The following is a 108,007-nucleotide window of genomic DNA, read 5'->3' as shown; positions in this document are numbered from 1 at the left end:
CGGCAAGAGCCGGCGCAGGCTGAACCGGCTCAGGAGAGGCGATTGCCGGTTCGGCAGGCTCGGCCACCGGATCCGCAACGGGTGCTGGCTCGGCAAATGCCAGAGCCGGAGCATCGGCAGGAGCAGGCGGCAGTTCTTGCGCCGTCGAAACGGGCGCCGGAGCGGCCTCTACCATGGCCAGGGCGGGCGCATTCCCGGTTCCGGCGAGCGCCAACTGCGTCGGCTGGCCGGGATCGCTGCGCACCGGCGCGCCTAATAGTGCGGCCACGCGAGACTGCGCGGAGCCGACGCTGGCCTGCAACGCCCAATCGCTGACCCGCGCTTCCAGTTGGTCCACCGGTACGTCCTGCGAGGCGACCACGCGTGCCTCGGCCAGACGACCGTCCAGCGCGAAGGCATAGGCCAGATTCTGGCGGTTCTTGGGGGTATTGTCCCCCGCTTTCACCGCTTCGGAAAGGATCGCGACAGCTTGCGCGGGCTGTCCTGCCAAAGCGAGCGCGAGACCGAAATCGCCGACAGGGATCGCATCGCGCCACTGGCCCAGCAGCGCGAGCGCTTCCTGGTTGCGGCTGGAGCCGATGTAGGAAAGCGCCATGCCCAGCGCACTGGCGGGCGTCTTGTCTCCCAGGGCGACGGCATCCTCGAACGCGCCGCTGGCGGACAGGAAACGGCCCGCTGCGAGGTACACCTGCGCCAGGCGGGAGCGCAATTCCAGATTCTGCGGCTGCTTGGCCACCGCGCGCTCGGCCGTCAGTATCTGCTTGTCGAGCTTGCGATCGGCGCGATCCGACTGGGCATTGCCCTGATCGGCAAGGTCACCTGCCAGCGCAAAGCCCGGAGCCGCGACACAGCTGACGGCGATCGCCGCTGCCATCGCCTTGCCAAGACGCGAGCGGTCGGCGGCCAACTGGTTCAGCCTGGCCATATGCCGCGCCATCATTGTCTGGGCCTGCATCGTGACGGATTCCCCTGATTGATTCCCTGACGAAACGGACGGCGAACGCGCCCTCGCTTCATCTTCCACGACACAGGAAATCGCAGATCACCCCTAATTTAAGGTTAAGTGCACCGCGCAAGGACGGGGTGATTACGGGGATACCCGCATAAAGGCTTTGCTAAGCGGTTCTTCACTATGTCACTTAACGGCGATTGGACGGTGCGGCGCGCAGTCCAGCGTCCGATAGGAGCGGCCTTTGCACGATAGGCCGCGTAGAAGGATACGGTCTGCGATGATGGCGGTTCGATGGGGCAATTCAGCCACGCTGGCGACGATGATCGTGCTGTGCGGCCTTGCCGTCCCGGCCCTGGCCGATGTTAAGGCGGGCGTGGACGCCTGGGGGAACGGTGATTTCCCGGCCGCCGTGCGTGAGTGGCAGGCGGCGGCTGACGCCGGAGATCCCGATGCGCAATTCAACCTGGCTCAGGCCTATCGCCTTGGTCGCGGCGTTCCGCGCGATCCAGCGCGCGCGGAGGCGCTCTTCGGGCAGGCAGCGGCGAAAGGGCATTTGCAGGCGGCCGATAACTACGGCCTGCTGCTGTTCCAGCGAGGCGAGCGGCAGAAGGCGATGCCCTATATCCGCAGTGCCGCCGCGCGCGGAGACGCGCGAGCACAATACATTCAGGGCCTGGCGCTGTTCAACGGAGATGGTGCGCCCAAGGACTGGGTGCGCGCTTATGCCTATCTGACGCTGGCCCAGCAGGCCGGTCTGCCTCAAGCGACCAGCGCACTGCGCCAGATGGACCAGCACGTGCCGATGGCGGATCGGCAAAAGTCGGTCTCGGTGGCGGCACAGATCGCGCAGGAGGCCGAGGCAACCCGCGCGCGGCAGTTGGCGGCGCTTGATCTGTCTGGCCCTTCCGGAAATACGATCGGCGACGATGGGACAGCCCCCGTCGGCAAGACGAGCAGAGGCCCGGCCCTCGCCACCGTCGAACGTGCCGTTAGCGACGCGGAGCGTGTCGCGGCCACCCCGTCCCGACGAAGCGCAGGGGCGGACTTTACCAATACCACCACCAGCCCAGCCAAGCCCAAGCCGGTGCAATCGGTACGCCCCGCAGTCAGCACCGTGCAGCCCCCTTCCAAACCTGCGCCTGTGCCCACCGCGTCAGGGGGCTGGCGTCTTCAGCTGGGCGCGTTCGGCGTTGCCGGCAATGCGGACGCACTGTGGAGCCGGGTCAAGGGCCGGCCCGAGCTGACGGGACATGCCAAGATCCTCGCCCCCGCAGGCAAGCTGACCAAGCTGCAGGCCGGCGGCTTTGCCAGCCAGGCCGATGCCACCGCCGCGTGCGCGCGCTTGCGGACAGCCGGGTTCACCTGCCTCGCCACGCGCGACTGAGGCGGCTAAGGCTGGGCGACCCATGCGCGTCGCCTCGCTCGACATCATCCGCGGCGTCGCGGTCCTCGGCATCCTGGCGATCAACATCGCCGGGTTCGCCGGGCCATCGATCGGCGCATTGACGCCCAACCTTCCGCATCCGGCCGGGATCTGGGGCGAAACCGCCTATGCGATCGGGTTTGTCCTGTTCGAAGGCAAGATGCGCGCGCTGTTCGCCATGCTGTTCGGAGCAAGCATGGCGCTCTTTATCGACCGGGCAGAGGCGGCCGGTCGGGATGCGGACTTGCTGCAAGCCCGTCGGCTCGCCTGGCTGCTGCTGTTCGGCGCGCTGCATTACGCCTTGCTGTGGTGGGGCGACATTCTGTTCGCCTACGCCGCTTGCGGATTTATCGTCCTGCTGCTGCATCGGCTGCCGCTCAGGCTGCTTGTCGCCGCAGCTCTCACCCTTTTCATGGCCCTGCATGTCGCCGGACTGGTCGCCAACCTGCCGATGGTGAACGCGGAAGAAGCGGAGCGGATAGGTGTGGCCGCACCCATGCAAGCCCAGGCCGTGGGCCGCTACTACACCTACGTGGACATGATGATCGGGCGGGAGCTGGGGCAATACGCCGGTGGCTTCGTGCAAATCGCGGCGACCAAACTGCATGAGCACCCGCTTTGGCTGATCCACGGCGTCCGCGATGGATTTGGCGAATACGTGCCGCTGATGGCGATCGGCATGGCCCTGCAGCGCACCGGGTTTTTTGCCGGGGCCTGGTCCCTTCGCGTGATGCTGGCGATCGCGGTGGGTGGCACACTGGCGGGGCTAGGCGCCACGCTGATGGCGCTGGACTGGCTCTGGCCGCGACACTTCCCGGTGATCGCGATGGACGCCGCCGTTCGCTACGGCCTGGCCCTGCCGCATCTGCTGACGGCGCTGGGCTATGCCGCCCTGCTGGTGCTGGCGACGCCCTGGCTCGGCACAACCGGGGCCGGCCGCAGGCTGGGCGCAGCGGGGCAGATGGCGTTCAGCAATTATCTAGGCACCAGCCTGGTCATGACCGGCGTGTTCTACGGCTGGGGGCTTGGCCTGTTCGGACGTGTAGGGCCGCTGGCGCAATGGGGTTTCGTCGCCTTGGGCTGGGCTTTGATGCTGATCCTCAGCCCTCTATGGCTGAAGCATTGGCGGCGCGGTCCGCTGGAGTGGCTGTGGCGTTCGCTGACCGAAAGGCGGTTGCAACGCAATCGCAATTAAAATGCTATTGCGATCCATTCGCATACACGTATAGTGCGATTCGAGAGGAACGCGCATGTACGTCTGCATCTGCAATGCCATCCGGGAATGTGAGCTGCGCCATCTGGCGCGCACCTGCCGTGGCGGCGCAGACGAACTTTACGCGAAGCTCGGCCGTCCGCCCCAGTGCCGCCAATGCGTGGACGAAGCGGAAGACATCATTTCAGAAGAACGATTGGGATCTACCCTGCCGCTGGTAATCCCCGCCAAGGAGAACGCGTACCAGCTAAGCGCCGCCTGACAAAAATACCCTCTGCCGGTTGTTTGATGCACTCTGCGAAGCTAAGAGCTTTGTGGAGCGATAGGAGTTTGTGCCATGAAGGGCGACCGCCAGGTCATCGATTTTCTCAACAAGGCGTTGCTGAACGAGCTGACCGCCATCAACCAGTACTGGCTGCACTATCGCATGCTGGACCACTGGGGCGTCCACAAGTTGGCCGAATACGAGCGGCACGAGTCGATCGATGAAATGAAGCACGCGGACATGCTGTCCGAGCGCATCCTGTTCCTCGATGGCCTTCCCAACTTCCAGGCGCTGGGTAAGTTGCGCGTGGGCGAAGGCGTGAAAGAAGTCCTCGAAGCCGATCTTGCGCTTGAGAACGATGCCATTCCGCTGCTCCGCGAAGCGATCGCGCATTGTGAAGCGGTGCGCGACTACATCAGCCGCGAAATCTTTGAGCGCATCCTCGAAAACGAGGAAGAGCATGTGGACTTCCTGGAGAAGCAGTTCGACCTGATCGAGCTGATGGGGATGCCCAATTACATCCAGCTCAATAGCCGCGCTGCGAATGAGAACGAGCCTTCGACCGGGGCCTGATCTTTCGGCTTCGCGAAACAGAAAAGGGCCTCGGAGTTTCGGCTCCGAGGCCGTCTTGCATTCACTTCACGCGATACTTGTCGAACCAGGCCAGGATCGCCGATGCCTTCGCCGCCGATTGCGAAGGCCGCGCGGTCAGCCCGCCGTGGCTGGCGCCCGGCACCTTGACCAGCGCGGTGGGCACACCCTGTATCTGCAGCGCGGCATAATATTGCTCCGCCTCGCTGACCGGCGTGCGATAGTCTTCCGAGCCCACGACCACCAGCGTCGGCGTCTTGACGTTGCCGACGAGGCTGAGCGGCGAACGCTTCCAGTAGCTCATCGGATCTTCCCATGGCTTCTTGTCGAACCAGTAGCGCGACGTGAACGGCGTTGCATCCATCGTCAGCGCCTCACTGATCCAGTTGATCACCGGCTTTTGCGAGGCTGCGGCCTTGAAGCGATCGGTCTTGCCGACGATCCATGCCGTCAGGACACCGCCGCCCGACCCTCCGGTGACGAACAGGTTGTTGGGATCGGCCACGCCGTCCGCGATCGCTGCATCCACTGAGGCCATCAGATCATCATAGTCGGTGCCGGGATAGGCCCGATCGATCAGGTTGGCGAAAGCTTCGCCGTACGACGTGCTGCCGCGCGGATTGGTATAAAGCACGGCATAGCCATGCGCGGCATAGAGCTGGGCGTCCGTGGAGAACGTCGGACCATAGGCGGTGTTGGGCCCGCCATGAATTTCCAGGATCAAAGGCGCGCGCTGGCCGGGCGCAAGCCCCGGCGGCGTCACCAACCAGGCATCGATCGCGCGGCCATCGGGAGCGGTGACCGCCAGCTTGCGGACCGGCGCGACCGCCTTGGCGGCCAGCCAACCGGCGTTGAGATTGGTCAGCCGCTTGCCGTCCACCCACAAGTCCGCCGGAGCGTCGGTGCCGCCCGCCGTGTAGGCCACCTTGCCGCCGCTCGAGACGCTGAAATCACCGCCGGTGTAAGGCCGGTCGTAGTGAGAGCCCGGGCTCAGCCCATCCGCCACCATCCGCACCGATCCATCCAGGCCGACGCGGGCCACGCGCTTTCGGCCATGATCGTCGTAGGATACGAACAGTTGTGAATTGCCCGCCCACTCCACGCTGTCGATCGACTGATCCAGCCCTGCCGTCAGCGAACGCGCGCCGCTGCCGTCCGCGTTCATGACGTAGAGCTCGGTATTCTCGTAACTGCGGTTGACGTCATCAAAGCCCAGATAGGCGATACGCTGGCCATCGGGCGATAGCCTCGCGCCGTTGTCAGGCCCGTTGCGCGTCGTCAGCGCGGTGTTCGCGCCGCTGCTGACGTCTGCTGCGTAGATTTCGGAGTTGTTGATGTCCTTTTGCCATTCTGGGTGCCGATTGGCGGAAAAGACGATCCTGCGCCCATCCGGACTCCAGGACAGCGGCCCGCCATCATCGAAATTGCCGAACGTAACCTGTCGCGCCGCTCCGCCTTCGGATGGCACTACGAAAATATGGGTGAAGCCCGGTTTGATGTATCCGCCGCCGTCCTCCCGATAGGAAACCCGATCGATCACCTCCAGCCCGTCGGCCCACTTCGCACCTTCCGGCTTTTCCGGTGGGGCGCCTAGCTTCATCGCCTCGCCCGGAACGCGCATGGTGTAGGCGATCGATCGGCCATCGGGGGACCAGGCGATGCTGCCGGGGCTTTCGGGCAGCCCGGTGACCTTGGCCGTGCGCTGCGTGTCGATCCACATGACGTACAATTGCGCCGGACCATCCCCGTCCGAAGAGACATAGGCCAGCCGCTTGCCATCGGGGGACCATCGCGGCTGTGTGTGTGCGCCCTTGCCGGTGACAAGCGGCGTCTGTCGGCCGCTGGCGATGTCCACCAGCCAGATCGTCGGCACTTCGGCGTCGGTCATGATATCCGCCGTCATCCGAACATAGGCCACGCGCGCGCCATCGGGGCTGATCTGCGGGTTCGTCGCGCCCGCCAGCCCGAACAGATCCTTGCCCGAGAACCGACGATCCGGCCCAGCAGCGGGCTGCGAAGCCTCGGCACCTTGCGAAGCGTCACCCTGCGCCAGGGCCGGAGTGAGCGGCAGGACCAGGCAAAGCGCGGCGCTGGCCGCCAGTAGGGAGGAGGAACGGCGCAAATCTGATCTCCGATCGCAAGGGGCGGTATGCAGCGTGCAGCGCCCCCCACACAAAATCCAGTGCCGTGATTCCGGGTCTTTCCACCGCTCGCCTACCGGAACTGAATCGATAGCGCTGGACAGGAGCCGCGGGAACCCTAACCCGGATGCTGCGCTTCCCTCCTCCCGGCACACGCCACAAGGACCATGCATGAAAGACGGCGAGACCCGCAGCTTCCGGTTTGAGGACGGCACGTTCCTCGTCGTCGTCCTCATCGTCACCCTGCTGTTCGGCTGGTTGATCTCCTCCTACTTCGGCGCGATCCTGTGGGGACTGGTGGCCGCGATCCTGTTCGAGCCCGCCACCCAGCGGCTTGCCGAGCGGATGGGCGGACGCAAAGGGCTGGCCGCGGCGCTGGTGCTGCTGATGATCCTGGCCCTGATCGTGATGCCCGCGCTCCTCCTCGGCTCCAGCCTGGTTCAGGAAGCGGCGACCCTGTACGATCGCATTCGCAGCGGCCAGATCGACATCCCCGGCATGCTCAGCCAGCTGCGCAATGCCCTGCCCTCCGGCATCCGGCGCTTCATCGATCGCCAGGGTTTGAGTGACTTCGAATCGGTACGACGCATGCTGGGCAGCGGTGTGGCCAGCGGGCTGCAGGATATCGCGTCACGCGCGTTGGTCGTGGGCCAAGGTGCGCTCAGCTTCCTCGCCGCGCTGGGCGTGATGCTGTACCTGACGTTCTTCCTGCTGAAGGATGGCCGCCGCTATGGCAACATGGTCCGCACCGCCCTGCCTTTGCGGTCCGATACGCGCGACCGGCTGATCGACCACTTTGTCGTGGTGGTGCGTGCCACGATGAAGGGCACGGTGGTGGTCGCGGTGGTGCAAGGCCTGCTGGGCGGCGTGATCTTCTGGCTGCTGGGCATCGAAGGCGCACTGCTGTGGGGCACGCTGATGGGCTTCCTGTCGCTGCTTCCTGCTGTTGGAACCGGCATCATCTGGGTGCCCGTGGCGATCTACCTTCTTGTGACCGGCGCTTACGTCAAAGGCGCGATCATGATCTTTTGCGGGGTGTTCATCATCGGGCTGGTGGACAACCTGCTGCGCCCGATCCTGGTGGGACGTGATACGCGCATGCCTGACTTCGTAGTGCTGATCGCAACGCTTTCAGGACTGGAACTATTCGGGTTGACCGGCTTCATCGTCGGCCCGGTGATCGCCGCGCTATTCATCGCGGTATGGAACATGGCGATCGAACAGCGTGCCGCCGCTACTGTCGGCGACACAGCGGAATAAGCCTAAACACCAGCGCGCGACGACATTGTCTGCTTTGTGACTGCTTGGTGACGAAGTTCTAGCCATCCTGGCATTTCATGCCTAAGGCCGCCGCCGTAATGCGGCTTCCTGAACTTCTCGCCGGCGCTGCGTCGCTTGTCGCCCTTGCCATGACGGTGCCCGCCCATGCGCAGCAAGAAGATGAGCAGCTATGGCTGCAGGCGAACGTCCATGTCCCGCTGGACGATAACACACGCGTCACGCTGGAGCAGATCACTCGTTTCAGCGATCGCATGGATGGCGTTTACACCACTGAGTATGGCGCGTTATTCGGCCAGAAGGTGACCAAGGGGCTGGAGTTCGGCTTCGGATATCGCCACGTCAGCTTCTACAACGGCAACCGCAACCGCGACGAGGATCGCTTTCGCCAGCAGCTCGTGGGCAACTATGGCCGCTTCTCGTTCCGCCTCCGCCTGGATGAGCGCTTCCATCCAGAAGGCGATGAGATCGGCTTTCGGATTCGCCCGCTGGTTCGATACAATCTGCCGGTGAACAAAAAAGGACTGGCGCTGTTCGTCAGCCATGAAAGCTTCTACCTGCCCAACGCCACGCGCTGGGGGCAGAAGCGCGGTTACGAACGGATGCGCAACCTCGTGGGTTTCGTCGTGCCGATCTCAGCCAAGACGAGTGCCGACATCGCCTATCTCAACCAGTACCGCCTAGGGCGGGACGGGGCGCGTGCGCAGATGGACCATGCCCTCAGCGTGCAGCTGACGATCAACCTGGGGGCCAAGCGCAAGCGGGATATCCACCCCGGCGACTGATCGTCACCCAGGTAGCGCTTACCACCGAGGAAGGACCGATCAGTCCTTCTTGAACGGGTTCTTCGGACTGCGCAGGTTCAGGCGGATGGGCACCGCATCGAAGCCCAACTCTCGCCGGATACCGTTGATCAGATAGCGCTTGTAGCTTTCCGGCAACGAATCGAGCCGCGTACCGAACAGCACGAAACCCGGCGGACGAGTCTTGGCCTGGGTGATGTAGCGCAGCTTGATCCGCTTGCCCCCCGGCGCGGGCGGAGGATTGGCGGTGAGCGCATCGTCGAACCAACGGTTCAACGCCGCGGTCGGCACGCGGCGGCTCCACGCCTCGCGAATTTCGAAGGCCGCTTGGATCATCTCATCCAGGCCCTTGCCCGTCCGTGCGGACACAGCGAGCAGAGGAACGCCGCGAACTTGCGCCAGCCCCTCGTCCAGTGCACCGCGAATGCCTTGGAACAAGCTGGACGCGCCTTCGGCCACGTCCCACTTGTTGATCGCGATCATCAGCGCGCGGCCTTCCTCCAGCACCATCGAGGCGATCTTGAGATCCTGGTGCTCCAGCCCGCGCGTGGCATCGAGCAGCAGCACGACCACTTCGGCAAAATCAACGGCATGGCGCGCGTCGGCGACCGAGAGCTTTTCCAGCTTCTCGACCACGTTGGCCTTCTTGCGCATTCCGGCGGTGTCGATCAGCCGCACTGGCCGCACTTCGCCGTTCTTTTGCGTCCATTCCCAATCTATCGCGATGGAATCGCGGGTGATGCCCGCTTCCGGCCCGGTGAGCAGGCGATCCTGGCCCAGCAGCTTGTTGATCAGCGTGGATTTGCCGGCATTGGGACGGCCGACGATAGCCAGCTTCAGCGGCCCGCGCAGCAGCGCTTCCTCGTCGAACTCTTCCTCTTCCTCGTCCGGCTGCAGCGGCTCCAGATGGGGCAGCAAGGCTTCGAACAAGTCTCCCATGCCCTCGCCATGTTCGGCGGAGACGGCGACGGGATCGCCCATCCCAAGCGAGTAGGCTTCCAGCACTCCACCCTCGCCCGCGCGGCCTTCCGCCTTGTTCGCCAGCAGGATAACCGGAACCTTCGTGCCACGCAGCCAGCGCGCGATCTCTTCGTCTAGCGGCGTCAGGCCGGCGCGCGCGTCCATCACGAATAGCGCGACTTCGGCGGTTTCCAGCGCTGCTTCCGTCTGCTGGCGCATCCGCCCAGGCAGGCTCTCCGCGTCCTCATCCTCCCAGCCGGCGGTGTCCACGATCTGGAATTTCAGACCCAGCAGTTCGGCATCGCCGAAACGCCGATCGCGGGTAACGCCGGGCTGGTCGTCGACCAGGGCCAGCTTCTTGCCCACCAGACGGTTGAAGAGCGTGGATTTGCCGACGTTGGGTCGGCCAATGATGATAACTTGAGGGGCGGGCATGATGCATTGCGACGTGGCCGTTTGCACGGGGCTTGGCAAGTCCCGTCCTCCCTATGCACCGCCGCTGATCCGGTCCGGATCATTCCGCGCTGGAAATGAGCGCCCGATCAGTCAGAAAAAATAACGCCGAAATGGCGGTTATCGGCCGTTGGTTAATGGGGGCACGATGGCAAAAGAAACCCTTCTGCAAGGCCGGGTTCCGCCAAATACCGGCAAATTCTTGCCGCCATGTTTACCGTGCTCGATTACCACGCGTGTCAGAGCCGTCCTAACCCTCACCTGCGATTAGAACAGCATGAGGGGCAGAAATCTCACATTCCTGGTAACCGCGCTGGTCTTCGGTACCGCGCAGGCAGAAGCCCGCTCTCCGGCATCGTTGCTGGATGCAGTGGGCGGCGGACCGATCGTGCCGATGTCAGGCGTGCTGCAATGCGTGCCTTTCGCGCGCGATACCTCGGGCATCAAGCTTTACGGCGATGCCCATACCTGGTGGAAACAGGCCGAGGGCAAGTATGCGCGCGGCATGGCGCCAAGGCCCGGCTCGGTGATGGCGATCCGCCCGCATGGCAATTCGATTTTGGGACATGTCGCCACCGTGCGGCGCGTGGTCGATGCCCGTACCATCTTGGTCGATCATGCCAACTGGTCCGCACCCGGCAAGATCGAGCGCAACGTCACGGTGGTGGATGTTTCGCCGGAGAACGATTGGAGCCAGGTACGCGTCTGGTATGCCCCGATCCAGGCCTTGGGCGGTGGCCACTGGCCGGTCGCCGGGTTCATCTACAAGGAGAAACCGGGCGACAAGCCGGCCAGGATGCTCGCCAGGCAGGCCCCGGTCATGGCGCGCGCCGCGCCTGCGAAGCCCGGCCTGACGCGCTATGTCCCAACGAAGACTGTGCAAGTGCGGTTCGGTTCGGAACCGATTTTCAGCAGTGCAGGGTTTGCGCCCTATGCTCCGTCACGCGCCGTGGCGAAGCGTGCGGCCCCGGTGCGGCTGGCAAACGCGACGGGCCGCAAGGACCCGATCGGCTTGATCATCGCCAGCGCACGCTAAACAGCTTCAGTCGTTCTTGGCGACGGGCGCGTCTTCGCCCAGATCTTCGAACCATGCTTCTACCGGTCCGCTCAGCTTGAGCGTCAGCGGCTGGCCGTGGCGATCCTTGGTCTTGCCCGCCTGCACGCGGATCCAGCCTTCCGAGATCGAATATTCTTCGACGTTGGTACGCACCGCGCCCTTGAAACGGATGCCGATGCCACGCTGCAGCTTGTCCGCATCAAAGTGCGGGCTGCGCGGATTGATCGCCAGCCGATCGGGCGGCACGTCCGGACCGGCGACCGCGGTCACGGCGGAGTCATTGGCGGCTTCGGGGGCGGGGGCGGCGTCGGAGGTGTCTTCGCTCATGGCTGCTCGTTTAGAGTCGATTGCCCGCTTGTCAACGCGCGCGACCTTGTCTAATGGCGCGCCTTCCGCAAGGTAGCGGGCGCGTAGCTCAGCGGTAGAGCACACCCTTCACACGGGTGGGGTCACAGGTTCAATCCCTGTCGCGCCCACCAGCCACAACCCGGCTGGTTCCGTCGCCTGAGGCGACCTTCCCAACCACTACATTCTGACCGCCCTGACCCACCGTGGTCAGCAAATGGTCAGCACTAAATGCCTTCGCTTTGCGGTGGACAGCTATCCACAGCTGCGTGAGCGCGCGGGTCACGTTCCGCAGGCGCGTCGGATCGTATTTCGCGTAGATGCGTGTCGTGCGCGCCAGCTTGCCATCGTGACCCAGCAGCTCGACGATCTCGCGCTCGGGCACGCTGTCGTCGGCATAGAGCATGGTCGCGATCGTGTGCCGGATCGTCTTGGGGTAGACGTCTGCCGAGAGGCCCAGCGTGCGGCGCATGATTCGCCAGGCCGTCTTGCGGCTGGCGGCGCTCGTTCCCCCTTCTTTGCGCCACTTGCAAAGAACTACTCGCAGTGGCCGGATCGCCGGCAGCACCGCGTTGCGCTTCTTCGTCTGCTTGGCCGCTCCCGGCTGCATGTCGATCAGGCCGGTGCGCGGATCGAACTGCTTGGCCGGATCGAACGCGAGCGCCGCCTGGGGGCGCACCGCCGTGGCGAACTGCAGGGCGACCCAGCGGAAGAGGTCTGCGTTGTGGCTGGCGTACCAGCCGATGCGGGCCATTTCGTCGATCGTGAGCACCCGCTCGCGCGGCAGCGACTTGTACTGCTCATCGAGGTCACCGATTCGCGGCGCGTGGGTGATGCGCATGTTGTCGGCGGCATAGTGGACGGCGGCACGGACATCGTTGATGTTGCGCTGCACGGTGGCGCCCGAGACGCCCTCCTCGCTTTCGTAGTCGAACTGCTCGCCGAACCACGCCAGCTTGAAGGCATGGGGCCCCATGCGCCACTCGCGGAAGCGCTCGAACAGGGCAGGCGTCAGATCGGTCACCACCGCGGCGTGTCCCGCCTCGTCCTGCAGCAGGAAAGCAAGGAAGGTGCGCAGCGATCGGCTGGTCTGGTCGCTGTTCACGACCTTGGCGCCCTTCTCGCGGTAGTAGGTGACCAGGATCGCAGCGACGCCCGCCTCGTCCGGCGCCTGGCGTGTCGTGCGCGCCCTCTCCTCCTCGACGTGCGCGTGCATCCGGGCCTTGGCTTCGCTCAGTTCGCGCGTGCGAGTGCTTCGATAAACGACTGTCCGTCCACGGGCGGTGGCAATTTGCCAGACACCCGGGGCTTTACCGTCCCGCCGGTAGTCGAGCCAGTAGTCTCCGACGATGTAGGGGCTGGTTTCGCGGGACATAGTTCGTTCGATTCGATCCGGGATAGGAGTTCAAGGAAGCCGTAGCCCCCGAGCTCTTGCAGCTGCTCGGGGGTGAGTTGCATGCCGGTGTTGCGCCGGACCGCGCGGCGCCACTTATTGGCGATGGTATGGGCGCTCATAGGAGCTGACCTTCCAAGAAAAGTGGCGCAGGATGTCGAGAGCTAGTGCGTCGATCTCGCGGAACTCTTCGCGATCCTCCCAATGCCCCACTCCAACGGCACGCATCAGAACCCTGAACGTATGTCGAGACACTCGGATGCGCATGTCGCCCTGCGCGGCAATGCGCCGGCCCAGTGCATTCAGCACGCGCTCTGTTCGGTCGATCATTGCCCGGCCTCCAGTTCTGGTATCTGGATTTGGCGCGCTGCAGCGGCCTTCTTTTCAAGCATGTCGATCTGGTTGCGCAGCGTGCCGATCTGACGGCCGATGTGTTCGACCTGCTCCGACACGTGGAACGCCTCGTTGTCTATGCCGTCGTGGTAGGCGGCAGCCTTCGCGCGCGGAAACAGTCCGGCGTCAGCGAGATCGCCCGTGTAGCCGCAGGCTCCACCCTCGGCGGAGCGCCGGTGCCAGCAGTTCCATTTCTTCGACCAGATCAGCCAGCAGTGCAGATCGGCTGGGGTCTGCCGCATCTTTCGGATGAACCGGCCGCGCCGGTCGCGCGCGCGCTCAGCCATAGCGCTTCCTCACCATTTCGTCGGCGGCGGCAAAAAGCTTGCTGACGGTCGACAGATCGCGGGTGATCCCGGGCACGTCGTCGATCGACGCGCACGCCTCCCAGTCAGTGAAGTGGTAGCAAACTTGCTGGCGGAGCGCGCCGAACGCTGTCTCCTCATCCCACTCAGGTTCGTAGTAGCCCGACATTCCGCCGACCATGATCGTGCCCTTGAGCGGATGCGGTGGCGGGCTGATCATGTAGCGATGACCCGCCCGCGCCTGTACGCAGATGCGGACCTCGCCGCCCCACAGGTACGCGCCCTGCGCGTAAGACGAGTGACAGGGGGAGCGCTCAAAGCAGGTCCGGTCGCGTATGATCAGACCGTGGTAATTGTCACCCCGCCCGGACCGGAACTGCTCGCGAGTGTCACCGAACAGCGGCAAATACGGGGCCGCGCGCTTCGACAGCTTCTTGAGGATGCGCAGGTTCATGCCGCCTGCTCCTGCGTCAAACCCTCGAACGTCTTTGTCATGTGTCGGAGAGACCGGAGAGCATCGCACAGCGCCCGCTCCGCCCGCGCGACCCGAGCGTCGGCATCGCAGGCCGCGCGAAGCTCGGCGATGCGCCGACGGACCCCGAACGCACTGGACGCATCCTCAATACCAAGCCACTCGATCAGCTCGCGCTTGACCGCTTCGAACTCAGCGGCATCCTTCTGCACCTGGCCCATCAAGTACTCGCGCTTCGCGGCGACCTCCCGATCCAGGCGCTTCCACGCCTCGTCACGCGAGGCACGCGCGGATGCGGCAGTTTCCTGAGCCGCCGCTATGTCTCGTGCCGCAAGCGCCACGGACTCGCCGAACTTTTTGCGCACCGCTTTGTGCTCGCTCCACAGTTCCAGGCGGCGTGGATGGGGCACATGCGGGCCCACCGTGCGGCCGACGCCATCGATCAAGAGCTTCATGCAGGCGTCCATAGGCAGTGAGACGTGGGCGCGAGTGGCCTTGCGAACATGGCGCCATGCCTGCGCCTTACGCACGATCAGGCCGCAGCCGGTCGGGATCTCGGCTGGCGTGCACAGACCTTCAGGAACAGCAAAGATCACCGCTCCGGCGTACTGGAGATACTTCTGCCACTTCCCTGATGTCGTGTCGGATCGCAGATCGGAGCGACTGATCTTGCACTCGTACGCTGTGGGCAGCGGTTTGCTGTAGCTTCGCTCCAAGGTATAGACGTCTGGCCGCGGGGAGCCGCTGGGCCCAAGTTGCATGTCGGTCCACACCAGCCGCTTATCGGAGCGCAGATGTTGCGCAAGATCGCGAGCCAGGTCGTCGTGCTTCCATCCTTGGTCGCTCATGCCGCCTGTTCCGCCGCTTGTGTTGCGCGATAGCGCACGCGGTGATCGTCAGGCAGGTACGCGCGGAACGCGGCGACCGCCTCGTCGATGTTCGGATGCCGACCGGCAAAGCCACCCTCATGTGACCGCTGGAAGAAAGACAGCAGGAAGTGCCCGTGAGCCTGGGCCCGCACCTCGACCCGGATACGCGCCTCGTGGGCGAGCAGCACGAGGTTGGTCAGCTGATAGCTGTCGAACGTGGCCATGCGCCCGTCGCGCCAAGGCACCCACATGCCTGAGTGCCAGGCGCCGGTTCCCCAGGCGACCTTGTCCCAGTTGATCGGCGCGTTGTAGATACCGCCGCCGACCATACCGCAGATGTCGATCACCTTGGCTTGGAACTCGGACAGCTTCTCGGGGCGCTGCTTGTACCCCTTGCGGCCGGCGAACGCGTCGTTGGCGCAGCGGTTGTTCTCCTCTGCCCAGCGAGCGTGATCCATGGATGCGTAGCTCATGCTGCCTCCCGCTCGCCGACCGCGCCGGCTGGTATGAATTCCTCGTTGCGCGACCAGGCGAACATGGTGGGCGCGACGAACGTGTCGGCGTGCCGCACCAGCCATGCATCCAGCATCTCCTGCAATTCCGCGTCCGCCGCTTTGCAGTTACCTCGCCGGTCGGCACCACTGGCGCCCGGGTGGAACAGCTCGTCATCCTCGAAATACTGCTGATCGATCAGGCGTGCAGCGCTGAACCGCAGCGGCGCGATGCCCGCTTCGACGATATGAAAGGCACCCCCGTCAAAGTCCTCGCGCCCAGCGAAGATCGCCTGTTCGCGTGTGTCGTGCGGGCCTGACGTATAGAAATCACCATCGCGGCTGGCCCACCAGGTGCCCTGAAGATCCTTGGTCATGCGGCTTCTCCGAAGATGGATAGCTGGGCGCTTCCGGGCATGTCGTCAGACGCCGAGCAGAGCGCTGAGAGAAAGGAAGGCATGAGCAGCCACCAGCGGGTCCACGCCATTTCCTGTCGCTCGAAGCCGCTCAACCCGGTGGGCCATCGCATCAACGCCTCGACGAAGATGGGATTGAGCTTCCTCTTCGCTGAGGGCTGGTTGGAGTTCGGGGAATTGGTCGAGGACGTCGATCCAGCGGCTATCGGATGGGCCGGGGATGACGGCGGGTGGAAGAACTGCTCGGCCTGATAGCAGAGGATATCCTCCCTTGACTTGCCGTCCGACCGCATGATGCTGCCCTCGCTGCTGCCCTCGCTGCTGCCCTTCCAGTTCTGCGCCGCTGGCGCCGCCCAACGTTTCGACGCATCCATTGCCTGGCCCGTCAAAAGTAATTCGTTCGAGCGCTTGCCGCCGCGCGCCTGACGCGATCCTTCCGTCACCGCCACCGATGGCCCTTCCCATCGCGCCGCCTGCCCCGGAAGCGGCACATCGCCCTTGCTGCCCCGCATATTCGGCCCCGCTTTCTCTGGGTCCGACGCTTTCGGGCTGGACCAGTTGGTGGTCGCTCGCGCAGCCGCTACCGCGAGAGGCTCGCCCATCCCGTTGCCATTGATCCCCTTGGCCTTGACCGTCTCCCGCCGCTTGTCGAACAACGCTAGATCGTGACCATCTCCGAAGACTCCTGCGTCCGGCCCGGGCCATGATGAACAGCCGCTCGCGCCGCATGGTGTTGCCGGTCTCGGCCGAGCTGAATATTCCTGCCGCAACGCGGTAGCCCAGCCCTTCCAGTGGCGGGACGATAGCTGCAAGCTGTCCGTCCGCGTTCCCCGGGACGTTCTCGCGGAAGATAAGATCAGGCCGGCACTCCGCGGCGATCCGGCAGACTTCTGGCGCGAGGAAGCGCTGGCCATCGGCTCCGGCGCGCTGTCCGGCGACGGAGTTGTCCTGGCAGGGGTCTCCCGAAGCGAGGATATGAACGAGGCCACGCCATGGTTCGCCGTCGAAAGTGAGCATGTCAGACCAGACAGGCGCCGGATGAAGCCACCCTGCGTCCATCGACGCGACCAGGCTCGCGGCGGCTGCGGCTTCCCTCTCCACGTAGCAGATGCCCACGCCAGTTTCTTGGCGATGGTGGAGGGCGAGCAGGATGCCGAGTTCAAGGCCTCCGACCCCTGCGCATAGGGAGAGGATGTTGCGGGTACGTAGAGCCACACGTCAGGCCCCCGCGTTCGCGTAGCTGGCGACCGGATTGCCGAAGCCGAGTTCCTCCGCGCGTTCAATGAACGCGTAGTAGGCTTCCTGCGGTGAGTAGCATGCGAGCTTGATTTCGAGCGGCGTCGTCTCGGCAGTGTACTTCCATGCATCGCGATTGCGCATCAACGCGCGCTGCTCGGTTGCGAGCATGACGCGGTCGGCCGTCTTCACGTCGCCTGGCAGCGCTACCGCCAACCCAAGGTGAGGGAATAGGGTTGCCTCAATTCTAGCCTCGAAGCTTTTGTAATCAGGTAGAAGCTCCTTGAGCGGCTTCGGCATGTCGGTGATGAAAGCCTCGGCGGCATCGTGCAACAGACCTGCAAGCGCATGCTCCGCCGGCACGAGACGAGAAACCCAGATCGAGTGCTCGGCGACGCTGTAGAAGGGCCAGCACTGACCGGCGAAACGGCAGGTGTTGGCGAGCCCTCGCGCAATTGCATTGAGCGTGAATACCGATGGATCAATCGCGAGATAATCCAGATAGTTGCCATCGGCGGTAAGGATGGTGCTGGCATAGTCGGATGAAGCAATCATGCGAAGGGACCCGTGAACGATGCGCCGAATACCTCACGGGGACTTGCCCCCGGTTGCGGCAAGGGAATTGCCGCTGCCATCGGCGTCATGGGCGGCAGCGGATGGCTGACGCGACGCGCCCGCATCAGCAGGTGTGCAGTGTTCTCGCCGCCGATGGCGCGCATAAGGTCCAGCTTGCACCGGGCAGTTTCGAGATCGCCCGCATAAACGGCGGTGGCGAGATCGGCGAACATATCGTGGTCGATGTGCATGACGGGCCTCCTCAGACGCGCATCGGCATGACGCCGCAAAGCGCGCCGTCGGAGACGCTGCGGCGGATCACAGCCAGCTCGCTTGCCGATCGTTGGTGGATTTCCACGGTGTCGCCGCCGATCGCCTCCAGGGCGCTCGCGAGATAGCCGCAGTTGAAGCCGACGCGGTGCATTGCTTCGCAGTCGGCGGGAACGTGCTCGTTTGCCTCGCCGCCCCCGCCGCCATCGGTCATCTGCAGTTCCAGCGCACCAGCCTGGATGTCCATTGCGATCGAGCGCGTCTTGTCGCTGCCGACCAGCTCCATGCGTCGCAGCGCCTTGCGAAGGCTTTCCGGATCGACAAGGACCGGCGTGTCACCAGTTTCGGGAATGACGCGCTTGTAGTCGGGGAACGTGCCGTCAACGAGCTTACCGATGATCGTGACATCACCGGCCGTCACCTGCAGGAGGCGCTCATCCCAGCTCAGGTCGATGTGTTCGACATCCGCGACCATGCGCTCGATCAGCCGCACGAATTTGGTTGGGATGATCATATCGGATGCGCCAGCTGGCCAGCTGATGGCGGTGTGCAGGCTTGCGATCGTATGGCCATCTGTCGCCACCAGGCGCATCCGACCATCCTCGCCGTGCGCAAACACGCCACAAAGGTAGTAGCGCGTGGTATTGGTTTCGGCGGACCAAGCGGTGCGGCCTATCGCGATCGCCAGCGGCCCACCGTCGGTGGAGATGGAACTCGCGGTGTCCGCAGGCGGCTTCATCGCGGGAAAGTCGTCAACCGGCAAAACCGGAAGCTGCCAGCGACTGCGAGCCGCTTTGGCAGTAAGGCGCCCAGCCGCCGCCAGTTCGAGCGTTATTTGCGCACCGGGTTCCGCCGCGCTGGCGATCGCGGCCAGCCGATTGGCGTCGCACGTCGTTGCCAGATCGCCCGCGCCGACCAGCGCCACGCGTTGGCGATACTCGATCTCCAGGTTGCTGGTGACGATCTCCAACTGATTGCCGAACACTTCAAGCCGAACGTTAGCCAGAATGGGAATGGTGTTTGTCCGCTCGACAACACTGGCGGCGGACTTCATGGCGCGGGACAGAACGCCGGCTTCGATGGTGACGGACATGCAGTGATCCTTGCGGGCGGGTTCAGGCCTCGGCGGGCCGGCTGGCGACCACCTCGAGCGCCTGGCGCGTGACGCGCTGCACGAGGTTGATGCGGTCTTCGATGGGCGGGATGCGCGGGCTGCCGGTCAGGCCGAACCAGATGCGGCCGATGTCCTCGGCGATGCTGGTGGCCTCGGCGTCGGTCAGGACGGTGACGCGGGTCATTCGCCCGGCTCCCGATCGTGGTGGGCACCGGAAAACACCAGCAGCGCAGCGGTCGCGCCGATCACCAACACGCCGGCCAGGATCAGCAGAGGCGCGACCCAGGGCAACGTGATAAAGGCGAAGACATCGGGATCGCGCTCGAACATCCGGGCGACGGCGTCATTGGCGCGCCACAGCAGGGCAAGAAACACCAGCGTGCCACCGACGATGCCGAAGAACGGCGCGGCGTTGCGCAGCGCGCTCACCGTGCGATGCCCCAGGCGACCAGCTGCTGCTCGGCGCGCTGGCGGGCGTAGTTCATGAAGGCGAGGCGCTGAGATGGCTGGTCCGCGTCAAGCGCGTCCAGGAAGTTGATCAGCAAGGCCCCGGCGGCATTGATGTCGACGAACGTGACATCTGAGCCGCGATGGTGCTGCGTAACGGTGCGAGGGTGTGATGCGGTTGGCATCGTGATCTCCACGAGGGCGGTGTGCCCTGATGGAGTCATAACACCAGAACGGTGCTAGAGTGTCAACACCATTATGGTGTTACTGAGAAAAATCATCCGGCCACGTCTCATCGGGATAGAAATCTGGTTCGGATGGCACCTGAGGCTTGGAAGGCGGCAAGATTGGCACATCGTCGTCGAACGCTACGCGAATCACGGCGCCATAGCGGGTCGCCTCCTGAAAGATCGCGGTGATAGTGTGCTGGCGCATCAGCTGGCCAATGCGGGGCGCGCGCTCTGCACTGATATATCCCATCTGCACCCCGCGTTCGGAATAAACGGCGATGGCGCGCGGATCGGCCGGGTTCTTCGGCTCCCGCCGCAACTCAACCGGATCGCCTGGCGCGCAGACGGCGATCTCGAAGCGGCGGGTCGGGCCCTTCGCCTTATTCGGGAAGTCGACGCCGACTACCGCTAAAGATAGTTGGCCAAACAACTACCCGGCATAAAACTTGATAAGTAAGCTTACGCCAGTAATCAATAGGCCTCCGATACCTATAATAAGTCCTACGCCACGCTGCGTCTTGGCCCCAGCTCGATCAAGCGCACTATCAAGCGTATTGCGAGCTTCATCCTTTGTAGGAAGATGCACTAACCGCTCTTTGATCGTTGCCACATCTACTGGCAGCACCGCTAGTTTAGCCAAGTCTTTATGGACATGTTCCATTTGGGCTTCAAGTTTTGCTAGACGCGCTTCCATTCCGTCAAATGTGCCACCACCTGTCGGAGTGTTCAAGGAGCTGACACCCTTGAAAGATGGATGGTCGCCGATGTTCGTAGCTTCAGGCATGGCCTGACCGCTCCTGCTCACCAATCAAATCAATTCCGAGCTTTTCAAGAACAAACTGCCTAACATGGCCGCAATTATCGCAAACGGTTGCAACGCACGGGACGTATCGATTTTGCGAAATATCCGAGTTGTATCCAATATTTAATGGGTTAACCGTATTTAGAAGCTCAGTGCTTGATCCACATACCAAGCAGGGGTCTCCATCAACACTAGCCATCTCGTTAATGCGCGTTGCAATAGTATTTAACTCTTCAAGAGTTAATACCCTACCAAATATTTGGGAAAAGGACATCTTATATTCTCCGCCCCAACCAAATCACCCGCCCAACGATGTGGATGTCCTCGGCGTCAACGAGGTCATCCTTTACGGCTGGATTATCGGAAATTATTTCCATTTTGCCCTTTGCCGCCGGCCGCAGGCGCTTGATCGCCCCGGCGCCGTAGATCGAGCAAGCCCAGATGCGATCCCGGAGATTTACGACGCGCTGCGTGGTGTCGATCACGACCAGGTCATCGCTGAGCAGCGTCGGGAACATGCTGTCGCCATCGGCGCGCGCGACAAAAAGACGATCGGCGGGCGCGTGCGTGAGCTTGGCCAGCATGCCCGCATCAAATTCGTAGGTACCCTCCTCAACATAGTCGTCGATGTTTGTGCCGGGGCCCATGGAATAGCTGAGATCGAACGATCGGAGCGTGACCGCGCTGTCGTCACCCGCCTCAATGACGCCGCGTGCCCCGGCCGGCTTTGCCTCTGCAGGATCGGTCCCTCCTGGGGGCGGAACCAGCTCGCCGTGGTCCGGCGTGATGATTGCGGCCGGAGACACATCAAACGCCACAGCAGCTCGGTCGATCCAATCTTGCGTCAGCCTGCGCCCGCCCTTTTCGAGGCGCTCTACTTGCTGAGGGCTAGTGTTCATCAACTTGGCGAGTTGAGGCCGCTTCCAGCCGCGGCCCTCTCTCAGGCGCTCGATGTTGTTGACGCTGCTCACACGCTCTTGTGCACCAATCTGGTGTGCATGCTCCACCATCCAAATTGGTGTTGACGTTTGACGCCTTTTAGCACCATAATGGTGTTGCAAGGAGATCATTCGATGACACTGAAGGATTGGCTGGCTGAGCAAGAGCTTACGTCAGCAGCTTTCGCAGCGCGCATTGGGAAGACCGCAGAGAGTGTGCGTCGGTACGTCAACGGGGATCGCATCCCTGACAAAGAAACGATGCCAGTCATCGCATCCGAGACCAGTGGCAAAGTCACTGCAAATGATTTCTTCGGGATATCCCCGCCCGCGCTCGAACAAGCGGAGGTTGGGAAGTCCGCCTGATGGGCCTGCACCAACTGCTGCGCCAGGACGAGATCATCCTTGCTGAGTTGACCGCGATCGCAGCGGCTGGCGGACGCTGCCCAGCGAATACCGAGCTGGCCAAGAAGATCAGCGCCCGGAGCGGCTCCACTGTCTCGCGCATCTTCGAGAAGCTGGAAAAGCGTGGCCTGATCGAGGTCGAGCGCCGCAACGCCGCGCGGCGCATCCGCATTTTGGCCACCGGTGATCAAACCGCACCGGTCACCGGTAAGCTGTACCGTGATCGCGATATGTCTCAGTTCGCCGCCAAGCAGGCGCGGGCCCGCGCCGCACTTGATCGCCCGCTGACGCCCTTGCCCGAACTCATTGAGGCCCCTGGCTCGCCGCGCGATCCCTGCTTCCGCTGCGGCGTGCGCGGGGATGTCGGCTGCAAGCACCGCAAGATCATATCCGGCCCGCACTCGGCGGCTGGATCGCTCGCCGCTGTTCCCCTCCCCGCGGCGGCGGGCGTGTCTGTTTCCCCTGTTCATGGAGACACGTATGCCCACTGACGGCAACACAGTCCTGAGCGTTCCTGCTGCACTGCATCAGACTTCTTACCGCAATGCGGTAGCCGCGATCATCAACGCCCTGAAGGCGGAGTGCGGCGAAAGCGATCAGGATATCGCCGACCGTCTCGGCACATCGGCCACGACGATCAACAACGCCAGCAACAAGCGCGGCGACCTGAACGCCGTCACCCTGCTGCGGATCGGCAAGGAATACGGCCTGCACCGGCTGGGCCCGGTGATGGGACTGATCGGAGGCAAGGCCGCGCCTATATCCGCCGTCTGCACGTCCGATGCGGACCTGCCGATCGGCGCGGCTCGCGGCCAGCTGTTCTTGGCCAAAGCCCTTGGCGACCAGCGGATCGATGACGACGAGATCCTTGCGGGCAGCGAGGATATCGAGGCCGCCTATCAGACGTTCGGCAACCTGAAATGGCGCCTCGACGGCGCTCGCGCGCGGAGGGCTTCGTAATGCCCCGCCCCAACCCACGCATGGACGAGTTCGCCGACTTGCTGGCCGAGGACCTGACCATCGCGGAGATCACTCGGCGCATGGGCATATCCCGTGATGTGGCCAATGGGATGCTCCGCTCCATCCGCACGAAGCTGGGGCCTCAAGCGGTATGAGCGTGTCATCCACCAGGCTATGCTGCTGCGGCAAGCCACTCGCCCGGCGCAACCTCTCCGGCAAATGCGGCGCGTGCTACAATGCCGCGCGGCAGCAGGCGCAGGTTTCGATGGACGACCGGCTTGCCCGGGCCATCATCGCCAAGCGTCCCTTCGCGGAGATCGCACGCGAATTCGGTTGCCCGATCTCACGGATCAGGGCGGCTTCCCACCGTCGCACGGCTCCGGAAGCCGCCCAGTTCAGCATGGCGGCCATCGTGAAGGTGTGCTCCGACATCACCCGCATTCCAGCCGCCGACATCCGGGGCAAGTCGCGTCGCCTCCCTCATATTCGCGCCCGGATGATCCTTTACGTGCTGGCCTTGGAGGCAGGGCATTCATCCGTTGCGATCGGGCGTTTTGCAGGCGGCAAGGATCATACGACGGTGCTGAGCGGCCGGGACAAGGCCAACGACCTTGTGAAGGAAGATCCTGCCCTCGCCACCCACATCGCGGCCGCGCGCAAACGACTGCTGGTGCTGGCGAAGGTCGAGAAGCGCTCCGACACACTGCGCGGTCCGGCGCGCACCCGCCTGGTCAAGCCGCGCAACAACTTCGTGGCAGTCGACCACAGTGATGAGGATGAAGGGCACCGCTTTGCAAACAGCATCGCCGCCGGTTCTCACAAGCTGCTGGTAGCGCTCCAGGCCTATCAGGCGAGTGCGGCATGACGATGCCCGGTGCCACAGAGCCCCAACGAGCATGGGCGCCGCCGGAGCCAAGCCTCGAACAGCACAACGAGATCGTGGCCTGCTGCGAGCGGCGGTTCCTGCGCGCTGACGAGAAGCTGGCTGCCGCCGCGACGGAGCACAACGAATCCCATGCAGCCTTGTGCGCCGCTCGTGCTGCCCGGAATGAGTTCGTCGCTGCCAATCCAGATCCGCAGCTGGCCATTCCGTTCTCTGGGGAGGCGGAATGAAAACGATCGTCATGCCCTTTCCGCCGTCGTCGCTCTCGGGCCATGCAAAAGGTCACTGGCGCGCAAAGGCGGCTGAAACCCGTCAGTGGCGCGATCACGCTTGGATGGCCGCCCTGGAAGCAGGTGCCCGCAAGGCGAGGCTGGGTGATGGCGACATCGTGCTGCGTGTGCGCTTCGTGCCCCCAAATCACCGCAGCGATCGCACCAACTTTCCCAACCGCATGAAGCCGATCTTCGACGGCATTGCTGACGCCCTGAAGGTGAATGATCGGCGGTTTTTGCCGAAATACGAGTTTGCCGAGTCAGAAAAGCCTGGGCGCGTCGAGATAACGATCGGAGCGCTTGCGTGAGCAACCACCTCATATCGGAGGTCTACAAGCGGCAGTGCGGCAACATGGCGCGCAAGGCTGTCATGGTGCTCATGGCCGACAAGGCCAGCGACGATGGCTCGGGTATCTGGGCATCGAAGCAGCGCATGGCAGACGAGATCGGTGCGACCAAGCAGACGGTCATCGCCACCATCAAGGCGCTGATCGCTGACGGCCTGCTCCGCGAATGCGGGCAACGCAAATGCGTGAACGGCTATACCGTCGAATACGCCATCGTCGTTCGCGTCCTGCGCGGCCTCCCGTTGGTGAAATCGCATGCCGAGGACCAGTCAGAGAATTTGACCGGTCAAGATGACGCACCGGTCAAAACAACAGACCCCACCGGTCAAATTGCTAGACCCCACCGGTCAAGGAATTTGACCCAAACCCCCCTTGAACCCTCCAATAACCTTAAAAACACACAGAGCGCGCGAGCGCACATCATGCCTGTCGACTGGAGCCCCACTGAGTTCAGCGGTGGCACCAAGTGCCGGGAGGTCATCGACGGCTGGCCTCCGGGAGAGCTTGAGACGCAGATCGAGCACTTCACATCTCACCATCGGGGCAAGGGCAACCGGTTCGTCGATTGGCAGGATGCCTGGAAGACCTGGGTACTTAACAGCAGGAAATGGAATAGCGGCAATGGAGGCAATCGGAACAGCGGTGGCGCGCGTGCTTCCCGAAGCGGGAGCCAGCCGCTCGACACCCGAGACGGGTTCGAGCGGGAGCTCGACGAGCGTATCCAGCGTCGTCGAGCGGCTGGGGGATGATCGCCTGGCAAAGGCCCAGCATGTCGCCACCCTGCCTCTTCCGCCACTTCAGCCTACAGACGAAGGGTTGCTCGACGAGTGCCTGCGGATGCTCGCCGTGCTCCCCCGGCGTCGCGACGATGACTTGACCGGAAAGCTGCGAGTTCAGGCGTACGGCATCGCAATTGGCCATTGGCCCAAGGTTGCGATCGAGCACTTGGTCACCGTGGCGCTGCGCACCTGCAAGTTCTTCCCCAGCACCTCAGAGTGCCAAGCCATTCTTTCCAGCTGGAAGCGCAACGATCGCGCGTTCCGCAATCGCGTCCTTGCGCGGCAGGCTGTGGCACGCGAGCTACAGGCGCGCTTCGACGAGACGATGGTTGCCCTTGCTGAGCGCAAGATGACGCAGGACGAGGTTGATCGCCTGCCCGAAGGTGTGAAGCGCATTGCCATGGAGCGTGGCTATCTGCGGTTGGATCAGGGCACGTTTTTGATCAGGCAGGAAGGCTGCACCGTTCAGCCGGCTGGCTTGCTGGCCGATCGACGCGCTGCACCGGCGTGCCGTCAATGCCAAGACGTTCGTCGCGTCTTGACGCTTAAAGGGCAAGAGGTCGACTGCCCTGACTGCGCCCAACACAAGGTGGCGGCATGAGCAATTGGTGCATCTTGCGCACTGCACCCAGCCGCACGGTGCCACTGGCGACGGCATTGGTCGAGGCTGGCTATCGCGCTTGGACGCCGCAGGAGACTAGGGTTGTTCGCGTCGGCCGATCGCGAGATCGCAAGGAAGTGGCGGCCCCGATGACGCCGACCATTGTGTTTGCGGAATATGATCGGGTGCCAGAGTTTGTCGCGCTATCGCGTTCGCCGCTGTGCAGGCTCCCGCCGTTCCATGTTTTCCGATACATGGATGTCTATTCCCGTGTGGCTGACCGCGCCCTGGATGCCCTGCGTCTTGCGGAACAGAGGGGCAGGCCTCGCGCCTTTGCTCGCACGTTCGCAGTCAACGATCCGGTGAAGTTCGCCGACGCCGGATTCGAAGGGCTGATCGGCAGTGTTTCGGGCACGCAGGGCCGCTATACATTGGTGATGTTCCCCGGCTTCCGGGTGCCCATCAAGATCCCAGCTCACAGCCTGATGTCCGCCGCGCACGCTGCTTGACCTGCACTCTGGCATTCACGTATTGTTCTGGCTTCCCGCTGCCAGGAGCAGCAGTCGATCGAGCCTGGCCTAGCCACCGTCGCCCCCGCCCGTGATGAAGCAGCGCTTCTCGCGGTGTGCGACGCAATATCTATTAACTGGCCAAGACATATCGGCAATGGTGGCCTGCGTAAGGCGCATCCATTTTGCGGCAAGACTAACTCCGATGCACAGTGGATCGCGCGCACAAACCTGTAGCGGCATCATGAAGCGATGGCGGGTAGGGTAGACCATTGTTCATGGCACGCCTTCGGAACCTGAACATTCAGCATTAGGCTGTCGAACCTGAACCGTTCAGACTTCACGGGTCCTTCCTGAACCATCGGGAGTACGGGCAGCAATGGCGCATTAGAAGCCCAGCTCCAAGGTGTGAAAGGTGTCCGCACCCCAAATGTCCGCACCCACTCACCTAGTCAGTGTCCGCGAGTTTGCGCGCCTGGACGGGTGCGATGACAAGCTTGTCAGAAGGGCCGTAAAGGCCGGAAAACTGCCGATTTCGGACGATGGAAAGCTTGATTCGTCGCTTGCTGGCTCAGGATGGCGCAAGACCAACCGACGCGCGCCGAAGGGTGCGGACACCGCTGCGGACAAATCGCAAAGTGTCCGCACTGTTGTCCGCACCAGCAAAATGTCCGCACCATCGGCGGACGAGACTGAGCAGGCGAGCGAGGAGCTCTTCTCCGAAGAGATCGAAGGCTTCCTTGATCAAGTCCTTGCCGGAACATACGCCGACACGGCCACAGCTGAACGAGTGAAGGAGAACGCGCTCGCCGCGAAGCACCTTCTGGCCGCCCGCCGCGATGCCGGGCACCTGGTGGAGATCGAACAGGCCGAGATGGTTTTGTTCGAAACGCAGCGGTCCCAGCGCGACGCCTGGATGAACTTCCCGACGCGGATCGGACCTTTGCTGGCAGCGGAGATCGGCGTGGACGCGGACAAGGTCGTGGAGGCCCTCACGGTCCATGTCCATCAGCAACTCGACGACCTCGGCGAGCCCGAGGCAGACTTCGCCGCCAAGCGCGAAGGTTGATCGGCTCCGAGCCGCTGCGCGCAGAGGGTGGACGCCACCACCGCGCATCAGCGTTCCGGACTGGGCAGACAGGTATAGGCGGCTAGCGAAGGAGGCTGGCAGCACCTCGGGCAAGTGGCGCACCGGCACCGTAGAGATAGCGCGTGGCGCTATGCTCGCGGTGACCGAGCCTGGCGTTCACAAGATCAGTGTCATGGTCTGCACGCAGCTCATGAAGACGGCACTACTCGAGAATACGTTTGGCTACTTCGCCCACCTCGACCCCGGCCCCATGTTGATCGTGCAGCCGAAGGAGGATGCTGCCGAGCAGTTCTCGAAGGAGCGCATCACACCGCTTATCCGCGCCACACCAGTGTTGCGCGGCATTTTCGGCGGCGGTCGGACGCGCAATGCCGACGACACGTTGCTTTACAAGGCGTTCCCTGGCGGCTTCGCAGCTCTTGCCGGCGCCGGCAGCCCTGACAACCTCGCGCGTCGTCCGATCCGTGTCGGCATGTGCGATGAGGTGGACAAGTACCCGATCACCAAGGAGGGCAACCCGCTCGACTTGGTGGACGAGCGCATGGCAACCTTCGCCAACTGGCTTTCCGTTCGCGCCTGCTCGCCGACGATCGCGGACGAGAGTCTGATTGAGGCGAGCTACAACGAAGGCGATCAGCGGCAGGCTTCGGTTGAGTGCCCTCACTGCCGTCATCGCAATTTCCTCGAGTTCTTTAAACACGTCCACTGGGAGACGGACGAAGCAACCGGCGAACATCGACCAGCAACCGCGGCGATCCACTGCGAGGCTTGCGGGTCTGCTTGGTCCGAGGGGCAGCGGCTCATGGCGCTGCGGACTGTCCGCTGGCACCAGACGCGGCCCTTCTCCTGCTGTGGCAAGCGACACGAGCCGATGCTCGAATATGAGCAGGCCTGGTCCGATCCCGACATGAGCGACCCGGTCGGCGCTGTTTGGGCATGGTGGCAGGCGGACCGGTGGGCAGTCTACCGGGCGCATTGTCCGGACTGCGGACGCTGGGCAGTGCCGAACGAACACGCGTCGTTCACGGCTTCCAAGCTGTTCAGCCCCTGGCCGAAGGATGCGCCGCCGAAGATCGCGGCGAAGTGGCTGGCGGCGAAGGAGGATCCCGACAAGCGGGTCACCTTCGACAACACGCAGCTGGGTCGACCGCATAAGCGGCAGGCCGCAAAGGACATCGCCGCCGAGGCGCTGATGCGTCGAGCCGAGAACTGGGCTGGTGACGTACCCGAGGGTGTGGCGGTCATCACGGCCGGGCTCGACACCCAGGATGATCGTGTCGAGATCGAGTTCGTAGGCTGGGGCCGCGGCGAGGAAAGCTGGTCGCTTGATCACGTCACGGTTGAGGGCGATCCTGCAACGGAAGAGCTTTGGCAGCGCGTAGATCGTGAGTTGCTGCGGCGCTTCCGGCGCGCAGATGGCCGCGAGTTTGTAGTCCAGGCTGCATGCATCGACTCAGGTGGCCACCACACGCAGGCCGTTTACAAGTTCGCGAAAGCCAGGCTCGGACGGCACGTCTGGGCGGTCAAGGGGCAGAGCAGCCGCAACGGTGAGCGAACGCCGGTGTGGCCGACGGCCCGGCCGAGCGCTGCGAACCGCTCGAAGTTCAAGCCGGTGATCATCGGCACCAACGCTGCGAAGGATTCGATCCGCTGGCGCCTCGGCCTAGAAGAGCCGGGCCCCGGTTACATGCACTTCCCCGCCTCGCGCGAACTGGGCTGGTACACACAGCTCACCGCCGAGCGTCTGATCACCAAGGTCGCGTCAGGACGGCGCTACACAGTCTGGGATCTACCAAAGGGCAAGGCGAACGAAGCGCTCGACTGTCGGGTTTACGCATTCGCGGCCCTCAATGGGCTGCTGCAGCTAGGCATGAAGTTGAACCTAGTGGCTGACGCCACTCTGCCCGCTCCGGAATTGCCAAGTCAGCAGCCGACCACCGCACCCGCGCCGCAGAAGCCGCCCACCAAGGCCAAGCCGCATAAATTCGCGCCCCGCAAGGGATCCAGCTGGATGAAAAGGAGGGGTTGATGGCATTCCAGCAGAGCGACCTCGATGGCCTTGACGCGGCGATTGCCGCGGGAGTCCGCAAGGTCACCTTCGCGGATGGTCGCTCGACCGAGTACCAGAACCTTGATCAGATGCTCGCCGCGCGGAACCTGATCGCGGGCGAAGTCGCTGGGCCGGGCAACACGGCTGCTCGCCGTCGACGCCGGGTCATCATCGGCCGGGTCGGTCGCCTGTGAACTGGATCGATCGCGCCGTTGGCTACGTGAACCCGCTCGCTGGCATGCGCCGGCAGCAGGCTCGCCGGATCCTCGACCGCTCCGAAGCGGCGCGGGCGAATGCAACCGGTCGGAGTCGGCGCTTTGCCAGCGGCAACCGCTTCGCCGACAAGAATTGGGACGTGAACACCGGCAACCCGAACGACGCGCGGCCACGCCGCTACGTCAACCGGCAGGCCGTGCTCCGGCTGGTTGCCGAAAACCCGTTCGCGCGCAAGGCGATGAACGCGCTGCTGAACAGCGTCGTCGGCTGGGGGATCAAGGGTGTCCCTGGAGGCTCGAAAGCACTCAAGTCTGCCTGGGCGGAATGGTGCCGCAGCTGCGACTTCTACGGTCGCTTGGATCTCTATGGCCTGCAGGAGATGTGGGCGCGCTGCATGTTCCGCGATGGCCGGGTGTTCGTCGTAAAGCGCTTCCTGAAGGATGGCGGCGCCACCGGCCTGCGCCTGCAGACGTTCGACCGCGGCATGCTGGCGATCAACAAGGTGGGAGACCGGATCGAGGGTGGCGTCGAGTACGATGCTGACGGTCGGCCCTCACGTTACCACTTCTATCGGTCACGCCCGGGTCAGCGCTGGTGGACTGGCGAAACGGTCGACTTCCCGGCTGCGGACGTGATCGATCTCTTTCACGCCGAATACGTCGGCCAGACCGATGGCGTGTCGATCTACGAAAGCGTGATTAAGCGCTTGGGTGATGTCGAAGAAGGCATCGAGGCTGAGGTCGTAAAGGCCAACATCTCGGCCTGCATGGTCGGCTTTCGTTATCGCCCACCACCGAAGGATGGCGACGACGATCAGACCATCGGCCTCCCAGTAGAAGGTGCCGACAGTGACCGCGCGCCGGTCGAGGAATTCGTGCCCGGCATGATCGAGCAGCTGGAGGACGGTGAGCAGATCACCTTCTCCAATCCGCCGCGCTCTGGCGGCATCGCGGACTTGGCGCATATCGCCCTGCTCGCTTCAGCTGCGGGCATCGGCATCACGTACGAGCAGATGACCGGTGACCTCTCGAACGTGAATTACTCGAGCTATCGCGCTGGACGTCTTGAGTTCAACCGCACCGTCGGCCGCATCCAGTTCCTGACGATGATCCCGGTCTGCCTCGACCGGGTATGGGGCTGGTTCCACGGCTTCGGTGTCGAAGTGGGGCGTTTTCCATCCCGTTCGGTACCGATCACTTGGACGCCGCCGCCTATCGAATCGATCGACCGGCTCGGCGATGCAGAAGCCGACGTCCTCGAAATGGAGGCTGGCCTCGAAAGCCGTCAGAACCTGCTGGCGGGCCGCGGATACGACGAGGACGAGCTGATCGCCCAGGTGAAGGCCGGGCGTGACAAGGCGGCCACCGCCGGCCTCACCTTCAAGGGCGATATCGTAGAAGGTGAGAGTACGCCCGCGACCGACGGCGACCGAAGCATGGCGGCGCTGGCGCGAATGGTCGGCCGGTACATGGAGCGGTCTCGCGCTCGCACCGCCTGACAGGAGTATCATGATGACCGAAGAACAGCCCGCTCGCGGGAACGATGGCGCGCGCTCTCGCCGCACTGAGCCCCCGATGGAGCCTGCCGCTTCGCCGGCACCGCGCACGCCTGAAACGCCGGTCCGCACTCCGGAGCGCCCCGCAGGTGGGCCTCCCGGCATCATGACGCGCGATGCGCCTCCGGGCGTCGACCTCGTCGAGCAGCGTCAGCCGCAGGTTGGCGGCCGTGGCGTGCGTTCGCTGACCGTCACGCCAGATAGCTACGACGCCACCGCGCGCACCGTCCGCGCGGTTCTGTCCGCTGGCTCGCCGGTGCGCCGCTACTACTTCACCGAGGAGCTGGAGATCAGCGCCGATGCGATCGACCTCGGGCGCGTCACTGCCGGCATCTGCCCGCTGCTTGACACCCACAACCAGTACACTGTCGATGCGCAGCTCGGCCGCATCACCGATGTCGCCATCGAAAATGGCCAGCTGATCGGGACGCTACACTTCAATGAGACCGATGCAGGCCGCGCGGTCGAAGCACGCGTCGCTGCCGGCGAACTGCGGGCGATCTCGATCGGCTACCGCGTCACCAAGTGGCAGATCACCGCCACAGACGAAAATGAACACGAGACCTGGCGCGCTGTCGCCTGGGAGTTGCTTGAAGCCAGCCTCGTACCCGTTCCCGCCGATCCGAACGCCGTGGTTCGATCCGCATCAGGGACCACCGCCCACGGAGATCAAGAGGAAGACGAGATGAACCGGAACCTGCCGGGCGGCGGTGTCGCCCACCCCAACGCCAATCGCGGGGCCGCTCCCGCCGCCTCCGATACCACTGTCGTCGTCGAGGCCGATGGCGCGACCCGCGCCGAGCCGAATAGCGCCAACGCGCCCGGGGCGCAGCGCAGCCCGACAGTGCCTGCATCGCGGATCCTGGAACTGTGCGGCCGATCTGACGATCTCGGCTCGGCATTCGCCACCGAGCTGATCCGCGACAGCGAGGCAGGCACGCTGTCGGAAGCAACGATGCAGGAGCGCATCGCCAATCGCCTCATTGATGCGCGGCAGCAGCCCAGCATCGACGCTCGCGCCGCTTCGCACGGAACTGATGAGGCGAGCTACCGCCAGGCTCTCGCAGACGCGGTGACCCTTCGCGCGCACCCTTCCGACGCGCTGGACGACGATCCAAGCCGTCCGGCAGCCCAGCGCGTCGCAGCCGCCCGTGATTTCCGCGGCATGACGCTGATGGAGTTGGCGCGCTTCCACCTCGGTCGTGCCGGCACTGACACCCGCGGCATGGGTCGGCTGGAGATCGCCGGCGCCGCCCTTGGCCTGCAGCGCTTCGGAGCGCTGACCACCAGCGACTTCGCCTACGCGCTGGCCGCAGCCACCAATCGGCGCGTTCGCCAAGCCTTTGCGGCTGCTCCGCAGACTTTCCGCGCGTGGGTCGGCACCGACACTCTGCCGGACTTCAAGCCGACCCAGATCATCGGCCTTGGTGATGCGCCGGCTCTGCTGCTCGTCCCGGAGATGGGTGAGTTCCAGCGCGGCGCCATCAGCGACACCGGGCTGAACTACCGCCTGCAGACCTATGGTCGCGTGATCCCGATCAGCCGCCAGGCGATCGTGAACGACGACAAGGGCCTCTTCGGCCGCATCCCGACGATGTTCGGGCGCAAGGCTGCGGATCTCGAGTCCGATCTGGTCTACGGCACCCTGCTCTCGAACCCGACCATGGGCGACGGAAGGGCGCTGTTCCACGCTGACCACGGCAACCTGGCGGCGTCCGGCAGCGCCATCACCGTCACTTCCGTGGCGGCCGGCGAGACTGCTATGCTTGAACAGAAGAACGACGACGGCGCTGCTCTCAGCATCCGCCCCGAGTTCCTGATCGTCGGGCCCAAGCAGAAGGTGGCTGCGCAGATCTTCCTCACGGCGGTGACTGCAGCCCAGACCTCAAACGTCAACCCGTACCCCGGCAACCTGACGCTCGTCGTCGAGCCGCGCATCACTGGTTACCAGTGGTTCCTGTCGGCATCACCCGATGCGTTCGACACCTTGGTGCTGGCGCACCTCGACGGGCAGGAGGAGCTCTTCACCGAGACGCGCGTGGGCTTCGATGTCGATGGTGTCGAGGAGAAGGCTCGCCTCGATGTCGGCGCCGCCGCTGTCGACTGGCGCGGCCTCTACCGCAATCCCGGTGCTGCCCCGGCCTGAACGATCGGCGTCGCTGCACGGCGGCGCCACTTCGCCGCATTTGCCTCGCGCTAAGCGCCGGGCAGGAGATCTGACATGAAGACCATTCTTTTGCTCGGCACGACCGTGATCGCCGGTGCCGTCCGCTACGCCACCGAAGGGCCCATCCTAGTCCGCAACGACGAAGAGGCCGACCGGCTGGTCGAATTGGGCCTGGCCGTCGAACACGATGAGGACATCGGGGCCAACGACACTGACGAGGGCCCCGACTACGAGCGCGACAACCTCGGCGAACTCGACCTCAAGAAGGCGGACAAGAACCAGCTACTGGTGATCGCCGCCTACGAGAAGGCGGATGTGCCGCAGGGTGACGCCGCCACCAAGGCCGACCTCGTCAAGGCGATTGAGGTCAAGCGCAACGCCCCGGCTTCGTAAGCCCGCGCAGCAGAGGAACCCAGACCATGAAGAACTTCAATCGACCCGCTATCAACCTGCCGGTTATCGCCCCCTACGATGTCAAGAGCGGTGACGGCATGCTCGATGGTGTCGAGTTTTCAGTCGCCGCCAACGATGCTTCTGCTGGAGCATCAGTCACCGGGGTGACCGAAGGTGCGTTCGAGCTCAAGAAGGCGGCCGTCTCGATCACCCGCAAGACCATCGCCTACTGGGACAACACGGCCAAGGTCGTGACCAACGTCTCGAGCGGCAACAGCAAGATCGGCATCTTCCAGGCCGGCGCGCTCAGTGGCGATGCCACCGTCCTTGTTAAGCTGATCGCGTCCATCTGATCGCCGGCAAGCCTCTCCTAGCCGACGTAGCCTGAGGCGGCGCGGTTCGCTGCGCCGCCGCCCTTCCGGAGGAAGCCATGAAGAAGTCGATTGTGCTCAAGGAACGCGCCGATATCGGCGGTGAGGTTCGCCGGCCAGAAGAAGGCCCAATCCTGGTGGCGAAGAAGCTCGCCGATGAGCTTGTCGAACAAGGCAAGGCCAAGTGGAGCGGCGCTGACGCTGAGGCCGACAAGGCCTGATGCCCAACCCTTTCTCGTCCGCCCTCGCTGCGCTGCATAAGTCAGAGCTCGGGGTGGACGCCATCTACACCGCTCCTGCGGGCGACCCGCAGGCTCTGCGCGTGATCCGCTCGCAGGGTAGTGACACAAGCGGCAGCATGATCCTTGATCGCGACGTCGTGTCGATCCGCGCCGCGGATGTAGTGCTGCCGGTGCGTCGTGCGCAGATCCAGCTGCTCGGCAGCATCGCAGTCGCAGACGAGATCCACGACGATCCCGTATTCCTCATCAAGCAGGACCCGATGCTCGACGAAGAGGGTTTGTCCTGGTCCTGCGCAATCGAACTCGCCTGATGCTGCGCCCCTCAGTCGCGATGCCTGACATCGACAAGGCATTCGACGCGCCTCTGGATGACGTTGCCGAGGCGCTGACCACCTCGATGCGCGAGGCGACGATCGAAACTAAGCAGGCCTGGCGCAACCAGATCACTGCGGCTGGCCTAGGTGGTCGCCTCGCCAATACGATCCGGTCCGAGGTCTACCCCAAGGGCCGCAACGCGCTGAACCCGGCCGGGTACCTCTACACCAAGGCGCCCAAGATCATCGCCGCATTCGCTACGGGCGCGACCATCCGCCCGGTGAACGGCGCCAAGTACCTCTGGATCCCGACCAAGAACGTGCCTCGCAAGCCCGGCCGAGGTCGGGGACGCATGTCGCCGGAAGAGGTGGAGCTACATTTCAACGCTGAGTTCCGCATAGTCAAAGGCGACGCGGGAGAATTGCTTGCCCTGCTTCCTGTCGTCGGCGCGCGGAGCGGAAGGGGGCATCGCCAAGCCACCAAGGGCCGTCTCGCCCAAGGCAGGAAGACCAAGGACGTGCTGATGTTCACCCTTCGACGTACGGTTCGCCTGCGCAAGCGGCTCGACCTGCAGGAACTGGCCGACCTCGGCGGCAATTCATTTGCTCTCGGCGCCGCTGCCCGACTTGGCCGCTGATGTCGCGCCGACTCGACGTGCTGAAAGCGATCAAGCAGATGATCGCGGTTGCTCTGCCAAATGCCGATGTGATCGGGCTCGACAACGACGATGCCATTCCAACCCGGCCGACCCCTGGCGGCCGCGTGATCGTCCGCTCAGGCGACCCGGGCGAGCCTGAGGTCGACCTTTGCCCTCTGACGTATAACTTCGAACACGAGATCCCGCTCGAACTGACCGGCTGGGACGCAGGCAATAAGACGAGCGAAGAAGTTCTCGATGAAATGATGGTGCCGATCGGCGACGCCATCGAACAAGACCGCACCCTTGGTGGGCTGTGTATCTGGATGGAAGCGCGCTCGCCACTCACCGACGACGTGTTCCTTGAAGGCGCAACCCCTGCCGACCGCGCCGACCTCGTGATTGTCGCGACGTACGCGACGACTAATCCACTGACCTGATCCACTGAGGAGTTGCCGTTATGGGTAGAGCGCTGGGCGCCAACGCCAAGGCCGTTGCCGTATTCGAGACCACGCCTGGCACCGTGCCCGGGAGTGGAGCTGCCTGGGGCAAGATCCCGTTTGTCAGCCACTCGCTCGGCGAGGAACGTGGCCTGCTACCGAGTGACCTGCTCGGCCAGGGTCGTGAAATGCTGGACCCGGTATCCGACGTGGCCAACAACGATGGCGATTTCGTCGTGCCAGTCGACGTGCGCAACTTCGGCAAGTGGCTGAAGCTGTTCATGGGTGCGCCGGCGACGACCGGCGCCGCCGGCGCATTCACGCATGTCTTCACGTCGGGCGGCGCTGCCCTGCCTTCGATGTCGATCGAGATCGGCGCGCCGGAAGTCCCTGCATTCAGCGTACATCGCGGCGTGCGCGGCAACCAGATGCGCATTCCGATGCAGCGATCTGGCCTGCTCAATGCCACGCTCAGCATGATCGCGATCGGCGAAACTGATCCTGTTGCCGCGACCGTAGGTGCAGCGTCGCCGACGGAGATGGCGGTGCTGCGTTTCCCCCAGGCTGTTGGCTACGTGAAGAAGGATGGTGTCGCGCTCGGCAGCGTCGTCTCTGCTGGCCTCACCTTCTCCAATGATCTCGAGAAGATCGAGACCATTCAGCCCGACGGCCGCATCGAGGACAGCGACCCCGGCCAAGCCATGATGTCGGGCGACATCGTCGTGCGGTTCAAGGACACCCTGCTGCTCGATGCCGCCTCGACCTCGCCGCCCACGCCGGTCGCGTTGGAGTTCGGGTGGGCGCTTGGCGCCTACTCACTCATCTTCAGTTTGCCACGGGTATTCCTGCCGCGCCCGAAGCGCCCGATCACCGGTCCCAAAGGCATCCAGGCCACCTTCAACTGGCAGGGCTCGGGCGCGCTGGGCCACGTGCTCACGGCGACGCTTTCGAACGACGTGACCTCGTACTGATGTTCAAGATCAGCAAGCGCGAGCCAGAGTGGCGGGAGATCCTGCCTGGCGTGAGGGTCGAGTTCGAGCCGATCACCATCAAGGCGGTGCGCGCGGCGCGCAAGGCCGCAGCCACGGCGCTCGGGGTCGATCCCGACGACATTGAGGAGGCCGGAGACCAGCTTACCCGCGAGCTCCTACGCCGCGGTATTCGCGCATGGGATGGCGTTGGCGACGAAGAGGGAGAGCAATTGCCGCTTTCCTCTGAAACTCTCGACATGGCGCTGGAAGATCCGACATTCTTCCAGGCTGCCGACCAAGCCTACGTGCATCCGTACATCATGCGGAATGCGGAAAAAAACGGCTCATCCGCCTCGCCGAATGGCACTGGAGAGGCGGGGACGCAGGCGAAAGGTACTGCCACCTCAACTGCGGCTACCCGGAAGGCGGCCGCTGCGCGCCGGACCCCGAAGCGGGGGAAGAAGGTTGCCCCTATCTCGAAAACGAGCCGTGCACCGAAGCGGGCGAAGAAGTCTGGAGTGTCCTCCAGCATTGCGGCGGACAGCTGAGGGTTGGTGGGATGGGCCAGCCCTTCGCGCTCGATTTCGGCGCGGTGATGCTGGTCGGCATGGCGGCCGATGTAGACCTGGCTCTGCTGCAGGAAGTGCTGCCGGCTGTCGAGAGCGCGATCCTTCTGGGATCTGATGATGAGGGAGGTGACGCGTAATGGCCAATGCTGTCGCCATCCGCATCGGCACAACCGGCAAGACGGAGGTCAAGAACGACTTCGGCGAGATCAAGACGGCTGGAACCGGCGCCATGCAGTCAATCGCCGAGGGCGCCAGGAAGGCCGGGGACATCGGCGAACAGCAGGCGCAGCGCCTTGCCGCCAGCTACGAGCGCGCTACCGAGGACATGCTCGCCGCCGATCGCCGCCGCGCGGCCGCGGCGCAAAAACTGGCGGCTGTCACTCCTCAGTCGAGTGTTCAGCAGGTCATCGCGGTCAACACGGGTACTGGGTTCAACGACAACACAAAGTCGGCGCGCGAATCCGCAATCATCATGGCGCAGCTCATCGACGAGCAGGAGCGCTACACTGCCCGTGTCAACCAGTTCCGCGCAGCGATCGATCCAGCGTTCGCGGCGCAGCAGCGCTTTGACAACGAAATGGCGGAGGCGCGTACGCTGATCGCCAGCGGCGGCATCTCGCTTGACCAGTACTGCCAGAAGCTCCGCTTGGAGACGGCGCTGCTCGAGGAGACCGCGACCGCGCAGAACCGCGCTGGCGCGGGTGCCGGCGCTCATCGCGCGGCCATGCAGGGCCTGTCCTATCAGGTGCAGGACACGTTCACCCAGCTGAGCATGGGCGCGAACGTGTTCCAGGTTCTCGCCATCCAGGGCGGCCAGGCTGCCGGGCAGTTCGCCAACCTGGAAGGCAAGGCGGGCCGGGTCGCAAGCTTCTTCATCGGGCCCTGGGGCCTTGCGATCACCGGCGCCTTGCTGTTGTTCGGCCCCTTCGTCACCAAGTTGCTCGAGGGCAATGATGCGCTCGACGACTCCATTCAGAAATTGAAGGAGGAGGCGGCCGCGACGGATGTGTCTACCCGCGCAAAGGCTGCCTACAACGCCACTCTCGACGGCCAGATCGCGCGCCAAAAGGAGATGACGGCGCAGCTTGACCGCCAGCTCAAGAGTCAGCGTGAGGTTAACCAGGAGGCGCTGATCAGCCGGCAGAACGATGCTGACGATGCTCGAAAGTCGGAGGCAAAAGCAAACGCAGCCGTCACTGCGGCAGAGAAGAAGCTGGCTAAGATCAGCGAAGGCATGCGCAATATGCCGCTCGGCGCTGACGACGGGTACGCCGCCAGCATCGCTGCCGCAGCGGCGAAAGCCGAGAAGGATCTCGCGAGAGCACGTACCGACCTTACGCGAGCCCAGAAGTTGGTGGCTGACACGAAGCTCGATGCCGCCAAGGCCATGATCCCGCTTGCCCGGGATGGCGCTACCGCAGCGAGCGATCCGACGGCCAGGATCAACCGAGCGGCGGAGGATGCTGCTCGTGCTGCCGAAAAACGGGCCGTCGCGGAGGGCTGGACCCAGAAGTACCTGGAAGGCCAACTAACGGCAATCGAGCGGCAGAAGCAGGTAAAACTGGCTGAAGTACAGGCATCGAGCCGGTCCGCCAGTAGCTCCGGTCAGGCGAACCTGGGCGACATGGTGGCGCTCGTGAAGCAGCTGTTCCCGGGTGCGCGCATTACCTCGACCAACGGCGGCAAGCACACCAGCGGCTCAGACCACTACGCGGATCGCGCAATCGACTTCGTTCCGGCCGGGGGCATGGGACGTTACACCACCGATGAAGTGGAAAGCATCCTGCGCGACGCGGGCGTCGACATTCGGCGGGGCCGCGGCGGTAAAGAGCAGATGTTTGGGCCTGGCCGCTCGGCCAGCAAGCCCGGCGACCATGATGACCACTTCCACTTCGCGTGGCAGGGCTCCGCCTCTCCCGAGGCTGCCGAAAGGAGGCGCGCCGCCGCCGCCGAGAAAGCCGAACGCGAACGCGACCAGGCTGCACGGCGTGTTGCGGCTCTGGCTGGCATGTCCGCCGATCTCGACGACGCCATTCTGAACGCCAAGCGGTCGGCCATCACCGATGGCGCGGCTTTAGCGCAGTTCGCCAAGGATCAGGTTAGGATCGAAGGCGACAAGTACGCCGCATCGCTCGCATCCAAGGTCGAGACCGAGGACATCACGGCCGCGCAACGTGACGAGCTGATGAAGAAGCGGGCTGTGCTCGATGGTCTCAAGGTCCAGCAGATCGATACCGACGAGGCAGCGCGCAAGGCCGTCGAGGCACTCACCCTCCAGTCCGCCGCAAACGACAATCAGCGTGATCTCCTGAACGGGCATCTCAGCCTGGCCACCACGACACGGGAGCGCCTGCCGCTCGCGATGAGCCTGCTTGGCCTCGATCAGGCTGAGGAACGCTTGCGCCTGCAGGCGATCATTGATCGAGAGAAGATCGGCAAGGCGACCGCTGCGGAGGCTGACGCCGCGCGCACCCGCCTCGGTCAGCTAGACCAAATCTATGGCGCGCGCGCGCAGGCGACTGCTCGCGAGAACGAAAGCCCGATGCAGGCGTACCTGCGCGACATCAGCACCACCGGCGCCCAGATGAACGAGCAGCTGGAGAGCGTCGGTGTGAACGGGTTGCGGTCCTTCACGGAAGAGCTGTCCGACGCGATCGTTAACTTCGAGTCGCTAGGCAATGTCGCAAAGCATGTCCTGGCGGAGATCGCGGCCGATCTGATCAAGATGCAGCTTCGCAAGGGCATCGCTGGACTAGTCACAGGGGCGCTCGGCGCGCTTGGCGGCGCCGCCAAGCTCAGCGGCGTGAACTTTGGTGCGATAGCGGATGCCGCGAACAGCGTCAGCCCTACGATCTTGGGCCATGCATCCGGGACAGAGTACTTCTCCGGCGGTACCGCGCTCGTGGGTGAGCAGGGGCGCGAACTAGTCGAGCTTCCTGCCGGCAGTAAGATACACAATGCCAGCGCGACCAGGCGGATGCTCGCGAACGATAATGGGCCGAGCTTCCATATGCCGATCACGATCGACGCTCGTGGCGCCGATGCAGCCGGTCTTGCGCGAGTGCAAGCGCAGCTTGCGCAGATGGAGCGCGAAATGCCCGAGCGCGCGATCGCGGCGGTGCAGGAATATCGCGAGCGCAACCATCTGGATCGGGGTCGTGCGGCGTGACGATCACCTTCCCGCGGCAATTGCCCGCCAGCTTCGCGTCGCAGCAGAGCTTCGACCTGATGCGCGTAGACTACGAATCTCCGGAGGCGGGCGGGCGCACCGGCGCGGTGCAGGCAGGCTTTCCCCGCTGGCTTGCCAGCTGGACCGTCGCACGAACCTCGCACGTGAAATCGGACGAGGTCGAAGCTTTCGTCACATCCATGCGTGGGAGGCAGAGGGTGCTCATGGCAGGCGATGTTCGTCGCCCCTATCCTCTCGCCCATATCCAGGGGTTTCGCCGCATGACGGTCGGCAGCGCTCCTTTCACCGGGGCATGCGGCGGCTGGTCGCAGACGATCGATGATGCGGGCAATGCGATGCTCACGCTGACGGGCGTCCCGGCCGGGCTTCGATTGTCGTGGATCGACTATGTGGGCTTCCGATGGACTGCGGCAGGGTCACCGGCCGGGGCCAACGATCGGCGCGCGCTCGTGCGCGTGGTGGAGCCAGGCAAGGCCAATCCGGCCGGTGTCATCGTCGTGGCGGTCGAGCCTGCGCTGCCGCTGTGGATACCGGCGGGCGCTGTTGCCCACCTCGATAAACCCATGTGCCTGATGCGCCTGACCCAGGAAACCAAGATTGCTCCGGTGGACCGCAAACAGCGCATCACCGGGTCGGTCATATCTGCCGGGAGCCTGCTGCTGCCATGAAGATCTATACGCCGGCAGCCCTCGCAGCCATTGAACGGGGCGAAGCCGTCACAACCTATGCTGCCGCCATCCTGTGCGATCCGCCGGTGCGGGTATGGCGGGGCTATGGGCCACAGGAAATCGCGGGCGAGCAATTCGACGGCATCGGTGATCAGGGCATCGTCGAGTCAGTCGGCGGTGCCTTGGGTGGCGGCGAGCAGAACATCACCCTAACCCTGTCGGGTGTCGAGCCAGCGGTCCTTGCCGCCTTCGATGCCGCCTCGCTGCGCCGAGCGCCGTGCATTGTCTATGAGTTGATCTTCGATGGCAGCGGTACTCTGCTGCTCGACACGCAGGTGATCCAGCGCGGATCGCTCGACCAGGTGCCGGTAGAGGACACACCTGGCGGCACTGCCACGATCAAAGCCTTGGTCGAGACCGCCGCTCGCGGCTTGGGGCGTCGAGGCGGTCGTATGCGAACTGACACCGATCAGCGACTAATCAAGGCGAGCGATGGAGGGTTCAAGGCAATTGCCTACGCCGGGCAGAAGAACCTGTACTGGGGTGGCAAGCGTCCTGCGACCGCCGGCAGTGCGCTGGGCGCGCAACGCGCTGCCGCCAACTACAGGCTGCCAAGCTTCTGACCGTCATAGGCATTGTTGAACAAGTTTAGCGGTGTGGGTGTTCTTGCCCCACATTGAATTGATCTCATGAACTGTAACTTGTCGGTCGGCACCGCGGTCGATGATATCGACAACCCAAAGAACATAGCCGCGTAGATCAAAGGTGTACGTGCCACCGTTTGCCTTCGGCAGATAAGATGGTGTTTGGCCCTTATCAGTCACCGCCGCAAAGCAAGTCTGAAATTCAGCAAGGCTTTTCGTTGTTAAGCCTGTGAAGCTTGGAGGATCGTCGCGGCGGTTAGCCACTGTTGAGCAGCTACTCAGCAGTAACGCCGCGGCCAAGCATGCAACGAGCCGCTTCACATCCATCTCCACCAAGGACATCGGCAAATGCACCGACGATCTCAAGTGTATGCGTGATTACATCGCGCTGCACGCGTTTATCTCGCAGCGCAGCGCCATGCCCTTCGCATGGGGGTACAACCGGAACGACTGTGTCAGCTTCGCCGCAGCAGCCGTGCTAGCGGCGACCGGGCGCGAAATCGGCTTTGGCGGTGCTCGCTGGCACACAGCTTCCGGTGCGGCGCGCGTGCTGAAGCGTCTCGGCGGGTTGCAGGCGGCGGTGGATCGAGAGCTCACTCGTGTAGCAGTGCCTTTCGCGCAACGCGGAGACGTGGTCGCGGTCGTAGGCGCGCGGGGACTGCTGCTCGCCGTGGTTGAGGGTGACACGGTCGCGGGGCCAGGCCCGCTCGGCATCATGCGTCTGCCGCGTACTGCGTCGCTCATCGCTTGGGGCGCCGAATGATCAGGCGCCGCCTTCTTGGCTTAGCTCTGGGCTGCACGGCCCTCTGCACAGCCACCGCTGCGAAAGCCGACCCGATCTCCGCGGCGATAGTTGCGGGCATCGGTCTTACCGGAACGGCCGCGACGATTGCGACGGCGGTGATCACCCTGGCGTTGACGACAGTGGGTTCCATGGTCGCCACCAAGTTACTCACGCCCGGGCAGAAGGCACAGGACCGTCAGGCCTCGATCACCACTATCACCATAGGCGAAGGACCGCGCGAGGCGCTGTTTGGCGAAGTCGCCACTGCGGGATCGCTGTCGGATGCGTTCAATTATGGGGGCACCGACGGTACCGATTGGGAAGTCATGATCGTCGTGATCGCGGATCATCGCTGCCACTCCCTCACTGGCTTCTATGTCGGCGATGCTTACGTATCGTTCACGGGGAGCGGTGTGGTTGCCGGCTACAACGGGCAGCTGGAGGTCTATTGGCTTGATGGCACAGCGGACCAGGTGATGCCCTCGGTAGTCACCACCCATGGCGGCTGGGACGCTGACAGTAATCTCGCCGGATGCGCCGCCGTGGTGGTCGCGTACAAGGCAGACAGCCCAAAAGCGAAGAATCCGATCTGGACGGCCGGTCGGCCGCAGTTCCTGTGGGTCGTGAAAGGGAAGTATTGTTACATCCCGCGGCTGGACAGCACCGTTCCGGGCGGCAGTGGGCCGCACCGCTGGAACGATCCCTCCACTTGGCAGTGGACCGACAACGTCATCGATTGCCGCTACAATTGGATGCGCGGGGTCTTCGCGTGCGACAGGGTCGACCAACCAGGCATGCTGCTGGTCGGGCGCGGCCTTTCCGCGATAGAAGCGCCGCCATCGCGCACGATCGCTGCAGCGAACCTCTGCGATGAAGCAGTGGCCCTCAAGGCGGGCGGGACTGAAAAGCGCTATCGGTTCAATGCGGTGGTCCGCGCCGACGAGGAGTTCATCGCGACCGAAGAGATGTTCGCGGCCGCCTGCGCTGGCGTGATCGTCCAGCGCGAGGGTGGCGTGGAAATCGAGCCTGGCGCGGCGCGCAGCGTGGTCGCCGAGTTCACCGATGATGACCTGATCATCGGCGAGAAGGTCACCGTCAACCGGTTTAAGGGTGATGCGCAGCGGGTCAACAGCGTGGTGCCTCGCTACGTCGAGCCGAGCCAGAAGTGGGCGGACCATGCAGCCCCAATCCGCCGCGTTCTGGCCGACATCGCCGAGGACGGGCGGCCGCGCGAACAGCCGCTGACCTTGTCTGGTGTGACGTCAGGGACGCAGGCGCAGCGCTGCGGTGAGATCACGCGGCGACTTGCCCGGCTGGAACGTAGCGGCGGCTTCACCGTTGGACCGCGCTGGGCAGCGATCGAGGATGGCGACTGGATCGGCTGGACGTCGGCCCGGCACTTCAAGGGTGAGCGTAAAGTCTTCCGCGTTAATCGGTGGTCGCGTCCGGCCAATTGGCGCAACACCGTCGCGTTCGACGAGATCTCGGCCGAGTGCTACGACTGGAACGCCGCGATCGACGAGCTGGTCGACACGTCGGTCGCCGAACAGCAGGCTCCGCCGCCAGCTAATGCGGATCCGGACGCCGGTGATTGGATGCTGACAGCGATCACACTCTCGGCCGATGCGCGGCCGGCATTGCACATTGAGGGCGGCACGGGCGACGCCTCGGTACTCGCCGTGTTGATCGAGTACCGGGTCGACGACGGCACAGATCCCGATCTTGCAACTAACTGGCTATCAAGCGGCGGGTCGAGCGGCGATGTCGCCGCGGTGGTGCAGGACATTCCGGGCGTATTGCTCGGCACCCCGTATCTTATCTCAGTGCGTTATATCTTCTTAGGCGGCGGCCTCTCCGACCGGCTGATCTTGGGGCCGGTCACCACTTCCAACGTTGACACTCCCGTCCCCACCGCTGTCATTTCCTCAGCAGAGGGCGGCGCAGGCGAGGCGAGCATAACCGTGCAGGCACCCCCGATCGCCGGCTGGACCGACTTAATCATCCGGCGCGGTACGAGCACGATTTACAGCGCCTCTGTCATTGTCGGCGATCCGTTCGTGCCGGGCCTCTACCAGACCGTGGTTTTTATCGATGATGGCCTCGCCGCCGGCCCATATCGGTGGTGGGTTGAGGTCCGAGATGCCGCCGGCACAGAGATCAGCCACAGCGGCCCAGTGACGGCGACGGTGACCTGATGAAGATCTTGAACGCCACAACGGCGCGGCACCTTGCCGGTAAGGTCGTCGCCGAACCTGATCTCACCCACGTGCCTGTCCCGATGGTCACTCCGAGAGCTAAAGGAGCATTGTCGCTATGCTTTTGATTATCCGCTTCTCGGCGGGGGCGTTCGCGTGACCGTATATCGCCGCTCGGCCGATTGGAGCGTTGGCTATTACTCGGCGCTGCGGATGGATACGCGAGTGCCTGACTACACTGGCTGGACCTTCGCAGCGACCCTGGCAAAGCACATTGGCGATCCTGATGGCATCGCTCTTGGCATGGCGGCAAATAGCTCCGCTCAGGGCTTTTTTGTGAAGGACGGTCCAGCGCAGCTTTTGACGCTACGCATCCTGCCGGAGACGCTGCAGGCCTATCCCGATGCCAGCGGTCAATTTGAGCTCTTCGCCAATGTGCTTGCGACACCCCCAGGCGGAGCCCGTCTCAAGGTCTTCGACCTCATCCTAACCGTTGTTCGGGGGCCGACGCCATGAGCGAGATATACAGTGACGCTGAGTTTCTGGTCGACTTTCCTGGCCCTCCCGGCGAAAGTCAGGCCGACATCCTGCGTCGCACGGGCCAATTCGGCGTGTTGCCGACTGACAGCGATGCAGATGTCATGGCTAAGCTGGCTGCGGTCCCTGCTGCCGTGTTCACTTCTGCGCATCGCTTCGGCACCCTTGCCGATCGCGAGGCGATCCCCCTCGCCGATCGCAAGCGAGGCCTGCGCGTCCTGGTCACTGTCAACGGTGATGGTAACCCGGTCTGGCGCGAGTTCGAATGGCGGTTGGCGGGCGACCCGAGCGGCCCACTTGCGACCGGCGCGCCCCGCGCGTCCGACGGATGGGAGGGGCTCTACACCGAGTCTGAGCGCAAGAACCTCGGCATCGGTTTTTTCAACCAGCTGGACCAATCGCAGATCAAGGGCGTGGCGGACTTCACGTCGCTGGCAGAGGACCTGGAAAAATTGGACGAAGCGACCCGCGTGGAGATCACCGATCTTCAGGCCCGAACCATCACGAGCGGCGCAAACCCGGTTGTTGAGGTGGACGCCAGCCTGACCGGCGTGGCTCCTGAAAGTCTTTCCGTCAGCTGGGCCGGGTTCAAGGTTGCGATCGACAAGCTGCCCTGGCGGACCAAGGACCAGGCCGCGCTGAAAGACTTCTTCGTCCCCGGCAACAGCATCGATGACGCCACCGACGGGCCGATGTGGCATACGATCCTGGCAGCGCGCAAAGGCGTAACCTCGCGCTTCACGGCGCGCTATTCCTCGGATCAGCATCAGCTCTACCGCGCGGGCCTGATGCAGCTGGTCCTGACGATCCAGGGTGGCACCCTGCCCGTTGGCGGGACTTCGGCCGAGATCACCGCGATCAACGGCAATACGCCGATCGATTTCAATGCGCCCTACGCATTCCTGAGCACCGGGGATGCGAGCCTGACCACAGGCGTTACGATGACGGGCGTCATCATCGATGGAGCGAACTCGCGGCATGGCACTGCCGCTGCACCGAACGCAGCCAGCGCGGCCTACACCTTCACGCAGGATGCGGGGCAGCCCGCCCTAACACTCACCGGTCCTGTGCTGTTCGTGCCCGATATCGCGAAATACCCAGCCATCTCCGACAACTTCTGCGGCATCGGGCAGAACATCTTCTACAGCGGTGTGCCCAACTTCTTCGGCGATCACACCAATCCCGAAGCGTACGCGATAATCGATCGCTTCGCGGCGGCGGCGGACGGCAACCGGTTCCTGATCCGCGATGTGCTTCCGGACGCCTCCTGGCCGGGAGATGGTACGCCGGCCACGCCGATCGACGGGGTGGACTACAAGAACCACCAGTTCGCAGCGATGGAAGCGTTCAACGCGCGCAACGAGCAGCGCCATCCCGGCTCGCGTGCGCGTACCCTGCCCAAGCCCGGCTATCCCAACGGCATGACGCTGCTGCAGTACCTGCAGACGCGTGGAGATGGTTCGGCCAACGACAATGCCGACATCGCAGCAGGGCTCGTCCCGCGCAGCCTGCGCAAGGACAGCCTTCACCCGAACCTTGCCGGTCAAACCGCGATGGCGGACTTCTTCGAGGAGGCGATGCAGGCCCAGGCCCTCGCGCCTGCCGTCACCGCCGACACGTTCTTCACTCTCTCGGCCGTGGGCATTCTCCCGCGCACCGGAGAGGCGACCAGCGCCAGTGATACCGTGCGGGTCCAGACCGGGGCTGAGGCCCTGCTCGACGCCCGCCTGGACGCGCTCGAATACGGTTCGGGCCTGCAGATCACGTCGTTTACCGTCACACCCTCAACCATTGAGGCAGGTGGCGGCGCCAACATCGCCATTGCCGGGGCAATCAGCGGGACGGTGACCAGTTTCTCGGTTGCGGATAGCGCGGGCGGCACGATCGCGACTAGCGGTCCGGCCAGCGGCTTCACCGGCACCAAGAACGGCGTGAACAGTGCGCGCACCCTGACGCTGACCGCGCAGAACACTGGCGCGCCTGGCGGCACCGATACCAAGACTAGGACGGCCACCGTCGCTTTTGCCAACAAGGGCCATGCCGGCACGATCAACAAGGCGAGCGGCATCACCAGCGCCGAGGTGAACGGCATGTCGCAATCGTGGTTCGCGACGGTGGTGGCGCGCACGCTGACCTTCACGACCACGGCTGATGGGCGGCTCTGGTATTCGCAGCCCGCGAGCCAGCCTGATCCCAGCGCCTTCAAGATCGGTGGCCTGACGATCTCGCCCGACAAGTTCACCCGCGATCACGTCACAGCGACGGGCCAGACCGTCTCCTATCGCGACTTCCTGCTGAGCGGCGTCGTGCCCGCCGGTACCGCCATCACGCTTGAGGTGATTGCCTGATGCCTACGACTGATATCTATGCGAAACTGCATTCGGCTACTGGCGAGAAGCTGCTTGATGCCGCACTTGTCGAGGAGTCCGAGGACAGGCGATTTACGACTGTCGATCAGCGCAAAATACTCGACCTTACCGACAATACGACGCAGCGTTTCGCTTTCGGCAAGAAGGTGGTCGCGGGCGGTCTGGATGGCACCGGTCGCGCAGCTTGGTTCACCACAGAAGATGGATACCACTATGCCAAGTTCGCAATCCGCATCGGAGCGGCTGCAAATGGGCTTACTTGGTCTCGCAGGGCGGACGGGTTCTTCGAGCTTTCACTGGGCTCGACCAATGGCGTCCTCCCCATAGGCCCTGAAGGTGACGGACTCTCTAGCGAAGTCCTACAATTCATAGGAGGCAAGCGCGTTGTCAGAGCAGTCGCCGACCAAGCCAACCGCATTTCGCACGCTGTAACCACCGACGGTTACCTGCGGGGTAAGCTTGGCGTCGTACTTAGCGTGGCGAACGGCTTGGCATGGAAGCTGCGGCCAGATGGCCTGACTACTCTGGCGCTTGGCAGTGTAGAAGGAGAATTGCCGCTCGGTGCGGCCGGAGACGTCATCGACACAAAGATGCAGCGCTACCATCGCGGCAGGGCGGTCGCTTGGGGCACGGCGGACACATCACTTCGCGGGGGCCTCATCCAGTATGTTGATGGATCCCTTTGGGCTAAGGCGTTCCGCTCGCCCTCGATCGCTCCGACTGAAGCATCGCTCGACTTTGCCGATCACATCGTCTGCACACAGGTGGTTGGCGAAGGCTCACAGCTGTTCGCTTTTGCGAAAGCTTCTGGCGCTCGCAAGCAGCTCACGTCTGTCGGAAGCAATAGTTCGATGTCGCGTAGCGTTGATGGCACGAAGGTGATCTATTCGACCGACCGGCATGGCGCGTCGATCCCTTATTACCAGTTCGTCGGCGAGTGGATCGAGCACCCGGTCATGCCTCGGCGAGCGTTCGTTGCAGCTGGCGACAGTTTGACCGCTGCCACTGGGGCAACCAACCCCGTCACGGACGCGCCGGTGGCAATCGTCGGCGCGCACTTCGGCCTGCCGTTCGTCAACCTGGGACAGCCTGGTGCGACAGCCGAGGGAGAAGCCGCCTTCATCGGTGCCGTGGACCCGCTAGTCACGTTTGCCAGCAACCAGATCGTCAGCGGGTCCAACACGATCACATCGCTGTCCATACCTTTCCTCTCGCGCAACTTCGGCACTGGCACGCTGACGCAGAAGCGGACCATCGCTGGCATCGTTGGAACGGTGACAAAGACCGGCGGCACCGCTCCTGATTGGAGGGGAAGCTATGTTTTCACACCTGACGCCGGGCAGACCTTGCCAGCAGCGTGCCCGGCCGGCTCTCCTGCCCTGCTCGCCGACAACACGAACGACGAGCTCATCGCGATCATTCGCGTAGGTCGCAATACGATCAACGGGGTAGCCTTCGATGCTCCTGGTTGGAGCGATGACGCCTTTCTGCGCACACAGCAGATCGTCGCGTGGCACAAACCGCTGGTGAAGCACTTCGTCGTCCTCCCGGTGCCGAACGGGAACTACGCATCAGAGTACCAAGGTGCATCCGGGTACAACGCGTTGATGGCGCACAACGCACGCCTCGCTGCGGCATGGCCGGACAATTACTTCGACGATCGCGCAATTCTTGTCGCCGCGTACGACCCGGGTAATGCTCAGGACGTGATCGATCACGGCCGCGACGTGCCCCCGTCTTCACTGCGCTCCGACAACATTCACTACAACACGGCCGGATATGCCGTGCTTGGTGCCGCTCACTGGGCCTTCGTTGAAGCGAAGGGCTGGCTCACCAATCCGCTACTCGCACCTTACGCCTGAAGGAGATTTTCCATGGCTGTGTCGATCATCGATCGCCTGTCTACCAACTTCACCGACGCCACCCTGCCAAAGCTTTACCGCGACATCGTGCTTAACCCAGGCTCGATGTACCTGTTCGACTTTCTAAGCAGCTATTCTAATCCGAACGCCGATGGCAACCTCGCCCCCGGCGCGACCTTCAAGAACATGGTCGACGGGGCCGCAGATGCTGTTCTCATCGGAAGTTCGGCCACAATCGTCAACTTGCCTGGCAGGGCAGGCATATCAATGCCGGGGGTCGGCGGCGGCGCGCCCACAACCTCGATCGAACTGGGTGGGGCTGGCGCATTCAGCCTTCATGCCTCCAATCATGATTTCCTTGAGTTTGCGTGGATCAAAACGCCATCGGCGGGCTTCGTCACCGGCTACCCGCAAATCTTGGTCAACGGCGTCTTTGGCAACGAGGGCAATGATCAGATATCCATCACCACGCATTCAGACGGAAAAACGCCGAGGATCTCGATTGCGAATGCTGCGGGGGTCGCCAACACTCTGAGCGGGTCAAGCGGCCAAGGTCTCGGTGCGCCGACACAAGTCGGCATGGCTCGCATTGGCAGCGCGCTGCGCTTGTACATCAATGGTGCACTGGTCAGCTCCGGATCGGGTCCGGCGACACTGTACGACACTTCCGCGCAGAAGACGAAGCTGGGCGCGGGCTACAAGGGCACTGTGTACCGTGTGGGCAAGGAAGACCTGACTGTCTCAGCTGCTGCATCCGGGCTCTCCCTTGTCGCACAGGCGGACGCAGTGATGGCGGCGGATTATGCAACCAACGCGCCCCGGTTCACCTGAATCAGCTTGCGGCTTTGATCGCCTAACACCTCTCAACCAAGGAGACTGACATGGCAAAGCCCCTGACGGGTGCCGCATGATCATCACGATCCTCGCCGACGCCGCCACAAGCCTCGCCGCCAGGTCGGTAGCATCAGGACCGCCCTCGATGTTCCCGCGCGCCTTCAACGATGATGTCTCGCTCTTCATGTTCAACCTGTTCGGTATGACGGCCATGACGTTCCTGGGCGCGATGATGGCAGGCAAGCAGGCGCGGCGGGTGTGGATCCAGCGGTTCCACGATCACCCCAAAGACCCGGTGACGATCTACCGCGCGATCCTATTCCTTGCCGCTACCGGCATTTGCCTGCGCTGCGGGGCGGAGGCGCTGAACCTGTGGGGCTGGAACCAGGACGATCCCGTGACCACGGCCCGCGTCATTATGGCAAAGCGCTGGATCGATCCGATCGCGCTGGGCTGCGGTATCGTATGGATGACGCTGGCCATCCTGGGTGAGCCTGGCCTCGAGCATCAGCTGCGCAAGGCCCCGCTACCCGTCGACATGTGGAGCCGCTGGCCTGAGCTGCTGCGCGCAATCATCGTCGTTGTTCTGAGCTTCTTCGCTGCACTGGCAGCCGTATGCCTCCGGTGAGGCCATTTGCGGTAGTGGGGGCCGCCGCTATGGGCAGTTTTGCAGCACGTGAGCCGGTCGTGTGGTGGATCGCGGGCTATCCGTTCGTCGCCGGGCCGATGGTCGTGTGCATCATGGCCGTCATCATCACACGCGTGGTGATCGGCCTGCAGGCGCATACCAAGGGCCAGTGGGCCCTGGATATAGCGATCAGCGCTCTTTGCCTGCTCGTCTCGGTTCTGTGGGTCCAGGCGCACCAGCTGGACCTGCTCAAGGCCGGCATCACCGGCATCGGCATCGGCGCGACCGGCGCGGGCATCATCGGCTTCGCCAAGTCGGCGGTGATGGGTCGGGTCAAGGCGGGGTTTGACGCCTTCATGGGCACCGGCAGCAAGCCCTGAGGGGCGCTATCTGAAAGGACTATCATGAAACCTGCCACCTTCGCGCCGTGGTATGCTGCACTGTATCCGCAGTTTGCCGAGATCGCCCGGGCCCACGGCTATGCGCTGGCGGTGCATGGCTCAATGCAGCGAGACTTTGATGTCGTAGCAATTCCTTGGGCGAAGCAAGTTTCGGAACCGCGTGCAGTAATCGATAACGTGCTTTCCGAATTTGCTGTCGAGGAAATAGGGCAGCCTGAGACAAATAATCACGGGCGGATCGCCTTCACGCTCGGCATCGGCTTCGGCGACTGCTTCGCGGACTGGTCGTTCATGCCCGCCTCGGCAATCGCTGGCCACTAATCTCCCGCGAACTGAAAGGATCAGTCATGGACATCAAGCAGCTGCAGCGCCGCATCGGCGCTGGGGACGATGGCGTATTCGGCCGGGCGAGCAAGGCCGCGCTCTTTGCCGGCTTCACCAACTTCCAGGCCAATGCCCTCACCGATCGCGATCTGATGGAGGCCGCGACCCGGCTGGGCTGCTCCCTCGCGCAGATCCGCGCGGTCCGCCAAGTCGAGGCGGCGGGCAAGGGCTACGACAAGGCGGGCATGCCAAAGATCCTCTACGAGCGGCACCTGTTTCACCGCCTTACCGGCGGCAAGTTCTCGCCCGCGCCGTTCAGCCAGAGTAAGGCGGGTGGCTACACGAACGATGCGAACGGCGACGGCATCGTCGACAGTTGGGATCGACTATGTGAGGCGATCGCCACCGGTGAGGTCGACGCAGCGTTCCAGTCCTGCTCGTGGGGCCTGTTCCAGGTGTTGGGGCAATGGTGGGATGAGCTTGGCTACCCCTCGCCCTTCGCGATGGCCTGGACCTCGGCCCAGAGCGAGGGCGATCAGCTGGAAATGTTCGTGCGCTACGTCGAGCACTTCGGCTTGGTAGACGAGTTGCGCCAGCTTTCTGCGAACCCGGTCACCTGCCGCGCCTTCGCCGCCGCGTACAACGGACCGGGGTACCGCAAGTATGCGTACGACGAGAAGCTTGCTGCCGCGATGCGGTGAGGCTCACCGGCGGGCCGCTTGCGGTTGACTTCGTGGCGGTGGGCATCATGCTGATCGCATGTGCAACCTCTATCGCATGAACAAGCCGATCGATGAGGTGGGCCGCCTGTTCAGGGCGCAGCCGCAGGTCGGCGCGAACTTCGCCGACGAGGTCTACCCCGGGTATCCCGGCCTGGTGGTCGCGAACGGACAGGTCGGCACCATGACCTGGGGCTTTCCTCTCGTGCTCAAGAGCAAGAAGACCGGCGCGCCCCTCAAGCCCAAGCCGGTCAACAACGCCCGGGAAGACAAGCTGAACACGCCGTTCTGGCGCGACAGCTTCGCCCGCAGGCGTTGCCTGATCCCCGTTACGGCGTGGGCCGAGGCGGAGGGCATCAAGGGCAGCATGACGCGCACATGGCACGCGCTTGAGGGCCACGAACTGTTCGCGGTGGCCGGCGTCTGGCGACGCACGGACGAATGGGGTGCTGCCTATTCGATGGTGATGGTCGACGGCTGCGAACAGATGGCCGATGTTCACGACCGAATGCCGACCATACTCCGGCACGAGGACTGGGCGCAGTGGACCGATGGCACGCCCGATGAGGCGATCCAGCTATGTCAGGTGTGCCCAGATCCTCTGACCATCGAACGGACGGCCGAGCCGTGGTTCAAGGCGCGGGCGCAGTAGCAATCTTGCAACGTCAGGTTACTCCGTCGCGGCGATATCCATCATGAAACGCCAGGTGTTCGCCGCATCGCTCGCGAAAGCCGCACCCGATTCCCCGGCATGAACGTTCTGGATGATCTCGACGCCCGCCTCGATCATCGCCTGTGTGGGTTCCCTCGCGGCTTCCAGCGCCACGGCGGCCTCGGCCAGCAAGGTCGTCTGTGTCTCAGCGTCCAACGCCTCAAAGTCATCCACCCCGCTTCGCAGCTTCATCAGGGCTCGGGCAATGCGGATCTTGGTGGTGTCAGTCATGGCCTATCTTTGATCGTATCCCTGGTATCCGCAAGCCAAAGCGTATCAAACCATTCTGCCATGTCACCGTGCCGCCGGCTCGATCGTCAGCCAGCCCCGCCGCTCACACCTGCTGCACACAAGCCTTTCGGTGAAGTCGCGATACGTCCGGCACCTGGGCAGCCTCTCGTAGAGCAGCGATGTCGGCCAGATCGCCTCGTGCGAGCAAGGCGGTATGCATGAGGCTGGATTGCACTTGATCCTGACGTGACTGGCATAGCCGACCGCTTCATCGAGCGGCATGTTGAAACGGTCGCGGGGCATGTCCGGAGGCGCGTCAGGCGCTCAGCCTTCCGGCTCATTGATGCGGGCGAAGTGGCTGGCGACGTTGCGATGGACCAAGCGACGCTCGATCAGCCACCCACCTGCCCCCTCTGGAAGCCATTGCGCGTCACGCGCGCCCATTCCTGTGACCCATACGAGGTAGTTGCCGTACTCCGGATGCTCCGGCAGATCGGCAATAGCCGTCCAGCGGATAGCCGGCTGGGTCGTCGAGGTCACAGCGCGCACCAATCGAGTTCAGCATCGTCGAGGGCCTCGAACATATCGCCCTCCGCCCCGCAGGCGCTCAGCCGGGCCCGCACGTCGTCGGCCGTCCCGTCCAGGGGGAACTGACGATCGGCTTTCGCCGCGGTGATCAGCGCTGCGCGTAGGCCCGTTGCCGGCTGAACCAGCAGCCAGCGACCGAACGACGGCAACTCATTACCCGTCTTGGTTCGCCCCTCGATCTTCAGGCGGGCATCCTTCGGCGCCGGGGTGAAAGCGCGGTAGTCGGTCGCCTTCGTGATATCCTGAAAAGTGCCGCCTCCCGCGGCGATGCGGCCGATCTCGCGCTGGACGTTCATAAGCGCCGCCTGCTTCTGCTCGGTGTTCATCGTGGACCTCTATGCGAATCGTCAATGCGATCAACATAACATGTTCTCTATATGTTCTCATTAGAGTAAAAGTGCTATGCGTCGCTGAGGCCTTCCCAGTCCAATCTATCTGAAAGGACGTAGTCCCTGGCCGAAATTTGGTCATAGGTCACGATCCTGACCTCAGGGTCTTTGATTCCGGTCTTCAACGTTCCCTCCAGATCGCCAGCCACTGCACGCCACTCCCGCAGTGTGGTAGCATCCGGGTGCTCTTCCAGAATGATCAGGAAGAGGACGGAGCTAGCGTCGTCCCAATCGTCGCATTGCACCCGCACCTCTCTTGTGGCGCGTATTAAATCACCTTGGTGGCTATTCTTGCGCCACTTGCGCTCTACCCACGTCCGGAATGGCTTTACCGCGGCATTGAAGTCATTGGGGAAGGCAAATCGGTGGCGATGTCGTCCGAGGGCGAGGCCGAGTTGCCTACGTTCTTCGTCGTCTTGGCAGCCATCAGCCCGCGGCCAAGTTGCTATTATATCCTTATGAACGGTGGCGGTCGCTTCTAGGTCGATCAGTAAGCCACGTTCTGCAAGAGTGTGAAGATGGATTCTGGTCGGGGTGGCGCCCCTTGCCGATCTGGCCAGTTCTTCGGGGGTGGCTGGCACTAAAGGCGCTACCTGGACGAACGGACGTAAATTCACATCGCGCACGATGTCACATGACTGAGATACCACTACAGCGCCATACCTCGCATCGATAGCCTCAATGCTGGGCTCTCCGTCCTCTAGAACGAGGATAGGCAACTCCAATGGCGCCAAGATCAAATCACCTTGGCGCCATTCGTCCAGCGGAGAGGTGCTACCATCCACGCCTATCTTCTAAGAATTTTCATCTTAGTTTTTCGAGTGCCCAGATGGTGAACGAAGGGCTGCTCATCCGATGCAAGGACGGGCGGTTGCGACGATGCCTGGATGGTCCGGGTCTCGTCTAGTCCATAGTGACGAAATAGGCGCTGGCGAATCTTAAAAGCCGGCTGCGAACGCATGCTTTGGACATGATCACAAACCTCTATCACGCGATCATAATGCTGGCGGCGCACCGGCGCGCCATTCACCCAATTCTGAACCGTTCGCCTACTAACGCCGAGTACAGCGGCAAGCTGGTCCCGGGTAAGTCCGCTTGCATTGCGGATAAACTCCAGCTCATTTGAAACGTCGAGGGCAAGATCCAATGGGGTAGATGCACAACCCACGAAGGAATACCCGGTACCGTCATCAATCCGAGACGTAGAAAAGGTCAGTCCGCCCCCTGTGCTTGAGCTACAAAGCTGAAGGGCAGCGCTAGTGACCATAGATATGACGCTCATTGTCTCGACGCCTCGAGGCATCGCAACAACCATCGGAGAGGATTTTGCGGTGTGGTAAGTCGCTTCCATGGTCATGATACTTTTGACGAACTTGGTCCGGACATTGCCCAGCAGTAGATAGCGTGTGCTCGCGCAGATTGCGATTCCACACTTTGCTTGATTTCAGATGCGTCAAAGTCCCGCATGTCGGCGTTGACGACGTCTATATCGAGGTACCAATTCCGGTCCGGCCGAGGTTCAACGACTACTGGATCGTAGGTCGTGCCAGGCGGCAGGAGCCCGCTACGAAGAATAAGAAGTCCCTCGTCTACTGCAAACCGCCATTGAAGATCAGCATGCACTAGGTCCGGGTTGCCGGTGATGCTGACCAATTCCCTTGCACAGGTCGCGCGCGGATCCTTGCCATCATCGACTGAGGCGAGGTTAGCATACCGTACTCCGCTGTGGAGCACCAGGCCGGGCGAGAAATGCTCAGCGACAGCGTCGACGATCACCGCCATTCTAGAAGAGAACTCCCCCCAGCTATCATATCCATCAGCTCCAACATCCAGATAGGCACTCGTCGGTGTCAGCGACATGCGCCATCTTTTATGCTTATCCTGAAAGCGCCATGCGGGATGACGTTCTGGAAAAGAATCAATTGACCCATCCTGCTTGACCTCGAAGCGAAGCGCCTGTTCATGTTCCAACTGGACGAATGGATAGAGCGACCTAACCACGTCTTGGAAATCAGCTATGCCTGCTCCGGTCTCATCCCCTATCTTGAGAACCGAGGAAAAACGTATGCCCGCCAGCGCTCGAAGCAAAAGAGGCGGGCTCAGAATGGGCTGGTGCGGCGGAGAGCCTCTAAGGGGGATTTGCATGGGTTCTCCCTAGGACCTACATGTGAACTTAGCGTGAAGTTTCATGGAGCGTACGAGCTACAAAGAAAAACCGCAACAGGCGAAATGTTCCGACTCTCGCTTTCTGAAGCTACTAGCCGCATGTCTAACGGCCCCAAATAACTGGACGGCTGGCTCGCCGCTGATTGACCCAGTCAAGATCAATCGCGCTTGTCTACGCCATTGCAAGCACCAGCCGGCTGGTGGTGTATTCTGCGCGCGACAAGGGTGATCGAACCCGCGCACCAGGGTGGCAGCATGCCTTCGCAAGTGCGTTGCCATACCTGAACCCTTTCTTGGAACGCCTCAGGAACAGGCGTGGTCAGCATATGGTCAGCAGATGCTGATATGTTCGCGATCTGGTCACTGGACGTTCCGCCTTGTCCTGACGAAAAACTGCCGCTAATCATCGTTTTACACCCTTCACACGGGTGGGGTCACAGGTTCAATCCCTGTCGCGCCCACCAGCCATGACCTGGCTGGCCCCTTAACATCTTGCGTTAAACCCCCTCCGACGTTGAAAACGCATCCCCGAGCGGGTAGGCGCGCGGCCATGCACGATATCCGCCTGATCCGCGACGATCCCGCCGCCTTTGACGCCGCCCTCGCCCGCCGTGGTGTAGAGGCCGCCGCTTCGCACATCCTGGCGATCGACGAACAGCGGCGCAGCGTGGCGACCCGGCTGCAGGAAATGCAGAACCGCCGAAACGAGGCATCCAAGCTGATCGGCGCAGCCATGGGCAAGGGCGACAAGGAAACGGCCGAGGCGTTGAAAGCCGAGGTCGCGCAGATCAAGGAGGCGCTGCCCACTCTGGAAGCGGAAGATCGTCAACACGACGAGGCTCTGCGCGCCGAGCTCGCTCGTCTGCCCAACCTTCCTGCAGCAGACGCCCCCGATGGCTCGGACGAAGACGAAAACGTCGAAGTGGCGCGATGGGGCACGCCTCGCACATTCGCGTTCCAGCCCAAGGAGCACGCCGATCTTGGCCCCGCGCTGGGGCTCGATTTCGAGACGGGCGCAGCCATCGCGGGCGCGCGCTTCACGTTTCTGAAGGGTGCGATGGCGCGGCTGCACCGGGCGTTGGGGCAGTTCATGCTTGATACCCAGAGCGGCGAAAACGGCTTCCTCGAATGCGCGCCGCCGCTGCTGGTGAAGGACGATGCCGTGTTCGGCACCGGCCAGTTGCCCAAGTTCGCCGACGACTTGTTTCACACCACCGATGGTCGCTGGCTGATCCCGACTGCGGAAGTCTCGCTGACCAATTCGGTGAGGGAGCAGATCCTCGATCCCGGTGCCCTGCCATTGCGGATGACGGCACTGACGCCCTGCTTCCGCTCCGAAGCAGGTGCGGCCGGGCGGGATACGCGCGGCTTCATTCGCCAGCACCAGTTCGAGAAAGTGGAACTGGTCACCGTATGCAAGCCCGAAGAGAGCGAGGCCGAGCACGAGCGGATGGTCAGCGCTGCCGAATCGATCCTGCAGGCGCTCGAGCTGCCGTACCGCAAGATGTTGCTATGCACCGGCGACATGGGGGCATCGGCACGCAAGACCTTTGATCTGGAAGTCTGGCTGCCGGGGCAGAACGCCTATCGCGAGATCAGCTCGGTCTCCAATTGCGGAGACTGGCAGGCCCGCCGCATGAATACGCGGTTCAAGCCGGAAGGCTCCAAACGCACTGAATTCGTGCACACGCTGAACGGCTCGGGCCTTGCCGTGGGCCGCACGCTGGTGGCCGTGCTGGAGAACTATCAGGATGAGGACGGTTCGGTGCGGGTGCCGGACGTGCTGAGGCCGTGGATGGGCGGTATCGAGCGATTGGAATTCGACTATGAATTGGCTCTCGGCTTTCGCCGTTGGTAGGGCTTTCTCGTTCCCTAGAACCATGAGAACGGCGAGGCTCATTTTGTAATGAGTAAATGGACGAGTATCTATGTTCCCCCCCTCTGCGGGAAATAATCATATAATTCAGGAATTATGGCTATGCGCATCCTGCTGACCAACGATGACGGCATCAACGCGCCGGGCCTTTACGTGCTGGAAAAGATCGCCGCGCAGCTTTCGGATGACATCTGGATCTGCGCCCCCTCGGAAGAGCAATCCGGCGCGGGACACTCGCTGACGCTGACCCGCCCCGTGCGGTTGCGCCAGCATGCGCCCAAGCGCTTTTCCGTCACCGGCACGCCGACCGATGCCGTCACGATGGGCCTAAGGAAGGTGCTGCCCGGCCCGCCCGACCTGATCCTGTCCGGCGTGAACCGGGGCGCCAATCTGGGAGATGACGTGACCTATTCAGGCACGGTTTCCGCCGCGTTGGAAGGGGCGCTGGCGGGCATCCGCTCGATCGCGCTAAGCCAGGTCTATTCGCGCGAGGATGCAGGCGAGGATGTGTCATTCGCCGCCGCCGAGGCCTGGGGCGCGAAAGTATTAGGACCTTTACTTAAAGCACCATTTGCCAGCCGCACCTTGGTTAATGTAAACTTCCCTCCGTTGGCGGCTGGGGACGTCAGGGGGATACGGGTGGTTCGGCAAGGATTTCATGATTACGCGCGCGGTTCGCTGGTCGAAAGTGTCGATCCGCGCGGCTTTCCGTATTTCTGGTTCGGCCTGCATGGCATCGAACACACGCCCGGGCGGAACACCGATCTTGAGGCGATCTCCGAAGGCTTCATCTCGGTAACTCCGCTGCATCTCGACCTGACGCATGAGGGATCGATGACGCAGCTGGCTTCGCAATTCGCGCAATGAGGCGCTTGGCCTTTTTGCTGGCGGCGCTGGCGCCCTTGCCCGCCCTGGCTTCTCCCGCAACGGAGAGCGAGCACGTCGTCGGTGAAGGCGAAACGCTGAACGGCATCGCCAACCGCGCGGGAGTAAAGGCAACGGCTGTGGCGCAGGCCAACGGTCTAAAAGCCCCTTATGCGCTGCGCCTGGGGCAAACGCTGAAGATCCCGCGTGATGCGTCGTCCAAAGCTGCGGTCCAGGCAAAGACAGCCGCGGCTGCTTCTTTCGCCGCTAAAGCGACTACCAAGGCTGACAGGCCATCGCCCGCCGCCACTTCGTCTGCCTTGAAGACGGCGGACAATCCCGCGCTGCTAAAGGAAAGCGTCCATATCGTGGGGCCGGGCGAAACGCTGGGCGGCATCGCCAACCGCGCTCGCGTCCCCCGTGTGCTGATCGCGGAAGCCAATGGCCTGACGCAGCCCTATTCGGTGCGTGAAGGCCAGAAGCTGCTGATCCCGCGCACGCGCCATTATGTGGTCAGGCCGGGCGATACCGGCTTTGCCATCGCTTACAAGCACGCCGTGCCGTGGAGCCAGATCGCCGTCGCCAACGGGATTTCTCCCGATGCAGCTGTCACCCCGGGGAAGGAACTGCTGATCCCCACGGTGTTCGACCCGCAGTTGCCGTCTCAGGCAGACCGCATTTCCAGTTCGACCGCTGTGAAGACGGCCGCCACCGCCAGCGCCGTGGCGGATGCCGCCGTGGCTGCGGCGCGCGCGCCTGCGGGCAATGCGGTGGGTCGCTTCGCCTGGCCCCTAGACGGCACGGTTCGACGCGGCTGGAAGTCGACGTCGAGCGCGGATCACCACGACGGGATCGATATCACCGCACCCGCCGGCGCGGCCGTTCGCGCGGCGGCGGCGGGAACCGTCATCTTTGCGGGAACCGAAGCCGAGCAGTTCGGCAATCTCGTGGTGCTCGATCACGGGGACGGCTGGAACACCGCTTACGGCTTCCTCAGCAAGATCAACGTCAAGAAAGGCGCGAAAGTAAAGTCGGGTGAGCGCGTAGGCCTCGTCGGCAACACCGGGCGCGCCAAGGGCAATGAGTTGCATTTCGAAGTGCGCCAGAACGGCTCGCCAGTGGACCCACAGCAGGAGCTGGCCAAGGCCCCCTGATCGACACTCGACAGCCGCGGTGATCTCTGCACTATGGCGGGATGAGGGCCGGCGAGATAAAGGGTGATCCACGCACCGGGGCGCGACGGCGATGACCCGACGCGTCTTTGGCAAACCCGCGCAACCGTTGCGCCGGGCGGTGGACCTGCCGGTGTGGGGCGATTTGGCCCTACGACTGGGCGCGGCGCTGACCCTGGTTTTCATCGTCGTGATCGTCCACTGGGTCGACCGGGAGGGCTTGCGCGATACGCACGACGGCGCGGTCAGCTTCCTGGACGTCGTCTATTTCACGATGATCTCCATCACCACCACCGGCTTTGGCGACATCGCCCCGGTCAGCGACAAATCACGCCTGATCGAGGCCGTACTCGTCACGCCGATCCGCTTCGCGGTGATCTTCATCTTTGTCGGCACCGCTTATCAGTTCGTCATCAGGCGCAGTTGGGAGACATGGCGCATGCGCCGCATTCAGGAGCAATTGGCCGATCACATCGTCGTGCTGGGCTACGGCGTCAGCGGGTCGGAGGCCGTGAACGAGTTGATCGCGCGGGGCACCAAGCCTGCCGAGATCGTGGTGGTGGACGGCAACGCCGCGCGGCTCGAGGCCGCCGGTGCAGTCGGTTGCAACGTGCTGGAGGGCGATGCCACCCGTGACGCGACTTTGCGGGCGGTCCGGATCGAGCGTGCCCGGGCCATTCTGGTCTCGGCCGGACGAGACGATACCTCGATCCTGATCATCCTGACCGCCCGCCACCTCGCAGCGAAGGTGCCGATCACCACGGTTGTCCGCAACGACGATAACGAGGTTCTGGCGCGGCAGGCCGGTGCGGACAACGTCATCAATCCCGTTCGCGTCACCGGGCTGCTGCTCGCCGGATCGGCTGAGGGTAAGCACGTGTCCGAATATATCTCGGACCTCGCCTCCGTGGACGGCCGTGTCCAGCTGGTGGAGCGGCCGGTCGAAGCGAATGAGATCGGTCGGCCGCTATCCGAATTGCAAAGTGGCGGCCAGGGCTTGCGAATCTATCGCCATGGCCAGGCCATAGGTTTCTGGGAAGCGGGCGCAGAGCGACTGGAGCCAGGCGACGTCGTCGTCGAGATCACGCCGACATGCGCCCACGAAGGGCGATCCGCTCATGGCTGAGGCTGGCCTCATCGGAGGTATCTGCCTGCAAACGCAGAACTGCTAGCTCAGCACCCAGAACACCAGCCCCATCGCCAAGTAGGCCGCCAGCCACCCCAGGGCGTCTGTCACGCGCTGCATAGGCTCGGTGCCCTTGGCGGTGTGCGTCAGCCACGTTGCCGGAATTACAAAGAACAGCGCGATCCCGCCGGTTTGCATGAAGTAGAGCCACGGCTTTGCCTCCAACACTGCCTCACCCAGCCGGGCGAAGTTGTGGCCCATCATGATCGACGCCAGCGCGAAGACTACGAAGATCAGCCACGCCGGACCGTCGGCCCTGCCGGGGCGGCCGAGCGATGGGCGGCTGGCGCGTCCGAACGCCCTTCCCCAGCCGATGGCGACTGCCGCCGCAACGGCCGCAGCCAGCACCACCGCCAGCCAGTTTACCGGTCCCATTTCGATCTCCCACGCGGCAGGCGCCCAAACCCGCCGTGATCCCCTGCATGGCAATGGTAGCGAGAATCGACGAATAGGTATATGGGCGCGCGTTCCATGGCATTAGAACTCCCCGTAGCCCCCAAGGTGGGCATGGTCAGCCTCGGCTGTCCCAAGGCGCTCGTCGATTCCGAGCGCATCCTCACACGCCTGCGCGCCGATGGCTACACGATGAGCCCGGACTATGAAGGCGCCGACGTCGTACTGGTCAACACTTGCGGTTTCCTGGACTCCGCCAAGGAAGAGAGCCTCGCCGCGATCGGAGAAGCGATCGCCGAGAATGGCCAAGTCATCGTCACGGGTTGCATGGGTAACGAGGCAGAGGCGATTCGGGCCCGCTTTCCCGAAGTGCTCGCAGTAACCGGCGCTCACCAGTACGAGGCCGTGGTGGAGGCGGTACACCAGGCCGCACCGCCCGAACTGGGGCCCTATCTGGACCTTATCCCGCAGGCGGCGGACGATCGCGGCGTGAAACTGACGCCGCGCCATTACAGCTACCTCAAGATTTCCGAGGGCTGCAACCATTCCTGCGCCTTCTGCATCATCCCGCAACTGCGCGGCAAGCTCGCCAGCCGGCGCATCGATGCCGTCCTGCGCGAGGCGGAGAAGCTGGTTGCATCCGGCACGCGCGAACTGCTGGTGATCAGCCAGGATACCTCCGCTTACGGTGTCGATATCGGCCACGAGCCGCGCCAGTTCCACGGCCGCGAGGTGCGCGCGCACATGACTGACCTGGCGCGCGAGCTGGGCGGGCTGCGTGCGCCGGATGGCGTACGGCCCTGGGTACGCCTGCACTACGTGTACCCCTACCCGCACGTGGATGCGGTGATCCCGTTGATGGCCGACGGGCTGCTGACGCCGTACCTCGACATCCCCTTCCAGCATGCATCACCCGGCGTGCTGCGCGCCATGAAGCGGCCCGCCAACGAGGCCAAGGTGCTGGACCGCTTGCGCAAATGGCGTGAGATTTGCCCGGATATCGCGGTGCGGTCCAGCTTCGTCGTAGGCTTTCCTGGCGAGACCGAGGCGGATTTCCAGTATCTCTTGGATTGGCTGGACGAAGCGCAGCTCGATCGCGTCGGCGCCTTCCGCTTCGAACCGGTCGAGGGTGCAACGGCTAACCATCTTCCCGGCGCAGTGCCCGAAGAGGTTAAGGAAGAGCGTTACGCCCGCATCATGGAAAAGACCGAGGCGATCAGCGCGGCCAAGCTGGCTGCGAAGGTTGGCCGTGTGCTTCCCGTCATCATCGATGACGTGGGCGAACCTGACGAAGACGGAGATATCGGCGCTACCGGAAGGTCTCAGGCCGACGCGCCTGAGATCGACGGCGCGGTCTATCTGCGGCAGGTTGATCCCGGCCTTGTTTCAGGCAGCATTGTCAACGTCCTGATCGAGGATGCCGACGCGCATGATCTCTACGGCGTGGTGACGCCTGCGAACAATGCATGATGCAAAATTTGCAATCGTGAATTGCCTTTTCGCACTTGCAGCATGATCCGATTCGCCGCATATAGAGCAGGCCTTTCAGGCATCCTCTCCTAAAACTTCATGGGGCTGGTCTTCGGACCGGCCCTTTTTTTGTGCGTTGCGGCAATGGCACTTAGGGCCTTTGCCCCTGCGTCCGTCCCGCTAGTACGCTCACCACATTTGTCCTAGGCATCGGCCATGGCTGATTCGTCTCGCATCTACACCGCCGCGCTGATCGTCATCGGTGACGAGATCCTGTCCGGCCGGACCCATGACAAGAACATCGCGCAAATCGCCAGTTGGCTGGGCGTGCAGAACATCCGCCTGGTCGAAGCGCGCGTCGTTGCCGATGTGACCGAAGCGATCGTTGAGGCGGTGACGGCCCTGCGCGCCCGCAACGACTATGTCTTCACCACCGGCGGCATCGGGCCGACGCATGATGACATCACCGTCGATGCCATTGCCGAGGCGTTGGGTGTTCCGGTCGTCGTGCATCCCGAAGCGCGGGAAATCCTGGAACGGCACTACGAAACGCGCGGCGGCGTGACTGAGGCGCGGCTGCGCATGGCCCGCGTACCGGAAGGCGCCACGCTTATTCCCAACCGCTACACCGGCGCGCCCGGCATTCGGTACGACAACCTGTTCATCATGGCGGGCGTGCCCCAGATCACCGCCGGGATGCTGGACGCCCTAAGCGGCCAGCTGGAAGGCGGCGCTGCCTTGTTGAGCGAGACGCTTGGGTGTTGGGTTGCCGAAAGCGCCGTGGCGGACTTGTTGCGTGAAACCGAAAAGGCGCACGCCAGCTGTCAGATCGGCAGCTACCCGTTCTGGCGCGATGGCAAGACAGGGGCCAATTTCGTCATTCGCTCAATCGATGCGGAAGAACTGGCCGCCTGCACGCGCGCGCTCGCTGCCGGGTTGGCCGATATGGATAAGCCGGTGACGATGGGGGGCATCTAGCCTGCTCGTCGCCCTCGCGCTGGCCTCAAGCGCACCCGCCAGCTTGTCAGCGTTCGAAGCTACCCTGGCCCGCGATGCCAGCGCCACCCGCGCGTTGGAAAATTGGTGCGATGCCCGCCATATCGCCAATCCGGCCCGAGTTACTGCCGAGCGCTTGCCGATGACAACCGGCACAACACCAAGATTTGTGCGCCGGGCTTTGGGGCTGAAGCCTCAACAGCTCATCGGCTCGCGCAAGGTGCGCCTGTCCTGCGGGGCCATTCCGCTATCGATCGCGTGGAACTGGTATGATCCTGCGCGTCTTACCCCGGCCATGCGCGCGGCTCTGCAAGATACGGACACGCCGTTCGGGAAGGTGGTCGCCCCTCTCGGCTTCCGCCGGCTCGCGCTGGCGACACAGGCGGGGCGTGTTTCGCCTTGTCCCGCTCGGACTATCTCCACGCACCGGGCGCGGCTGGACCTGCCCGGTGGCACGCCCTTAGCCTATGTGATCGAGTGCTATACCGCGGCCAACTTGAAAGCTGGTCAGACCTTGGCGGAGTAAATCATCCGGCCCGGCCCCAGCTGATCGAACAATTTCGCCAGTTCCCGCTCACCCACGGCGAAACAGCCCTGGCTTCGACCTAGCTTGCCATGCGCCGGGATCATGTCTGCGTTGGCATACCACGCCCCATGCACGACGATGGCGCGTTCCAACGCATTGCTGTTCGTCGGATCAAGGCCGAGCAGGCGCTGCGATCGGCCGTGCTTGCCGATATAATAATCCGCCGTAACGAACGCGCCTTGGCTGGAGGCATTCGAATCGGGGATGTTTGAGAAACGCTGCAAAAATCCCGTGTGGCCCGGATCAGAGCCGGACCCATGAGCCACCAGAAAATCGTGCTCCTTGCCCGATTCGATATCGAGCAGCTTCATACGCGGCACCGAGGAGGGCACGGAAAAATCAACGATCGCGATGCGATCACGGTGCGCTACCATGCGCTTGTGCCGGTCGAGTGCGGCCAAGGCTTCGCGAACGATTTCCGGTTCCGGCTTCGGGGCGGCAGGCACCGAGGCCATCGGGGCGTGGGCCACGGCTGTTTGACGGGGAGCAGGAGGAGGCGGCGCGACCGACAGCATCCGCTGCGAACACCCACCGATCGCACCCACGGCCATCGTCGCCGCAGAAACCAGGACGCCGCGCCTACCCATCTTCAAGTTTTCGAGCATAGCGTTGAACGTAATGGATTTTTCGGCTTTCGGGAGTCCCACGATCGGCATTCATCGCGCACGAAAGGCAACACGCGCCGATGCGGCGCATATGTGCGACGAACTGATTATTTTACATAGTCACCTTGGGAACGAAAAAGCCGACGAGGTTCCCCCGCCGGCTTTTCGCACTTCAAAAGACAGTGGCTTATGCGCCAACCACTTCCGAGGTATCGATCTTGAGGCCCGGACCCATCGAGGACGAGAGCGTGATCTTCTTCACGTACTTGCCCTTGGAACCCGAAGGCTTCGCCTTGACGATAGCGTCCACGAACGCATCGAAGTTGGTCTTGAGATCGGCATCCGAGAACGACATCTTGCCGATACCGGCGTGGATGATGCCCTGCTTCTCAACGCGGAACTCGATCTGGCCGCCCTTGGCGTCCGTCACCGCCTGGGTGACGTTCGGGGTAACGGTGCCCAGCTTCGGGTTCGGCATCAGGCCCTTGGGACCCAGCAGCTTACCCAGGCGACCGACGACGCCCATCATGTCCGGCGTGGCGATGACGCGATCGTAGTCGAGGTTGCCGGCCTGCATGTCTTCCATCAGGTCCTCGGCGCCAACCTTATCGGCACCTGCGGCCAGAGCTTCGGCGGCCTTGTCACCCTTGGCGAACACGGCGACGCGCACGGTCTTGCCGGTGCCCGACGGCAGCGACACCATGCCACGAACCATCTGGTCGGCGTGGCGGGGATCGACGCCCAGGTTCATCGCGACTTCGATGGTCTGGTCGAACTTCGCGGTGCCCAGATCACGCAACAGCGTGATGGCGTCGGCCACGGGGTAAAGCGCCTGGTTGTCGCCCAGCTTGGTGGCCAGAGCCTTTGCCTTCTTGGTCTGCTTAGCCATCAGATCAGCCCTCCACCACTTCAAGGCCCATCGAGCGCGCGGAGCCCTCGATGATCCTGGTCGCCTGGTCGATATCGTTTGCGTTAAGATCAGCCATCTTGGTCTGGGCGATCTCTGCCAGCTGCGAACGCTTGATCGTGCCGGCCGAAGCCTTGCCCGGGGTCTTCGAGCCGGACTTGAGGCCAGCGGCCTTCTTGATCAGGAACGAGGCCGGGGGGGTTTTCGTGACAAAGGTGAAGCTGCGGTCAGAGTAAACGGTGATGATCGTGGGGATCGGCATCCCCTTTTCGAGATCCTGCGTCGACGCGTTGAACGCCTTGCAGAATTCCATGATGTTCACGCCGCGCTGACCGAGAGCCGGACCGATTGGCGGCGAGGGGTTGGCGGCACCGGCTGCAACCTGCAGCTTAATGTAACCGTTGATTTTCTTGGCCACAAGGGGCCTCCTTTCACACTGTCGCCCAGGCTTGCGCGCAGGCTCATGTTAAGCGGTCAAACGGAAGGGCACGCCCTTCCTCCCGCACGAATCCGCAAGCGCAACGCGCCCGCGAAGTGGCGGCGCATAGCGGCAGCGCCGCAAAAGCACAAGGACGCCGTGCAGCGCTTGATCTAGCTTGCCTCCGTGGCGGATCAATCCCGCCTTGGGCAGGTGGATCGCCCGATCTACAGCCTCGATCCGGGGCCGCACGGCACATCGGGGACATCGGCTTGAGCACCGCCAATCGCATTACCTTCATCGATGGACTGCGCTTCATCGCAGCCGCCATGGTGATGCTGCAGCACTATTTCGAGCATCGCACCAGCTTCATGACACAACTGGTCCGCACGTTGCAGCCAGGCGTCGCGGGCGTGGCGCTGTTCTTTTTCGTCAGCGGCTTCATAATCCCGTTTTCGGTCTCTCGCGGCTTCAATCCGATCGATTTCGCGGTGCGGCGCATCAGCCGAATTTATCCGCTTTACCTGGTGTGCCTGGTGCCTTTCGCCTTTTACCAGATCACCGGCGTGGGCTTTGCCACCCGTCCGGAGTTCGACGGGGAGAAGTGGCTGGCTGCTGTGCTGCTGCTGTCCGAATATGTCGGTGAGCGACCGATCATCGGTGCCGCGTGGACCTTGCCGCTGGAATTCATGTGGTACGGCCTGTTCGCGCTGTTCGTCACCACCTGTCGTACCGACGTTGCGAAACGGCTAGAACTGGCGATCGCGGCAGTGGCCGTGCTGGCGCTGGCGGTGACGATGATCACCGGCATTCGCGTTCCAGCGGGCCGCATCTTCATGATTTACGCCGCCGTGATCGGCTACAAGGCCTTCCTGATGACGGATGGAAGCCTGCGCCTGCGGGACTTCCTGTTGAGCGTGGCGGTGTTCGTGGCGCTGCTGGTGCCTTCGTTCTACTTCGCCTTCAAACTGCACAGCCATGCCATCGTCGGCTATGCGCAGGCGATCTACCCGTGGCTGTTCTCTTCCGCGCTGTTCCTGACCGTGATCCTGACCCCTCGCCTTCGTGCCAGTTCGCTGCTGAGCAACCCGGTGACGGCGTATCTGGGGGCGATCAGCTACTCTTTCTATCTGATCCACGGGCCGACGTACGATGCGGTTCGCAGCGTTGCCCCTTTGGCGTGGCAAGTGCCTCTGGCGGTGTGCATCACGCTGATCCTGGCAAGCCTAACCTATCGCTTCGTTGAGCGTAACGGCATCGAGCTGGGCCGCAGGATCGCGCATCGGATGAAGCACCGGGTGCCCACACTGGTGGTCTGTCACGCTTGACGGACATAGGAAAAGGGCGGGAAAGCCGAAGCCCCCGCCCTCTGAAAATCCGGCCTTTGCCGGTGTTACTTTGAGAGTTCGACCTGCTCGAAATCCAGTTCCACCGGCGTTGCGCGACCGAAGATGGAGACAGAGACCTTGACGCGGTTTTTGTCGAAATCCAGCTCCTCGACCACGCCGTTGAAGGTGGCGAAGGGGCCGTCCAGCACCTTGACCGAATCACCGATCTCATAATCGATGTTGATGGTCTTGCGCGGTGCGGCAGCGGCGGCCTCGGCCGCGCCGAAGTACCGTGAGGCCTCGGTTTCGCTGATCGGCTGCGGCTTGCCATTGGTGCCCAAAAAGCCGGTGACCTTGGGTGTGTTCTTGACGAGGTGGTACACGTCATCGCTGAGCGAAAGCTTGGCGAGCACATAGCCCGGCATCGTCTTGCGCTCAGTCTGAACCTTCTTGCCGCGCTTCACCTCGGTGACGGTTTCCGAAGGAACCTGCACGTCCTCGACGTAGTGGGACAGGCCCATACGCTCAGCTTCGGAAAGGATGGCTTCCTTAACCTTGCTCTCGAAGCCGGAATAGGCGTGAATGATGTACCAGCGGGCCATGAGGTCTCTCTTGCGCGAAACTTGGATGGGATCAGATCAGCGACAGCAGCCAGCGCACGAACATGCCGAACAGCGTGTCGATGCCCAGGAAGAACACGGCGAGAAAAACGGTCATGATGCCGACGAAGATACCGGTGGTCACCGTCTCCTGGCGCGAAGGCCAGTAGATCTTGGACGCTTCGGCACGCACTTGCCGGATGAACTCGCTCGGGCTGGTCTTTGCCATTCTCGCCATCTCTTGCCTGGCCGCAATTCTGCGGTGTTACCTGCCTTCCGCCTAAGGCTCATCGCCGCCCCGGCTAAGGCCGGGAGGGGCAGCGAGCTTTTTCCTGTCGGAAGAGGAAGGCGATCTAGCTAGACTTGGCGGGATTTGCAAGCCGCGCCAGGAACGAGTTAGGCGTGCTGAACAGGATCTCCGCGCCATCGGGCAGCGACACGGGATGTACCGTACCGATATACCAGAGGTATTCAGCCTTCTTAGCGGCCTTGAATCGACGCAGATCGATCTTCTGCCAAGGCGCATACAGGATACGCTGGCTGGGGTCGGCAAAGCGCTTGTAACCGGGCTGCGCCATGCTGAGCAGGTGAACGCCGGGCAGCGCGAAATTGGAATTTTCCATCGCGCTCTTGCGCACCACCGCATAGCTGCCGAGATGCTCGAAGCTGCCGAATTCCCACTGTCGGCGTGGAATGGCAACCGCCGTGGCGACCTTGGCGCCTTGCGGCACATAGGCCATCGCCTCCATCATCGCCTTCGAGGTGCGGCCATCCTCGTACCATTGCGCGGTGGTGAAGCCGAGGCGGACGACGAACAGCCCCGCCACCATAGTCAGGCCCCAACGAGGCGCGGGCCAGTTGATCGCCAGGCAGGCCACCAGCAGCGCGGCCGTGCTCAAACGATAATCGGCATAGTCGCCGCCGAAGATGTGCCGCGGCACGACGAGCGTGAGGATCAGCAGGATCAGCGCCGCCCAGCCCAGCCTACCGTCGATACGGCGCGTGATACCAGCGACTGCGAGCAGCGCGACCACGACCGAGATCGTCGCCAGATCGAACCATTCCACGTTACTGCGCAGCGCCCGATACAGGATCGACCACTTGTATTCCAGCACCTGCCGACCGTAGCCGAGCCCGGAGCTACCTCCGCCGCCGATCAGCATCGGAAACAGCGGAAAGATCAGCGGCCAGGGGGCCACGAAGGCGCGCCAGCTCTTGAAGCGGCTCCATTCGTAGCCGAATACCAGAATGCCCAGAATCCCCCAGCCGGAGACATGGCATAACCAGATCACGAAGCTGATCGGCACCATCGCGGTGGGCCGCCAACGCCAGTTTTCCCAGCGTATCCAGGCGGCGAAGGCGAACAGCGCCAGCGCTAGGCTGAGCGAATAATTGAGAAAGCCCATCAGCAGCGCGGGCGACCAGATCGTGGTGAACGCCAGGATCGCGCCCACCCCGATGCGACCGCGCAAGGTCCAGGCGACGGCCAGGAAGGAAAGGCCGGTCAGCAGCGGAATGATCCAGGCGATAAACTTGCCCGCGCCTTCCAGGCCCAGCAGCGGCTCCAGCGGCACCATCAGCAACTCTGCGCCCAGGTTGCCGGTCCATTCCCAGTGGAAGGTGTAATATCGCGTCAGGAAGGGATCGATGCCGTGGTCCAGCATGATCTTGTACCCGGCCAAATGCGAAGGGTAGTCCGTCATCTGCGGAGCCCACGCCACCAGCACGGGCAAAGTCGCGGCGATCGACAGGATGATGCCCAGCCACAGCCCGACGTCATGCCGCCAGTTGGTGGTTCCAGCCCCGCCGGTCTGCGTCATTTCGCCGATCGGGCGGGTTGAACCGTGCATGTGGGCCTGGGCTATTTGCAAAGATACCTGGCAGGAGTGGAGGGACTCGAACCCACGGCCCTCGGTTTTGGAGACCGATGCTCTACCAACTGAGCTACACTCCTGCGGGCGGGGGTGCCTGTAGAACGTGCGATGCCCCTTGGCAAGCGCCACAGGTGGCAGAGTTTTCCCGGGGCGTCGTGCGGGGCGGAGTCAGTCCTCCAGAATCAGGCTGTCGCGCCGGGTATCGCGCATCCGGACATACACGATCAGCGAGACGGCGATCATCGCGGTGACATACCAATAGAACGCCCGCTCCATCTCCTGCAGCTTCAGCCATAGCGCGACATATTCCGCCGTCCCGCCGAACACCGTGTTGGCGATGGCATAGGGCAAGGCAACGCCCAGCGCGCGGATGTGCGCGGGAAACAGTTCCGCCTTCACCACGGCGTTGATCGAGGTATAGCCGCTCACCACCACCAGCGCGGCCAGCACCAGCCCAAACGCGGCGAACGCGCTCTGCACCGTCTCCAGCAGGCGGAAGATCGGGTACGTCAGCAGCACGCCGCCGATCCCAAAGCCGATCATCACCGGCTTGCGGCCGATCCGGTCTGATAAGGCACCGAACACGGGTTGCAATAGCATGAAGACGAACAGCGCCGCCGCCGTGATGCGGGTCGATTCGGCGTTGGAGAAGCCGCTGGTGTTGACCAGGAACTTTTGCATGTACGTGGTGTAGGCATAGAAGGCGAGCGTGCCCCCGGCCGTCAGCGCCATCACCAGCAGGGCCTCCCGCGGATGCTGGCGAAACAGCGCCGTACCGCTGGATGCCGGAGCCGCTGCGCCCGTCGTCTCGGCCTGCGCCTTCTGGAAGCTCTCGGTCTCCGCCAGCCGTCGCCGCAGATAGAACACGAAGACCGCAAGGCCTGCGCCGATCACGAACGGCAGGCGCCAGGCCCAGGCCCGCAGCGCTTCTTCCGGCAGCAGCGTCTGGAGAATCAGCAGCACGAACAGCGCCAGCAACTGCCCGGAGATCAGCGTGACGTATTGAAAGCTGGAGAAAAATCCGCGCCGCTCACGCCCCGCCATCTCGGACAGATACGTAGCGCTCGCCCCGTACTCGCCGCCGACGCTTAGCCCCTGGAGCATCCGCGCTATTATCAGGACAGCGGGCGCGAACACGCCGATCGCGGCATAACCGGGCGTCAGCGCGATCATCAACGATCCGGTGCACATCAGCGTGACTGACAAGGTCAGCCCCGCCTTGCGCCCCTTGCGATCGGCATAGATGCCCATCACCCAGGCACCGATCGGCCGCATCACGAAGCCCACTGCAAAGACCGCCGCCGTGTTCAGCAACTGCAGCGTGCGATCTCCGGCCGGGAAGAAGATTGGCGCGAAATAGAGCGTGAATGCCGAATAGGTGTACCAGTCGTACCACTCGACCAGGTTGCCCGCCGATCCGCCCAGGATGTTGCGGAGCCGATGCTTGCGCTGTGCCTCTTCCATCGCCGGGTTATGCGAAAGCGATCGCGCGCATGCAATGGCGCGAGGCGTCTACGGCGCGATCCGATCCACGAATTGGGCCAATGCGATATCGCGCTTGCTCAAGCCGTTTACGTCATGCGTGGTCAGCGTGATCTCCACCTTGTTGTAAACATTGAACCATTCGGGGTGGTGGTCCGCCTTCTCGGCCTCGATCGCCACGCGCGTCATGAACCCGAAGGCTTCGGAAAAATCCGCGAACTTGAGGGTTCGGACAATCGCGAGGCCATCTTCGCGCAACGACCATTGCGGCACGGTGCCAAGCGCGGTTTCGCATTCGCTATCGGTCAGGCGGGCGATCGGCATGATGTCGTGTCTCCTTGGCAGTTCGCCCGACTTCCCTTATCGCCGCCGCTCATGCAAGTCCCCGCCCATGAAGCCCGCGTCACGGCGCGCGATCTTGCTTGCCGGCGGGGAGACCGCGTGCTGTTTCGCGGGGTTTCCTTCGCGCTGCGATCCGGCGGGGCGCTCCAGATCACGGGAGCAAACGGGACGGGCAAGTCCAGCTTGCTGCGAATAATCGCCGGCCTGTCCCGGCCCTTCGGCGGGGTGATCGAGCGCGAAGGCGGCATCGGTTTGGTGGATGAGCGCCCTGCCCTGGACCCGGAGTGGCCGCTGGCCCGCGCCCTCGCCTTCTGGCGCGCGATCGACCCAGGCCCCAGCCCTGACATGGCCATGCTGGGGCTTGCCGGATTGCTGGACGTGCCTTTCCGCTATTTGTCGACCGGGCAGCGCAAGCGCGCGGCGATGGCGCGTCTGATCGGACAGGACGCGGCAATCTGGTTGCTGGACGAACCCCTGAACGGGCTGGACACCGCCGCCGCCCGGATGGTCGAGACGTTGACCGCTAATCATTGCGCACGAGGCGGCATCGCTGTTGTCGCGTCTCATCAGCCTTTCGCGCTTCCCGGCATGACGCACCTGCCGCTGGCGGACTTCGCCGCGTGATCCGTTTGCTCGCCTTGCTATTGCGGCGCGACCTGGCGCGGCTGCTCGGCGCGGGACAAGGCGGGGGCGCGCTGCTGCCGATCCTGTTCTTCCTGGCAGTGGCGATGATCTTTCCCTTCGCGGTCGGCCCGGATACCGCGCTGCTGGCGCGCACGGGCGGCGGCGTGATCTGGGTTGCCGCGCTACTCGCCGCGATCCTGCCCCTCGATCGCCTTGTCCAACCGGACCTCGAACGCGGCATGTTCGATCAGTGGGCGTTGCGCGGCATCGCCGAGGAATGGGTGATGGCGGCGCGCGTGATCTCGCACTGGATCAGCTTCGGCCCGCCTTTGATGCTGGCGGCGGTGCCGGCCGCGGCGCTGCTGGGGCTTTCGGCAGACAATTTACGCATCGTCGAACTGGGCCTTCTGGCCGGCACGCCGGGTCTTGCAGCGCTAGGCGTCGCCATTGCCGCTATCACCGCCGGGCTGCGCGGGGGAGCGGCGCTGGCCGGGCTGCTCCTCATTCCCTTGGGCGTGCCTTTGCTGATTTTCGGCGCAGGGAGCCTGTCTGCCGGTGGGGCGAGCGGCCTGGCCCTGACGGGGGCTGTCAGCCTGGTCCTGCTGGCCGTGGCACCCTTCGCCGGGGGCGCGGCAATACGCGCCAGCCGCGACTGAAATAAAGGATTTCTCGGAACATTAACGCCCGGCACCAATTACATGCGCATGTCAGCGGATTGATCCCGCGTAAACTTGATTGATGTTAAGACATGACTTTGTTGTTGGAAGCGGGTGAGGAACAGCACTGGCGTGAGGCCTTCGAAGCGTTCGTAAAGGACAAGGCTTTTCCATGCGTCGGCGCGAAATCGGCCTTGGCACATGGTTCTTTGAAGACCGTGGTTTGCTGGTCGATCGACAGCGGATGGGACGATGTACGCATCCACCGCGAGCTGCTGGAATGGGCCTTCGACTATCGGGCCGAGCCGGGCCTGTTCCGCTCCATCGCGTTTGTCTTCGCCGGTTCGCAAGCATCGTCGGAAGAGGAGTTCGAGCAGGCGATGTGGGAACGCATCCAGTCGTTGAGCGACAAGGATGCCTGGCTGGAGCAGCCTTACGATTCGCGGGTCAGCAGCGATCCGGACAGTCCGCACTTCTCGCTCAGTTTTGGCGGAGAAGGATTTTTCGTCGTCGGCCTGCATCCCGAGGCGAGCCGCCCGGCGCGCCGCTTCGATCGTCCGGTTCTGGTGTTCAATCTGCACGACCAGTTCGAAACCCTGCGTGACGAGGGCAAGTACGAGACAATTCGCGAGACGATCATAAAGCGCGATGTGCAACTGGCCGGGTCGGTAAATCCGATGTTGGCGCGGCACGGCACCTCCAGCGAGGCCGCGCAGTACAGCGGCCGGCAAGTGCCCAGCACATGGCGTTGCCCTTTCAGCGATCCTCGCAGTGCCGCCCGTCCCCAAACCCAAACCGAGGCTGCGGAATGAGCGATCTGCGCATTCCGCCTCGCTCCGCCGCGGGATTTGAACTCAAGGCCGGGCAATTGCTGACGGTGATCGACCCGGAGGGCATCCAGGTGGCGGACCTTCTGGCGTACAGTCTAGCCGATCCGCGTGAAGTGATCAGCAACGGTCGCACGTTCGATTATGAGGAAACCATCCGGCTCACCACGGGAAACCGGCTGTGGTCCAACCGTTCGAATGTGCTGCTGACGATCGAGGCCGACACGGTGGGCTGCCATGACTTTCTGCTCACGCCCTGCAGCGAAGCGACATTCCGGCATTTCTATCCCGAACACCCCGTGCATCGCGGATGTTTCGGCAACCTGGCCGAGGCCCTCGCCCCATGGGGGATAGAGCCCGATGCGATACCCGTGGCGTTCAATTGCTTCATGAATGTGCCGGTAGATTCGGATGGCAAGGTCAGCGTTATCCCGCCGGTGAGCAAAGCGGGTGATTCGCTGTCGCTGCGCGCGCACCAGGACCTGATCATCGGGATCACCGCTTGCTCGGCCTATGCCAGTAACGGCGGCAGCTTCAAGCCGATCGACTATCGCATCGATAGCTGATCACGCGGTATCGTGCTGGTCTCACACCTTATTTTCCTACCCTTTCGAAAAAATGGCCGGTGTAGCGCACGCGCCGCACCGGCCTGAAGGTTAGGGACAGGCGAAAACGACACCCCATGACAGATGCCGTCTTCAAGGGGCTTGACCGTGGGGCCAAGCCGCGTATCAATCGCTAATGATAATCGTTCGCAAAAAAAAGTACTTTCTGCGGACGAGGCGGTGATGGCTTGAGGAGATGCTGAGATGTACCAATTTATTGATCGCGACCTGGACAGCCTCGATCCGGGATGTCGCTTTCTGGTGTGGTCGATGCGCGCGTGGGTGACCTCGATGGGTCAGCGCAATTGCCCGGCGCATGCACTGGCCCCGGCATTCGCAAAATGGCGGATGATCGGCGGGCTGCAGGCATTCCACCGCAGCATGTTGCTGTTCAATCGCGATGCCTTGGAGACGTTCGGCTTCTCGCCCCTGGCCTGCAATCGCGTGTCCGAGCATGAGGCGCTGATCATGGGCCTGATCGTCAGCATGCGCCAGCACGGCCCGCACTCCGCCCGCGCGACGCTGGAGATGATGGTTCAGGAAGAGGCCGTCGGCGACCTGCTGGGCACCTTGTCGACCGTCAGCGCGACGTTGATGGTGGCAGGCCTGTTTCCTGGCGATGCCGCAGCCACGCCGGAAACTCGACACTGAGCGGCGCGGGGGTGGCCGACACCCCGCCCTTCAGTCCATCGCCCCGACGAGAAGCGTCGCGCCGTCCACGCCGATGACCTTCAGCCCCGTCCCCGGCGCAGCGTCACTCCCTCGCGCGAGCCATTCGCTGTCACCCAGGCGCACGCGGCCCTCGCCGTTGACGATCGCCTGCGTGACCACCACGATTTGCCCAACCGCCCGCGCGCTGCGGTTGTTGAGGTGGGGGTCGGCGGAGACGATGGGATTCACGGCCAGGAAACGCCGCCCGGCAAATACCGCCACGATCGAAAGCACCGCGAACAGCATGATCTGCGCCGGCAATCCGATCGGAGCCACCCAGGTTATCAGCCCTGTCACCAGCGCCGCACCGGCCATCCAGATCAGAAACAGACCGGGGATCGCCATCTCGGCCACGGCCAGAATCAGCCCGAGCGCCAGCCACGCGTAATGCGGCTCCAGCGTTTCGAGCCAAGGCATCACTGTGACCCGCCCGGCGTGACGGGTGGCACGGTCGGCCGCCGAACCGGAGTGGCCGAAGGCTGCGTGGCGGGCTGCGGCGTCGATCCCGCGCCGGCCGGCCGGTCGGAAAGGGCCTCCCTCGCCAGTTCGCCGATGCCGCCCAGCGTACCGATCAGCTGCGTCGCCTCTACTGGGAACAGGATCGTCTTGGCGTTGGGCGAAGTCGCGAACTTGCCGACCGCCTCGGTGTACTTTTGCGCGATGAAGTAGTTGATCGCCTGCACGCCGGATTGGGCGATCGCATCGCTGACCATCTGGGTCGCCTTGGCTTCCGCCTCCGCCTCTCGCTCACGCGCTTCGGAATCGCGGAACGCGGCTTCGCGCCGCCCCTCGGCGGCCAGGATCTGCGCCTGCTTGGCGCCTTCGGCTCGCAGGATTTCAGAGGCACGGCGGCCTTCCGCCTCCAGGATTTCCGCACGCTTCTCACGCTCGGCCTTCATCTGGCGCGCCATAGCGTTCGAGATGTCGAGCGGCGGGCGGATGTCCTTGATCTCGACCCGCGTGATCTTGAGGCCCCAGGGCGCCGTGGCGTGATCCACCACGACCAGCAGGCGCGCGTTGATCTCGTCCCGCTTCGACAGAGTTTCGTCCAGGTCCATCGAGCCCATCACCGTGCGCAAGTTGGTGGTGGTCAGCGCCATGATCGCCGGATGCAGGCCATGCACCTCGTAGGCCGCCTTGCCCGCGTCCAGCACCTGGAAGAACACCACGGCATCCACGCCGACCATCGCGTTGTCCTTGGTGATGATCTCCTGCCCCGGGATATCCAGGACCTGCTCCATCATGTTCACCTTGTGGCCGACGCGATCGATGAAGGGGATGATCAGATGCAAGCCGGGCTGCGCGGCCAGCGTGAATCGGCCCAGCCTCTCGATAGTGTAGACATAGCCCTGGCGGACCACGCGCACGCCCATCATCAAGAACACCACCACGACCACGATCAGCGCGATGAGAAATCCGCCCATGGCTTCCCCCCTTTCCTGGCAAGAACCGGAAAAAGAGGGTACCCGACCAAGCGTTAACGACCAAGCCAAACCGCCCGGTCAGTTTCTGATCAGCTCGCCATCTGGCGCGCCGCCACCACGCTTTCCACGAAAGGCGCGAAACCCTTGGCGCCCGATGCCTTGTCCTTCATGTGGACGGTGATCGTCTCGCTCTGTTCGAACGCGGCGCGCACGATCGCCAACCGCTCTGCCAGTTCGATGCCCGCGCCCACGATCATGATGTCGATCGGCTGCAATGCCAGCATGAGCCGCACTTCATCCAGCGCGGTGGCGGTGTGCAGCGTCACCCCCTCGCACCGGACGCGCGCCTTGGTATCGTCGACGACATCCAGCAGCCGCCCAACGATCAGGACGTGACGCGGGCCCCCGCCATGCGCCATGCTTCAAAGCTTCCCGAAAAGGGCGAGCATGCGCTGCCAGGCACGGTCCGCCTCGACCGGATCGTACGCCGGGGAGTCCGGCACGCACCAACCATGATCGGCATTGTATACCTCGATCTCGGCCGGGCGCTTTGCGGCATCGGCCGCGCGGCGCAGCGTGTCCTTGTCGGTCGGCGCCTTGGCATCGTCATTACGGGCGATGGCGACCAAGTACCTCGCCTTCGTGCGTGAAAGCAAAAGGTGCGGACTGTCCGGATCGGGACCGACCAGACCGGCACCATGCAGCGAGGCCGCCGCCGCCACGCGCGCGGGCACGGCCGCGGCAGTACGGACGGTGAAAGGACCGCCCATGCAATAGCCATTCGAGCCGACGCCGCGGGCCTTGTCCACCGCCTGTTCGCCATCGAGGAAACCGACATAAGCGGCGGCATCGCGCGTCACCGCCTCCGCAGTCAGCGCTGCGCGCATCGGCCCGATCTTCGCTTGGCCTTCCGGCGTGCGATATTCAGCAAAGCTTTGCATCACCGGGGCCGGGCCGTTGCGATAGTACTGATTGACGCACAGTACCGCGTATCCGGCGGCGGCCAGGCGGCGGGCCATCACTTTCTTGGCCTCTCGCAAACCGGCGATATCCGGCCACATCACGATGCCGGGATGCGCCCCCTTGGCGGGATGGACGAAAAAGGCATCGGCCACGCCGTCCGTGGTGGTGATCTCAACCATACGTTCGGACAAGTCACCGGTCGTCGCACCAGAGGCGATGCCGCTGGCGCATCCGGAAAGCGCCGCTGCCGCACCGATCGCGGTGAAGCCACGACGGGTCAGTCCGGACCCGGCCTGAGGCTCAAACCCTTGCGGCGCGGTTCCCTGTCCCTCGTACTCATCGCACATATCAGGCCGACTCCGCTTTAACTTATGTTTCGTTAGCAATCGTAGCGACATGCTAACATGCGAGCCAGCAATAGCTTGACTGGGCTTGAAACGCGCGAAGGCCCTTACAGTGCCTGTGCCGCCGCGAACCCGCTGGCCCAGGCCCACTGAAAGTTGTAGCCGCCCAGCCACCCGGTTACGTCCACCGCCTCGCCAATAGCATAAAGCCCCGGTACTTTCACCGCCTCCATCGTCTTGGACGAAAGGCCCCGCGTATCGATGCCACCGGCGGTCACCTCGGCCTTGGCGAAGCCCTCGCTGCCATCGGGGGTGAAGCGCCAGTCACGCAAACGCTGTTCGGCTGCGGCCAGCGCCTTGTCGGACTGGCTGCCCAGGTCCCCTTCCACGGCCAGCCGCTGTGACAAGGCTTCCGCCAATCGGCCAGGCAGCGCGTCTTCCAGCACCCGGCGCAACGCAGCACGGGGCCGGGCGCGCTTGGCGGCCAGGAGCCATCCGCTTTCCCGGTCCGGCACGAAATCGATGCCCACATCCTCGCCACGGTGCCAATAGCTGGAGACTTGCAGGATCGCCGGGCCGGAAAGGCCGCGATGCGTGAACAACGCCGCCTCGGAAAAGCGCCCCTCGCCGCATCGGGCGATGACCGGGGTACTGACGCCGGAAAGCTCTCGAAACAAAGCTTCCCCAGGCGGCAGCTTCAGCGGCACCAGCGCCGGGCGGGGCTGCACCACCTTCAGGCCGAACTGCCGCGCCAGGTCGTAGGCGAAGCCGGTGGCCCCCATCTTGGGAATCGAAGGGCCGCCGGTCGCGATTACCAAGGCGGGCGCGCGAAACGATCCTTCGCGCAACGCGATCCGAAACAGGCCATCGGCATGGCTAACCTCGCCGATCGATGCATCGCACCGCAAATCGACGGCGCCCCGCGCGCACTCGTCGACCAGCATGGCAACGATCTGCCGGGCCGAGCCATCGCAAAACAACTGACCCAGCGTCTTTTCATGCCAAGCGATGCCATGCCGTTCGACAAGAGCCAGAAAGTCCTGCGCGGTGTAGCGGCTCAGGGCCGAGCGCGCGAAGTGCGGGTTTTCCGACAGATAGCGATCAGGAGCCGTGTGGATATTCGTGAAGTTGCAGCGGCCGCCGCCCGAGATCAGGATCTTGCGGCCCGGCTCCGGCGCATGATCTACCAGCAGCACTCGCTTGCCCCGCTGACCCGCCAGGGCCGCGCACATCAGTCCGGCCGCTCCGGCCCCCAGAATGATCGCGTCGAAGTCTGTCTCGCCTGATTGCGCGATGGGTTCAGCCAAGTCCGGCCTGCCTCAAAAGACGCTGCGCACGCGCGAGGTGAGGCCGATCGAGCATGCCGCCTTTCCAACCGATCGCACCGACGCCGGGATTGGCGGCAAACAGATCGACGATGACCTGGGCCTCCGCGACTTCGGCCTCGGTGGGGCTGAACGCCGCATTGATGATCGGCACTTGCGCGGGGTGGATCGCCAACATGCCGCGAAAGCCTGCCTTGCGCGTTGCTTGGGCGCGCTGCTGCAAGGCATCGAGATCGCGAAAATCGGCGCTGATGGTGTCGATCGGCGTGACGCCGGCCGACGCCGCGCCCAACAGGGTCAGGCTGCGCGCCAGTTCGAACGTGAAGGCATAGGAACCGTCGGCATTGGTGTTCGTGCTGGCGCCGATCGCATCCGCGAGATCTTCGGCGCCCCATGTCAGCGCGACCACCCGGGGCGCGCCTTTGTAATCCTGGGTGCGCGCCATCGCCTCCGCCGTTTCGGTGATGAGCACGATGACCCGCGTGGAGCCTTCCTCGATACCGTTCGCCACTTCCAGCGCGGAAAGGCTATGGTCGAGCCGCTGGACATCAGCCGGGCCGTAGACCTTGGGCAACATGATACCGCCGGGGCGCGCCGGCATCACCGAGGCCAGATCATACAGCGTGTGGGGGCCATCGAAGGGGTTGATGCGCACCCACAGCCGCTCACGATGTTCCGGATTACGGTGCAGGAATTCCGCCACCGTCGTGCGGGCGACGGCCTTGCCCTCCGGAGCAACCGCATCCTCAAGATCGAGCAGGACGATATCCGCCTCGCTCTTCACGGCTTTGACCATCTTGGATTCGCTGTCACCGGGCACGAACAGCCACGATCGGGCAGCGATCGGCTCATGCCGCGGGCGCTCGTGCCTCATGGTGTCCTGCAACTCCTTGGTGACTTGCTTGCGAACCGGGCATACGCGCCGTCTGGGCAAACAAAAACCCCTTCGCAAGCGAAGAGGCAAACGCTGCATCCGCAGCCTTCAAAAACCCTCGGCACAGGCCGATGGCTGGTAACTATAAAACGATCGGGGGCCGGCGCACGGCGTGCGCGCAGCGGCCCCCGGCCGGATTACATTGCCGCGTCGGTGGCAGCGCTCGACGCCATGCCGTCTTCGGCAGTCATCGCTTCGCTGGTCGCCATCGGATCAGCAGCCATGGTTTCTTCAGGCATCGTCTCGACGCTGTCGGTGGCGGCGTCGGTAGCGGGCGTTTCCGAGCTACCGCAAGCGGCGAGAGCCAGAGCGGCGGCCGACGCGAATGCGGCGTAAGCAATTTTCTTCATGCGAATCCCCTTGCATTGTTTGGCGCAAACGCCAACGCTTGCAGGCAAGCCTGCGGCGCACTCTTTAGCGGAGTGACTTGTGCAACGCAAACGAGAAGTATTCGCCCTGAAGGGCCGCGGTATTCCTGAGTTGCCAGATGCTTCGTAGGACCATTGCCAGCATATAAAGAATTCTTTATATGCGGTCGCAATGCGATTGGAACCGCTCCTCAAGGCTCTGGCCGATCCCACGCGATTGCGCATCATGCGCCTGCTCGCGCATATGGAGTTGGCCGTGGGCGAACTGGCCCAGGTGCTGGAGCAAAGCCAGCCGCGCGTCTCGCGCCACATCCGCATCCTTTGCAGCGCCGGCCTGGCCGAACGCCGCAAGGAAGGCAGCTGGGTGTTCCTGCGCGCCGCCATTTCGGAAAACGGCTCCCTCCCCCTCGCCGCAGCCACCGCCCGTCTGCTGAACGTTTCGGAAAGCGATGATCCCGCCTTCGCCGCGCGTTGCGCAGAAGACCGGCGGCACTTGGCGGCGATTCGTGCGGGTCGCCAAGCCAGTGCCGAGGCTTACTTCGCCCGCCACGCCGGGGAATGGGATACCCTGCGCTCGCTGCATAGTCCGGATCGACCGGTGGAGCAGGCCTTGGGCGCATTGCTGGGCGATGGCCCGCTAGGCGCGCTGCTGGATGTCGGCACGGGTACCGGCCGCATGGCCGAGTTGTTCGCCCCTCGCGCCAGCCGAGTCACCGGTGTGGACAAGAGCCCCGAAATGCTGCGCGCCGCGCGGGCCCGGCTGGACAAACTGCCTTCTGACTCGGTGGAACTGGTGCAGGGTGATTTCACCGCGCTGCCGTTTGGCGGCGCCGGGTTCGACACCGTGCTGTTCCATCAGGTGCTGCATTACGCGCAGGACCCCGCCGCGGTGCTGGCAGAGGCTGCGCGTGTCACCCAAACCGGCGGAAGGCTGGCGATCGTGGACTTCGCCGCCCACGATCGCGAAGAACTGCGCGAACGTCACGCCCACGCCCGACTGGGCTTTACGGATGAGCAGATGATCGGCTGGCTGGAGGATGCGGGCTTCGCATCCGAGGCGGTACGCGCGCTACCCGGCCAGCCGCTGACGGTGAAGATCTGGACGGCGTGCAAGACCGAGAGCGCTCCGGCTCCTGCTACCGATGAAATGCAATTCGAACGGGAAGAGGGATGATGACCGACGTGATCGAGGCCGAACGGTCTGCCAATCCTGCCGCGAACGCTTCTCCCTATTCGGATCTGCCGGGCGATATCGCCGTCTCGTTCGAGTTCTTTCCGCCCAAGACGGAGAAGATGGACTCGCAGCTTTGGGAAGCGATCGGTGACCTCGCCCCGCTGGTGCCCAGCTTCGTGTCGGTAACCTATGGCGCAGGCGGCTCGACGCGCGAACGCACCCACGCCACCGTGTCCCGGATCGTGCGCGAGACAAACCTGAAGCCGGCCGCCCACCTGACATGCGTTGCCGCCAGCAAGGGCGAGATCGGTGAGATCGCCGATCAGTATTGGGACGCAGGCGTGCGCCATATCGTCGCCCTGCGCGGCGATCCCCCTCCGGCTGACGGCGGTCGCTTCGTGCCGCATCCGGATGGCTATGCCAGCGCGGCCGAACTGGTCGCGGGTTTGAAGGCGCGGCACGATTTCGAGATTTCGGTGGCCGCTTATCCCGAAGTCCACCCCGAGGCCGCCAGCGCCGCGCATGATCTCGACAACCTGAAGCGCAAGCTGGATGCCGGTGCCAGCCGGGCGATCACGCAGTTCTTCTATTCGACCGACGCTTATTTCCGTTTTCTGGACAAGGCGCTGGCCGCCGGGATCGATGCGCCGATCCTGCCGGGCATCATGCCCGTCACCAACTTCGCCGCGATCCGTCGCATGTCCGGCAATACCGAGATCCCGCCCGCCTTGGAGACATTGTTTGAAGGCCTGGAAGACCGCCCCGGCCCTCGCGCACTGGTGGCCGCCGTGGCTGCGGCGGACTTGTGCCGCCGACTTTACGATGGCGGCGTGCGAAACTTCCACTTCTACACGCTCAACCGCGCCGAGCAGACGTACGCTGTCTGCCAGCTGCTGGGCGTGCGCCCCACGGAGAACGCATGATGACCGCGCGCGAGCAGTTCCTGGCCGAGGCGGCCAAGCGCATCCTGATAACCGATGGCGCATTCGGCACCGAGATCCAGAACTGGAAACTGGCCGAGGCGGACTATGCCGGGGCGCTTGGCCTCAGCCACGACCAGAAGGGCAACAACGACATTCTGGCGCTGACCAAGCCGGAAGTGCCCGAGGCGATCCACCGCGCTTACTTCGAGGCGGGTGCAGACATCGCCGAAACCAACACGTTCAGCGCCAACCGCATCAGCCAGGCCGACTACGGCGCCGAGCATCTGGTGCGTGAGATCAACGTGGAAAGCGCGAAACTGGCGCGCAAGCTGGCCGACGAATATGCGGCGAAAGATGGCCGCCCGCGCTTCGTCGCCGGGGCGATCGGGCCGACCAACAAGACGCTCTCGCTCAGCCCCGACGTCAACGATCCCGGCTATCGTGAGATTGACTGGGACACGCTGGTCGACGTCTACCTGGAACAGGCCCGCGCGCTGGTGGAGGGCGGGGCCGACTTCATCCTGATCGAGACGGTGTTCGACACGCTGAACGCAAAGGCCGGGATCATGGCGGTCCGCAAGCTGGAAGCGGAGCTTGGCCGGGAAGTGCCGATCATGCTGTCGATGACGTTGACCGACCTCTCGGGCCGCAACCTGTCTGGCCACACCGTCGAGGCATTCTGGCACGCGGTGCGCCATGCCAAGCCGCTGACCATCGGCCTCAACTGCTCGTTCGGCGCGACCCAGCTGCGCCCGCACGTCAAGACGCTGGCCGAGACCGCCGACACGCTGATCATGATCTACCCCAACGCCGGCCTGCCCAACGAACTGGGCGCCTACGACGAGATGCCGGACACCACCGCCGGCTTCGTCGCCGAGTGGGCGATCGCGGGCCAGGTTAACGTATTGGGCGGCTGCTGCGGCTCGACCCCGGCGCACATTGCGGCGATGGCCAAGGCGGTGGCGGGCCTGCCCGCGCGCCAGTTGCCCGAGCTGGAGCCGGTTACGCGGCTGGCCGGGCTCGAACCGTTCATCATGGCCGCCTGAACTTGGCCGATACGCCTGTCTGGACCGTCCGGCCCGCCGGACCTGACGACGCGAGCGCCTTGGCGCTCGTGGGCGCGGCGACGTTTCTGGAGACCTTTGCCGGGGCGATCGATGGCTCGGCAATCCTGGGACATTGTGCCGCGAACCACACGACGCAGGGTTATACAGACTTGTTCGCGAAGGGCGCGCAGGCTTGGCTGGGCCAAGCTAAAGGTGGCGCACCGATCGGTTACGCCCTGATCGCCCAGCCGGACCTCGACGCAGCCCTGCCTGGCGATATCGAGCTGAAGCGCATCTATTCCCTGTCCCGCTTTCACGGCAGCGGCCTTGGCGGTGCATTGATGGCCGCAGCAGTCGCGGGAGCAGCCGGGCACGGCCGCCTGCTGCTCGGCGTCAAGGCCGACAATCACCGTGCCATCGCCTTCTACCGCAAGCAGGGCTTTGAGCCTATCGCCACGCGCCAGTTCAACGTCGGCGGCATGCTCTACGACGATCTCGTGCTCGCCCGCCCTCTCGCCTGACCAGACCGGAACCTGAATGACCACGCCCACCCCTGCCATCTCCGGCGCCCGTTTCGTCAACATCGGCGAGCGCACCAACGTCACCGGCTCGGCGAGGTTCAAGAAGCTGATCATGGCGGGCGACTACCCCGCCGCCGTCGAAGTCGCGCGCCAGCAGGTGGAGAACGGCGCGCAGGTGATCGACGTCAACATGGACGAGGGCCTGCTCGACGCTGTCGAGGCGATGACCACCTATCTCAAGCTGATCGCTGCCGAGCCGGATATCGCGCGAGTGCCGGTGATGATCGACAGCTCGAAATGGGAAGTGATCGAGGCGGGCCTGAAGTGCGTTTCCGGCAAGCCGATCGTCAACTCGATCAGCATGAAGGAAGGCGAAGCACCGTTCCTTGAGTATGCGCGCAAGTGCATGGATTACGGCGCCGCCGTTGTTGTCATGGCGTTCGACGAGGTTGGCCAGGCCGACACGAAGGAGCGCAAGATCGAGATCTGCGAGCGCGCTTACAAGCTGCTCACCGGCATCGGCTTTCCCCCTGAAGACATCATCTTCGACCCCAACGTCTTCGCCGTCGCCACCGGGATCGAGGAGCACAACAACTACGGCGTCGACTTCATCGAGGCGGTGAAGGTGATCCGCGAGCGTTGCCCGCATGTCCACTTCTCGGGCGGGCTTTCCAACTTGTCGTTCTCGTTCCGCGGCAACGAGCCGGTGCGCCGGGCGATGCACTCGATCTTCCTATATCACGCGATCCCCGCCGGGCTCGACATGGCGATCGTCAACGCCGGCCAGCTCGACGTCTACGACCAGATCGACCCCGAATTGCGCGAGGCTTGCGAGGACGTGATCCTCAACCGTCCGGCCCGCAGCGCCGACGAAACGCCGACCGAACGCCTTGTCACCCTGGCCGAGAAGTTTCGCGGTACCGATGCTGTGGCTGAGAAGCAGGCCGAGGAATGGCGCGGGTGGGAAGTCACCAAGCGGATCGAGCATGCGCTGGTGCGCGGCATCGATGCCTATGTGGTCGACGATACCGAGGAAGCCCGCGTCGCGATCGCCGCGCGCGGTGGCCGCCCGATCGAAGTGATCGAAGGTCCGCTGATGGACGGCATGAACGTGGTCGGCGATCTGTTCGGGTCCGGCAAGATGTTCCTGCCGCAAGTGGTGAAATCCGCGCGCGTGATGAAGAAGGCGGTCGCCCACCTGATCCCCTTCATCGAGGCGGAAAAACTGCCCGGCGCGAAGGCGAAGGGCCGGATCATCATGGCCACCGTCAAGGGCGACGTGCACGATATCGGCAAGAACATCGTCGGCGTGGTTCTGCAGTGCAACGGCTACGAAGTGATCGATCTGGGCGTCATGGTCCCTTGGTCCAAGATCCTGGAGTCCGCGAACGAGAACGATGCGGACATCATCGGCCTGTCCGGCCTGATCACCCCCTCGCTGGACGAGATGGTGACCGTGGCGGAGGAGATGCAGCGTTCGGAGATGACGATCCCGCTGCTGATCGGTGGCGCCACCACCAGCAAGGTGCACACCGCACTCCGGATCGATCCGGCCTACAAGGGCCCGGTGATCCATGTGCTGGACGCCAGCCGCGCGGTCGGCGTCGCCTCTCAGCTGTTGTCCGACACGCAGCGCGACCCCTACGTCTCATCGGTCTCGATCGACTACGCCAAGGTCCGCGAAGCGCGTGAGGGCAAGGGGCAAAGCGACCTTCTCTCCCTGGCGGACGCGCGGGCCAATGCCTACCAGCCCGACTTCGCCGACAAGTCCGCCGCCCCCGCGCAGCCCGGGGTGCATGTGTTCGACGATTGGGATCTCGCCGATCTGATCGAGACGTTCGACTGGACGCCGTTCTTCCGCGCCTGGGAACTGGCCGGCACGTATCCCGCGATCCTGACGGACGAGGTGGTGGGTGAAAGCGCATCGGGCCTCTACGCCGATGCCCGGGCGATGCTGGACAAGATCGTTGCCGAAAAATGGCTGACCGCGCGCGGTGTGTGCGGCTTCTGGCAGTGTCGGCGCGAAGGGGACGACGTTGTCCTGCCCGCTGAGGACATCCGCTTGCCGTTTCTGCGCCAGCAGTTCAAGAAATCACGCGGCCGCGCCAACTTCTGCCTGGCGGACTTCATCGATCCCGCCGGTGACTGGCTGGGAGGTTTCGCGGTCGGCATCCACGGTATCGAGCCGCATCTGGCGCGGTTCCAGGCCGTCCATGACGACTATTCCGATATCCTGCTCAAAGCCCTGGCCGACCGCTTCGCCGAAGCCTTCGCCGAGCGCCTCCACCAGCATGTGCGTACCACCTTGTGGGGCTATGCGCCAGGCGAGCAGCTTACCAACGTGGCGCTGATCCGCGAAGAATATCGCGGCATCCGACCCGCGCCGGGCTATCCGGCATGCCCGGATCACTCGTTGAAACCCGTGCTGTTCGACTTGCTGAACGCGCAGGAGAACGCCGGCATCACGCTGACCGAAAGCCAGGCGATGCTGCCCACTTCGGCCGTCTCGGGCTTCTACTTCGCCCATCCGGAAAGCCAGTATTTCGGTGTCGCCCGCATTGGCCGCGACCAGGTGGAGGACTATGCCGCACGGCGCGGAGTGGACCTGCCCATCGCGGAACGCTGGCTACGCCCGAACCTCGACTAGAGCCTCTCCGTTCGTGAGGGACGCCATGACCACGCCCACCCCTGCCGCCAGGATCGTCAGCCGCGAGGTGGTGTTCCAAGGCTGGTACACGTTCCTGCGGCTTATGGTCGAAATGCCCGACGGCGCGGTGGTGGACCGCGAACTGCTTCATCGCGGATCGGCGGTCGCGGTCCTGCCTTATGACCCGGTACGCCGCGTGGCGATGCTGATCACCCAGCCCCGCCCCGGCGCGCTGTTCCATGGCGTGCCCAGCCCTTACGAAGCGATCGCGGGCAGCCTCGACGGTGCGGACCCGGCGACCCGCATCGTGCCTGAGGCGATGGAGGAAGGCGGCTTGCGGCTCGGCCGCCTCGAGCCGATCACGAACATGTGGTCGATGGTGCCGGTGTCCACCGAACGGGTCCAGCTTTACCTGACCGCGTACGAGGCGGCGGACGTGATCGGTCCGGGCGGCGGCGCGGAGGGTGAACACGAGAATATCCTGGTCCACGAGATCGGGTTGGACGACCTTCGCGATCTCGCCATGTCCGGCGCGCTAGAGGACGCCAAGACGCTGATCCTGGCGCAGGCCCTGCTGTTGCGGCATCCGGAGTTGTGGCGCTGATCGGAAGGACTTTCCTACAACGTACCAAATCGGTACTTTGGGCATCGTTCTTTCTCATCGTGCAATCAAACATCGAATAGGCCCGTCTCGCCAGGTCCACCCCTCGCAATGGCGGACCGGAACATGCTAGACGCGGGCCGCACATGTTAGATACCGCTCCGCCTGAAGCCCTCACCGCCCTGCACGACACCTTCGGTTTCCCCGCCTTTCGCGGCGTGCAGGAGCATGTTGTCGCCCGCGTCTTGGAAGGCCGGTCGACCCTGACGATCATGCCCACCGGGGCGGGCAAGTCTCTGACGTACCAGCTGCCCGCCGTGATGCTGCGCGGCACTTGCGTGGTGGTCTCGCCGCTGATCGCGCTGATGCACGATCAGCTGCGCAGCGCGACGGCGAACGGCATCCGCGCGGCGACACTTACCAGTGCCGATACCGACCGCATGGCGACGATGGATGCGTTCCGTGCGGGCGAGCTGGACCTGCTGTACGTCGCGCCCGAACGCGCCAGCCAGCAGCACTTCCGTGATCTGCTTTCCAGCGCGCCGGTTTCATTGTTCGCGATCGACGAGGCCCACTGCGTATCGGAATGGGGCCACGATTTCCGCCCCGACTATCGCCTGCTGCGCCCGCTGCTGGATGCGTTCCCGGACGTGCCGCGCCTCGCCCTTACCGCCACGGCGGACCAGCACACCCGCGCCGATATCCTGGCGCAGCTGGGCATCGCCGACGACGGCCTGATCGTCGCCGGGTTCGATCGGCCCAACATCCGCTATGCCATCCGCCCGCGTGACAGCCTGCAGCGCCAGCTCAAGGCGATCCTGGATGAGAACCCCGGCCCCGGCATCATCTACGCCCCCACCCGCGCCAAGGTGGAGCAACTGGCCGAGGCCCTAGGCGCGTCCGGCCGTCGTGTGTTGCCCTACCACGCCGGATTGGACCCGGCGATCCGTGCGCGCAACCAGGCGGCGTTCGTCGCGTCCGAGGATATGGTGATGGTGGCGACGGTCGCCTTCGGCATGGGCATCGACAAGCCCGACGTGCGCTTCGTCGCCCACGCCGGTATCCCCAAGTCGATCGAGGGCTATTACCAGGAAACCGGGCGTGCCGGGCGGGATGGTGATCCGGCGGTGGCGGTGATGCTTTGGGGCGCGGAAGATTTCGCCCGCGCCCGCCAGCGCCTGGCCGAAGTGGAAGACCATCGCCGCGCGTCCGAACGCCAGCGCCTGGATGCACTGGCCGGCCTGGTGGAGACCGCGCAGTGTCGCCGCGCGATCTTGCTGCGCCACTTTGGCGAGCATCCCCCGGAAACCTGCGGCAACTGCGACAATTGCCTGGAGCCGGTGGGCGTCACCGATGCCACGCAACTGGCCCGCAAGCTGCTATCCGCCGTCTATCGCACCGGGCAGAGCTTTGGGCTGGGGCATCTGGAAAAAGTGCTGACGGGCCAGGGCGATGATCGCATCACCCAGCGCGGGCATGACCAGCTTTCCGTGTTCGGTATCGTCACCGCGCAGGAAGCGCCGATGCTGAAGTCCATTGCGCGGGCATTGCAGGCGCGCGGCAGCCTGGTGCCGACCGAGCATGGCGGTCTGGCACTGGGCGGAAACGCGCGCGAAATCCTGAAGGGCGAAGCGGCGGTGGAGGTCGTCGTCGCTCCACCTCGAGAGCGGCGGCGCGGCAAGCAGCGAGGGGCCACGCTCAACCCCGTGGACGATCCGCTGTTCCAGGCACTTCGGGAGTGTCGCCGCGAGCTTGCCCACGAGCAAGGCGTGCCGCCCTATGTCATTTTCCATGACGCCACGCTGCGCGACATGGCGGCGGCGCGGCCTGGCACTCTGGAAGAGATGGGACGCACCTCCGGCGTGGGTTCACGCAAGCTGGACGCTTACGGGGAGGCGTTCCTGGCCGTGATCCGACGGCACTGACGCTGGATCACGGCATTGTGGTGGTTATTGATAGCCGCCTTCGTCTTCACGCTCTTCGGCGGCGTCCTCCTGTGCCTTTTCCAGTGCGTCCGGGTTTTGATCCGGCGCGTCTTCGTTCTTGTCTGTGGGCTTGGGATCGTTGGGATTTGCCATGATCGGTCTCCTCTACACGGTGCGACTATGGAAGCGGATCGCGAGGCAGGCGGTTCCTGGCTCTTGAGGGCAATCGCGCGGATAACGCGGCCGATGCGTACTAGCCCGACGCCCCGTCACGCTGCCAGTTCCGCCTCTACCGGCGATGCCATAGCCGCAGTGATCCGTGCTTCGGTAAGTCCGAAGTCGGCGATATCGTAGCGGTGACGACCCAGCTTGCGGTGGCTGCGCTTGTCCATGAAACGCGCCATCGCTCGCTCCGTGTGCGCATCGAAGGAGAGGTCCAGCATGCGGTAGACGCGCCGCATCTGCCCGCGCCAATCCTCGCGCATCGCGCCAAACGCGACATCGACACTTGGCCGGTCGTGCGCAGCGCGCGCCTGCGCTGTCCGCCGCTGGCGTAGCGAGACTTTATGCAGCCATTCGTCGCCGATCCAGCCGGCATCCACCTTGCGGGATTGCACCGCCATCTGGTTGCGCACCAGGGACGCGGATGAGCCGACGACTTGCACCGGATCGCGATCAAGCACCACCAGCCGGGCATCGGGAAAGGCATGCAGCACCGCCTCAAGGTCCTGGCTGAACTGGGGCAGTTTCAAGATCCACGGTCGATCTCGCTTGTCCCTACGCAACCACTTGATCGTCTGGAGATGGCGCCGAAACTCGGCATAGATCGGCCTGCTATCGAGATGCTCGGCATGGCGGGCGAAGCTGGGAATGCGCCATTGCGCTTCAAATGCCGCGCCATACAGGCCCAGATTGTGCAGCCCGATTTCCTCGTCCGCCTGTCGCGAGCGGACCGGGTGGATGACGTTGAAGCGCGGGTTCAGCCACCGGGCGATCCGCAAGGCAAGCCAGCCGCGCATCCGCCGATCGTCTAGCGGCGACCAGTTCCAGCGCGGCACCGGGTTCCAGCTTTCGTAGAAGCGGGTGAAGGCAAGGCGCTTGTCACACGCAAGGAGGCGCTGCATCCGCGTGCTGCCAGACCGCATCTGGCCAACGATGATGATCGGCGCAACAAGCGGCACGTCCGCAATTCCCGGGTAGCGCCGCCACATCGCCTCCGCCCGCGCGCGTCCCGCCAACGCCGCGACAAGCTGGCCATAAGCGATCGTCGTGCCCAGCGGCGTGAGGTCGGCTTCCTGATCGAGAGCGCAGGTCAGCCGATCCAGGCGATCGCGCCAGCCATCGTCATCCCCGAAATCGGCCAAACCGCTTGTTTGGCGCGCGGCGCGGATCAGCGCCTGGGGTTCGAGCTGCGGCTTGGAAAACCAGCCTTTGCCCCATGCCCGCGCCAGCGCTTCATTCACAACCCTGAGGCGGGGATTCTCTTCAGAGATATCGGCGGCGCTGTTGCGCTGGGCGATCGGAACCATGGCAAGATAACCCGCGGCCCGGCCCAAAGTGCCGGGATAACTGGATTTTTGTCTGGGCTGCGATCATCGGCATAGCGTGTCTCATGCCACGATACGCACCGGCACGCCCTTGGCTGCCGGAACCTGCGATGCCTCGTCATGATACCATACCGGGATCAGCGGATTCATCTCCGGATAGTACGCCCCGATGCAACCGCGCGGCAGCAGGAACGGCATCACCGTAAGCCCGCCGACTTGACGGTGCACGTCGTCACCGGCATCGGTTTTCAGCGCGATGACCTGCCCTTCCCGTAGGCCCGCCTCGGCAATGTCCTTAGGGTTCATCAGGACCACATCGCGCGTGCCTTCAACGCCGCGCAGACGGTCGGAGTAGCCATAGATCGTGGTGTTGAACTGATCGTTGGAGCGCAAGGTGATAAGCCGGAAACGCCCCGGCGCATCGTCGAACCCGATCGAGCGCATGCCGTTGGGAACGGTGAATTGCGCCTTGCCGCTCTTGGTCTTCCACACGCGTTCGCGCGCGGCGTTGCCCTTGTAGAAGCCACCGGGGGTGAAGACGCGATCGTTGAAATCATGGAACAGATCGGGGTAGGTTTCGGCGATGGCATCGCGGATCGTGGCGTAATCACCCACCCAGCGATCCCATGGCACTTTGGCGTTCGGGGCCAGCGTCGCCTTTGCCATTCCGGCGACGATGGCCACCTCTGACTTCAAATGGCGCGAGGCAGGCGTGTTCTTGCCCAGTGAGCCGTGGACGCAGGATAGTGAATCCTCCATCGTCACGGCTTGCGCGCCACCTGCCTGCATGTCCGTTTCGGATCGGCCCAGGCACGGCAGCAGATAGGCGACTTCGCCATTGATCAAGTGGCTGCGATTGAGCTTGGTGGCGATCTGCACTGTCAGGCGCATCTTCACCCAAGCCTCTTCCATCGCCGCCTGCTCGGGGATCGCGCGCACGAAGTTACCGCCCAGGCCGATGAAGGCCTTGACCTTGCCCTCAAGAATCCCCTGGCACGCGGCCACGGTGTTCAGGCCATGATCGCGCGGCGGCGCAAAACCGTACTGGTCCGCCAGCTTGTCCAGCGGGACGAGTTCGGGCTTTTCGGAAATGCCGACCGTGCGCTGGCCCTGCACGTTCGAGTGGCCCCGCACCGGGGAAATGCCAGCGCCTTGCCGCCCGATATTGCCGCGCAACAGCCACAGGTTCGTCAGCGTGGTCAGGTTGTGGAAGCCGTGGACGTGCTGCGTCAGCCCCATGCCGTACATGCAGATCGCCTTCTCGGATTCGACGTAGATCTGCGCCGCTTCCTCGATATCGGCGCGAGACAATCCGCTTTCCGCCTCGATCTGATCCCAGCTGGTGGCGTCGGCGTGCGCCTTCATCTCTTCGAAGCCGGCGGTGTGCTGGGCGATGAAGTCCATATCCAGCACGTGCTGCTGGTCCTTCGCCCATTTGGCCTCCTCTGCCGCCAGGACGTGCTTGATCATGCCGGTGATCGCCGCGATGTCTCCTCCCGCCTTTACCTGCAGGTAGAGCGTCGAAATCTTCGTCGATTTCGGCGTCAGCATCTCCACCGGGCTCTGCGGATTCTTAAACGAAACCAGACCTGTCTCCCGGATCGGGTTGAAGGTCACGATGCGGCAGCCGCGCTTCACCGCCTCCTGCAGCGGATGCAGCAGGCGCGGGCTGTTGGTGCCGGGGTTTTGCCCGAAGAAGAAGATCGCGTCGCAATGTTCCAGATCGTCCAGCACGCAGGTGCCAACCGGCGATCCGATCACTTCCTTCAGCGCCACCGAGGTCGTCTCGTGGCACATGTTGGAGCTATCGGGCAGATTGTTATGCCCGTACAGCCGCGCGAACAAGGCGTAGAGGTAACTCGTTTCCAGGCTGGCCCGGCCCGAGGAATAGAACACGGTAGACCCGGGATCGAGCGCCTTCAGCTCCGTCCCGATCGCGGTGAACGCCTCTTCCCACGAACACGGCACGTATTTGTCAGTGGCGGAGTCATAGCGCATCGGCTGGGTTAGCCTGCCGGTCTGTTCCAGATCGTAGTCTTTCCAGCCTTTCAGCTCGGTCACCGTATGCTGGGCGAAGAAATCGGGCGTGCAGCGAAGCGTCGTCAGTTCCCACAAGGTCGCCTTGGCGCCGTTCTCGCAGAATTCGAACGCGTGAGGTTTGGCAGGCTTGCCCCATGCGCAGGACACGCACATGAACCCTTCGACCTTGTTCTGGCGGCGAAGGGTATCCAGCACCCCGGGTCGCGGACGTTCGCGCAGCGCGGTCTCGAAAATGCCGCGCATCGATCCCCAGCCGCCTTCGCTTCCGGTATAGTGCACCGTGTCGTCTTCGTCGGCCATGGATATTCCTCGCTGCATTCTCAGATCGCTAACGCTCCGAGTGTGGCTTCGTTCGCACCCGCGCCCAGTTTTTGGCGACGGCATAGAGCGCTTGCCCGAAAGGCCGTGATCGGCAAGGAGCACGACCATGGCCGCCATCATGCTGCAGGGAACCGGATCGGACGTGGGCAAGTCGGTGCTGGTCGCCGGGCTGTGCCGCGCCCTCGTCAATCGCGGGCTGCGCGTGCTGCCGTTCAAGCCGCAGAACATGTCGAACAACGCGGCGGTCACGGTCGATGGCGGCGAAATCGGCCGCGCACAGGCTCTGCAGGCGCTGGCTTGCCGGGCAGAAGCTCATACCGACATGAACCCGGTACTGCTGAAACCCCAGGCCGATCGCACCTCGCAACTGATCGTTCATGGCCAGGTGCGCGGCACGCTGGGCTCCAGCAACTTTCGCGAGGCGCGGCGCGCGCTATTGCCCGAGGTGCTGGCAAGCTGGGAGCGGCTGAGGCAGCGCAGCGATATCGTGGTGGTCGAAGGTGCGGGGTCGCCCGCCGAAATCAACTTGCGCGCGGGCGACATCGCCAACATGGGCTTCGCGCGCGCGGCGAATGTCCCGGTCGTGCTGGTCGGCGATATCGATCGCGGCGGAGTGATCGCCTCTCTTGTAGGTACGCGCGCGGTGATCGCGCCGCAGGACGCGGCCATGATCCGGGGGTTCATCGTCAACAAGTTCCGTGGAGACCCGGCGCTGTTCGCGGATGGCTATGCCGCGATCGAGGAGCGCACGGGCTGGCGCGGATTTGGCCTGGTGCCCTGGCTATCCGCCGTATCGCGCCTGCCCAGCGAGGATGCCGTGGTGCTGGAGCGGGCGCACACGCGCAGCGATGGAAAGGCCATCGTCGCCTGCCCGATGCTACCGCGTATCGCCAACTTTGATGATCTCGATCCACTGAAGGCGGAGCCGGGCGTAGAAGTCGTGATGGTTCCACCAGGGCAGCCGATCCCGGCGGAAGCGGCGCTGATCGTGCTGCCCGGTTCGAAAGCGACGATCGCTGATATGGAGTTCGTCCGCCAGCAAGGCTGGGACATCGATATTCTGGCCCATCATCGCCGGGGTGGCATGATCCTGGGTATCTGCGCCGGGTTCCAGATGCTGGGGCAATCCATTGCCGACCCTCACGGCATCGAAGGACAGACGGCTTACGCCCCCGGTCTTGCGCTGCTGGATGCGCAAACCGTGCTGGGCCAGCGCAAGGCTTTGTTGCAGGTTTCCGGACGCGCCCTGGGCGAGGATTTCACCGGCTACGAAATGCATATGGGGCAGACCACGCTTGCGCCGGGCGTCCAACCCTTCGCCCTGCTCGCCCCGGATAGGCCGGACGGGATGATCTCAGCCGATGGGCGCGTGATGGGCACGTATTGCCACGGGCTGTTCTCTTCCGGAGCGTTCCGGCGCGCGTTCCTGGCGCGGCTGCGGGTGGAGGGAGACGGCGTGGATCACGAGGCTCGTGTCGACGCCGCCTTGGACGATCTGGCCCGCGAACTGGAGCAGCATCTGGACATCGACGGCTTGCTCACGATCGCTCGCGCTACTTGAGCCGCAACGGCAGCCCCGCCGCCACCAGCATGACTTCCCCGCAAGCCGCCGCCACGGCCTGGTTGATCCGCCCGGCCTCGTCCCGAAAGCGCCGCGCCAAGGCGTTTTCCGGCACGATGCCATAGCCGACCTCGTTCGAGACCAGCACCAGCGCGCCCTCGAAAGCGCCGATCGCGGCGCACAGCCCTTCCGTAGCGGAGAGTATATCCGCCTCCTGCGCGCCCTCTTCTTGCAGAAGCAGATTGGTGGCCCACAAGGTCAGGCAATCGACCAGCACGACGCTGTCCGGAGCGGAAAGCAGCCCGATCGTCTCGGCCAGCAGCAGCGGCGCTTCGATCGTGCTCCAGCGGCCGTCCCGATCCGCCTGGTGCAACTCCACCCGCGCAAGCATCTCCTCATCCCAGATTTGCGCGGTGGCGACATAGAAGTGGCGTCCTGCAAGCTCCTCGGCGCGCTGCTGGGCGTAGCGGCTCTTGCCGGAGCGGGCACCGCCCAGAACGAACAAGCTGTGGCTCACGGCGCGATGCTCCCCCCCAAAACTGCGAAAACCGCGGCGATAATCCACAGCATCAGACAGGCGCGGCGATAGATCGCCAAGGCTTGGCGCAAGTCCTGCGCGGTGGCATCGGCCCGGCCCGATCCGATCCAGTCCTTGTGGTGAACCACGCCGTCGTAAGCGATCGGCCCCGCCAGACGCAGGCCCAGCGCGCCCGCCATCGCCGCTTCGGTCCAGCCGGCATTGGGCGAGGCATGCTTGCGGGCGTCGCGCCACAGAATGCGCCATCCGCCGCCGCCGCCCAGGCATAGCAAGAGTGCCGCGATCCGGGCGGGCGCCAGATTGAGAGCGTCGTCCAGCCGCGCCGCCGCCCAGCCGAAAGCGCGCCAGCGTTCCTCGCGGTGGCCAATCATGCTGTCCGCCGTGTTGATCGCCTTATAGGCCCAAATCCCCGGCAGCCCGCCCACCAGCAGCCAGAACAGCGGCGCCGCGATGCCGTCGCAAAAGCTCTCCGCCAGGCTCTCGATCGCGGCACGGGCGACGCCGTGGCGATCGAGCGCAGCGGTGTCCCGCCCGACGATCGCCCCCACGGCCTCGCGCGCGGCGGTCAGGTCAGAGCGCTCGAGCGCTTGCGCCACCGGCACGACGTGATCGTACAGGCTGCGCTGTGCCAGGGCCGGCCAGGCCAGCAGCGCCACCCCGATCCATCCCAAGTGCAGTTCGCCCAGCGCCGTCTGCAACAGCAGCCCCCCGCCCGCCGCGACCATCAGCAGCAACACCACCGTGAGGACGCCTAGGGCTCGGCGCATACCGGGCGGTGTGTCGGGTCTGTTCCACCGCCGCTCACACCTATCGATGATGCGCGCGAAAAGGCCGACCGGGTGGCCGATGCGGCGATACAGGCCCGCCGGCCAACCGACTACTGCGTCGATCGCCAAGGCCACCAGCGCGACCGGCTCAACCACGAAGCGCGTCCCGCAGCCGCTCCAGCCCCGCCGTGTCCGCCGGCAGCCCGAAGCGCAGCCACTGGGGTTGCTCGGCAAACGGGCGCGTCAGGATCGCGCGGCGCGCCAGCCGTTCGAACAGCGCGTGCCCATCATCCACCGTGATCAGCCGGAACAACGGACAAGCTCCGATCGCAGAGAAACCGCAGTCTTCCAGAACCGCGTCCAATGCCGCCGCCTGTCGCCACAGCCGGGTCCGCGTCTGCTCGATCCACGCGTGGTCCTGATAAGCCGCCCGGCCGATCGCGAGCGCTGCCGCTGACAACGGCCAGGCACCCAGCACCGCCCGCAAGTCGGCAAGGATTTCCGGCCGCGCGAGGACAAAGCCCAGACGAACGCCCGCCAGACCAAAGAACTTGCCGAACGAACGGAAGACGATCAGCCCCGAACGGTCCGCCACTTGCGCTGCCACGCTGCAATCCGGATCGGGATCGGCAAAGGCTTCGTCCACCAGCAGCCATGGACGGTCCTGCGCCAGGAGCCGTTCGGTGTCGACCAGGCGACCGTCCGGATTGTTGGGATTGGCGAGGATCAACGCCTCCGCCGCATCGGAGCGGCTTGCCTGGGTCGCGATCGAACCAGCCACCATTTCCCCATGCGTGCGATAGCTGGGGGCGACATGGGCGGTGCGCACGCCGTTCAGGGATTGGCCGATCAGCCGCAACCCGATCTCGGTGCCGGGCACCGCGCAGACGAATTGGGGATCGACGCCAAAATAGGCGGCGGCAACCGCCTCCAGCGCGCGCAGGTCTTCGGGGGCGGGCAAGGCTTGCCAATCGAAGTGCAGCGTATCGACGCCGGGCCACGGCACCGGATTGATGCCGGTCGACAAGTCCAGCCAGTCATCACCGCCGAAGTGCCGCCGCGCCGCGGTGATGCCGCCGCCGTGCCAGGTCCACGGCGTCATGTCAGCCGCGCGCCTATCGCCAACGCAAACAGCAATCCACTTTCGACGATCTCGATACCGGCGCCGTGGCCGTCTCCGGAAATGCCGCCGATGCGCCGCAGCACCCACCAGCCCCAGCCACCAATCAGCATCGGCGTGGCGAGCAGGCCGGGGGCGAACCAGGCGGCGACGGCCAGCAGCGCGCCCCAGCCCGCAAGGTCGATTGTCCGGGCGGCACGGCGAAACCGGGAGCCCAGTCCGGCGTGAAGATCGGGCAGCCAGCGGGACCAGACCAGCGGGCCGATCCGGGCGGCCAGCGGCACCAGCACCACCGCCTCCAGCACAGCCATCTCGATCAACGCATGGAGCAGGACCAGCTTGGCCAGCAGCTGCAGCCCGATCGTCACCACGGCGAAGCTGCCGACATGGGGATCGGCCAGCACCGCCAGCAAGCGATCCCGATCCTTGTGCGCCGCGCCGCTGGCATCGGCGATATCACCCAGCCCATCCAAATGGAGCGCACCCGTAACCGCCACCCAGGCGATGACGCCCAGCAATGCTCCGGTCCAGCTATCGACCCGGGTCCCGGCCCAGGCCGTTGCGGCCAGCAACGCGCCGATCAGCAGGCCCACCGCCGGAAACCAGCGGATCGAAGCCGCAAACTCCTCGTTCGATACGGTCACGCGCGGCATCGACACGCGTGTCAGGAACTGGATCGCGATGACCAGGCCCTTCACGAACGAAGCCCCACCACTTGCGCCCCGCCGCTCTCGCCCGGCCAGACACGCAACGACAGGCATGCCGCATATGGCAGGTCGAACGCCCAGACCTGCCGCTGATCGAAGTCGCAGAGCCGATGCAGCGCCGCCCGCATCGCGCCGCCATGTGTGACTACAAGGGTCGGCACAGCCGACAGGTCCGCCAAGGCTTCGCCAATGCGCACGGCCAGTGTCGACCATCGCTCACCTTGCGGCGGCGGCGCGGCATCCGGGTCTTGCCAGAACTCGGCCAGCGCGGCGGGATCGATCTGCGATGGCGCCAGCCCGTCCCACGCGCCGAAGTCCAGCTCCCGCCAGCGCCGATCGATCCGCACCGGCAACGCCAGCCGATGTGCGATGGCCTGCGCCGCGAGCCGACAGCGGGCAAGATCGGACGAGACGATCGCCTTCACATCCAGCCGCTCGGCCTGCGCAACGCACGCCGCGATACCTTCCGGCGTCGGGGCCGCGTCGATTCGGCCCAGCAGCAAACCTTCCCTCTCCGGCGCGCCATGGCGGAGGAGATGGAGCGAAAAATCCGTCATGCCACCCGGAGGAGCGTCGGTCACAATGCGCCCGCGACTTGCGCCTCCGCGAAAGTCGCCATGTTCTGATGCGCAGCAAGGGCAGCGCGGATGATGCCGACCGCCAGCGCCCCGCCGCTGCCTTCGCCCAGCCGCATGCCCAGCGTCAGCAGCGGCTCCAACCCGTATGCAGCGAGCAACCTTACGTGGCCCGGCTCGGCGGAGCGATGCCCCGCGATGCAGTGATCGACGATCCGGGGGTTCTGCGCGAACAGCGGGGCGATCGCCGCGCCGGTGATGAATCCATCCAGCACCACCGGCACGCGCAGCCGCCGGGCGTGCAGCACCGCCCCGGCGATCGCAGCGATTTCACGCCCGCCGACCCGGCGCAGGCTTTCGAAGGCGGTGGCGGGGGCATCGGCATGGAACCGCACAGCGGCCTCCACCACGGCGATCTTGCGCGCGACCCCTTCGGCCGCCAGCCCCGTGCCGGGGCCTGTCCACGCGCTGGCCGGCCCTCCGAAGCTGCGGGCGCAAAGCGCGGCCGCGGCGGTGGAGTTACCGATCCCCATCTCGCCCACCACGATCAGGTCGGGCCGGTCGGCAACCGCTCTTGCGCCCAGGTTGAGGGCTTCCAGGCAATCGTCCTCGCTCATGGCGGGCGCTTGCGTGAAGTCTGCCGTCGGTCGATCGAGCGCGATCGGAACCACGCTCAATTCCAGGCCGGAAGCAGTGGACAAGGCGTTGATCGCCGCTCCTCCCCGGCGGAAATTCTCGACCATCTGCATGGTGACGCTGGCGGGAAACGCGCTCACGCCTTGCGCGGTAACGCCGTGATTGCCCGCGAAGATCACCGCGCGCGCGCATTCCAGCACCGGCCGCTCGCGCTGTTGCCATGCCGCAAGGAACACGGCCACGTCCTCCAACCGCCCCAAAGAGCCAGCCGGCTTGGTCAGCTGGGCCTGCCGCGCGCGGGCCGCGGCGATTGCAGCATCATCAGGGGCAGTCAGTTCAGCCAGCGCCGCCGCGAAGGCCTCGGGCGAGCGGAACGCGGTCATTCCACCAGGTATCCCTCTGGCGGAGTGCGCGTGATGAAGTGGCCTTTCACTCCATCCGGCCATTGCTTGTAGGGCACCTGCCCATGCGCACTGTCGGCGTAGCGCACCGCATAGTCGAGGATGGCACGAGCGGCCTCTTCGTTGGGAGCGAAGCGGCCCAGCACATAGCCGACCTTGCCCGGCGCGCGCAGATGGATGGTGCAGAAATCCTTGCATGCGAACAGGCAGGGCATCTGCTGCACTTCGACGCCCTGGTACTGCGGCTCGGTGGCTCTGATGTGCTGCAGCGCATCCGCCAGGCGCGTTCCGCCGCGCCGGCCATCGGCGTCCTCACGCTCCGTGGCGGAATGGCGGCAGGTGTTGCACACCACCACCGCCGGGCCCGATCCGGCTGACTTCAACATGGCGCACGTCCGGCGCTGGCATCGCATGATATTGGCATTGGGCACCCCGTCGACGATCCGCGCTGCTGCGGAATGCCGAGGAAGCGCGCGAAACGCGTGCGACATCGCCACCCGCCGCAAGGCGCGGCCTGGCTCGTCGTCGCTCGGGTTTACCCCCGTCCGCCCGGCACACCCTGTCCGCGCGAAGGACGACCGCGACGGGCAGGTCTCCTGGCTTGCGGGTCTATGCCGGAAGACCGCCTTCTCAGGATGAATCATCCCAATGGCATGTGGCCTTCAGCTCGCCGCTTACAGTTGCAGGGGCAGCCGGAGTTGATCCGTTCCCTTTTCATCCCCGTCTCCGGGGAACCTGTCGCAGATGCGCGATTATCCGACCGTCCGGGACGCGTCAATCATGTCGCCGCCGCTTCCCCGGCGGCACGACCCATGACCGTGACCGAGGGCCACCCGCCTGCACGATCGATGCGCGCCTCGATCCCATAGACGGCGCGCAGATTCTCGCGCGTCAGCACCGCCTCAGGCGAACCCTGCGCCACCAGTGCGCCTTGCGCCATCAGCAGCACCCGATCGCAGTAGCGCGCCGCCATCGTCAGGTCGTGCAACACGGTGATCACCAGCGCGCCCCCGCGCGCCTCTGCCTGCAGCAGGTCCATGACATCGATCTGGTGCCCGGGATCGAGACTGGCGAGCGGTTCGTCCGCGATCAGGGCCGGGGCCTGCACCGCCAGCGCGCGCGCCAGCATCACCCGCGCCCGTTCCCCGCCGGAAAGCTCGGTCGCCACCCGATCGCGCAAGGACAGCACGTCGGCCTGGGCCATGGCCTGCTCCACCGCCGCGCGATCGGTCGCACCGATGCGGGACAATGGGGCCAGGTGCGGTAAGCGCCCAAGCTCCACCAGCCGCTCCACCGAAAGTGGCCAGTGCAGCGTCTGCCCCTGGGGAAGATACGCGACCTGGCGTGCCAGTTGGGCGCGGGGCAGCCTGGCCACGTCCGCACCGTCCAACGCAATCGTCCCGGCAAACGGCACCAGCGCCAGCATCGCGCGGGCCAGCGTGGACTTGCCCGCGCCGTTAGGGCCGACAATCGCGACCAGTTCCCCCGCGCCGAAGCTGGCATTAACATCGCGAACCACGGTGCGACGGCCCAGCGACACGCTGACGGATTGCAAGGCCAAGCTCACCATACGCGCCGCTCCCGCAACAAGTGCAGCAGGAAGACCGGGACGCCAAGAAAGGCGGTGACGACGCCCAGCTTCAGTTCGCTGCTCGTCGGGATCAGACGCACGGCGATATCGGCGCAAGTCAGCAGTGCGGCTCCCGCCAGGGCAGAGGGCAACAGGATGGCAGAGGGGCTGCGGTCCGTCAGCGGGCGCACCAGATGCGGCACGATCAGGCCGATGAAGCCGATCGCGCCGGAAACCGCCACCGCCCCGCCAACGCCGATCGCGATGCCCAGCAACAGGCGCAGGCGGGTACGGCCCAGATCAACGCCCAGCGCCTTCGCGCCATCCTCGCCCAGCGTCAGCGCATCCAGCGCACGGCCATCCCACATCAGCAGGATCGCGCCTGTGACGATGCAGGGAAAGGCCACCGCGACATGATCGTAAGAACGGTTCTCCAGACTGCCGAGCAGCCAGGTCGCGATCTCCATCGCGGCGAACGGATTGGGCGAAAGGTTAAGCGCAAGGCTGACCCCAGCGGTCGCCAGAGTGCCGATCGCGATGCCCGCCAGGATCAGCGTCAGCGCGCTTTCCGAGCGTCCGGCAAGCAATGCCAGCAGCGCCAGCGAAGCCAGCGCGGAAACGATCGCCAGCACCGGCAGCGCCAGCGGATGCCAGGCGTAGAGTCCAAAATAGAGCGCCGCCACCGCCCCCAGTGACGCGGCGTTCGATGTGCCCAGCACGGAAGGCTCGGCCAGCGGATTGCGCAGGAAGCCCTGCATGGCCGCGCCGGCCAGCCCCAGTATTCCGCCAACCCCCAGGCCCAGTAGCGCACGCGGCAGGCGCAGTTCTAGGACGATCGCGGTTGCGAGCGGGTCCCCTTGGCCCAGGATCGTCGCGGCGATCCGGCCAAAGCTCAGCGTCACCGGGCCCAAGAGCAGCGATGCCAGCGCCGCCATGATCGCCAGCATCGCCAGGATGAGCGAGAGGATCGCGGGGCGCACCCTCATGCGGGATGCCGTTTGCGCCGTCTCAAGACGCGGCTAAGGACGCATCGATGCATCTTCGTGTTCCCCTGGCGCTGGCCCTGGCGCTCATCACGCCGGGCGGCGCGGCTGCAGATGCCCCCTACCGGAGCGTGCCCGCCACCGCCAAGCCCCAGCGCATCGTTTCGCTCAATCTGTGTGCCGATCAACTGCTGGTCCTGCTGGCCGACCGCAGCCAGATCGCGGGCGTGACGCGCTACGCTGCCGATCCCGGCCTGTCGGCTGTGGCTCGCCAGGCCAAGGGCTTGCCGGTGGTGCGCAACTCGGCCGAGCAGGTGCTGGCGATCAACCCGGACCTGGTGTTCGGCACCCCGGCCTTCGCCAGCAGCCCCCTCACCGCCTTGCGCGGTCGACGCTATCGCACGCTGGAACTGAAGAGCGCCACCCAGTTCGCCGATATCGTCGCCTCTGTCCGCCAGACTGCCGCCGCCGTCGGCCACCCGGCGCGGGGCGAGGCCCTGATCGCCCGGATGCGCGCCGATCTGGCCGCGATCGGCCGGCCAGGACAAGGCGCAGTGGCCGCCTATTACCAGCGGCGCGGCTACATGACGGGGACCGGCACGCTGGTGGACGATCTCATGCGCCGGATCGGCCTAGTCAATCTGGCGACAAGGTTGGGACGGCCCGCGCTGTCGCAAGTCAGCCTGGAAGAGATGATCGCCGCCCGCCCTGACTACCTGATCGTTGAGGCGGGGACACAGCGCGTCGAGGACCAGGGCACCGAGATGCTGCATCACCGCGTGCTGGACGCCATTCCGCGAATTGTCATTCCCCAGTCCTGGACGGTGTGCGGCGGCCCTGCCTATGTCCGTGCAGCGCAGGCGATGGCGCACCAGATCGCAACCCGTCCGGCAATAAAGCAGAAATAATTTCAGCTCGTCTCAAATCCGCTGATCGGGCACGCGGACAAAACCTTGCAAAAACAAAGCGGGTGATCGGGTTGGGTTGAAAGCCTGAACGGCGGCTTTCAATGCCATTCAGCCAGTTCGCAGCGCATCGGGCGGAAATCATCGAATATCGTAGAGCGCCTATCAGGAGGCACCCATGTTCAAGGCCGTCGTTGCATCACTCACTCTCGCCAGCGCCGCCGTGACGGGCTTGGCCGCCGCCCCTGTCATGGCGCAGGACCGCTATGATTACACCGAGCATTACGAGGGGCGCGACGGCAGCTACTATCGCTCGGAACGCCGCGAGGAATATGACGGCGACCGCGACGGCTATCGGGATCGCGACTATTACCGTCAGGGCTACCGCGATCAGCGCGATTACCGCGATGGCGATTATGCCTATCGCGAACGCCCCGTGCAGTACCGCCGCGACGTCTATCGCGATGATCGCTATCGCCGAAACTATGGCCGCTGCACCTCCGGCACCACCGGCACGATCATCGGCGGCGTCGTGGGCGGTCTGCTCGGGCGCGAGATCGGCCGCGGTGGATACTACAATCGCCCCAGCGGCACCGGTCTGATCCTGGGCGCAGGCGCAGGCGCCCTTGCCGGCCGCGCGGTGGAACGCAACGGCTGCCGTTGATGGGATAGCGGGCGATTGGTTGATTGGCTGATCGCCCCTACCTCCTTTTTCCTCTGACGCTCGGCGATCGGCGGTGAACAGGCCGCAAAAGAGCTTCCGCTCGCTCTCCAGCCCGGTATGCTGGCTGCATGTTGTTGATCGTCGGAACCATCCGCTTGCCGTCCGAGAACTTGGATGCTGCCCGCCCAGTCATGAAGCGCATGGCTGATGCCAGCCGGTTAGAGGACGGTTGCATCGAGTATGGCTACGCAGAGGATGTATTCGATCGCGGCCTTATCCACGTGAAGGAACTGTGGAGGGATCAAGACGCCCTCGATCGCCACGTCGCGGCGCCGCATCTCACCGAATGGCGCGCGGCCTGGCCCGGCCTAGGCATCGGCGATCGCAACCTTCGCGTATACGATGTTCAGGAACCGCGGCCGGTCTAGGTGACGTTCCAAAGTGGCGTTATTTGAGCGCGGAGGATTGTCGCAGTCAGCCGAAAGCTTCCATCCTCTGTCTTCCCGGGCTTGACCCGGGATCCCGCTTTTTTCGGGCCGTGTGGAAAAGATAGCAGGACCCCGGATCACGTCCGGGGAGACGGGTCGAAGAATTCTCGCCGCTCCTTCTCTAAAATTCGATACCTGCCTGCGCCTTGACGTTCTGTTCGCGGAAGGGGTGCTTTACCAGCGTCATCTCGGTCACGAGGTCGGCCGCGTCCATCAGGGTTTGCGGGGCGTTGCGGCCGGTGATGATGAAGTGCGTCATCGCCGGTTTGGCAGCAATGGCGGCCAGCACCTCGTCCAGCGGCAGGTAATCGTAGCGCAGCACGATGTTCAGTTCGTCCGCCAGCACCATCGCATAGGAGGGATCGGCCAGCATCCGTTTCACTTCGTCCCAGGCTTCACGCGCCACGGCGATGTCGCGGCTGCGGTCCTGCGTGTCCCAGGTAAAGCCCTCCCCCATCGGCTTGAACTCGATCAGGTCGGGGAAGCGATCGAACACGGCCTTCTCGCCCGTCGCCATCGCGCCCTTCACGAACTGTACCACCCCTACCTTCATGCCATGACCCAGCGCGCGCACCACCATGCCCAGCGCCGCCGAAGTCTTGCCCTTGCCGGTGCCGGTGTGGACGATCACCAGCCCCTTCTCCACCGTCTTGGCGGCCACCTTGCGGGCCTGAGCCGCCTGGACTTTCGCCATCTTGGCCTTGTGTTCATCGTCGGTGCGAGGGGTCTTCATCGGTAATCTCCGGGCGGGCTGGCGGCACCGTTCGCAGGTGCGGCGGGCGCTGGCAATCCCACCCGATGCGCCATCAATTTGCTTGACGCTATCGGCCTGTCGCCCTCTAAGCAGCCGTGCAAGGCGTCCCGAAAGGCTTCACCGCCCGAGGGACATGGGAATGAGGTGGGCGTTCGCGCCCGAAGCCTCAGCCGCCCCCGCGACTGTAAGCGGATAGCGAGAGGCGCATGGTGAACCCCGGTTCGCCAGCCACTGGAGCCCCAAAGCTCCGGGAAGGTGCGCCACAAGCGATGACCCGCAAGCCAGGAGACCGGCCCTGCATTCGCGCCATTTCGGCGCATCGGTGCCACTCAAGGCCGTCGGTGGGACGGCAGGAGAAACGTGTTATGCATATCGAACCGGGCCTTGTGCCCCCGGGCAAAATGATGCTCGGCTACATCACGGCCGCAGCCGCCGGGTCTTACGCGCTGAAGCAGGTGGCGGACACCGCGCGGCAGAGCGGGGCCGCCTCCGTCGCGCTGCGCAGCCTGATCGCCACCGTTCTGGTGTTCTGCTTCTTCCAGGTCCTGCCGCACCATCCGGTGGGCGTATCCGAAGTCCACCTGATCCTGGGCTCGACCCTGTTCCTCACGCTCGGCCTGGCGCCCAGCGCCGTCGGCCTCGCTATGGGGCTGCTGATCCAGGGCCTGTTCTTCTCTCCCATCGATCTGGCGCAATACGGCATGAACGTGACCACGCTGCTGGTGCCGCTGTTCGGCTTGGCCGCGCTGGCCCGCAAGATCGTCGCGCCGCGCACGCCCTACGTGGCGCTGGGCTATGGCCAGGCGCTGGCGCTTTCCACCACGTACCAGGCCGGCATCGTCGGCTGGGTCGCGTTCTGGGTCTGCTGGGGCCAGGGCTTTGCCGCCGCGAACATGGCATCGCTGGCCACGTTCAGCGGCGCTTACATGCTCGTCATCGTGGTGGAGCCCGTGATCGATCTTGCCGTCCTGGCGACCGCCAAGGCCCTGAGCGGCCTGAAGGGCAGCGGACTGGTGGAACGACGCCTTTACGAAACCGCCTGATCCCAAGCCAGCCACCACGTGTGGCTTGTGACAGATAACCAATGGTTCGAGACGGCCTGACCGCCCGATCGAACATATATGATCGCGCCGGTGCCTCGAGAGAGGCTTAAAAGGGAACGCGGTGACGATGGCGTGCCCATCCAATCCGAGGCTGTCCCTGCAACTGTAAGCGGTGAGTGCGATGCGCATCGCTTCCCTCGGCTATCGAGGGAAGCAGCCACTGGGCCGGACGTTCGCGTCTGTCATAGCCTGGGAAGGCCGTGCGTCAAACGATGACCCGTGAGCCAGGAGACCTGCCGGTGCTTGGTCGCTCTTGCTTGGGTCCAGGGGATGGTCCGGGCACGGTGAACTCCGTCTGAGCGGCGAACGAGCGGCCAAGCCGCAGCGATGGGTTTTCCCTCGGTCGTCTCGCACGTCCGTCTCCCGTTGCTGTAACGGTTCGCGGGCGTTGCCCGCCGCCAGGCACAACCGTTCGTAACTTGCAGCCAAATGCCGTGCCCTGGAAGGGCTCGGGCATACTTGAAACGGGGCCTCAGTTACGATGAACAAGTATCTCCTCTCCTCCGGAATCTGCCTGCTGTCCGCTGCCTTCGCCGGTACCGCGCAAGCTGACGGATCCTCCGATGTTACAGCCGATATCTTAGTGATCGGTCGGTCGGACCTGGGCATGAAGGTAGCCACCGAAACCGGCAGCCGTCTGGGCCTGACCCCGCTGGAACTGCCCGCCAGCATCGCCACCGTCGATGGTGACACGATCCGCGCCCGGGGCGATCTGACCGTTGCCGAAGCCGTGTCACGCGCGCCGGGCGTCACCACGATCGGCAATCCCGGCAATGGCAACACCGCCTTGTCCGTGCGCGGCTTCACCGGGCAGAGCTCTGTCCTGCAGTTGGTAAATGGCGTCCGCCTGTTTCCCACCGCCGGCACCATCACCTTTCCCACCGATCCCTGGAATGTGGAGCGGATCGAAGTGCTGAGCGGACCATCCTCGGTGCTCTATGGCCAAGGTGCGCTGGGCGGGGCGATCAACGTCGTCACCAAGAAGCCCAGCGACCGGCGCGAACTGGACCTGGAAGCCAGTTACGGCTCGCAAAACACGATGCACTTTGCGGCCGGAGCGGGCGGCCCGCTGGGGCAAGTGCTCAGCTACCGCGCGGATGCCAGCTATCGCCGTTCCGATGGCTGGGTCGATCGGGGCCGGAGTGAAAGCTTGTCCCTTGGCGGCGCGCTGCGCTTCGCCCCTTCG

Annotated in this window: 128 protein-coding genes, 2 tRNA genes, 1 pseudogene and 3 riboswitches (2 of these 134 cut by a window edge); of the genes and pseudogenes, 72 read left to right on the top strand and 59 right to left on the bottom strand. The window is 64.1% G+C overall.

The annotated features are described in order from the left end of the window. Positions 1-925 carry the 5' portion of a tetratricopeptide repeat protein gene (locus GGR39_RS11835; RefSeq protein WP_221226109.1) on the bottom strand. 458 nt of this gene lie to the left of the window's left edge, so the window shows 925 of its 1,383 coding nt (coding positions 1-925); the start codon lies at positions 923-925; the stop codon falls past the left edge of the window. A gap of 304 nt (positions 926-1,229) precedes the next feature. On the opposite strand from GGR39_RS11835, the gene GGR39_RS11830 reads away from it, so the two are divergent. The 4 genes from GGR39_RS11830 (at position 1,230) to bfr (ending at position 4,426) form a co-directional block, all read left to right on the top strand. Continuing rightward, positions 1,230-2,336: an SPOR domain-containing protein gene (locus tag GGR39_RS11830; RefSeq protein ID WP_343055869.1), complete on the top strand. Its 1,107-nt coding sequence runs from the start codon at positions 1,230-1,232 to the stop codon at positions 2,334-2,336. A gap of 22 nt (positions 2,337-2,358) precedes the next feature. After that, on the top strand, positions 2,359-3,570 hold the full coding sequence (locus GGR39_RS11825) for a DUF418 domain-containing protein (RefSeq protein ID WP_183617324.1): 1,212 nt from the start codon (positions 2,359-2,361) through the stop codon (positions 3,568-3,570). A gap of 55 nt (positions 3,571-3,625) precedes the next feature. Beyond that, the gene (locus tag GGR39_RS11820; RefSeq protein WP_183617323.1) at positions 3,626-3,850 is read left to right on the top strand and encodes a (2Fe-2S)-binding protein; all 225 of its coding nucleotides are present in this window, start codon (positions 3,626-3,628) and stop codon (positions 3,848-3,850) included. Positions 3,851-3,925: 75 nt separating this feature from the next. Then, on the top strand, positions 3,926-4,426 hold the full coding sequence (gene bfr, locus GGR39_RS11815) for a bacterioferritin (protein WP_058737029.1): 501 nt from the start codon (positions 3,926-3,928) through the stop codon (positions 4,424-4,426). A 61-nt stretch (positions 4,427-4,487) separates the two neighbouring features. Here the strand turns inward: bfr and GGR39_RS11810 are convergent, their stop codons facing one another. Then, complete coding sequence (locus GGR39_RS11810; protein WP_425490599.1) at positions 4,488-6,566, bottom strand: S9 family peptidase; 2,079 nt, start codon at positions 6,564-6,566, stop codon at positions 4,488-4,490. Positions 6,567-6,756: 190 nt separating this feature from the next. Between GGR39_RS11810 and GGR39_RS11805 the strand changes: the two genes are divergently transcribed. Together GGR39_RS11805 and GGR39_RS11800 are read left to right on the top strand one after the other, a co-directional pair. After that, on the top strand, positions 6,757-7,845 hold the full coding sequence (locus tag GGR39_RS11805) for an AI-2E family transporter (protein WP_183617321.1): 1,089 nt from the start codon (positions 6,757-6,759) through the stop codon (positions 7,843-7,845). Between the two features lie 77 nt (positions 7,846-7,922). Further along, a complete protein-coding gene (locus tag GGR39_RS11800) occupies positions 7,923-8,648 on the top strand; it encodes a DUF2490 domain-containing protein (RefSeq protein ID WP_246388651.1) in 726 nt (241 codons plus the stop codon). 39 nt (positions 8,649-8,687) lie between these two features. On the opposite strand, the gene der is transcribed toward GGR39_RS11800, so the two are convergent. After that, a complete protein-coding gene (gene der / locus GGR39_RS11795) occupies positions 8,688-10,061 on the bottom strand; it encodes a ribosome biogenesis GTPase Der (protein ID WP_183617320.1) in 1,374 nt (457 codons plus the stop codon). A gap of 295 nt (positions 10,062-10,356) precedes the next feature. Here der and GGR39_RS11790 point away from each other — a divergent pair, with 295 nt between their 5' ends. Continuing rightward, on the top strand, positions 10,357-11,115 hold the full coding sequence (locus tag GGR39_RS11790) for a CHAP domain-containing protein (protein ID WP_183617319.1): 759 nt from the start codon (positions 10,357-10,359) through the stop codon (positions 11,113-11,115). Between the two features lie 6 nt (positions 11,116-11,121). On the opposite strand, the gene GGR39_RS11785 is transcribed toward GGR39_RS11790, so the two are convergent. Continuing rightward, positions 11,122-11,463: a DUF3297 family protein gene (locus GGR39_RS11785; RefSeq protein ID WP_183617318.1), complete on the bottom strand. Its 342-nt coding sequence runs from the start codon at positions 11,461-11,463 to the stop codon at positions 11,122-11,124. 77 nt (positions 11,464-11,540) lie between these two features. Here GGR39_RS11785 and GGR39_RS11780 point away from each other — a divergent pair. Then, a tRNA-Val gene (locus GGR39_RS11780) sits at positions 11,541-11,615 on the top strand. On the opposite strand, the gene GGR39_RS11775 is transcribed toward GGR39_RS11780, so the two are convergent. The 18 genes and pseudogenes from GGR39_RS11775 to GGR39_RS11695 form a co-directional block, all read right to left on the bottom strand. Then, the gene (locus GGR39_RS11775) at positions 11,594-12,856 is read right to left on the bottom strand and encodes a tyrosine-type recombinase/integrase (RefSeq protein ID WP_183617317.1); all 1,263 of its coding nucleotides are present in this window, start codon (positions 12,854-12,856) and stop codon (positions 11,594-11,596) included. The genes GGR39_RS11780 and GGR39_RS11775 overlap by 22 nt on opposite strands. A gap of 114 nt (positions 12,857-12,970) precedes the next feature. Further along, complete coding sequence (locus tag GGR39_RS11770; RefSeq protein ID WP_183617316.1) at positions 12,971-13,204, bottom strand: hypothetical protein; 234 nt, start codon at positions 13,202-13,204, stop codon at positions 12,971-12,973. Continuing rightward, entirely contained in the window at positions 13,201-13,554 is a 354-nt protein-coding gene (locus tag GGR39_RS11765; protein WP_183617315.1) for a hypothetical protein, read from the bottom strand. Before GGR39_RS11765 ends, GGR39_RS11770 begins: the two co-directional genes overlap by 4 nt. Continuing rightward, positions 13,547-14,026, bottom strand: a complete 480-nt coding sequence (locus tag GGR39_RS11760; RefSeq protein ID WP_183617314.1) for a hypothetical protein — start codon at positions 14,024-14,026, stop codon at positions 13,547-13,549. The genes GGR39_RS11765 and GGR39_RS11760 overlap by 8 nt, the downstream gene beginning before the upstream one ends. After that, complete coding sequence (locus tag GGR39_RS11755) at positions 14,023-14,892, bottom strand: MmcB family DNA repair protein (RefSeq protein WP_183617313.1); 870 nt, start codon at positions 14,890-14,892, stop codon at positions 14,023-14,025. The genes GGR39_RS11760 and GGR39_RS11755 overlap by 4 nt, the downstream gene beginning before the upstream one ends. Continuing rightward, entirely contained in the window at positions 14,889-15,386 is a 498-nt protein-coding gene (locus tag GGR39_RS11750; protein WP_183617312.1) for a hypothetical protein, read from the bottom strand. Before GGR39_RS11750 ends, GGR39_RS11755 begins: the two co-directional genes overlap by 4 nt. Next, a complete protein-coding gene (locus tag GGR39_RS11745) occupies positions 15,383-15,781 on the bottom strand; it encodes a hypothetical protein (protein WP_183617311.1) in 399 nt (132 codons plus the stop codon). Before GGR39_RS11745 ends, GGR39_RS11750 begins: the two co-directional genes overlap by 4 nt. Then, the gene (locus GGR39_RS17270; protein WP_246388650.1) at positions 15,778-16,476 is read right to left on the bottom strand and encodes a hypothetical protein; all 699 of its coding nucleotides are present in this window, start codon (positions 16,474-16,476) and stop codon (positions 15,778-15,780) included. The genes GGR39_RS11745 and GGR39_RS17270 overlap by 4 nt, the downstream gene beginning before the upstream one ends. 52 nt (positions 16,477-16,528) lie before the next feature. After that, positions 16,529-17,035 (bottom strand): annotated as a pseudogene (locus GGR39_RS17560) (DNA cytosine methyltransferase); the annotation flags it as partial. Between the two features lie 3 nt (positions 17,036-17,038). Next, positions 17,039-17,611, bottom strand: coding sequence for a metal-dependent phosphohydrolase (locus tag GGR39_RS11735; protein WP_183617309.1), 573 nt, complete (start codon positions 17,609-17,611; stop codon positions 17,039-17,041). Next, on the bottom strand, positions 17,608-17,862 hold the full coding sequence (locus GGR39_RS11730; protein ID WP_183617308.1) for a hypothetical protein: 255 nt from the start codon (positions 17,860-17,862) through the stop codon (positions 17,608-17,610). Before GGR39_RS11730 ends, GGR39_RS11735 begins: the two co-directional genes overlap by 4 nt. A gap of 11 nt (positions 17,863-17,873) precedes the next feature. Beyond that, positions 17,874-18,974 carry a DNA polymerase III subunit beta gene (gene dnaN / locus GGR39_RS11725; RefSeq protein WP_183617307.1) on the bottom strand — a complete coding sequence of 367 codons (1,101 nt, stop codon included), beginning with the start codon at positions 18,972-18,974 and terminating at the stop codon, positions 17,874-17,876. Between the two features lie 22 nt (positions 18,975-18,996). Next, positions 18,997-19,179, bottom strand: a complete 183-nt coding sequence (locus GGR39_RS11720; protein ID WP_183617306.1) for a hypothetical protein — start codon at positions 19,177-19,179, stop codon at positions 18,997-18,999. Next, the gene (locus tag GGR39_RS11715; protein WP_183617305.1) at positions 19,176-19,424 is read right to left on the bottom strand and encodes a hypothetical protein; all 249 of its coding nucleotides are present in this window, start codon (positions 19,422-19,424) and stop codon (positions 19,176-19,178) included. Before GGR39_RS11715 ends, GGR39_RS11720 begins: the two co-directional genes overlap by 4 nt. Beyond that, entirely contained in the window at positions 19,421-19,627 is a 207-nt protein-coding gene (locus GGR39_RS11710) for a hypothetical protein (RefSeq protein WP_183617304.1), read from the bottom strand. Before GGR39_RS11710 ends, GGR39_RS11715 begins: the two co-directional genes overlap by 4 nt. A 79-nt stretch (positions 19,628-19,706) precedes the next feature. Beyond that, positions 19,707-19,991 carry an HIRAN domain-containing protein gene (locus GGR39_RS11705; RefSeq protein WP_246388649.1) on the bottom strand — a complete coding sequence of 95 codons (285 nt, stop codon included), beginning with the start codon at positions 19,989-19,991 and terminating at the stop codon, positions 19,707-19,709. Positions 19,992-20,102: 111 nt separating this feature from the next. Then, complete coding sequence (locus tag GGR39_RS11700; protein WP_183617303.1) at positions 20,103-20,456, bottom strand: hypothetical protein; 354 nt, start codon at positions 20,454-20,456, stop codon at positions 20,103-20,105. Between the two features lie 293 nt (positions 20,457-20,749). Next, positions 20,750-21,445: a S24 family peptidase gene (locus GGR39_RS11695; protein ID WP_183617302.1), complete on the bottom strand. Its 696-nt coding sequence runs from the start codon at positions 21,443-21,445 to the stop codon at positions 20,750-20,752. Positions 21,446-21,547: 102 nt separating this feature from the next. Here GGR39_RS11695 and GGR39_RS11690 point away from each other — a divergent pair, with 102 nt between their 5' ends. The 27 genes from GGR39_RS11690 (at position 21,548) to GGR39_RS11560 (ending at position 41,665) form a co-directional block, all read left to right on the top strand. Further along, positions 21,548-21,778: a helix-turn-helix domain-containing protein gene (locus GGR39_RS11690; RefSeq protein ID WP_183617301.1), complete on the top strand. Its 231-nt coding sequence runs from the start codon at positions 21,548-21,550 to the stop codon at positions 21,776-21,778. Continuing rightward, positions 21,778-22,308: a hypothetical protein gene (locus tag GGR39_RS11685; protein ID WP_183617300.1), complete on the top strand. Its 531-nt coding sequence runs from the start codon at positions 21,778-21,780 to the stop codon at positions 22,306-22,308. The genes GGR39_RS11690 and GGR39_RS11685 overlap by 1 nt, the downstream gene beginning before the upstream one ends. Next, positions 22,298-22,777: a helix-turn-helix domain-containing protein gene (locus GGR39_RS11680; RefSeq protein WP_183617299.1), complete on the top strand. Its 480-nt coding sequence runs from the start codon at positions 22,298-22,300 to the stop codon at positions 22,775-22,777. Before GGR39_RS11685 ends, GGR39_RS11680 begins: the two co-directional genes overlap by 11 nt. Continuing rightward, the gene (locus GGR39_RS11675) at positions 22,777-22,932 is read left to right on the top strand and encodes a hypothetical protein (protein ID WP_183617298.1); all 156 of its coding nucleotides are present in this window, start codon (positions 22,777-22,779) and stop codon (positions 22,930-22,932) included. The genes GGR39_RS11680 and GGR39_RS11675 overlap by 1 nt, the downstream gene beginning before the upstream one ends. Then, positions 22,929-23,642: a helix-turn-helix domain-containing protein gene (locus GGR39_RS11670; protein WP_183617297.1), complete on the top strand. Its 714-nt coding sequence runs from the start codon at positions 22,929-22,931 to the stop codon at positions 23,640-23,642. The genes GGR39_RS11675 and GGR39_RS11670 overlap by 4 nt, the downstream gene beginning before the upstream one ends. Then, positions 23,639-23,890: a hypothetical protein gene (locus tag GGR39_RS11665; RefSeq protein WP_183617296.1), complete on the top strand. Its 252-nt coding sequence runs from the start codon at positions 23,639-23,641 to the stop codon at positions 23,888-23,890. The genes GGR39_RS11670 and GGR39_RS11665 overlap by 4 nt, the downstream gene beginning before the upstream one ends. Then, a complete protein-coding gene (locus GGR39_RS11660; RefSeq protein WP_246388648.1) occupies positions 23,887-24,240 on the top strand; it encodes a RusA family crossover junction endodeoxyribonuclease in 354 nt (117 codons plus the stop codon). The genes GGR39_RS11665 and GGR39_RS11660 overlap by 4 nt, the downstream gene beginning before the upstream one ends. Further along, positions 24,237-25,028, top strand: coding sequence for a helix-turn-helix domain-containing protein (locus GGR39_RS11655; protein WP_183617295.1), 792 nt, complete (start codon positions 24,237-24,239; stop codon positions 25,026-25,028). Before GGR39_RS11660 ends, GGR39_RS11655 begins: the two co-directional genes overlap by 4 nt. Positions 25,029-25,233: 205 nt before the next feature. Next, the gene (locus GGR39_RS11650) at positions 25,234-25,659 is read left to right on the top strand and encodes a hypothetical protein (protein WP_221226107.1); all 426 of its coding nucleotides are present in this window, start codon (positions 25,234-25,236) and stop codon (positions 25,657-25,659) included. A 149-nt stretch (positions 25,660-25,808) separates the two neighbouring features. Continuing rightward, entirely contained in the window at positions 25,809-26,168 is a 360-nt protein-coding gene (locus GGR39_RS11645; protein WP_183617293.1) for a hypothetical protein, read from the top strand. A 430-nt stretch (positions 26,169-26,598) separates the two neighbouring features. Beyond that, on the top strand, positions 26,599-27,237 hold the full coding sequence (locus GGR39_RS11640; protein ID WP_183617292.1) for a hypothetical protein: 639 nt from the start codon (positions 26,599-26,601) through the stop codon (positions 27,235-27,237). A gap of 46 nt (positions 27,238-27,283) precedes the next feature. Then, positions 27,284-29,287 (top strand): phage terminase large subunit family protein, encoded by a 2,004-nt coding sequence (locus GGR39_RS11635; RefSeq protein WP_343055874.1) that lies wholly within the window; start codon positions 27,284-27,286, stop codon positions 29,285-29,287. Further along, entirely contained in the window at positions 29,287-29,502 is a 216-nt protein-coding gene (locus GGR39_RS11630) for a phage head-tail joining protein (RefSeq protein ID WP_183617290.1), read from the top strand. The genes GGR39_RS11635 and GGR39_RS11630 overlap by 1 nt, the downstream gene beginning before the upstream one ends. Further along, on the top strand, positions 29,499-31,022 hold the full coding sequence (locus GGR39_RS11625) for a phage portal protein (protein WP_221226106.1): 1,524 nt from the start codon (positions 29,499-29,501) through the stop codon (positions 31,020-31,022). The genes GGR39_RS11630 and GGR39_RS11625 overlap by 4 nt, the downstream gene beginning before the upstream one ends. Before the next feature lie 163 nt (positions 31,023-31,185). Continuing rightward, positions 31,186-33,225 (top strand): prohead protease/major capsid protein fusion protein, encoded by a 2,040-nt coding sequence (locus GGR39_RS11620; RefSeq protein ID WP_183617288.1) that lies wholly within the window; start codon positions 31,186-31,188, stop codon positions 33,223-33,225. A 75-nt stretch (positions 33,226-33,300) separates the two neighbouring features. Next, positions 33,301-33,639 (top strand): hypothetical protein, encoded by a 339-nt coding sequence (locus tag GGR39_RS11615; RefSeq protein ID WP_183617287.1) that lies wholly within the window; start codon positions 33,301-33,303, stop codon positions 33,637-33,639. A gap of 26 nt (positions 33,640-33,665) precedes the next feature. Continuing rightward, on the top strand, positions 33,666-33,992 hold the full coding sequence (locus GGR39_RS11610) for a DUF2190 family protein (RefSeq protein WP_183617286.1): 327 nt from the start codon (positions 33,666-33,668) through the stop codon (positions 33,990-33,992). 77 nt (positions 33,993-34,069) lie between these two features. After that, a complete protein-coding gene (locus GGR39_RS11605; RefSeq protein WP_183617285.1) occupies positions 34,070-34,231 on the top strand; it encodes a hypothetical protein in 162 nt (53 codons plus the stop codon). Beyond that, on the top strand, positions 34,231-34,563 hold the full coding sequence (locus GGR39_RS11600) for a head-tail joining protein (protein WP_183617284.1): 333 nt from the start codon (positions 34,231-34,233) through the stop codon (positions 34,561-34,563). The genes GGR39_RS11605 and GGR39_RS11600 overlap by 1 nt, the downstream gene beginning before the upstream one ends. Before the next feature lie 20 nt (positions 34,564-34,583). Continuing rightward, entirely contained in the window at positions 34,584-35,204 is a 621-nt protein-coding gene (locus GGR39_RS11595; RefSeq protein ID WP_183617283.1) for a DUF6441 family protein, read from the top strand. Beyond that, positions 35,204-35,644 (top strand): hypothetical protein, encoded by a 441-nt coding sequence (locus GGR39_RS11590; protein ID WP_221226105.1) that lies wholly within the window; start codon positions 35,204-35,206, stop codon positions 35,642-35,644. Before GGR39_RS11595 ends, GGR39_RS11590 begins: the two co-directional genes overlap by 1 nt. 20 nt (positions 35,645-35,664) lie before the next feature. Beyond that, on the top strand, positions 35,665-36,615 hold the full coding sequence (locus GGR39_RS11585; protein ID WP_183617282.1) for a phage tail tube protein: 951 nt from the start codon (positions 35,665-35,667) through the stop codon (positions 36,613-36,615). Then, the gene (locus GGR39_RS11580) at positions 36,615-37,163 is read left to right on the top strand and encodes a hypothetical protein (RefSeq protein ID WP_183617281.1); all 549 of its coding nucleotides are present in this window, start codon (positions 36,615-36,617) and stop codon (positions 37,161-37,163) included. Before GGR39_RS11585 ends, GGR39_RS11580 begins: the two co-directional genes overlap by 1 nt. Before the next feature lie 11 nt (positions 37,164-37,174). Next, positions 37,175-37,321, top strand: a complete 147-nt coding sequence (locus GGR39_RS11575) for a hypothetical protein (protein WP_183617280.1) — start codon at positions 37,175-37,177, stop codon at positions 37,319-37,321. Next, positions 37,321-40,353: a phage tail length tape measure family protein gene (locus GGR39_RS11570; RefSeq protein ID WP_183617279.1), complete on the top strand. Its 3,033-nt coding sequence runs from the start codon at positions 37,321-37,323 to the stop codon at positions 40,351-40,353. Before GGR39_RS11575 ends, GGR39_RS11570 begins: the two co-directional genes overlap by 1 nt. Next, a complete protein-coding gene (locus GGR39_RS11565) occupies positions 40,350-41,042 on the top strand; it encodes a hypothetical protein (RefSeq protein ID WP_183617278.1) in 693 nt (230 codons plus the stop codon). The genes GGR39_RS11570 and GGR39_RS11565 overlap by 4 nt, the downstream gene beginning before the upstream one ends. Continuing rightward, entirely contained in the window at positions 41,039-41,665 is a 627-nt protein-coding gene (locus GGR39_RS11560; RefSeq protein WP_183617277.1) for a hypothetical protein, read from the top strand. The genes GGR39_RS11565 and GGR39_RS11560 overlap by 4 nt, the downstream gene beginning before the upstream one ends. Positions 41,666-41,668: 3 nt before the next feature. Here GGR39_RS11560 and GGR39_RS11555 read toward each other — a convergent pair whose 3' ends face one another. Beyond that, positions 41,669-42,040, bottom strand: coding sequence for a hypothetical protein (locus GGR39_RS11555; protein WP_221226104.1), 372 nt, complete (start codon positions 42,038-42,040; stop codon positions 41,669-41,671). A gap of 16 nt (positions 42,041-42,056) precedes the next feature. On the opposite strand from GGR39_RS11555, the gene GGR39_RS11550 reads away from it, so the two are divergent. From GGR39_RS11550 to GGR39_RS11500, 11 genes are all read left to right on the top strand, one after another. Beyond that, positions 42,057-42,449, top strand: a complete 393-nt coding sequence (locus tag GGR39_RS11550) for a DUF6950 family protein (protein ID WP_183617275.1) — start codon at positions 42,057-42,059, stop codon at positions 42,447-42,449. Then, a complete protein-coding gene (locus GGR39_RS11545) occupies positions 42,446-44,665 on the top strand; it encodes a phage tail protein (RefSeq protein ID WP_183617274.1) in 2,220 nt (739 codons plus the stop codon). Before GGR39_RS11550 ends, GGR39_RS11545 begins: the two co-directional genes overlap by 4 nt. Positions 44,666-44,821: 156 nt before the next feature. Then, positions 44,822-45,181, top strand: a complete 360-nt coding sequence (locus GGR39_RS11540) for a hypothetical protein (RefSeq protein ID WP_183617273.1) — start codon at positions 44,822-44,824, stop codon at positions 45,179-45,181. Then, entirely contained in the window at positions 45,178-47,550 is a 2,373-nt protein-coding gene (locus tag GGR39_RS11535; protein ID WP_183617272.1) for a hypothetical protein, read from the top strand. Before GGR39_RS11540 ends, GGR39_RS11535 begins: the two co-directional genes overlap by 4 nt. A 167-nt stretch (positions 47,551-47,717) precedes the next feature. Then, entirely contained in the window at positions 47,718-49,433 is a 1,716-nt protein-coding gene (locus GGR39_RS11530) for a hypothetical protein (protein WP_183617271.1), read from the top strand. Positions 49,434-49,445: 12 nt separating this feature from the next. Further along, complete coding sequence (locus tag GGR39_RS11525; RefSeq protein WP_183617270.1) at positions 49,446-50,264, top strand: LamG domain-containing protein; 819 nt, start codon at positions 49,446-49,448, stop codon at positions 50,262-50,264. Between the two features lie 76 nt (positions 50,265-50,340). Then, the gene (locus GGR39_RS11520) at positions 50,341-50,895 is read left to right on the top strand and encodes a hypothetical protein (RefSeq protein ID WP_183617269.1); all 555 of its coding nucleotides are present in this window, start codon (positions 50,341-50,343) and stop codon (positions 50,893-50,895) included. A gap of 29 nt (positions 50,896-50,924) precedes the next feature. Then, positions 50,925-51,275 carry a hypothetical protein gene (locus GGR39_RS11515; protein WP_183617268.1) on the top strand — a complete coding sequence of 117 codons (351 nt, stop codon included), beginning with the start codon at positions 50,925-50,927 and terminating at the stop codon, positions 51,273-51,275. A 24-nt stretch (positions 51,276-51,299) separates the two neighbouring features. Beyond that, positions 51,300-51,617, top strand: coding sequence for a hypothetical protein (locus GGR39_RS11510; RefSeq protein WP_183617267.1), 318 nt, complete (start codon positions 51,300-51,302; stop codon positions 51,615-51,617). A 26-nt stretch (positions 51,618-51,643) separates the two neighbouring features. Further along, the gene (locus tag GGR39_RS11505) at positions 51,644-52,321 is read left to right on the top strand and encodes an N-acetylmuramidase domain-containing protein (RefSeq protein ID WP_183617266.1); all 678 of its coding nucleotides are present in this window, start codon (positions 51,644-51,646) and stop codon (positions 52,319-52,321) included. Between the two features lie 58 nt (positions 52,322-52,379). Next, positions 52,380-52,991, top strand: a complete 612-nt coding sequence (locus GGR39_RS11500) for an SOS response-associated peptidase (RefSeq protein WP_183617265.1) — start codon at positions 52,380-52,382, stop codon at positions 52,989-52,991. An 18-nt stretch (positions 52,992-53,009) separates the two neighbouring features. On the opposite strand, the gene GGR39_RS11495 is transcribed toward GGR39_RS11500, so the two are convergent. The 6 genes from GGR39_RS11495 to GGR39_RS11470 form a co-directional block, all read right to left on the bottom strand. Next, on the bottom strand, positions 53,010-53,282 hold the full coding sequence (locus GGR39_RS11495; RefSeq protein ID WP_183617264.1) for a hypothetical protein: 273 nt from the start codon (positions 53,280-53,282) through the stop codon (positions 53,010-53,012). Positions 53,283-53,606: 324 nt separating this feature from the next. Further along, positions 53,607-53,822 (bottom strand): hypothetical protein, encoded by a 216-nt coding sequence (locus GGR39_RS11490; protein ID WP_183617263.1) that lies wholly within the window; start codon positions 53,820-53,822, stop codon positions 53,607-53,609. Continuing rightward, positions 53,819-54,196, bottom strand: coding sequence for a hypothetical protein (locus GGR39_RS17265; protein WP_246388647.1), 378 nt, complete (start codon positions 54,194-54,196; stop codon positions 53,819-53,821). The genes GGR39_RS11490 and GGR39_RS17265 overlap by 4 nt, the downstream gene beginning before the upstream one ends. 74 nt (positions 54,197-54,270) lie before the next feature. After that, positions 54,271-55,044 (bottom strand): hypothetical protein, encoded by a 774-nt coding sequence (locus GGR39_RS11480; protein ID WP_221226103.1) that lies wholly within the window; start codon positions 55,042-55,044, stop codon positions 54,271-54,273. 2 nt (positions 55,045-55,046) lie between these two features. Further along, positions 55,047-55,526, bottom strand: coding sequence for a helix-turn-helix domain-containing protein (locus tag GGR39_RS17555; protein ID WP_425490601.1), 480 nt, complete (start codon positions 55,524-55,526; stop codon positions 55,047-55,049). Between the two features lie 86 nt (positions 55,527-55,612). Then, positions 55,613-56,404 (bottom strand): TIGR04255 family protein, encoded by a 792-nt coding sequence (locus GGR39_RS11470; RefSeq protein ID WP_183617260.1) that lies wholly within the window; start codon positions 56,402-56,404, stop codon positions 55,613-55,615. 571 nt (positions 56,405-56,975) lie between these two features. Between GGR39_RS11470 and serS the strand changes: the two genes are divergently transcribed. The 4 genes from serS (at position 56,976) to GGR39_RS11450 (ending at position 61,463) form a co-directional block, all read left to right on the top strand. After that, entirely contained in the window at positions 56,976-58,283 is a 1,308-nt protein-coding gene (gene serS, locus GGR39_RS11465; RefSeq protein ID WP_183617259.1) for a serine--tRNA ligase, read from the top strand. A 120-nt stretch (positions 58,284-58,403) separates the two neighbouring features. Beyond that, on the top strand, positions 58,404-59,168 hold the full coding sequence (gene surE / locus GGR39_RS11460) for a 5'/3'-nucleotidase SurE (RefSeq protein ID WP_183617258.1): 765 nt from the start codon (positions 58,404-58,406) through the stop codon (positions 59,166-59,168). Beyond that, on the top strand, positions 59,165-60,319 hold the full coding sequence (locus tag GGR39_RS11455; RefSeq protein ID WP_183617257.1) for a LysM peptidoglycan-binding domain-containing M23 family metallopeptidase: 1,155 nt from the start codon (positions 59,165-59,167) through the stop codon (positions 60,317-60,319). The genes surE and GGR39_RS11455 overlap by 4 nt, the downstream gene beginning before the upstream one ends. Positions 60,320-60,410: 91 nt before the next feature. Further along, positions 60,411-61,463 carry a potassium channel family protein gene (locus GGR39_RS11450; protein ID WP_183617256.1) on the top strand — a complete coding sequence of 351 codons (1,053 nt, stop codon included), beginning with the start codon at positions 60,411-60,413 and terminating at the stop codon, positions 61,461-61,463. A 42-nt stretch (positions 61,464-61,505) separates the two neighbouring features. Here the strand turns inward: GGR39_RS11450 and GGR39_RS11445 are convergent, their stop codons facing one another. After that, positions 61,506-61,898: a DUF1761 domain-containing protein gene (locus GGR39_RS11445; RefSeq protein WP_183617255.1), complete on the bottom strand. Its 393-nt coding sequence runs from the start codon at positions 61,896-61,898 to the stop codon at positions 61,506-61,508. A gap of 96 nt (positions 61,899-61,994) precedes the next feature. Between GGR39_RS11445 and rimO the strand changes: the two genes are divergently transcribed. The 3 genes from rimO to GGR39_RS11430 all read left to right on the top strand — a co-directional run bounded on the left by rimO (position 61,995) and on the right by GGR39_RS11430 (position 64,908). Continuing rightward, positions 61,995-63,386: a 30S ribosomal protein S12 methylthiotransferase RimO gene (gene rimO / locus GGR39_RS11440; protein WP_183617254.1), complete on the top strand. Its 1,392-nt coding sequence runs from the start codon at positions 61,995-61,997 to the stop codon at positions 63,384-63,386. Positions 63,387-63,602: 216 nt separating this feature from the next. Continuing rightward, positions 63,603-64,364 carry a competence/damage-inducible protein A gene (locus tag GGR39_RS11435; protein ID WP_183617253.1) on the top strand — a complete coding sequence of 254 codons (762 nt, stop codon included), beginning with the start codon at positions 63,603-63,605 and terminating at the stop codon, positions 64,362-64,364. A 43-nt stretch (positions 64,365-64,407) separates the two neighbouring features. Then, the gene (locus tag GGR39_RS11430) at positions 64,408-64,908 is read left to right on the top strand and encodes a hypothetical protein (protein WP_246388646.1); all 501 of its coding nucleotides are present in this window, start codon (positions 64,408-64,410) and stop codon (positions 64,906-64,908) included. On the opposite strand, the gene GGR39_RS11425 is transcribed toward GGR39_RS11430, so the two are convergent. The 3 genes from GGR39_RS11425 to rplK all read right to left on the bottom strand — a co-directional run bounded on the left by GGR39_RS11425 (position 64,890) and on the right by rplK (position 66,898). Further along, positions 64,890-65,573 carry a murein L,D-transpeptidase catalytic domain-containing protein gene (locus GGR39_RS11425; protein ID WP_183617374.1) on the bottom strand — a complete coding sequence of 228 codons (684 nt, stop codon included), beginning with the start codon at positions 65,571-65,573 and terminating at the stop codon, positions 64,890-64,892. The two genes, GGR39_RS11430 and GGR39_RS11425, sit on opposite strands and share 19 nt — an antisense overlap. Before the next feature lie 187 nt (positions 65,574-65,760). Beyond that, entirely contained in the window at positions 65,761-66,462 is a 702-nt protein-coding gene (gene rplA / locus GGR39_RS11420) for a 50S ribosomal protein L1 (protein ID WP_183617252.1), read from the bottom strand. A gap of 4 nt (positions 66,463-66,466) precedes the next feature. Beyond that, entirely contained in the window at positions 66,467-66,898 is a 432-nt protein-coding gene (gene rplK, locus GGR39_RS11415; RefSeq protein WP_183617251.1) for a 50S ribosomal protein L11, read from the bottom strand. Between the two features lie 272 nt (positions 66,899-67,170). Between rplK and GGR39_RS11410 the strand changes: the two genes are divergently transcribed. Continuing rightward, a complete protein-coding gene (locus GGR39_RS11410) occupies positions 67,171-68,226 on the top strand; it encodes an acyltransferase family protein (RefSeq protein WP_183617250.1) in 1,056 nt (351 codons plus the stop codon). A 65-nt stretch (positions 68,227-68,291) separates the two neighbouring features. Here GGR39_RS11410 and nusG read toward each other — a convergent pair whose 3' ends face one another. From nusG to GGR39_RS11380, 6 genes are all read right to left on the bottom strand, one after another. Next, positions 68,292-68,828, bottom strand: coding sequence for a transcription termination/antitermination protein NusG (gene nusG, locus GGR39_RS11405; RefSeq protein ID WP_058737045.1), 537 nt, complete (start codon positions 68,826-68,828; stop codon positions 68,292-68,294). A 31-nt stretch (positions 68,829-68,859) separates the two neighbouring features. Beyond that, the gene (gene secE, locus GGR39_RS11400) at positions 68,860-69,054 is read right to left on the bottom strand and encodes a preprotein translocase subunit SecE (RefSeq protein ID WP_058737046.1); all 195 of its coding nucleotides are present in this window, start codon (positions 69,052-69,054) and stop codon (positions 68,860-68,862) included. Between the two features lie 124 nt (positions 69,055-69,178). Continuing rightward, positions 69,179-70,675, bottom strand: a complete 1,497-nt coding sequence (locus GGR39_RS11395; RefSeq protein WP_183617249.1) for a hypothetical protein — start codon at positions 70,673-70,675, stop codon at positions 69,179-69,181. A gap of 28 nt (positions 70,676-70,703) precedes the next feature. Continuing rightward, positions 70,704-70,779 (bottom strand) — tRNA-Trp (locus GGR39_RS11390). An 88-nt stretch (positions 70,780-70,867) separates the two neighbouring features. Next, complete coding sequence (locus GGR39_RS11385; protein ID WP_183617248.1) at positions 70,868-72,163, bottom strand: MFS transporter; 1,296 nt, start codon at positions 72,161-72,163, stop codon at positions 70,868-70,870. A 48-nt stretch (positions 72,164-72,211) separates the two neighbouring features. Continuing rightward, the gene (locus tag GGR39_RS11380; RefSeq protein ID WP_183617247.1) at positions 72,212-72,505 is read right to left on the bottom strand and encodes a 4a-hydroxytetrahydrobiopterin dehydratase; all 294 of its coding nucleotides are present in this window, start codon (positions 72,503-72,505) and stop codon (positions 72,212-72,214) included. A 51-nt stretch (positions 72,506-72,556) separates the two neighbouring features. Here GGR39_RS11380 and ccmA point away from each other — a divergent pair, with 51 nt between their 5' ends. The 5 genes from ccmA to GGR39_RS11355 all read left to right on the top strand — a co-directional run bounded on the left by ccmA (position 72,557) and on the right by GGR39_RS11355 (position 75,886). Beyond that, the gene (gene ccmA, locus GGR39_RS11375) at positions 72,557-73,147 is read left to right on the top strand and encodes a heme ABC exporter ATP-binding protein CcmA (RefSeq protein WP_183617246.1); all 591 of its coding nucleotides are present in this window, start codon (positions 72,557-72,559) and stop codon (positions 73,145-73,147) included. After that, on the top strand, positions 73,144-73,803 hold the full coding sequence (locus GGR39_RS11370) for a heme exporter protein CcmB (protein ID WP_183617245.1): 660 nt from the start codon (positions 73,144-73,146) through the stop codon (positions 73,801-73,803). Before ccmA ends, GGR39_RS11370 begins: the two co-directional genes overlap by 4 nt. Positions 73,804-73,895: 92 nt before the next feature. Continuing rightward, a complete protein-coding gene (gntA, locus tag GGR39_RS11365) occupies positions 73,896-74,615 on the top strand; it encodes a guanitoxin biosynthesis heme-dependent pre-guanitoxin N-hydroxylase GntA (RefSeq protein WP_183617244.1) in 720 nt (239 codons plus the stop codon). Beyond that, a complete protein-coding gene (locus GGR39_RS11360) occupies positions 74,612-75,196 on the top strand; it encodes a DUF1989 domain-containing protein (protein WP_183617243.1) in 585 nt (194 codons plus the stop codon). Before gntA ends, GGR39_RS11360 begins: the two co-directional genes overlap by 4 nt. A 243-nt stretch (positions 75,197-75,439) precedes the next feature. Next, the gene (locus GGR39_RS11355; RefSeq protein WP_183617242.1) at positions 75,440-75,886 is read left to right on the top strand and encodes a hypothetical protein; all 447 of its coding nucleotides are present in this window, start codon (positions 75,440-75,442) and stop codon (positions 75,884-75,886) included. 30 nt (positions 75,887-75,916) lie between these two features. Here the strand turns inward: GGR39_RS11355 and GGR39_RS11350 are convergent, their stop codons facing one another. The 7 genes from GGR39_RS11350 to GGR39_RS11320 all read right to left on the bottom strand — a co-directional run bounded on the left by GGR39_RS11350 (position 75,917) and on the right by GGR39_RS11320 (position 81,286). Beyond that, positions 75,917-76,363, bottom strand: coding sequence for an NfeD family protein (locus tag GGR39_RS11350; protein ID WP_183617241.1), 447 nt, complete (start codon positions 76,361-76,363; stop codon positions 75,917-75,919). Then, positions 76,363-77,370, bottom strand: coding sequence for an SPFH domain-containing protein (locus GGR39_RS11345; RefSeq protein WP_183617240.1), 1,008 nt, complete (start codon positions 77,368-77,370; stop codon positions 76,363-76,365). The genes GGR39_RS11350 and GGR39_RS11345 overlap by 1 nt, the downstream gene beginning before the upstream one ends. Positions 77,371-77,459: 89 nt before the next feature. Next, positions 77,460-77,789, bottom strand: coding sequence for a hypothetical protein (locus GGR39_RS11340; protein ID WP_183617239.1), 330 nt, complete (start codon positions 77,787-77,789; stop codon positions 77,460-77,462). A gap of 3 nt (positions 77,790-77,792) precedes the next feature. After that, positions 77,793-78,680 (bottom strand): dienelactone hydrolase family protein, encoded by an 888-nt coding sequence (locus tag GGR39_RS11335; protein WP_183617238.1) that lies wholly within the window; start codon positions 78,678-78,680, stop codon positions 77,793-77,795. Between the two features lie 104 nt (positions 78,681-78,784). After that, the gene (locus tag GGR39_RS11330; protein ID WP_281374490.1) at positions 78,785-79,984 is read right to left on the bottom strand and encodes a BaiN/RdsA family NAD(P)/FAD-dependent oxidoreductase; all 1,200 of its coding nucleotides are present in this window, start codon (positions 79,982-79,984) and stop codon (positions 78,785-78,787) included. Beyond that, the gene (locus tag GGR39_RS11325; protein WP_183617237.1) at positions 79,977-80,876 is read right to left on the bottom strand and encodes an HpcH/HpaI aldolase/citrate lyase family protein; all 900 of its coding nucleotides are present in this window, start codon (positions 80,874-80,876) and stop codon (positions 79,977-79,979) included. Before GGR39_RS11325 ends, GGR39_RS11330 begins: the two co-directional genes overlap by 8 nt. Positions 80,877-81,073: 197 nt before the next feature. After that, entirely contained in the window at positions 81,074-81,286 is a 213-nt protein-coding gene (locus GGR39_RS11320) for a hypothetical protein (protein ID WP_058737060.1), read from the bottom strand. A 190-nt stretch (positions 81,287-81,476) separates the two neighbouring features. Here GGR39_RS11320 and GGR39_RS11315 point away from each other — a divergent pair, with 190 nt between their 5' ends. The 7 genes from GGR39_RS11315 to recQ all read left to right on the top strand — a co-directional run bounded on the left by GGR39_RS11315 (position 81,477) and on the right by recQ (position 90,141). Beyond that, positions 81,477-82,478 (top strand): ArsR/SmtB family transcription factor, encoded by a 1,002-nt coding sequence (locus GGR39_RS11315; RefSeq protein ID WP_183617236.1) that lies wholly within the window; start codon positions 81,477-81,479, stop codon positions 82,476-82,478. After that, on the top strand, positions 82,478-83,401 hold the full coding sequence (gene metF / locus GGR39_RS11310) for a methylenetetrahydrofolate reductase [NAD(P)H] (protein ID WP_183617235.1): 924 nt from the start codon (positions 82,478-82,480) through the stop codon (positions 83,399-83,401). Before GGR39_RS11315 ends, metF begins: the two co-directional genes overlap by 1 nt. Continuing rightward, complete coding sequence (locus GGR39_RS11305) at positions 83,401-84,447, top strand: homocysteine S-methyltransferase family protein (protein ID WP_183617372.1); 1,047 nt, start codon at positions 83,401-83,403, stop codon at positions 84,445-84,447. Before metF ends, GGR39_RS11305 begins: the two co-directional genes overlap by 1 nt. A gap of 2 nt (positions 84,448-84,449) precedes the next feature. Further along, on the top strand, positions 84,450-84,968 hold the full coding sequence (locus GGR39_RS11300) for a GNAT family N-acetyltransferase (protein WP_183617234.1): 519 nt from the start codon (positions 84,450-84,452) through the stop codon (positions 84,966-84,968). 16 nt (positions 84,969-84,984) lie between these two features. Continuing rightward, positions 84,985-87,615, top strand: coding sequence for a methionine synthase (metH, locus tag GGR39_RS11295; protein ID WP_183617233.1), 2,631 nt, complete (start codon positions 84,985-84,987; stop codon positions 87,613-87,615). A gap of 25 nt (positions 87,616-87,640) precedes the next feature. Further along, a complete protein-coding gene (locus GGR39_RS11290; protein ID WP_183617232.1) occupies positions 87,641-88,219 on the top strand; it encodes an NUDIX hydrolase in 579 nt (192 codons plus the stop codon). Between the two features lie 143 nt (positions 88,220-88,362). Continuing rightward, complete coding sequence (gene recQ / locus GGR39_RS11285; RefSeq protein ID WP_183617231.1) at positions 88,363-90,141, top strand: DNA helicase RecQ; 1,779 nt, start codon at positions 88,363-88,365, stop codon at positions 90,139-90,141. A gap of 24 nt (positions 90,142-90,165) precedes the next feature. On the opposite strand, the gene GGR39_RS17425 is transcribed toward recQ, so the two are convergent. The 3 genes from GGR39_RS17425 to GGR39_RS11275 form a co-directional block, all read right to left on the bottom strand. Continuing rightward, a complete protein-coding gene (locus GGR39_RS17425) occupies positions 90,166-90,294 on the bottom strand; it encodes a hypothetical protein (protein WP_281374489.1) in 129 nt (42 codons plus the stop codon). A gap of 116 nt (positions 90,295-90,410) precedes the next feature. Continuing rightward, positions 90,411-91,670: a sulfotransferase family protein gene (locus GGR39_RS11280; protein ID WP_183617230.1), complete on the bottom strand. Its 1,260-nt coding sequence runs from the start codon at positions 91,668-91,670 to the stop codon at positions 90,411-90,413. 81 nt (positions 91,671-91,751) lie between these two features. Then, on the bottom strand, positions 91,752-94,028 hold the full coding sequence (locus tag GGR39_RS11275) for an FdhF/YdeP family oxidoreductase (protein WP_183617229.1): 2,277 nt from the start codon (positions 94,026-94,028) through the stop codon (positions 91,752-91,754). 127 nt (positions 94,029-94,155) lie between these two features. On the opposite strand from GGR39_RS11275, the gene GGR39_RS11270 reads away from it, so the two are divergent. Next, positions 94,156-95,610 carry a cobyric acid synthase gene (locus tag GGR39_RS11270; RefSeq protein ID WP_183617228.1) on the top strand — a complete coding sequence of 485 codons (1,455 nt, stop codon included), beginning with the start codon at positions 94,156-94,158 and terminating at the stop codon, positions 95,608-95,610. Here GGR39_RS11270 and cobU read toward each other — a convergent pair. From cobU to GGR39_RS11225, 9 genes are all read right to left on the bottom strand, one after another. Continuing rightward, positions 95,603-96,127, bottom strand: a complete 525-nt coding sequence (gene cobU, locus GGR39_RS11265) for a bifunctional adenosylcobinamide kinase/adenosylcobinamide-phosphate guanylyltransferase (protein ID WP_183617227.1) — start codon at positions 96,125-96,127, stop codon at positions 95,603-95,605. The genes GGR39_RS11270 and cobU overlap by 8 nt on opposite strands. Continuing rightward, positions 96,124-97,071 carry an adenosylcobinamide-phosphate synthase CbiB gene (gene cbiB, locus GGR39_RS11260; protein WP_183617226.1) on the bottom strand — a complete coding sequence of 316 codons (948 nt, stop codon included), beginning with the start codon at positions 97,069-97,071 and terminating at the stop codon, positions 96,124-96,126. The genes cobU and cbiB overlap by 4 nt, the downstream gene beginning before the upstream one ends. Further along, complete coding sequence (locus GGR39_RS11255; RefSeq protein WP_183617225.1) at positions 97,064-98,017, bottom strand: threonine-phosphate decarboxylase; 954 nt, start codon at positions 98,015-98,017, stop codon at positions 97,064-97,066. Before GGR39_RS11255 ends, cbiB begins: the two co-directional genes overlap by 8 nt. After that, on the bottom strand, positions 98,014-98,733 hold the full coding sequence (locus tag GGR39_RS11250) for an adenosylcobinamide-GDP ribazoletransferase (RefSeq protein WP_183617224.1): 720 nt from the start codon (positions 98,731-98,733) through the stop codon (positions 98,014-98,016). Before GGR39_RS11250 ends, GGR39_RS11255 begins: the two co-directional genes overlap by 4 nt. Beyond that, positions 98,730-99,299, bottom strand: coding sequence for a histidine phosphatase family protein (locus GGR39_RS11245; protein ID WP_183617371.1), 570 nt, complete (start codon positions 99,297-99,299; stop codon positions 98,730-98,732). The genes GGR39_RS11250 and GGR39_RS11245 overlap by 4 nt, the downstream gene beginning before the upstream one ends. Positions 99,300-99,319: 20 nt before the next feature. Continuing rightward, positions 99,320-100,336: a nicotinate-nucleotide--dimethylbenzimidazole phosphoribosyltransferase gene (gene cobT / locus GGR39_RS11240; protein WP_183617223.1), complete on the bottom strand. Its 1,017-nt coding sequence runs from the start codon at positions 100,334-100,336 to the stop codon at positions 99,320-99,322. Next, complete coding sequence (locus GGR39_RS11235) at positions 100,333-100,740, bottom strand: DUF1636 domain-containing protein (protein ID WP_183617222.1); 408 nt, start codon at positions 100,738-100,740, stop codon at positions 100,333-100,335. Before GGR39_RS11235 ends, cobT begins: the two co-directional genes overlap by 4 nt. 183 nt (positions 100,741-100,923) lie before the next feature. Next, a riboswitch (cobalamin riboswitch) is annotated at positions 100,924-101,108 on the bottom strand. A gap of 24 nt (positions 101,109-101,132) precedes the next feature. Further along, complete coding sequence (locus GGR39_RS11230; protein WP_183617221.1) at positions 101,133-101,924, bottom strand: ABC transporter ATP-binding protein; 792 nt, start codon at positions 101,922-101,924, stop codon at positions 101,133-101,135. After that, on the bottom strand, positions 101,918-102,910 hold the full coding sequence (locus tag GGR39_RS11225) for a FecCD family ABC transporter permease (protein WP_183617220.1): 993 nt from the start codon (positions 102,908-102,910) through the stop codon (positions 101,918-101,920). The genes GGR39_RS11230 and GGR39_RS11225 overlap by 7 nt, the downstream gene beginning before the upstream one ends. A 47-nt stretch (positions 102,911-102,957) precedes the next feature. Here GGR39_RS11225 and GGR39_RS11220 point away from each other — a divergent pair, with 47 nt between their 5' ends. The 3 genes from GGR39_RS11220 to GGR39_RS11210 all read left to right on the top strand — a co-directional run bounded on the left by GGR39_RS11220 (position 102,958) and on the right by GGR39_RS11210 (position 104,904). After that, a complete protein-coding gene (locus GGR39_RS11220) occupies positions 102,958-103,815 on the top strand; it encodes an ABC transporter substrate-binding protein (RefSeq protein ID WP_183617219.1) in 858 nt (285 codons plus the stop codon). Between the two features lie 175 nt (positions 103,816-103,990). Continuing rightward, positions 103,991-104,476: a hypothetical protein gene (locus GGR39_RS11215; protein ID WP_183617218.1), complete on the top strand. Its 486-nt coding sequence runs from the start codon at positions 103,991-103,993 to the stop codon at positions 104,474-104,476. Between the two features lie 128 nt (positions 104,477-104,604). Then, positions 104,605-104,904 (top strand): putative quinol monooxygenase, encoded by a 300-nt coding sequence (locus tag GGR39_RS11210; RefSeq protein ID WP_183617217.1) that lies wholly within the window; start codon positions 104,605-104,607, stop codon positions 104,902-104,904. Positions 104,905-105,085: 181 nt separating this feature from the next. Here GGR39_RS11210 and cobO read toward each other — a convergent pair whose 3' ends face one another. Beyond that, positions 105,086-105,697 carry a cob(I)yrinic acid a,c-diamide adenosyltransferase gene (gene cobO, locus GGR39_RS11205; RefSeq protein ID WP_183617216.1) on the bottom strand — a complete coding sequence of 204 codons (612 nt, stop codon included), beginning with the start codon at positions 105,695-105,697 and terminating at the stop codon, positions 105,086-105,088. Positions 105,698-105,802: 105 nt separating this feature from the next. Beyond that, positions 105,803-106,030, top strand: a riboswitch (cobalamin riboswitch). Between the two features lie 53 nt (positions 106,031-106,083). Between cobO and GGR39_RS11200 the strand changes: the two genes are divergently transcribed. Continuing rightward, positions 106,084-106,761, top strand: a complete 678-nt coding sequence (locus GGR39_RS11200; protein ID WP_183617215.1) for an energy-coupling factor ABC transporter permease — start codon at positions 106,084-106,086, stop codon at positions 106,759-106,761. Positions 106,762-106,832: 71 nt separating this feature from the next. Next, positions 106,833-107,076: riboswitch (cobalamin riboswitch) on the top strand. A 226-nt stretch (positions 107,077-107,302) separates the two neighbouring features. Then, positions 107,303-108,007: the 5' end (the start) of a TonB-dependent receptor gene (locus GGR39_RS11195; protein ID WP_183617214.1), read on the top strand. 1,476 nt of this gene lie beyond the right edge of the window; 705 of the gene's 2,181 nt are visible here — the first part of the coding sequence; the start codon lies at positions 107,303-107,305; its stop codon lies beyond the right edge, outside the window.

Origin of the sequence: Novosphingobium fluoreni (genome assembly GCF_014196615.1) — a bacterium.
Classification (GTDB): Bacteria; Pseudomonadota; Alphaproteobacteria; order Sphingomonadales; family Sphingomonadaceae; genus Novosphingobium; species Novosphingobium fluoreni.
The sequence above is the reverse complement of the archived record's forward strand: the minus strand, read 5'-3'. Positions and strand labels throughout refer to the sequence as shown.

Excerpts from the sequence above, each read along its gene's own strand:
- GGR39_RS11830 (WP_343055869.1), top strand. The coding sequence starts at position 1,230 with ATGATGGCGGTTCGATGGGGCAATTCAGCCACGCTGGCGACGATGATC.
- GGR39_RS11825 (WP_183617324.1), top strand. The coding sequence starts at position 2,359 with ATGCGCGTCGCCTCGCTCGACATCATCCGCGGCGTCGCGGTCCTCGGC.
- GGR39_RS11820 (WP_183617323.1), top strand. The coding sequence starts at position 3,626 with ATGTACGTCTGCATCTGCAATGCCATCCGGGAATGTGAGCTGCGCCAT.
- bfr (WP_058737029.1), top strand. The coding sequence starts at position 3,926 with ATGAAGGGCGACCGCCAGGTCATCGATTTTCTCAACAAGGCGTTGCTG.
- GGR39_RS11805 (WP_183617321.1), top strand. The coding sequence starts at position 6,757 with ATGAAAGACGGCGAGACCCGCAGCTTCCGGTTTGAGGACGGCACGTTC.
- GGR39_RS11800 (WP_246388651.1), top strand. The coding sequence starts at position 7,923 with ATGCCTAAGGCCGCCGCCGTAATGCGGCTTCCTGAACTTCTCGCCGGC.
- der (WP_183617320.1), bottom strand. The coding sequence starts at position 10,061 with ATGCCCGCCCCTCAAGTTATCATCATTGGCCGACCCAACGTCGGCAAA.
- GGR39_RS11790 (WP_183617319.1), top strand. The coding sequence starts at position 10,357 with ATGAGGGGCAGAAATCTCACATTCCTGGTAACCGCGCTGGTCTTCGGT.
- GGR39_RS11785 (WP_183617318.1), bottom strand. The coding sequence starts at position 11,463 with ATGAGCGAAGACACCTCCGACGCCGCCCCCGCCCCCGAAGCCGCCAAT.
- GGR39_RS11775 (WP_183617317.1), bottom strand. The coding sequence starts at position 12,856 with ATGTCCCGCGAAACCAGCCCCTACATCGTCGGAGACTACTGGCTCGAC.
- GGR39_RS11770 (WP_183617316.1), bottom strand. The coding sequence starts at position 13,204 with ATGATCGACCGAACAGAGCGCGTGCTGAATGCACTGGGCCGGCGCATT.
- GGR39_RS11765 (WP_183617315.1), bottom strand. The coding sequence starts at position 13,554 with ATGGCTGAGCGCGCGCGCGACCGGCGCGGCCGGTTCATCCGAAAGATG.
- GGR39_RS11760 (WP_183617314.1), bottom strand. The coding sequence starts at position 14,026 with ATGAACCTGCGCATCCTCAAGAAGCTGTCGAAGCGCGCGGCCCCGTAT.
- GGR39_RS11755 (WP_183617313.1), bottom strand. The coding sequence starts at position 14,892 with ATGAGCGACCAAGGATGGAAGCACGACGACCTGGCTCGCGATCTTGCG.
- GGR39_RS11750 (WP_183617312.1), bottom strand. The coding sequence starts at position 15,386 with ATGAGCTACGCATCCATGGATCACGCTCGCTGGGCAGAGGAGAACAAC.
- GGR39_RS11745 (WP_183617311.1), bottom strand. The coding sequence starts at position 15,781 with ATGACCAAGGATCTTCAGGGCACCTGGTGGGCCAGCCGCGATGGTGAT.
- GGR39_RS11735 (WP_183617309.1), bottom strand. The coding sequence starts at position 17,611 with ATGATTGCTTCATCCGACTATGCCAGCACCATCCTTACCGCCGATGGC.
- GGR39_RS11730 (WP_183617308.1), bottom strand. The coding sequence starts at position 17,862 with ATGCACATCGACCACGATATGTTCGCCGATCTCGCCACCGCCGTTTAT.
- dnaN (WP_183617307.1), bottom strand. The coding sequence starts at position 18,974 with ATGTCCGTCACCATCGAAGCCGGCGTTCTGTCCCGCGCCATGAAGTCC.
- GGR39_RS11720 (WP_183617306.1), bottom strand. The coding sequence starts at position 19,179 with ATGACCCGCGTCACCGTCCTGACCGACGCCGAGGCCACCAGCATCGCC.
- GGR39_RS11710 (WP_183617304.1), bottom strand. The coding sequence starts at position 19,627 with ATGCCAACCGCATCACACCCTCGCACCGTTACGCAGCACCATCGCGGC.
- GGR39_RS11700 (WP_183617303.1), bottom strand. The coding sequence starts at position 20,456 with ATGCCTGAAGCTACGAACATCGGCGACCATCCATCTTTCAAGGGTGTC.
- GGR39_RS11690 (WP_183617301.1), top strand. The coding sequence starts at position 21,548 with ATGACACTGAAGGATTGGCTGGCTGAGCAAGAGCTTACGTCAGCAGCT.
- GGR39_RS11685 (WP_183617300.1), top strand. The coding sequence starts at position 21,778 with ATGGGCCTGCACCAACTGCTGCGCCAGGACGAGATCATCCTTGCTGAG.
- GGR39_RS11680 (WP_183617299.1), top strand. The coding sequence starts at position 22,298 with ATGCCCACTGACGGCAACACAGTCCTGAGCGTTCCTGCTGCACTGCAT.
- GGR39_RS11675 (WP_183617298.1), top strand. The coding sequence starts at position 22,777 with ATGCCCCGCCCCAACCCACGCATGGACGAGTTCGCCGACTTGCTGGCC.
- GGR39_RS11670 (WP_183617297.1), top strand. The coding sequence starts at position 22,929 with ATGAGCGTGTCATCCACCAGGCTATGCTGCTGCGGCAAGCCACTCGCC.
- GGR39_RS11665 (WP_183617296.1), top strand. The coding sequence starts at position 23,639 with ATGACGATGCCCGGTGCCACAGAGCCCCAACGAGCATGGGCGCCGCCG.
- GGR39_RS11660 (WP_246388648.1), top strand. The coding sequence starts at position 23,887 with ATGAAAACGATCGTCATGCCCTTTCCGCCGTCGTCGCTCTCGGGCCAT.
- GGR39_RS11645 (WP_183617293.1), top strand. The coding sequence starts at position 25,809 with ATGACGCCGACCATTGTGTTTGCGGAATATGATCGGGTGCCAGAGTTT.
- GGR39_RS11640 (WP_183617292.1), top strand. The coding sequence starts at position 26,599 with ATGTCCGCACCCACTCACCTAGTCAGTGTCCGCGAGTTTGCGCGCCTG.
- GGR39_RS11630 (WP_183617290.1), top strand. The coding sequence starts at position 29,287 with ATGGCATTCCAGCAGAGCGACCTCGATGGCCTTGACGCGGCGATTGCC.
- GGR39_RS11620 (WP_183617288.1), top strand. The coding sequence starts at position 31,186 with ATGACGCGCGATGCGCCTCCGGGCGTCGACCTCGTCGAGCAGCGTCAG.
- GGR39_RS11615 (WP_183617287.1), top strand. The coding sequence starts at position 33,301 with ATGAAGACCATTCTTTTGCTCGGCACGACCGTGATCGCCGGTGCCGTC.
- GGR39_RS11610 (WP_183617286.1), top strand. The coding sequence starts at position 33,666 with ATGAAGAACTTCAATCGACCCGCTATCAACCTGCCGGTTATCGCCCCC.
- GGR39_RS11605 (WP_183617285.1), top strand. The coding sequence starts at position 34,070 with ATGAAGAAGTCGATTGTGCTCAAGGAACGCGCCGATATCGGCGGTGAG.
- GGR39_RS11600 (WP_183617284.1), top strand. The coding sequence starts at position 34,231 with ATGCCCAACCCTTTCTCGTCCGCCCTCGCTGCGCTGCATAAGTCAGAG.
- GGR39_RS11595 (WP_183617283.1), top strand. The coding sequence starts at position 34,584 with ATGCCTGACATCGACAAGGCATTCGACGCGCCTCTGGATGACGTTGCC.
- GGR39_RS11590 (WP_221226105.1), top strand. The coding sequence starts at position 35,204 with ATGTCGCGCCGACTCGACGTGCTGAAAGCGATCAAGCAGATGATCGCG.
- GGR39_RS11585 (WP_183617282.1), top strand. The coding sequence starts at position 35,665 with ATGGGTAGAGCGCTGGGCGCCAACGCCAAGGCCGTTGCCGTATTCGAG.
- GGR39_RS11580 (WP_183617281.1), top strand. The coding sequence starts at position 36,615 with ATGTTCAAGATCAGCAAGCGCGAGCCAGAGTGGCGGGAGATCCTGCCT.
- GGR39_RS11575 (WP_183617280.1), top strand. The coding sequence starts at position 37,175 with ATGGGCCAGCCCTTCGCGCTCGATTTCGGCGCGGTGATGCTGGTCGGC.
- GGR39_RS11570 (WP_183617279.1), top strand. The coding sequence starts at position 37,321 with ATGGCCAATGCTGTCGCCATCCGCATCGGCACAACCGGCAAGACGGAG.
- GGR39_RS11560 (WP_183617277.1), top strand. The coding sequence starts at position 41,039 with ATGAAGATCTATACGCCGGCAGCCCTCGCAGCCATTGAACGGGGCGAA.
- GGR39_RS11550 (WP_183617275.1), top strand. The coding sequence starts at position 42,057 with ATGCGTGATTACATCGCGCTGCACGCGTTTATCTCGCAGCGCAGCGCC.
- GGR39_RS11545 (WP_183617274.1), top strand. The coding sequence starts at position 42,446 with ATGATCAGGCGCCGCCTTCTTGGCTTAGCTCTGGGCTGCACGGCCCTC.
- GGR39_RS11535 (WP_183617272.1), top strand. The coding sequence starts at position 45,178 with ATGAGCGAGATATACAGTGACGCTGAGTTTCTGGTCGACTTTCCTGGC.
- GGR39_RS11525 (WP_183617270.1), top strand. The coding sequence starts at position 49,446 with ATGGCTGTGTCGATCATCGATCGCCTGTCTACCAACTTCACCGACGCC.
- GGR39_RS11520 (WP_183617269.1), top strand. The coding sequence starts at position 50,341 with ATGATCATCACGATCCTCGCCGACGCCGCCACAAGCCTCGCCGCCAGG.
- GGR39_RS11515 (WP_183617268.1), top strand. The coding sequence starts at position 50,925 with ATGGGCAGTTTTGCAGCACGTGAGCCGGTCGTGTGGTGGATCGCGGGC.
- GGR39_RS11510 (WP_183617267.1), top strand. The coding sequence starts at position 51,300 with ATGAAACCTGCCACCTTCGCGCCGTGGTATGCTGCACTGTATCCGCAG.
- GGR39_RS11505 (WP_183617266.1), top strand. The coding sequence starts at position 51,644 with ATGGACATCAAGCAGCTGCAGCGCCGCATCGGCGCTGGGGACGATGGC.
- GGR39_RS11500 (WP_183617265.1), top strand. The coding sequence starts at position 52,380 with ATGTGCAACCTCTATCGCATGAACAAGCCGATCGATGAGGTGGGCCGC.
- GGR39_RS11495 (WP_183617264.1), bottom strand. The coding sequence starts at position 53,282 with ATGACTGACACCACCAAGATCCGCATTGCCCGAGCCCTGATGAAGCTG.
- GGR39_RS17265 (WP_246388647.1), bottom strand. The coding sequence starts at position 54,196 with ATGAACACCGAGCAGAAGCAGGCGGCGCTTATGAACGTCCAGCGCGAG.
- GGR39_RS17555 (WP_425490601.1), bottom strand. The coding sequence starts at position 55,526 with ATGGTCACTAGCGCTGCCCTTCAGCTTTGTAGCTCAAGCACAGGGGGC.
- GGR39_RS11470 (WP_183617260.1), bottom strand. The coding sequence starts at position 56,404 with ATGCAAATCCCCCTTAGAGGCTCTCCGCCGCACCAGCCCATTCTGAGC.
- serS (WP_183617259.1), top strand. The coding sequence starts at position 56,976 with ATGCACGATATCCGCCTGATCCGCGACGATCCCGCCGCCTTTGACGCC.
- surE (WP_183617258.1), top strand. The coding sequence starts at position 58,404 with ATGCGCATCCTGCTGACCAACGATGACGGCATCAACGCGCCGGGCCTT.
- GGR39_RS11455 (WP_183617257.1), top strand. The coding sequence starts at position 59,165 with ATGAGGCGCTTGGCCTTTTTGCTGGCGGCGCTGGCGCCCTTGCCCGCC.
- GGR39_RS11450 (WP_183617256.1), top strand. The coding sequence starts at position 60,411 with ATGACCCGACGCGTCTTTGGCAAACCCGCGCAACCGTTGCGCCGGGCG.
- GGR39_RS11445 (WP_183617255.1), bottom strand. The coding sequence starts at position 61,898 with ATGGGACCGGTAAACTGGCTGGCGGTGGTGCTGGCTGCGGCCGTTGCG.
- rimO (WP_183617254.1), top strand. The coding sequence starts at position 61,995 with ATGGCATTAGAACTCCCCGTAGCCCCCAAGGTGGGCATGGTCAGCCTC.
- GGR39_RS11435 (WP_183617253.1), top strand. The coding sequence starts at position 63,603 with ATGGCTGATTCGTCTCGCATCTACACCGCCGCGCTGATCGTCATCGGT.
- GGR39_RS11425 (WP_183617374.1), bottom strand. The coding sequence starts at position 65,573 with ATGCTCGAAAACTTGAAGATGGGTAGGCGCGGCGTCCTGGTTTCTGCG.
- rplA (WP_183617252.1), bottom strand. The coding sequence starts at position 66,462 with ATGGCTAAGCAGACCAAGAAGGCAAAGGCTCTGGCCACCAAGCTGGGC.
- nusG (WP_058737045.1), bottom strand. The coding sequence starts at position 68,828 with ATGGCCCGCTGGTACATCATTCACGCCTATTCCGGCTTCGAGAGCAAG.
- secE (WP_058737046.1), bottom strand. The coding sequence starts at position 69,054 with ATGGCAAAGACCAGCCCGAGCGAGTTCATCCGGCAAGTGCGTGCCGAA.
- GGR39_RS11395 (WP_183617249.1), bottom strand. The coding sequence starts at position 70,675 with ATGCACGGTTCAACCCGCCCGATCGGCGAAATGACGCAGACCGGCGGG.
- GGR39_RS11385 (WP_183617248.1), bottom strand. The coding sequence starts at position 72,163 with ATGGAAGAGGCACAGCGCAAGCATCGGCTCCGCAACATCCTGGGCGGA.
- GGR39_RS11380 (WP_183617247.1), bottom strand. The coding sequence starts at position 72,505 with ATGCCGATCGCCCGCCTGACCGATAGCGAATGCGAAACCGCGCTTGGC.
- ccmA (WP_183617246.1), top strand. The coding sequence starts at position 72,557 with ATGCAAGTCCCCGCCCATGAAGCCCGCGTCACGGCGCGCGATCTTGCT.
- gntA (WP_183617244.1), top strand. The coding sequence starts at position 73,896 with ATGACTTTGTTGTTGGAAGCGGGTGAGGAACAGCACTGGCGTGAGGCC.
- GGR39_RS11360 (WP_183617243.1), top strand. The coding sequence starts at position 74,612 with ATGAGCGATCTGCGCATTCCGCCTCGCTCCGCCGCGGGATTTGAACTC.
- GGR39_RS11355 (WP_183617242.1), top strand. The coding sequence starts at position 75,440 with ATGTACCAATTTATTGATCGCGACCTGGACAGCCTCGATCCGGGATGT.
- GGR39_RS11350 (WP_183617241.1), bottom strand. The coding sequence starts at position 76,363 with ATGCCTTGGCTCGAAACGCTGGAGCCGCATTACGCGTGGCTGGCGCTC.
- GGR39_RS11345 (WP_183617240.1), bottom strand. The coding sequence starts at position 77,370 with ATGGGCGGATTTCTCATCGCGCTGATCGTGGTCGTGGTGGTGTTCTTG.
- GGR39_RS11340 (WP_183617239.1), bottom strand. The coding sequence starts at position 77,789 with ATGGCGCATGGCGGGGGCCCGCGTCACGTCCTGATCGTTGGGCGGCTG.
- GGR39_RS11335 (WP_183617238.1), bottom strand. The coding sequence starts at position 78,680 with ATGTGCGATGAGTACGAGGGACAGGGAACCGCGCCGCAAGGGTTTGAG.
- GGR39_RS11325 (WP_183617237.1), bottom strand. The coding sequence starts at position 80,876 with ATGAGGCACGAGCGCCCGCGGCATGAGCCGATCGCTGCCCGATCGTGG.
- GGR39_RS11320 (WP_058737060.1), bottom strand. The coding sequence starts at position 81,286 with ATGAAGAAAATTGCTTACGCCGCATTCGCGTCGGCCGCCGCTCTGGCT.
- GGR39_RS11315 (WP_183617236.1), top strand. The coding sequence starts at position 81,477 with ATGCGATTGGAACCGCTCCTCAAGGCTCTGGCCGATCCCACGCGATTG.
- metF (WP_183617235.1), top strand. The coding sequence starts at position 82,478 with ATGACCGACGTGATCGAGGCCGAACGGTCTGCCAATCCTGCCGCGAAC.
- GGR39_RS11305 (WP_183617372.1), top strand. The coding sequence starts at position 83,401 with ATGACCGCGCGCGAGCAGTTCCTGGCCGAGGCGGCCAAGCGCATCCTG.
- metH (WP_183617233.1), top strand. The coding sequence starts at position 84,985 with ATGACCACGCCCACCCCTGCCATCTCCGGCGCCCGTTTCGTCAACATC.
- GGR39_RS11290 (WP_183617232.1), top strand. The coding sequence starts at position 87,641 with ATGACCACGCCCACCCCTGCCGCCAGGATCGTCAGCCGCGAGGTGGTG.
- recQ (WP_183617231.1), top strand. The coding sequence starts at position 88,363 with ATGTTAGATACCGCTCCGCCTGAAGCCCTCACCGCCCTGCACGACACC.
- GGR39_RS17425 (WP_281374489.1), bottom strand. The coding sequence starts at position 90,294 with ATGGCAAATCCCAACGATCCCAAGCCCACAGACAAGAACGAAGACGCG.
- GGR39_RS11280 (WP_183617230.1), bottom strand. The coding sequence starts at position 91,670 with ATGGTTCCGATCGCCCAGCGCAACAGCGCCGCCGATATCTCTGAAGAG.
- GGR39_RS11275 (WP_183617229.1), bottom strand. The coding sequence starts at position 94,028 with ATGGCCGACGAAGACGACACGGTGCACTATACCGGAAGCGAAGGCGGC.
- GGR39_RS11270 (WP_183617228.1), top strand. The coding sequence starts at position 94,156 with ATGGCCGCCATCATGCTGCAGGGAACCGGATCGGACGTGGGCAAGTCG.
- GGR39_RS11255 (WP_183617225.1), bottom strand. The coding sequence starts at position 98,017 with ATGACGCCGTGGACCTGGCACGGCGGCGGCATCACCGCGGCGCGGCGG.
- GGR39_RS11245 (WP_183617371.1), bottom strand. The coding sequence starts at position 99,299 with ATGACGGATTTTTCGCTCCATCTCCTCCGCCATGGCGCGCCGGAGAGG.
- cobT (WP_183617223.1), bottom strand. The coding sequence starts at position 100,336 with ATGACCGCGTTCCGCTCGCCCGAGGCCTTCGCGGCGGCGCTGGCTGAA.
- GGR39_RS11235 (WP_183617222.1), bottom strand. The coding sequence starts at position 100,740 with ATGTTGAAGTCAGCCGGATCGGGCCCGGCGGTGGTGGTGTGCAACACC.
- GGR39_RS11230 (WP_183617221.1), bottom strand. The coding sequence starts at position 101,924 with ATGGTGAGCTTGGCCTTGCAATCCGTCAGCGTGTCGCTGGGCCGTCGC.
- GGR39_RS11225 (WP_183617220.1), bottom strand. The coding sequence starts at position 102,910 with ATGAGGGTGCGCCCCGCGATCCTCTCGCTCATCCTGGCGATGCTGGCG.
- GGR39_RS11220 (WP_183617219.1), top strand. The coding sequence starts at position 102,958 with ATGCATCTTCGTGTTCCCCTGGCGCTGGCCCTGGCGCTCATCACGCCG.
- GGR39_RS11215 (WP_183617218.1), top strand. The coding sequence starts at position 103,991 with ATGTTCAAGGCCGTCGTTGCATCACTCACTCTCGCCAGCGCCGCCGTG.
- GGR39_RS11210 (WP_183617217.1), top strand. The coding sequence starts at position 104,605 with ATGTTGTTGATCGTCGGAACCATCCGCTTGCCGTCCGAGAACTTGGAT.
- cobO (WP_183617216.1), bottom strand. The coding sequence starts at position 105,697 with ATGAAGACCCCTCGCACCGACGATGAACACAAGGCCAAGATGGCGAAA.
- GGR39_RS11200 (WP_183617215.1), top strand. The coding sequence starts at position 106,084 with ATGCATATCGAACCGGGCCTTGTGCCCCCGGGCAAAATGATGCTCGGC.